Genomic DNA, 114,080 nt, shown 5'->3' on the forward strand with positions numbered 1-114,080 from the left:
GTCGCCGTGCCGACCATCGCCACCGGGAACGAGTTCTGGACGATGAGCACGAGCATCTGCATCGACAGTCCCAGGCCGAGGCCCAGCACACACAGGCAGCCGATGACGACGAGAACGTTCTGATCGGCCGTGACGAAGGTCCCCATGAGGAAGAGGGCGACGCCGACGATCGCGCTGCCGAGCACCGGGTACCACTTGTACCGTCCCGTCTTCGAGACGACGAAGCCGATGATGACCGAGCTCGGCAGCATCACGGCCATCATGGGCACCATGAGGAGCCCGGCCTTGGTCGCTTCGATCCCGTGGGCCATCTGCAGGAATGTGGGCATGTACGAAAGTACGCCGAACATGCCGATGGCGATGCACATGCCGGCGATCGTGCAGAGGACGAAGTTCGTGTCCTTGAACACGAACATCGGGATGACGGGTTCGGGCACAGCCTGTTCGACGAAGACGAAGACGACGGCGCTGATGACGGCGATGGCGATGAGTCCGATGATGATCGGATCGTCCCAGTCGTACTGATGCCCGCCCCACGAAGTCGTGAGGATGAGTGCCGAGGTGAATTCGGCGATGAGGATCATTCCCGCGACATCGACATGGCGTTTGACCGACCGATCCGACTTGGGGACCTTGAGGAAGAGGATGGCGGCGATGAGCGCGAGCACGCCGAACGGAAGATTGAGAGCGAATGTCCAGCGCCAGCCCGGACCCTCGGTGATCCAGCCTCCGATCAGCGGTCCCGCCACCGAGGTGACCGCGAAGTTCGCCCCCATGATGCCCATATACGGGCCGCGTTTGCGCGCCGGCACAACCGCGGCGATGAGAGCCTGCGAGAGGATGATGAGACCGCCGCCGCCGAGGCCCTGAATGACGCGTGCGGTGATGAGGACGGCCATGTTGTGGGCCAGGAAGCCGACGATCGAACCGAGGATGAACATGCAGATGGCGAAGATGAAGATCTTCTTCCGGTTGAACGAATCGCCCAACTTGCCGTAGATCGGCATCATGATCGTCGACGCCAACATGAACGCCGTCGAGACCCACAGCATCTGGTCGACGCCGTTGAGGTCACCGACGATGGTCGGCAGGGCCGTGGCCAGCATGGTCTGGTTGAGCGAGAACATGAACATTGCCAGCATCAGGCCGGTGAATAGCAGGATGACCGACGAGGTCTCGATCTCCGGCTCCTCCTCGGCGCCGTGCTGCTTCTCGGCAGCGGGCACGGTGGCGGTAGTGGTCATTTCAGCCTTTCTAAGAGGGTCAGGAACAGTTCGATCGAGGAGGTGAACGCCTGGTCCACCCGTTCGTCGTCCAATTCGTGTTCGGTGTCGAATCGCGCGGAGGCGAAAGCGTGCTCGAGCGGGATGCTGCACAGCTGCGCGAGCATCCGCGTGGCCCGTGCGGCGGTGTCGTCATCGGCAAAGGTGATTCCGCGACGTTCGATCCGCCGGCGGATGCCGGTGATGATCTGCTCGGAGTAGTGCCGTTTCGTCTCCATGCTGAGCATGCCGAGGTGCGGATGCCGAGCCTGGATCGCGCGCAGCTTCTGCTTGTTCGCCGACCGCGGCAGCAGGAATTCGAACGCGGCGCGGATGGTGAAGGAGAGATCCTCCACCAGACGCTCGCGCCGGGGCTCGAAGTTCTCGATGAATCGCTGCAGAGCGGCGGCGATATCGTCAGAGGTCGTCAGTCCGACGATCGCCATCTCCTTGGTAGGGAAATAGTTGAAGAACGTGCGCGTCGAGACCTCCGCAGCTTCCGCGATCCGAGCCACAGTCACCTCGTCGAGTCCATGATCGAAGACGAGATCGACGGCCGCGGCGTGGATGGACGCGCGGCGCTCACGGGTCTGGCGCTCGCGCAGGGATTCGGTCGGTTCGGAACTCACCAGAAAATTATGCACCTCTTGCAAATTTGCACCAAATGCAGAAATGCATTCAATGCATTTCTCGACGGTGATGTTGTTCACACTCCGTCGTCGGGCGGTCGACAGGTGGGAATATATGTCCGCGTGCACCTGTTGATTGAGTCGTATACGCTCAACTTTGAAAGAGGAGGTCAGCTTTGGCCACATTCTTCGGACCCGCAGGCTCGGGCGGAGACTCGTTCGACGAGTTCCTCGCTCGTTTCCTCCAGGGGCAGACCGGAGCCCGCCGAGGCCGTTCCGTCGACATCAACCGACTGCTGAGCAAGCGCAGCCACGAGGTCATCGAAGCGGCCGCGGAGTTCGCAGGACGACACGGTCAGTCCGAGGTCGACGCGCTCCACATCCTGCGCACCATGGTCGATTCCGAACCCGGAATCTCCGCCGTGCGCCAGGCCGGCGCCGATCCCGAGGCCATCGCCCATGCGATCGAAGAGCGCCTTCCGGCCAGCACCGACACCGAGGCGGATTCCACGCCCACGCTGACCGGTTCGGCCCAGCGCGCCCTGCTCGACGCCTATCAGGTGGCGCGAGCCTTCGGGTCGACCTACATCGATCCCGAACACATGTTCTTCGCCTTCGTGCTCAACCAGGAGATGCCCGCCGGTCGGATCCTCGCCCAGGCAGGCGTCACCCAGGCTGCACTGCAGGCCGGTGCCGAGGCGGCCGAAGCCGCAGGTATGCATCCCGGCCAGGAGGCCGAAGGCGAGGACGGTCAGGAATCCGTGCTGGAGAAGTTCGGTACGGACCTCACCGAGCTCGCAGCCGAAGGCAAACTCGATCCCGTCATCGGCCGCTCGGAGGAGATCGAGCAGACGATCGAGATCCTCGCCCGCCGGACGAAGAACAACCCGGTTCTCCTCGGCGAGGCCGGTGTCGGCAAGACCGCGGTCGCCGAAGGCCTCGCTCAGGCCATCCACTCGGGCGAAGTTCCCAAGCAGCTGCAGGGCAAGCGCATCATCGCACTCGATATGCCCGGAATGCTCGCCGGCACGCGCTACCGCGGTGACTTCGAAGAGCGCCTGACCGGAGCGCTCAACGAGATCGCCGACGACGGGGACATGATCGTCTTCGTCGATGAACTCCACACCCTCGTCGGCGCCGGCGGCAACGGCGAGGCGAACTCGATGGACGCCGGCAACATCCTTAAACCGCGCCTGGCCCGCGGCGATCTGCACATGATCGGCGCGACCACGCTCAAGGAGTACCGCACCATCGAGAAGGATTCGGCTCTCGAGCGTCGCTTCCAGCCGGTGACCGTGGGTGAGCCGAGCGTCGAGGATGCGGTGACGATCATCGACGGGCTGAAGGATCGCTACGCGGAGTTCCACGAGGTCACCTACACTGCCGAGGCGGTCCGTGCGGCCGTGGAGCTGTCGAACCGCTACATCACGGACCGCTTCCTGCCGGACAAGGCCATCGACCTCATCGACCAGGCCGGCGCCCGGATGTCGCTCAGGCGCGGACCCGCGGTCGATATCGACGCGCTCAAGCTCAATCTCTCCGAACTCGAAGCGGAGAAGAAGTCCGCTATCGAGGTGGAGGACTACGAGCGTGCCGGCCGTGTCCGCGATGAGATCAACGAGGTGACCGCTCGGATCGAATCCGCCGAGAACCCGGACGCGGAGGCCGTGAAGACCGCTGCCGCCGAGGCGATCATCGGTGAGCAGGAGATCGCGCATGTGGTCTCCCGGGCCACCGGAATCCCGGCAGCGCGGATGACGCAGAGCCAGAAGGCACGACTGGCGAACATGGAAGAGGTCCTCCACGACCGCGTGGTCGGACAGGACGAAGCCGTGACCGCCGTGTCGCGCGCCATCCGCCGCAGCCAGACCGGTATGGCCGATCCCAACCGTCCCATCGGCAGCTTCCTCTTCCTCGGCCCCACCGGTGTCGGCAAGACTGAGCTGGCGAAGGCTCTGGCGCAGACCCTGTTCGACGACGAGTCGGCCATGATCCGCTTCGATATGAGCGAGTTCGGCGAACGCCACACGGTGTCCCGCCTCGTCGGTGCTCCTCCCGGCTACGTCGGCTACGACGAGGCAGGGCAGCTGACGGAGAAGGTCCGCCGTCGCCCGTATTCGGTCATCCTCCTCGACGAGGTCGAGAAGGCCCATCCGGATGCGTTCAACCTGCTGCCGCAGGTCCTCGACGACGGACGGCTCACCGACGGTCAGGGCCGCACGGTCGACTTCCGCAACACCGTGGTCATCATGACCTCGAACCTCGGCTCCGAGTTCATGTCCGGCACTCCGCTGGGCTTCGCCTCCGGGGCTGCGGGAGACGCGGAGAAGGATCTCAAGGCCAAGGTCATGGGTCGCCTCAAGGAGTTCATGCGGCCGGAGTTCATCAACCGCATCGATGACACCGTGATGTTCTCGCGGCTCGATCGCGAGCAGCTTCGGTCCATCGTCGATCACCAGCTGGCCGCGTCGAAGCAGCGCCTCGAGGCTCAGGGCATCGCCCTCGACGTCTCGGCAGAGGCTCTCGACTGGCTGGCCGATGAAGGCTACGAACCCGAGTTCGGCGCCCGTCCGCTGCGTCGTACGATCCAGCGCGAGCTCGACGACCGCATCGCCGATCTCCTCGTCACCGAGGCGGTCGATGAGGGCGGCACCGTGCGTGCCACGGTCGTTGACGGCGCACTCAAGGTCGTGGCCGGCACCCGCCCGGAGCCGATCATCGCCTGATCACCGAGGCGGCCCTGCACCGGCCGTCGCTTCTCAGCGACGCGTCCGAACCGGAATGAGCCCGGGACGAAAGATTCCGTTCTTTCGTCCCGGGCTCTGTCGTTGCTGCGGGCAGCGTCGCGTCCCGGTTCAGCCGCGGGTGGCAGAGGACTGTTCGGGCTGGGGATCGTTCGCCCCGAGGAGGCGGCTGAGGACGAGCCGTTCGCCGAGCGTCCACGTGGTCGTCGTCGCCAGGTAGAGAGCGGCGGCCAAGGGGACGAAGAGCGCGAAGATCGCGGTGAGGAAGGGCATGAAGCTCAGGGTCTTCATCACTCCGGACAGATCCGGCATCGCCGGAGCATCTGACCCGTTCTTTGCCGGGGGAGCGGTCGGGGTCTCGGGTGTGGCCGGGGTGAGCAGGTGTCGGGAGAACCCCGCGACGACGGCGATGAGGACGACGAGGATGAGGTAGACCGTGATCGCGGTGCCGGTCAGATCGCCGGCGCCGAGCAGTCTGACGAAGCTCGTGTTCAGGGGCAGACCGAAGAGCGTATGACCGAGCAGCTCATTGGCGTGCCCGCCGATCGTCGCATTGATGAAGAGGCCATAGACGGCCATGAGCACTGGGGTCTGTGCCAGCACCGGCAGGCATCCGGCGAAGGGCGAGGCATTCTCCTCTTTGTACAGCTCCATGAGCTTCCGCTGCATGAGTTCGGGCTGCTTCTTGTACTTCGTCTGCAGCTCTTTGATCTTCGGGGCCAGTCGTTTCCGAGTGATGCCTGCCCTGACCTGGGACACCCCGACGGGGATGAGCACGGCGCGGACCAGGACGGTGAGCACGATGACGGCCAGGGCGGCACTGAAGCCGCCGGCGAGCGGTTCGAGAATGTCGCTGATCCCCGTGACCACCGTGTAGGCGGCCTCGACGAGCAGGCGGATGGGCAGGAATTCGTAGATGTTCACAGGTGAGTGTCCTTCGGACAGGGCGCACTGAGGCGCGGTTGAATGGGCCGTTGAAGGCCATCACCGTGACGATTGATGACAATTGCCCGCGCCGAGGCGGGGAGACGTTCCGTACGGAACAGGTCGTTCAGGCGATGGCGTGAACGACGGAAGAGGGGGCTCTGGGCAGAGCCGTACCCGGAGTCCCGGGCTCCTCCGGCATGCGGAATTCGCGGATGCTTCGGCGCGTGTCCGGCAGAGACGGCGGGCGTGCCGACAGCGAGAGCACACGCAGCAGAGCCATGCTCGCCCATGCGGCGATCGGCGTCAGCAGGGCCGCGCCGAGAAGAGCCAGGACGATGAGATGAGTGGGGGACTGGGGAACGACCGAGTCGAGGTCGGAAGAGAGTACGACGACGAGCAGCTGCAGAGTCAGCCACATATTCGCCATCATCTCGTCCCCTTCCCGGTGCGTCGATGCTAGCACGTGGGCCTGTGCGGGCGGTTCAGTGAAACGGAGTCCGTCCGCTCACAGCGGCAGACGTCTGCGCCGAGCGGATCAGGGTTCCCCACTCCCACCGGCACTGCCAGTGTGGACGCATGTTCACTCTCAACTCTTCGCCCCACAGCCGACCACCTCTGTTCTCCGACTCCGACGAGGCCGACGCGGCCACCGCGATCCCCGAATCCCAGCGAATGCTCTACGCCTACCGGTCCGTCGTCTTCAACGGCGAACTGCGCGACGAGAACGGAATGGAGATCATCTCCCGACTCGTCCTCCTCTCCGCCGAGGACCCGCGCTCCGATATCCACCTGTGGATCAACTCTCCCGGAGGCTCCGTGCCGATGATGCACGCGATCGCCGACACCATCGCCGCTCTGCCCAACGACGTGGTCACGATCGCCTTCGGGTGGGCCGCCTCGGCGGGACAATTCGTTCTCAGCATGGGAACGCCCGGACGACGCCTCGCCCTGCCCCACGCTCGCATCCTCCTCCACCAAGGATCGAGCGGAATCGGCGGAGCCGCCGCCGACATCGAACTCCAGGGCGATGACCTCCGATCGGTCAGAGACACCGTCCTGCACCGGATCGCCGAGGCAACCGGAAAGACCTACGACCGCATCTTCGAAGACTCCCTGCGCGACCGGTGGTTCACCGCCGAGGAGGCGATTGAGTACGGACTCATCGATCGCGTCATCGACTCCCCGTCCGACCTGCGAGCTCAGATCGGAGGAAGCCGATGAGCCAGTACACGATCCCCAACGTCGTCGACCGAACCGGTGGCAGCGAGAAGATCGTCGACGTCTACTCGCATCTGCTCGGCAACCGCATCGTCTACCTCGGCGTGCCCATCGACGACGGCGTGGCGAACACGATCATCGCGCAGCTGCTCCACCTCGATTCGAGCAGCCGGGACCTGCCGATCAGCATGTACATCAATTCCCCGGGCGGCTCCCTGACCGCGATGACGGCGATCTTCGACGCAATGCACCACATCGGCGCGCCCGTGGCCACCACCTGCGTCGGGCAGGCCGTCGCCGATGCGGCCGTGCTCCTGGCCGCCGGAGAACCCGGCCAGCGGGCCATGCTCGCCCACGCCCGCGCCGTGCTGCGCCAGCCGCATGCCGAAGGAGCGCGCGGCACGATCCCCGACCTCATCGTCGCCGCAGACGAAATCGTCCGGCAACGGCGGGACATCGAAGAGATGCTCGCCGACAGCACCGGTCGGACCCCGGAGCAGATCCACCGTGACTTCGATCGCGACCTCGTCCTCGACGCGAAGGCGGCACGGGACTTCGGACTCGTCGACGTCATCCTCTGACCGCGTACTCTCACCGAGGTGGGTCGAGATACTCCCCGAGGATGACGACGGCGTCCGGTCCGGGTCGCTACGATCGGAGAATGAGACCGGACCGTCCAGACCGCCGCGCGCGCAGGCGAGTCGTCCTGCTCACCGTCGCCGCAGCGGTGCTGCAGCTGCCGTTCGCCATCGTCCTCGCCGCGGCGACCGAGACGTCTGCGGCCGCGATGATCATCCGCATCGGCACCGCGGTCCTCTCACCGGCGATCTTCCTCTTCGCAGCGCGGTGGCCCGGACCGCGCGTGGCCGTACTGGCAGGGCTCGTCCTCCTCGACGTCCTCGTGTGGGCGGCGGTGACGCCCGATCCGGGCCCTGGCGGATTCGGCATGGGACCGGGTGCGTGGAGCGACCGCGGTCCCTGGTCGCCCGCAGAGGCCGGGCCCGGGACGACGCCGTTCTATGCCGCCTTCCTCTTCGCCGTCGTCGCCGCGATCGTCCGTGGAAAGGCATTCTGGGCGATCGCCTCGGCGGCGGGAGTATGGGCGGGCTGCCTGCTACTGGGTCCCCTGCTGGGAATCGACTGGTCGGTAGGGCGGGTGGTCTCGGCGACGATGGGACTCGCCATCGCCGTGGGCATCGGCGCATTCGTCCGCCGGCGCAGCGAGCTCCGTCGCCAGGAGGCAGCCCGACAGAGCGCACGCCACGCCGAGGTCGTCCAGGCCGAACGACTGCGCATCGCCCGGGACCTCCACGACGTCCTCGGCCATGCTCTGTCCCAGATCAACGTCCAAGCCGGAGTCGGCGAACACCTCATCGACCGCGATCCGGAACAGGCACGGTCCGCACTCGCGGCCATCAGAGAACTCAGCCGCACAGGGCTCAACGAAGTGCGCACCGTGCTGCACACGATGCGCTCCGACACCGGTGCTGCGGAAGCCTCAGGACCGGCGCCCTTGGCTCCGGTCCTCGGGCTCGACGCCGTTCCGGCGCTGGTCTCCCGCCTCGTCGGCTCCACTGACATCAGGGTGGACGACCGGCGGGCCACAGACTCCGAGGGAGTGAGAGAGACACCCGGCCAGTCAACGGACGCAGCCGCCTATCGGATCATCCAGGAAGCGCTGACGAACGTGCTCAGACATGCCGGCGCCGGCAGCGCACGAGTCGTCATCGCACGGAACTCGGATCGGCTGCAGGTGAGCATCAGCGATGACGGGACAGGACTCCCAGACGGAGTCGAAGGGACGGGAATCATGGGCATGCGCGAGCGGGCGAAGCTGCTGAAAGGGTCACTCACCCTGACCTCGAAGGGTCGGCAGGGCACCGTCGTCGACGTCGACCTCCCCTGGAACGCCGACCATGCAGAGCTGCCGGACGAGGAGCCGCATCGATGACACCGATCCGAGTCGCCATCGCCGATGACCATCAGCTCGTGCGCGCCGGCTTCGCCTCACTGCTCGATTCCGAAGACGATATCGAGGTCACGATCCAAGCTTCCGGAGGGCATGCCCTGCTCGAAGCACTGCGCACAGCACCCGCCGACGTCGTCCTCATGGACATCCGCATGCCCGACGGAGACGGACTGTGGACGACGGAGGAGATCGCCGCCGATCCGCGGTTCGATGCCGTCCGCGTGGTGCTCGTGACGACCTTCGGACTCGACGAATACATCGTCCGCGCCGTGCGCGCCGGGGCGAGCGGCTTCCTGTTGAAGGACACCGACCCGACCGACCTCATCCGCGCCGTGCGCGTCGTGGCCGCCGGTGAGGCCCTGCTCTCGCCCGAAGTCACGAAATACCTGCTCTCCCGCATGTCCTTGGGGCTGAAGGCAGAACCCGACTCCGGGCTCGACGTTCTCACCGACCGCGAACGCGAAGTTCTCGCGCTCGTCGGCCGCGGTCAGTCGAACGACGAGATCGCCGAATCGCTCGTGCTCTCCCCGCTGACCGCGAAGACCCATGTCTCGCGCATCATGACGAAGGTCGGGGCCAGAGACCGCGTCCACCTCGTCGTCCTCGCCTACGAATCGGGGCTGGTGTCGCCCGGTTGGCTGAACGAGCACTGAGTTCTGCTCCGTGCGGAGCAGCGCAGGTGACTCCCTTCGGCGGATTCGCAGCGACCGGCCCGAGGTGTGTCATTGATGTCAGGTCCACGAACGGCGTGGACACCCGCCAAGGAGGCATCATGCACATGGAACACGGACCGCTGGCCTGGCCGTTCTTCTTCCTCATTCCGATCTTCTGGGTCCTCGTCATCGGACTCATCGTCACCCTCATCGTGACCCTCAACCGTCGCCGGTGGCGGCAGGCCGGGGGACCGCCGTGGGCGGCTGCGGCACGAGAGGGAACGAGGAGCGCCGAGGCGACTCTGGCCCAGCGCTTCGCCCAGGGGGATATCGAGGAGGCCGAATATCGTGCCCGACTCGAGGTGCTGCGGGCGAATCGGCTCGAGGCCGGGAACGGCTGAGCCGTTCAGGCCGCGAGGGCGAGCCGTACCTGATCCGCTGCAGGCGGAGCAGGTGCGGCTCGCGTCATATCGGTCGCCGACAGCAGCGCGGTCGCAGGGACCCCGGAAGTCAGGCCGAAGGCAGCGAGCACGAGGACCTGCGGCAGCTGGAGCTCGAGCACCTCGGCCACTGCCTCGATGACCTCCGACGACGGGTCCTTGAGCCCGCGTTCGATCTCGGAGAGGAACTGGGTCGAGACCCCGGACCGGTGGGAGACCTGAGCCAGTGTGAGACCCAAATCGGTGCGGCGCAGTCGGAGAGCGCGGCCGAGCGCCTCACGCCACAGCGGCGGCGGGGTCGGGTTGTGCGGGAGCATGTCGGTCATGGGGTGAGCCTACGGTCGGTAGGGCCGCCTCGGCGAGGGTTTCTGCTGTCAGCAGATGAGGATGACTTAAGTGAAGTGGCTCACAGGTGTTGCGGAAACGGCAGTAGGTTAAGTTAGGCTGGCCTACGTTAATGTCGAGGGGTCGTATCAGGCTCCGACCACTGTCGAAAGGACAGGAATGTCAGTTCCTCACAGCCGCCGGGCCGTCATCGCCGGAGCGCTCGTCGCGCTCTCGCTCACCGCCACCGCCTGCGGGCAGGGATCGCAGGCCGCGGAGGAATCCGGGTCCGCGAATTTCGAGACCGTGACGATCAAGCACGCACTCGGTGAAGCGGTCATCGAATCCGAGCCCGAACGCGTCGTCACCCTCGGCCAGGGATCGACGGAAACTGCGATCGCTTTGGGCAAGACGCCGGTCGGCATGGAGGAATATGCCTGGGGATCCGATGACACCGGCTACATGCCGTGGATCTACGAGGCCGTGAAGGACAAGGGTGAGAAGCTGCCCGAACAGTTCCAGGGGGATACGGAACTCGACGTCGAAGCCATCGCCGAACTCGAACCGGATGTCATCCTCGCCCCCTGGTCGGGAATCACGGCCGAGCAGTACAAGCAGCTCGATGCCATCGCCCCGACCGTGGCTTACCCGAAGCAGCCGTGGACGATCAAGTGGGATGAGCAGATCACCACGATCGGCAAGGCGCTCGGTCAGGAAGAGGAATCAGAAGGCCTCGTCGACGACATCAAGACGCAGCTGAAAGAGGCGAAGCGAGAGGAATACAAGGACCTCACGTTCTCCTTCATCTACAACTCGGGTCCCGGCACCCTCGGCGTCTTCTACCCCAACGAGCAGCGGGTGGCGATGGTCTCGGCGCTCGGACTGACCCCGGATCCGATCATCGACGAGCTGAAGAAGGACTACGACGAGCCGGGAACGGATTCAGCGCTCATCGGTCTGGAGAACGCGGACAAGCTCAACGATTCGGACCTCATCTTCACCTTCTACTCCGATGAGAAGAACAGGAAAGAGATCGAATCGCAGGGACTGTATGCGAATATTCCGGCGATCAAGGCCGGGGCTGTCGTGGCTCCGGATGATCAGCCCTTCGTCACCGGATCCTCGATCATCAACCCGCTCACCGTCCCCTGGACGCTCGAACGCTATGTGCCGATGATCGACAAAGCGGTGAAGAAGCTCGACAAGTAAGTCGTCGGCGAGGAGCCTGCCGCATCAGTCAGGCAAGCAAGCTGGGCGCTCTCAATCGAGGGCGCTCAGCTTCTTCCATTCATCCCAGGAGTACACCCAGTCCGAGATGTCGCTGTCATTGGTCGACAGGCTCACTTGGGAACCGGTGACCTCGACGGGATCGCCGAAGATCGCGGAGTCGTAGTACTCCTTGGCCCGTTCGGTGGTGAGATTGATGCAGCCGTGGGAGACGTTCTGCGAACCTTGGACGCCTGCCGACCACGGGGCGGCGTGGATGAATTCTCCGTTGTTGTGGATGCGCACCGCCCACTGCACATCGGTCTCGTAGTCCCATTGTTCGGAGGTCATCGTATAGTCGGCGGCCTTCGACATGACCACATGCGTGCCGTTGTAGGACGGGGACTTCGGTGCGCCGAGCGAGGCAGGGAAGTCCATGACGGTCTTGCCGTCACGAGTGACGGTCATGCGATGGGACTGCGCATCGGCCTTGACGACCTGTTTGCGTCCGATCTCGAAATCGAGGGTGAGGTCGTTCTGACCCACGCTGTTCTCGCCCGTCGGCACATCCTTGAGCGGGACGTCGACGGAGACCTTCGAATGAGCGGGCCAGAATTCCTTCGGGCGGAAATGCAGGCGGGACTGCGGATCGTCGTAGAGCCAACCCCAGGAGCCTTCGACCTCCCGCTCCTTGCCGTCTTCATCGGTGACCTTGACCGAGAGGCGGCGTTCGACATCGTCGCGGAAGTCCTTGGACACGGTGGAACCGAAGTTGAGCATGATGGGGGCGGCGACGCCGACCGTCTGGTCGTCGGCGAGCGTTGTGCGCACCGACATCGGGGCGCCGTCGCTGTCACCGACGGTGATCGTTGCGTCGAGGTCGACTTCGTCTCCGTCGGCAGTGGTGGCGGTGACTTTCACGGTGTATTCGCTGTCGGCGACGAGGCCGTAGGTCGAGATCCAGGCGGCGGATTCGTCCGGGGCGGCGACCGCCTCGGCGGTGTCCTTGTCGTCTGTTTCGGCGTCCTTCGAACCATCGTCGGCGGTCCCGGACTCGGTGGAGCTCGGTGTCGACGAACCGGCGTGGGCGTCGTCATCTGTCTCGAGCACGGTGCCCGAAGCGTCGAAGAACGTGCCGGGATCGTGCGCGATCCGGGGGTGGGCCTCCTCAGTGACGGAGATGTCACTGAGGTCTGCGTTCTCGACGGAGATGCCGATCCGCTGGCCGGCCTCGAGGTCGATGTCGTCACCGGATTCGGTCACCTCGCCGAAGTCCCCGGCGCCGGGCATCGCGGTCGCCGCATCGGCGGACTCACTCGGTGCAACTGAGGAGGTCGCATCGCTGGGCTGCGAAGACGGCGTCGATTCGGACGCGGATTCTGCTGCCTCGGAGGTGATGGCTCCGACGCGGAACACGGGATCCGCGGCCGCCTCGGCGGTCTTGTTCGCGCCATTGCGGGTCGCGTCGGGATCGTCGCTCGACGGCGTGCACGCCGTGAGCAGGGCCAGCGCCGAAAGGGCGGCAACGGCCCCTTGGATCTTCGTGGACAACAGGGAAACCTCGTTTGAACACAGGGATGAGAACTGCGAATAATGGTAATGAAGCAAAATCACGAAAGTATTAACGCTTTCGCTTCTTCGCCCCGATTCTGGCGCCCGAAAGGTCGTGGAGGCAGAGCTGACCAGGGCGGATGGGGGAGAGGGGGGAGTTGTGGAATTGTGATGTTGGGGAATAGAGGACTCCCCGTGCACCCGACAGAGCTCGCTTACCCTTGCTGCCTTCCGGCCCTGGGGGAGTTCACAAGATGACGCCGCACGGGGAGCCGTGAATCAGTCTAGTCGAGAGCGGCCTCGGTGGACAAAACGAGTGGGCGGGGACACAAGATTGCGACAAGGACACTGTTATCCACTCGTGACAGAAACATCATCTGAGCGGGACATTCACTGGATAGTGTGGACGCATCCTCGTTTCCCATCCCTAAGGAATCATGCACATTTTCCGCAGAGTGGTTCTGCCGCTGGCCTTCCTCCTCGTCCTCATCCTCATCGCTGTATTCCTCGGCTGGATCGCCTTCAAACCGGCTGCCGACGACGAATTCGACGATGTCGGTGCCAGTGGGGAGCCGGCGGAATCCACCATCACCGCCGAACGCGGCGACATCTCCAACACAATCGAGGTCAAGGGACGCATCAACGTCGACTCCCCGACTGCGGTCAAAGCCGACCACGACGGAGTGGTCAACCATCTCTTCGTCAAGCCCGGTGATGAGGTATTCAAAGGCGCGGAGCTGTTCCAGGTCCGAAGCGAGGGTGAGCAGGAGGCGCCCGAAGAGCCGGACGGCGGCAGCGACGATGCCGAGACAGCAGACTCGGATGGCGGGGACGAGGCATCGGGAGGCGACCCGTCGACCCCGGCCAAGCCGAAGTATCATTCGGTGATCGCTGCGGAAGACGGCACGGTGGGTGATTTCTCCGTCGAGCAGGGTGACACCGTCTCTGCCGACACCCAGGTGACCGAGCTGCTGAAGAAGACCTTCACCGCCAAGGCGCCGATCAAGGCGACCGACCTCTACCGAGTGCAGGAGCTTCCGGATACCGCGAACATCGCAATCGACGAGGGCCCGAAGCCCTTCGACTGCACGGGTCTCAGACTTGACCAGGGACCGGGTACGGCCTCGGGATCGTCGTCGACGAGTGAGGATGAGTCCGAGGACCCAGGGGCTGAAGGCGCAGGTGACGACGGTTCTGCCGCCGAAGGCTCGGAGGGAGGTTCCGGAGACGCTCCGCAGCTGATCTGTGCCATCCCCGACGATGTCACCGTCTACAACAGCCTCGATCTCACTATGACCATCGATGCGGGAGAGGCGAAGGACGTCATCGTCGTTCCGGTGACCGCGGTGCGCGGACTCACCGAGAAGGGATCAGTCTGGGTGACCGGAGACGGTGGTAAGTCCGACGAGCGTGAGGTCGAGATCGGCCTCAACGACGGGTCCATGGTCGAAGTGAAGTCGGGCCTGGAGGAAGGTGAGGAGATCGATGAATTCGTTCCCGGCACCGAACCCGAAGACGAGAGTTCCGAGGGCGGCATGGATGACGAGTTCGGCGAGGGAGAGGACTGGTGAGCCGCCCGGAGCCGACGGCGGCAGAGACTCTGCTCTCGCTGCGACATGTGTCGCGTTCGGTGCCGATCGCTGACGATCAGCTGCTCACGATCCTTGCCGATATCGACCTCGAGGTGGGGGTGGGGGAGCACATCGGCATCGTCGGTCGCTCCGGCACCGGCAAATCGACGCTGCTCAACATCCTCGGACTCCTCGACGCGCCGACGACCGGGGACATGGAGTTCGCAGGTGAACCCGTGCAGAAGATCTCCCGGAACAGGGCCGCAGCGATCAGAGGACGGGACATCGGATTCGTCTTCCAGCAGTTCAACCTCCTGCCCGGACGCACCGCGGTCGAAAACGTCGAAGCCCCGCTGATGTACGCCACCGGACGGGAGTTCCGCAATCGGCGGAGATCGGCCGAAGCCATGCTCGAGCGCCTCGGCCTCGGCGACCGGATCGAGGCGAAGCCGAACCGTCTCTCCGGAGGTGAGCAGCAGAGAGTCGCGATCGCACGCGCGCTGGTGCGTGAGCCGAAGCTCGTGCTCGCCGACGAGCCGACGGGCGCCCTTGACGTTGAGACGGGGCGTCAGGTCATGGAGATCCTCGACGGCATCACCAAGGACTCGGGTGCCGCGCTCATCACGATCACCCATGATCTCGGGGTGGCGAACATGGCCACCCGACAGTTCTCGCTCAGTCAGGGGTGTCTCCATCCGGTCCTCGACGGGGCCACCGCCGAGGCGCTGGCGGGTGAGAGCCGATGATCACAGGATTCGCCGCATCGATCGTCGAAGCCTGGCAGGAACTGAGGGTGCACAAGGTGCGCGTGCTGATGTCCCTGATCGGCGTCGGCGTGGCAGTGTGTGCACTGACCCTCGTCGTCGGGTTCGGGAACATGATGCAGAAGGGGCTCGCCGACTCGTACGAGCAGCAGGGTGGTCGAGCCGCGACCTACACCCTGAGCCTCAATCCGACCGAGTCCGAGATGGGCGAATCCGAGGTCGAGAAGGTCCGGTCAGCACTCGACGAGACCGCCGACCGTTTCGGAATCAGCCACATCTCCGCCTACGGTCAGGCCGAAACCACGGTGCCGGGACCGGCTGGCACCGTCAGCGCCTCGATGTACATCGTCGACCCGGATTTCGACGTCATGCGCCGACTCTCCGTCGATCACGGCAGGTGGTTCACCGCCGGTGACGCTGCGAACCTGTCGCCGGCCGTCGTCGCCGATGAGACTTTCCTCAGCGAATACGGCATCGACCCGACTTCCCTGCCGGCCACGATCGAGCTGTCCGGTTCCCCGAAGAAGACGGCCACGGTCATCGGTTCGGTGCCCTCCTCCGAATTCCAGGAGTACGGGGAGATCTACGTCCTCAACGGGCAGGAGAAGCAGTTCGCCGCAGACGCCTACGCCGTCACCGAATTCGAGATGTGGGTGCCGCCCGAGGTCGGTGAGGAGCTGAGCAAACAGGTGACGAGTGATCTCAGACGGCAGCTGCCCGGCTTCGACGTCAGTGCGGACAGAACCGATTTCGCCTCGGACATCGATGAAACACTGGGTCCGGTGAAGAACGTGCTGTTGGTCATCAGCATCCTCATTCTCTTCATGGGTATGCTCGGCCTGCTCAACATCTCTCTTGTGACGATCCAACAGCGGATCAGGGAGATCGGCATCCGCAGATCCTTCGGGGCGACGAGTCGGCGCATCTTCTTCTCCGTGATGATGGAGAGCGTCGTCGCGACGACCATCGCAGGCGCTGTCGGCGTTCTCATCGCCGTGCTCGTGCTCAAGGCGCCGCTCGTCTCTGAGTTCATGTTCGACGGTGCGAGCACTCCGCAGGTCCCGATCTCTGCCGCGATCGTGGGCATGCTCGTCTCGGTCGGAGCCGGAGCGCTGGCAGGATCGGTGCCTGCTGTCGTCGCCACTCGGGTGCGGATCATCGACGCGATCCGAGCCTGAGGAGTGCCAGAGCGCCCGTTCCGAAGGCCAGGCACAGCCCGACCTGAACGAGGCATGCCACGGCGAAGGCATTGTCATAGCCGAGGCTGAGCGTGAAGACATGGAAGAGCGCTCCGAGCAGTGCCACGCCCACGGCGATGCCTGCCTGCTGCATCGTTGCGATGAGACCGCCGCTCAGCCCGGCCACTCGGTCGGGGACCGCTCCGACCACGGTGCCGACAAGAGGACCGAACTGGAGAGCCTGAGCCGCGCCGAGGACGACTCCCGGAAGCTGGAACCACAGATTCCATTCTGTGGCTGGGGCCGTCGCCGACGCCCAAGCCACCCCGAGAAGGCTGATCGCCTGCAGGGTCGTGCCGAGGACCATCGTGCCGGGCCCGCCGAGTCGACCGACGGCCCGGGGGACGAGGAGAGAGATGATGAGGAAAGCTGCGGCGAAGAGGCCGAGCGTGAGTCCGGAGACGGCGGCGGGGTCACCATGGCCGGTCTGCGATGTGAGCGCGAAGTTGTAGAGGAACGTGCCGAAGCCGGCGAAGAACACGAAGGCCATGAGCATCCCGATCCATGCGGCAGGGATGCGAACCACCTGCGGCGGAATGAGGGGGTCACGTCCGGCCGCCTCGGCGCGGTTCTGCCAGAGTGCGAACGCGGTGAGAGCTGCAGCGCAGGCTGCCAAGAGGGTTGCGGGCAGCGGAAGCCAGCCGGTGACCGGTCCCAGCGCCAGTCCGATGACGAGGCACATCATGCCCACGCCGAGGAGGATCGCGCCGGGGGCGTCGAGGGGTGCCGGGTCGGTGCTGCGTGATTCGGTCAGACGCAGGGAACCGAGATAGGCGGCTGCGGCGGCGATCGCGCAGCTGAGGAACGCCGCCCGCCACCCCCAGGTCTGGCCGAAGAGGGAGATGAGTCCGCCACCGAGGACCTGACCACCGACGGTGCCGACTCCGGAGAATGCGCCGAAGAGGCTGATCGCCTTCAACCGTGCGGCCCCGGACAGCGAATGCTGGAAGCTCGCGAGGATCTGCGGCATCATCACCGCCGCTGCCGAACCCTGGGTTGCGCGAGCCACGAGCAGGAAGAGCGGATCGGGTGCCAGTCCGACGGCGATTGAGGTGATGACGAGCGCGCCCGTGCCGATCATGAACAGGCGGCGACGCCCGAAGCGGTCCCCGATGCGACCGCAGAGGATGAGGCCGGAGGCAAAGGCGGCGGAGAACAGACCGACGATGAGTGCCGAGGTCGCATCACTCGCACCGATGTCGGCCTGCACCGCTGGGATCGCGACGTTCGAGACGGAGAACATGAACGTCGCGAGGAACGCACCGAGGTGGAGCGGCCAGAGGACGGGGGCAGGATGGCCTGCGGTGGGGGCGGGCTCGACGTCGGGTGCGTGACCGGGAGCAGCCTCGGCGAGGGCCGAGGTCGGAACCGCCTCGGCGAGGGCCGAGGTCGGAACCGCCTCGGCGGAGGTCGATGATGTCTGCGTGTGGGAATCTCTCATGGATCCAGTCTGCGATGGGCCTCGGGGGAGTGGGAGGGCGTGCTGATGGTGTTGGTCGCACCACCAGGCTGAGAGCGGTGACAGGGTGGAACGGGGTGAGCGTCGGACGGACAATGGAGGCATGGCACAAGTGAGAACCGAGGAGCTAGGACGATTCCTGCGTTCGCGACGCAACCGAGTGCGGCCCTGCGAGGTCGGTCTTGCGGCCGCCACCCGGCGGAGGGTGCCGGGACTGCGGCGCGAAGAGGTCGCTGTGCTCGCGAACATCGGCACCAGTTGGTACACCTGGCTTGAGCAGGGGCGCGAGGTCCACCCCTCGGAGTCGGTGCTCGAATCCATCGCCGAGGCGCTCCTGCTCGACCGTGAGGAGCGTGCCCATCTCTTCCTGCTGGGCGGATATCCGGATCGAGTCGCGAACCCGGGGGACTCGGCGGTGGGAGAGCAGATGCGCACCTTGCTCGACGAACTGCTGCCGCTGCCGGCGATGGTCACTGATCCGCGGTATACGATCCTCGCCTTCAACTCCGTCGAACGGTATCTCGCCTCCGACCTCGAAGCACTCGCTCCGGCCGACCGCAACTGCGCGATCCAGTCCTTCGAGAGCCCGGAATGGGCGCGGACCTTCCACTCCGACGACGGCCATCGGGCGCAGGTCGTGGCGAAGCTGCGTGCCTCGTACGCGGAGTCGATCGACGATCCCGAGTGGTCGCCGCTGCTGTCGCGGCTGCGCAGGAATCCGGAATTCTGCCGCCTGTGGGATTCGGGAACGGTCGGTCGATCTGTCGGGCGGGTCAAGACCATTGAGAACCCGTATGTGGGCACGCTCAAGCTGACGATGACGACGCTCATCGCGCAGGAGAACCAGAGGCTGACGCTCTCGGTCTATCAGCCGGTGGACACGGTGACGCGGTCCCGATTGGAGACGCTGCACGGCTGGATCAATGACGGCAGCATCGAACGCAGACGGGAGGACGGGGCGCAGCCGTCGGCAGAACGGCATCTCCGCGCCGTCGCGGAATGAACCGTGTGCCGTCGGGTGACGAGGTCGCGTGTTCACCTGCGGGAAGTGGGATGCTTCACACTCGGCCACCGCGATTTCGCATTGTCGTCATGACTCGGATAAGCTGATTCGCGGAGGATTCGCCTAGTGGCCTATGGCGCTCGCCTGGAACGCGGGTTGGGTTAACGCCCTCAGGGGTTCGAATCCCCTATCCTCCGCCACGGAAGTCCCGGTCTCGCAGTTGCTGCGGGCCGGGACTTCGTCGATTCACCGGCGGCGGACCTCCATGCCGGTCGCGGGAGGCTCGTATTCGGACATCCCACACCGATTGTGACAGTTCGCACCATTCGTGCCACCTGCTACCGGTGCTTTCGCATCCCTCGTCGGTCCTGGTCCAACGCACCGGTGCAACGAGGTGGTGTGCCGCCAAGGGTGAGGGGTGCGGAGCTGGGTGCAGCGGAGCGCAGCTGCCGGAAGGCAAATCGCATGACGGTTCGTGGCGGAATGCGTCATTGTGACGGCATGCGTCGGCCTGCGAAGTCTGCCCGCCGAGTGTGGTCTGCGTCTCAGTAGTCTGGCACGGCACACCCGCACACACGATATTGCACACCTGCACACATCACGAGCGACTGAAGGGAACTGGCCCGATGACGTCGCAGCAACCGGTCCGGCGCGGAAGATCGCGCAGCGCACGCCCCGCGGACACGGTGCTCATGCCAGTTTCGATGGGAAGGGACACACAATGACGAATCTCCACGCCAACCCGATCTATACCGGTGAACCCGAAGACCTGAAGTTCGCCTACTGGGTGCCCAACGTCTCCGGCGGCCTGGTCGTGTCGAACATCGAACAGCGCACCGACTGGGGCTACGACTACAACGTCAAGCTCGCACAGACCGCCGAGGCAGTCGGCTACGAATACGCACTCAGCCAGGTCCGCTACCTCTCCAGCTACGGCGCGGCCCAGCAGCACGAATCGACCTCCACGTCACTCGCGCTCGCCCTTGCCACTGAGAAGCTCAAGGTCATCGCCGCCATTCATCCGGGCATCTGGGAACCGGCCGTGCTCGCGAAGTTCATCCTCACCGCCGACCAGTTCACGAAGGGCCGGGCCGCCATCAACGTCGTCTCCGGCTGGTTCAAGGACGAATACACCCGCCTCGGCCTGCCGTGGCTCGAACACGGCGAACGGTACCGCCGGTCCGCCGAGTTCATGGATGTCGTCCGCAAGCTCTTCACCGAGGAGAACGTCGAGTACCGCGGCAATTTCTACACCGTCGACGACTTCACCCTCCGCCCCGGCCCCTACCCAGTCGAGGGCCGCCCCCACCCGGAGATCTTCCAAGGCGGAAACTCCTCGGCCGCTCGCATCAACGGCGGCAAGCACGCCGACTGGTACTTCTCCAACGGCAAGGACTTCGACGGCTTCCGCGAACAGTACGACGACGTCACCGAGGTGGCCCGAGCGCACAATCGGAAGGTCCGTTTCGGGCTCAACGGGTTCGCCATCGTCCGCGACACCGAGGCCGAAGCCCGCGAACAGCTGCGTGAGATCATCGCCAAAGCCGATGAAAGCGCGGTCGAAGGATTCCGCAAGTCCGTCCAGCAGGCCGGAGCCTCGACTCACGATAAGAAGGGCATGTGGGCGGATTCGAGCTTCGAAGACCTCGTCCAGTACAACGACGGCTTCCGCACCCAGCTCATCGGCACTCCCGAACAGGTCGCCGACCGCATCATCGAGTACAAGAAGATCGGCGTCGACCTCATCCTCACCGGCTTCCTGCACTTCCAGGAGGAACTCGAAGCGTTCGGCAAAACCGTCATCCCGATCGTTCGCGAGAAGGAAGCCGAACTCGTCAACAGGGGACTGCTCACCCCTGCCGGAGTCTGACCCTGGAGGCGAGTTTCCCTCAGGCCACGCTGAATGACGCGGACTTGAGCTTCAGCTTGGTCCGCAGCTGATCGCCGGTGAGGCTCGCGGTCTTCCCCTTCACCGAGGTGGCTTTCACCGTCTTCACCAGACCTGAGCCGGTCTTCGCCACCGTCACAGACCGGACGTCTGCCAGCCCGAACGCCCGTGCCATGTCGGCCTGCTTGGCCGTCACCGACCACGAGGCGTTCGGGTTCTGCGCAGAGGCATACTTCGACGGAGAGTCATCGACCGAGACTAGGTACGGCACGGCCGACCCCCACACCTCGGCAGCCGAATGCGTCTTCGAGCCTGCCGACGACGAGTAGACAGCATCGATGAGCCCGCCCTTGTAGGTGATGACGCGCGCCGACTTCACCGTCGACCCGCTCGTGCTCTGTGTCGCGGCCACGGCCTTGCGCCATGGACCGGAATCGCCTGCATTCTCATGAGTCCACCCGAGGAAACGCTGCGAGGCCACCTCGTCATAGACGTTGCACCCGCAGGCAGGCTTCACCGCACCGAGATTGCGGTAGGCATAGGTGCGCGAAGCGATGGCCTGAGAGCGCAGGGCTTCGGACTGCCACGATGCCGGCATCTCGGCGATGCCCGGCAGATATTCCTTGTTGAGACCCACCACGTTGATGACGTTGAGCGAGCTCTTCAGCTGACCGATCTCGAGCCGTCCGTGCCGGTAGGTGCCGGTCGCCCCGTTCTGGGCACCGCTGACCGACACCGTCGTCGCCGACGAACTCTTCCAATATCGGGTGCCCTGCCATTCGAGGGTGAGCTTCGATCCCGAATAGCTCTTCGACCCGATGATCGCCTTGACCGAACCGGACGAGGTCCGTTCGATCGTGACCTTCGAGGCCGATTCGATGGTCTTCGACCCGACCTTGACCCGCAGACGGCCGGACCGCGGAGAGACCGTCACGGACTTCTTCCCGGTCAGCAGCTGCACCCTGAGACTGGCGTCGGCGTCCTTCGACATCGTCGTGACCTTGGCCCCGGTGTAGTAGTGCTGCAAGATCTGCGTCGACGACTTTCCGGCTGCCGCCATTCCGCGCGCTCCGTACTGGCTCATCCCGACTCCATGGCCGAACCCCGACCCCTTGATCGTGAACGACGACGGCGCCTTCGTCAGCGTCACTTTCGCCCCGGACTTCGCCGTCCACACGATCATGCCTTTCTGGAACTTCTGCCGGGTCTCGGACCCGGACCGGTACTCGTTGCTCGTCGGATAGCCGAGCGGACCGCGTTCCCACCCGGACTTCTTCCACGCCGTGCGGATCGCACCCAGAGTCGCATGGGCACCGGTGGCCTTCGTCCAATGGATGCTGCCGTGCTTGAACGACTGATAGCAGCCCTTCTGGATCAGCGTGCACCGCTGCGGGCCGACCGCTGGGCCGAGCTTGCCGGAATTCCCGCCGAGCGATCTGTGCATCGTCCCGATCGCGCTCGAGGTCGAATAGGCGGCATGTGCCGGAGGCGGTGTGGAGCAGAGAAGGAGAAGGAACCCGATGAGCAGTGACGCGAGGGCAGGAGTCGTCGCCTTGACGAACGGGGAAGCTGGCATGAGTAGATCATAAGCGCGGCTGTCAAGACCCCGGGTGACGAACAGACGAACTCCCCGAAACGATCGTTCCGGGGAGTTCCTCGCCGAGGCGGTCCGACCTCGGCGAAAGAGGCATCGTTCCTGCTCAGCTCAGCTTGTCAGCGATCGCCTGGTTGAAGGCGTCGAGGTCGCCGGGGTTGCGGGAGGTGATGAGGTTGCCGTCGACGACCACCTCGGTGTCGGTCCAGTCGGCGCCGGCGTTGATGAGGTCTGTCTTCGTCGCGATGAAGGACGTCAGCTTCCGTCCCTTGGCCACTCCCGCCTCGGCGAGGATCCACGGGGCATGGCAGATGGCCGCGACAGGTTTGTCGGCAGCGAAGAACGCTTTGACGAGGTTGACGGCGTCCTCGTCCAGACGCAGAGCGTCGGCGTTGAGGGTGCCGCCGGGCAGGACGAGGGCGTCGAAGTCATCGACCGAGGCTTCGGCGACGGGAACGTCGACGTCGAAGGTCTCGGCGTGCTCCCAATCGCCTTCCATCGCCTGCAGTGTTCCCTCGGACGGGGAGACGATGACGGTCGTCGCCCCGGCCTCGTCGAGTGCCGCGCGGGGACTGGTGAGTTCGATCTGCTCGACGCCGCGGGTGAGGAGGAATGCGACCTTCTTATCGGTGATGGCCATGATGGTGCTCCTTTTCTCTGTGTTCTGGAAATGCTGTCTGTCGTGAAATCTGTCTGTCGTGGGAATTGAGCCGCCGCGGAACTTGGGCCGGCGCCTCAGGTCAGATGGGCTCGCTGCTCGTCGGTCAGCGGCTTCGCGGGGAAGCGCAGCAGCACCTTGCCTGCCGGGTGGGCGGTGAGCAGATGCCGGTAGGCGTCGTGGACCTCTTCGGCGTCGAAGACCCGGGCGATCGGGATGTGGATATGGCCGTAGGCGATGGCCTGGCCCAGCCAGACCATGTCATCACGGCGGGCCCTGGCTTCGCCGTCGATGCTCACCCCGTACTTCTCCGCGACCGTGGGGCCCGCACCGATCGAGACGATGCGGTCGGCTGGGACGCCGAGGTCGATCATGCCGGTGATCTCGTCCTCACCCTGCGTCGAGTACGCGGCCTGGATCCCGTCGGTGGCGAGTTCACTGACTCGGTCCCATAGGCCCTCACCATAGGTGACGGGTTCGATCCCGAGGCTTTCCAAGAGAGCATGATTGCCCTGGCTGGCGCTGCCGATGACCCTCGCCCCGAGGTTGCGGGCGAGCTGGGCGACGATGATGCCGACGCCGCCGGAGGCCCCGGAGACGAAGAGAGTGTCGCCTTCGCTGAGGCGCAGGGCGCGGATTCCGGCGACGGCGGTGCGCCCTGCGACGTAGAGACCTCCGGCGGTGTCGACGCCGAGTCCGCGCGGGATCCTGTCGAGCCTGTCGGCAGGATCGGTGATGAGAAGCTGTTCGGTCTGCGCCTGCTTCGGCAGCCCGCCGTAGACGAGGTCTCCGGGCGTGAAGTCCGTAACGCGTTCGCCGACCGAGGCGACGACGCCGGAGAAGTCCACGCCGTTGCCGGAGGCAGTTTCGACGGAACCGAAGCGACCGCCCTGGAGCATCTTCCAATCCAGGGGATTGAGCCCGGCATAGAGGACGGTGACGAGGACCTGGCCCTCGCCGACCTCGGGGACGGCCACCTCGGCGAGGTGAAGCTGATCGATGTCTCCGTTGGAGGTGTACTGGACGCGTCTGGTCATGCTCTGCTCCTCATCGGTGGGCGAATCAGTCCGACTGACGAATCGGTTGAGGGCCCGACCTGTTCCGTGGCCCACATCAGCGACAACACCACAGGAAGCCGACTTGTTCCACGACACGAATGACCGCACTCCCCGGGCCGCAGCGGGCCAGGGGAGTGCAGTTGGGGATGCGCGGAATTCGTCAGGCGAATCGCGGCTGCTCGAGGGGAGCGGATCAGGGTGGCCGCGTCGATGAGGCGACCGGGCATTGTCGGCTCAGATGTTCGGGAACTCGAGGCTGTAGCCGATGCCGGACTGCGACGCCGAGGTGATCTTCACAGTGCCGTAGTGATTCTTGCCGGCAGCGGTGACGGTGCAGTTCTGTGAGCCGCTGTGGGAGAAGATCCGCAGGTCGGAGTAGCAGTCGACGTTGTCGACCGTGGTGCCCTGCTTGGCGTAGGCGTTCTTGATGTCCGCCTCGAGAACGTCGGCGGGGATCTTGCCGTTGCCGTCGGCGTCGAGTTCGACTCCGTCTTCGCCGATCCGCGGACCCTGGTAGCCGTTGTCGGTCGTGCCGCTCGACGACGATGATCCGCTCGAGGTGGAGTCGCTCGAGGACGACGATCCGGTGGACGACGAGCCGTTCGAGGTGGAGGAGCCACTCGCCGAGGAGGCGCTGGACGAATCCGTGGATCCGCCGCTGCCGGTGGTGCCGTTGTCCGTCGTGCCGTTATCGGTCGTTCCGGTCGAACCCGAACCGGTGGAGTCCGAGGCGGAGCCCGAATCCGATACCGGTTCTTCGGCGGTCGTCTCGGTGCTCTCGGTCTGCTGGTCCTGCTGACCGTCCTGCTCCTGGCCCTGTTCCTGGCCCTGGCTTTCTGGGCCGAAGGTGATGTTCATATCGCAGGCCGAGAGTGTCAGGGTCGCGGCGAGAGCTCCGGCAACGGTGATGGTCTTGAGAAGTGTCTGTGCCTTCATGGTCTGCTCCTGGTCTCGTGTGCAAAAAGCTGTCGGTGTTTCGTACAAGACAAGCCTCTCAGCGCGGAGCCGTGACCTGGGCCGATTCGTGTTCGGATCCGGTGACGCATGTTCCAGGACGGACACATCGGCCTATTCTGGGACTGTGTTCGATGACCGGAGCCGAAGAGATTCGAGAAAACTTCGCCGGCGATGTCGAGAACACTCGTCCGGCTGCGTCCCAGACATGTCAGCGAGCACAACCCGTGCGAGCGACACGAGACAAGGAGACCATCATGGCCAAGTACCTCATGCTCAAGCACTATCGGATGTCGGAGCAGTATATGGATTACACCTCGATGGACCAGTGGCGTCCCGACGAAGTCGACGCGCATGTGGCGTACATGAACGCCTTCGCCGACAGACTCAAGGACTCCGGTGAATTCGTCGACTCCCAGGCACTCTCGCCCGAGGGCACCTTCGTCCGATCCGGCGGACCGGGCAAGCCTCCGGTCACCGACGGTCCCTTCCCCGAGACGAAGGACCTCATCGCCGGGTGGATGGTCATCGACGTCGAGAACTACGACCGAGCTCTCGAACTCGCCGGTGAGTTGTCCGCCGCACCGGGCAAGGGCGGAGAGCCGATCAACGAATGGCTCGAACTGCGTCCCTTCCTCGACCACGCACCCAGCGTGGACGAATGATCAGGGACGCGAACGGAGTCCGCGATGATCGATCCGGATCCCCTCGCCGAGGCGGAGCTGCGTGAGCTCGTCCCCGCCGTGATCGGCATCCTCGTCAGTCGTGGAGCAGACTTCGCGACTGCCGAGGATGCCGTTCAGGACGCGCTCATCGAAGCCCTGCGATCGTGGCCGGCCGACCTGCCCCGTGACCGGCGGGGCTGGCTCGTGACGGTGGCGTGGCGGAAGTTCCTCGACATCGTGCGATCTGAAGGATCGCGGATGAAACGCGAGGAACGGGTCATGGCCGCCACGCTCGCCGAGCCCGGAACCTCGGCCGAACCCGGGACGGACGGCGTCCCGAACGTCGATGACACCCTCGACCTCTACTTCCTCTGCGCGCATCCCGACCTCAGCCCCGCCTCGGCGGTGGCCCTGACTCTGAGGGCGGTCGGCGGACTGACGACGAAGCAGATCGCCGCAGCCTATATGGTGCCCGAGCCGACGATGGCTCAACGCATCAGCCGCGCCAAATCCACGATCGCAGGCTCCCGACTCAACCGACCCGGCGACCTGTCCTCGGTGCTCACCACCCTCTACCTCGTGTTCAACGAAGGGCACTCGGGCGAGGTCGACCTCGTCGCCGAGGCGATCCGACTGACCCGCACGCTTACGTCGATGATCGACTCCGCCGAGGTGGACGGACTGCTCGCCCTCATGCTCCTCCACCACGCCCGCCGCGATGCCCGCTTCGGCGTCGACGGTCGCCTCGTCGCGCTGGCCGATCAGGACCGCACCCTGTGGGATCGACGACTCATCGTCGAGGGCATCGAAATCCTGCAGGCAGCCCTTGGTCGGGATGAACTCGGCCAATATCAGGCACAGGCTGCCATCGCGGCACTCCACGCCGATGCGCAGACGGTCGAGGACACCGACTGGGTGCAGATCGTTCAGTGGTATGACGAACTGCTGGCCCTGCGAGATACCCCGATCGTGCGACTCAACCGTGCCGTGGCCGTCGGGGAAGCCGACGGCCCAGGGGCGGGCCTGGCCGAACTGCGGGGACTGGACGAGAGCCTGCCGCGCTACTTCGCCGTCGAAGCGCACCTGCGCGAACGCGCAGGGGAGTCACAGCGGGCCGCCGAACTCTACGCACGGGCCGCCGAACGGGCCGGCAGCCTCGCCGAACGCGATCATCTCAACCGGCAGGCGGCACGCCTTCGGTCGGGGCAGGGCCACCGGCCGTGACCGAGACGACGGTGATCACGGTCTCGCTCGGCCGCCTCGGCGAGCGAGGTTGATCACTCCTGTCGGCAGAAGACATTCGTCCGCACCGATGGCGGACTACGATCGAAGGGAGCGCTCAGCTCACCACCCCATGTCAGCGATCCCGTCACCGGGGTCCGTTCCCGATGTCGAAAGAGGCCGAACCCGTTTGAGCCACCTGCAGGAGTTCTTCCGCATCCCACCGGGCGAACGCGACCACATTCCCGCGTTCCGCATCGCCCTGGGAGTCGCCATCCCGCTTCTCGTGCTGCTCGGAATCGACCGCCTCGACCTTGCCGTCTATGCCGCCTTCGGCGCCTTCACCGGCATCTACGCACGCTTCGAATCCCCACGATCGCGGACCAGACGACAGTCGATCGCAGCCGCCGTCCTCGTCGTCTGCGTGGGCATCGGCGCCCTGCTCAGCAGCCTCGGAGCTTCGGTCTGGGTGCTCGTCGTCATCACCTCGCTCGTGTCCGGTGCGGGTGCGGCCATCGCCTTGCGCTTCCGGCTCAAACCCGGCGGGTCGATCTTCTTCATCTTCGCCACGGGAGCCGTCGGATCCATTCCGGGCGGCGCATCGGTGCCGGTGGCAATGGGTGTGGCGGCCGCCTCGGCGCTGGTGTGCATCGGTCTCGGAGCGCTCGCCCACTATGCCGGCGAACGCATGCCTCCGGAGAAGGAGACCTATGTGCGGGTCGGGCTGTCGCCGGTGGGCAAGGCTGATCTGGCAGCCCACGCCGCCCGATTCACGATCGCCCCGTTCATCGCCGGAGTTCTCGGCACCCTGCTCATCGATGTGCTCCCGCTGCTGTCCCACAGCTATTGGGCGATGGTCGCAGCGGTCGCACCGATCACTCCACCCGGTCGTTCGGCCCGTCTCAAGCGCGGCGTCCACCGGGTGGTCGGAACCCTGCTGGGCGTGATCGTCACAGCGTTCCTGCTGTCGTTCCCCACCGAGGCGTGGCAGCTGGTGGTGTGGGTGATCCTGCTGCAGTTCCTCGCCGAGATCTTCGTGCTGCGCAACTATTCGGTGGCTCTGCTCTTCATCACCCCGTTGGCACTGCTCATGACCCAGATCGGCAGCCCCCACCCGGTTCCGGAGCTGTTGGCCTCGCGTGCCATCGAAACCGTCATCGGCGCCGTCGTCGGCATGGTCGTCGTCATCGTCGGCTTCAGCAGTGCGAAGAGGACGCGCGCTGAAATCGATGCCTCCCCGCATGCCCATGATGATGACTGACCTGGTCCTCGGCTGCCAGAACTTCTGCCACGCCGCCTGTGCGTCGGATATCATCGGCTCACCTCAACTCATCCGCACTGCCCTGACGCTGAACCGAACCGGGAGCACATGATGACCACCAGCACCGAGGTGCTCGCCACCCTGGCCTCGCTCGAGGACGAGAAGATCCGCGCCGTCAACGCCCGCCACGGCGACGACCACGCGGTCAACCTGACGAAGCTGCGCGCCGTGGCGAAGGACCTGAAGAAGAACGATGAACTCGCCTCCGAACTGTGGGACTCCGGTGACACTGCGGCCCGCCTCGTCGCGATCCTCATCATGCGTCCGAAGGCCTGGAGCGAAGCACAGCTCGATGAGATGCTGCGTGACTCCCGTGTCCCGAAGGTCCACGGTTGGCTGGTCAGCTATATCGTCAAGAAATCGCCCCACGCCGAGGCGCTGCGCCGGTCGTGGATGGACGATCCGGATCCCGTGGTCGCCTCCGCCGGGTGGGCGCTGACGAGCGAACGGGTGAACCGGAAACCCGAAGGCCTCGACCTGACCGGTCTGCTCGATGTGATCGAGGCCGAGATGTCCGATGCCCCCGAACGTCTGCAGTGGGCGATGAACGAGACGTTGTCCTATATCGGCATCGAGAACCCGGACCTGCGGAAACGTGCCATCGACATCGGTGAGCGCCTCGGCGTGCTCCGCGACTACCCGACCTCGCCCGGCTGCACCTCGCCCTTCGCCCCGACCTGGATCACGGAGATGGTGGCTCGGAAGTCAGCGGATTGATTCGGCGGGCACCTGCCCCGCGAGACCGGACGCCGCTGATTCTTCGTCCGGTGAGCTGATCGTCAGCCAATTCGCGCTCAGGGCGGTGAGGAAGTCGGCGGCGTCGAAGGCCTCGCCCGGCGCCAGAGCCCCTGTGCCGGTGAACCGACCGTCGATGAGGCGGATGGCGGCTTCGACCACGAGTGGGGCGGTGACCTGGTAGATGTCGCGGCCGGACGCTCGCAGTTCGCGTCGGTGACCGGCTCGGTCGAGCCGGACATCGACGGTGAAGTTCTGGGCGGAACGACCGAAGTCATCCACCGCCTGTGGGGCACCGGTCTCCGAATCGGAGATATCGGCCAGCGCGGTCTCTGAGAGGAGATTGTCGATCCGGCGGGCCCGCAGATGCCGGTTCATGGTGATCATCTCGCTGAATGGCTGCTCGCGAACAGTCTGCTCACCGATCGGTGCCGGGAAGGCCCACTGGTGGCGACTGGGCTGTGGGGAGACGGGAACGAGCATCGATTCGGACACCCTCAGTCGAGTGGCTGTGTTGCGTCGGCCTGTGATCCGAGTCCCCGGGGTCGGCCACCACCGGTCGAGGCCGATGGCGACTGTCACCGAGTCGATCTCCTCCCATTCCCTGGCAGCGGCGGTGACGAGGAGGTCCGCCAGTCCGCCGTAGAAGGACATGGCCGGCACCACTGCCGTGCTCATCGGTGTCCGATTCGATCCGAATGTCTCGAAGAGTGCCTGCACGGACCCCTGTTCGGCGGAGACATCGAGGTAGTGGGCCCCGGCGCGGGCGGCTGCTGCGGCCAATGGCTCTGCGGTGTCGAGGAATGGGCCGGCGGCGTTGATGACTGCGGCGGTTCCGGCGACTGCGGCATCGAGATCTGTTGTGACGGCGACGTCCGCGACGCGGATCTCCGTTCCCGGAAGATTCTGGGCCATGGCGGTGAGGGCGGCTTCTCTACGACCGGAGAGGATCGGTCGCAGTCCGCGCCGAAGCGCCTCGGCGACGATGAAACGACCGGTATGTCCGTAGGCTCCGTAGACGAGCACTGCTGAGTTCTTCTGCATGGTTCAAGCTCATCACTGCGCGGCTGCGGGCACCAGGAGACGATGGGACACTCTGCGTACAATTTCAGACATGCATACCGTCGGGCTGGCCCTGCACCGAGATTCCATGCTCTATGAGACTGCGATCGCCGCCGAGGTCTTCGGCACCGATCGCTCTGATTTCACGCCGCAGGGTGATTGGTACGACCTCATCGTGTGCACCCCCACCGGCGATAGCGCAAACTGGCTTCCGCAGGGTCGCAGAGGCGATTTTGCCGATCTGCTCGACGTGGATTCGATCGTCGTGCCCTCGACCACCGTCCTTGACGGAGAACCGGATCCGCAGCTTCTCGAGGTGCTGCGGACCGCCGCCGCCGACGGCATCAGGATCTCCAGCCTGTGCACCGGATCCTTCGTCCTCGCTGCGGCGGGGCTGCTCGATGGGCGTCCGGCGACCACGCATTGGATGCACGCGGCCGAACTCTCCCGACTGCATCCGAGAGTCGATGTCCGCGACAATGTCCTCTACGTCGATGACGGGACGATTCTCACCTCCGCGGGAAAGACCGCCGCTCTCGACCTGTGTCTGCATCTGGTTCGCCTCGACTTCGGAGTCGCGGCAGCCAATGCGCTCGCCCGCACGCTCGTGGTGGCCTCGCATCGACCAGGTGGTCAGAAGCAGTTCGTCATCGCCCCGGCCGATCCTGCGCTCGATGACTGTCTCGGTGCCGCACTCGATTGGGCCAAGGCGCACCTCGACGAGCCGCTCACTGTCGACGACCTTGCCAGTCGGGCCGCCGTAAGCAGCCGACAGCTCGCGCGCCGAATGCTTTCTTCGGTGGGGGTGACCCCGCTCAGATGGCTTCACAACCAGCAGATCCTCCGTGCGCAGGATCTGCTCGAGCGCACCGATGCTGCCGTCGAGATCATCGCCGCCCGCTGCGGGATGGGCAGCGCAGCCACCCTGCGACGTCACTTCCGGAACGAACTGGGCATCAGCCCCACTGCCTACCGGAATGCATTCCACAGCCCCGAGGAGAGACCGCTCGGGGCCTGAGGTGCCCCTGCGGTCGGTGGGCTCAGAGCCCGGCCGGGTGGCTGGTGTGGAAGTCTGTGACCTGCTGGAAGGCATGACCGGCGGCCAGCACCAAGGGTTCGGTGAAGTCACCGCCGACGAACTGTGCTGCCAGGGGAGTGCCCCGGTCGGTGAACCCTGCGGGCAGAGTGATCGACGGCATTCCGCAGTTGTCGATCGGTGCCGTCGGTACGGTCACCGCGGCGAACAGCTTCTGGTCGGAACCCAGGTTCGCCATCTGCGCGATCGTCGGTGAGCCGACGCCGATTCCCGGCAGCAGGAGCAGATCGATATCGGCCATGAGAGTGCGCATACGGCCGGTGAAGTCTCTCCGCGATTCGAGCAGCCGGTGGTAGTCGACGGCGGAGAGTCCGCGCCCGATCTCGATGAGACCGGACAGGTCGCGACCGTATTCGTCCGCCCGGGCCGGATACGTCTCCGAATGGACACCGGCGGTCTCGACCCCGCACAGAGCCGTCCATTCCTTGGCCGCGGCCTCAAAACCGGGAGCCTCGACCGCGAGCACCCGCCAGCCCAGGTCGGTCACCGTCTCGATGGTGTCCTCGAGCATCTCATTCGTCGCAGCGTCGAAGTGCTCTTCGGCCAGCTTGCGGTCGAAACCGACGACCGGGGCTCCGTCGACGCGCAACCTCTGCAAGTAGTCCGGTACCGGTTCGAGCGACGAGGTGGGATCGGCCGGATCGTGGCCGGCGATGGCCCGCAGCACGATCGCGGCATCACGGGAGCTGCGGGTCATCGGCCCGATGTGATCGAGGCTGGGAGCGAGTGCGAAGATGCCGTGGCGGGAGACTCGGCCCCAGGTCGGTTTGAGTCCCGTGACGCCATTGGCCGAGGACGGAAGGCGGATCGATCCGCCGGTGTCCGAGCCGAGCGAGGCGAAGCAGAGCCCGGCCGCAGTGGCCACACCGGACCCTGAGGAGGAGACTCCCGACCAGGTGCCGGCATCCCACGGGTTGACCGGGGTCGGCAGGTCGGGATGGTGACCGGTGAACGCCCCCTCGGTCAGACGCAGTTTGCCGAGGATGACGGCTCCGGCGGTTCGCAGTCGGGCGACGACGGTGGCATCGAAATCTGGGCGGAAGTCCGCATGGATCGTGGTGCCCGCACCGGTCGGTGCGTCGTGGGTGTTCGCAAGATCCTTCACCGCCACGGGGACTCCGTGCAGATCGCCGAGCCAGTTTCCGCGGTCCAGGAGGGAATCGGCGCGGTCGGCCTCAGCGAGGGCCGATTCGGCCATGACTGTGGCGAAGGCCTGCAGTCGGGGCTCGAGGCTGTCGATGCGTTCGAGCATCGCTTCGGTGACCTCACGCGAGGACAGCTGCCTGGTTCGGATGAGTGTCGAGACTTCGTGGAGCTCGAGGAACGGGATCTCGGTGCTCGTCGGTGTGGTCATCATGCCTCCCTGCATCGGTTTCCATCACCCTAGTCGATCTTCTCACCAGGGTGAACAGTCATCTACGGGGCTATGCTCCGGCCAGTTCCCGCAGTGATTGGATGTGTGCCTCGAGACGTCTGCTCCCGTCTTTGCTGATCGAGACCCAGGTGCGCGGGCGTTTGCCCACGTACCCCTTCTTCACCTCGATCATTCCGGCCTTCTCGAGTGCGGTGATGTGCCGGGAGAGCACGGAATCGGAGACACCGAGGCTGTCGCGCAGCAGTTTGAACTCGGCCTTGTCCCGGTTCTTCAGGCTCGAGACGATGCCGAGCCTCGTGGGGTTGTTCAGCTCCGGTTCGAGCCGGGTCAGCGAGTCGCCGAGGTGGGGGATCGTCTCGTCTTCGGTGTGCGCGTCCTCTGGTTCGGTCGCGGAGTTCTGTTTCGCAGTCATCGTCGGTCCCTCCTCAGCGGCGCAGGGCCAGCAGGGAGAAGACCGGGGCGGCGACCCACAGCAGTCCTGCGGCGATGAACGGGATCGGACCGCCGGCGGCGAACGAATCGGCCATGACGCCGGCGACGAAGGCGACGATGATGACGCCCAGCCATGACAGCAGCAGAGCCGTGGAGCGGCGGCTCCAGGACAGGGCCTTGACGAGGTAGACGATCAGTGCCGGGACGAGCCAGCTCAGTCCGGCTCCGGCGACGACGAGCTGGGTGGTGTTGTCGTCGATGATGCCGATGGCCATGAGACCGACGGAGAGTCCTGTGGAAAGGACGAAGAGCAGAGTGACCAGCGGCCACGCATCTCCACCGCGGGCCCGGGACTGGTTCGCTTCGACCTGGCTGAGAAGATCTGCCGCCTGCTGCGGGGTGGGGTTCGTGTTCATGTCGGTTCCTCTGATTGGGGTTGCTCTGTGGAAGTAATTCCACAGTACCAATTACTTTCCATAGTGGAAAGTACTTTCACCAAAATTACTACCTGACGGCGGCCCAGCTACCTCGCGCGAGGTAGCTGGGCCGCCGTCAGGTAGCAATTAAGGGGTGGAGACTGCGACTGTGGCGGCCAGCTCCGTGGCCCGCTCCAAATGCTCCTCGGTGACTTCGCCGGTGAAGATGAGGGGGTCGAAGGCGAGCTTCCAACCTAGGCCGGTCGTGATCTGCTTCATCGCGGTTTCGGCACCGGTCGTGTCGTAGCCGCCGTGGATCCAGTAGGAGAACGGCCTGCCGGCGGTCGGCTCGCGCACCGCGTCATAGGTGGTGTCGAAGAAGTGCTTGAGGGCACCGGAGATATAGCCGAAGTTCGCGGTCGTGCCGAGCACATAGGCATCCGCGGCGAGCACATCAGCAACACTTGCCTCCAGCGCCGGGCGGATGGTGACGTCGATGTCGCCGAGCTCGAGCATACGCAACCCGGACTCGGCCGCCTCGGCGATCCGTACCGTCGCAGCGGACGGGGAATGATGAACGAGCAGAACGTTGACCATGGCCCCACCCTAGCCCCGGCCGGTGCCCTCCGTCAGCTGCCCTGTCTACAGTGGAGCCATGGCAGTCATCTTCGACCCCCTGCGCGGACGCGTGCGTCCGGAAGCCAGCCACCCCGATGCCGCGATCATCGACGTGCTCACGAGGACCTATTCCGGCGCGGACTGGGCGGTGCTCACCGGGGCGGGAATGAGCACGGATTCAGGCGTGCCCGACTACCGTGGACCGGATTCCCCGCCGCGGAAGCCGATGACGATCCAGACCTTCCTCTCCCACCCCGATCAGCGAGCCAGGTACTGGGCACGGTCATGGATGGGCTGGCCGCGGATGCGCGGCACCCAACCGAACCAAGCTCACCTCGCCCTGGCCGAGCTGTCCGTGGCCGGGATCATCACCCAGAACGTCGATGGACTCCATCAGGCCGCCGCCGAGGCGGTCGCCGCCGACCGCGGGAACGACGCCGGAGCCCCGGCGCCGAGTCCCGTCATCGACCTCCACGGCAGCCTCGACCGAGTGATCTGCCTGAGCAACGGACACCTGTTCGACCGCGACTGGGTACAGCGGAGACTGAGCGAACTCAACCCGGACTTCGCCGAGGAGGTCGGCATCGACCCCATCGACGTCGAAACCGCACCCGACGGCGACGTCGAACTCGAGGACACCGCCGGATTCGCAGTCCTCGACTGCCCCGAATGCGGTGGACTGCTCAAGCCCGATGTCGTCTATTTTGGCGATTCCGTCCCGGCCGCCAGGGTCCAGGCAGCCAATCGGATCGCCGACGAGGCTGCCGGACTCGTGGTGCTCGGGTCCTCGCTGGCAGTGCTGTCGGGACTGCGGTTCGTCCGGACCGCAGCGAAGGAAAGCAAACCCGTCGTCATCGTCACCGACGGGCCGACCCGCGGAGACGAATTCGCCGACTTCCGGTCGATCTCCCGCGTCGCCGACTTCGTCACCGCGTGGGCAAGCCGGTGAGGAGATCAGGCGGCGATTCGGCCAGGCATCCAGGGGAGTCCAAGCCGGGAATGGAAGACTGAGAGTCATGAGAGACAATCTGGCTCGCGCCGAACGACTGCGCCTTGTCGACACAGCCCGCCGTGCCGGGGACGACGCACCCACCCTGTGTGAAGGGTGGACGGTCAGGGACCTTGCCACCCACCTCGTCATCCGCGAACGTCATCCCCGCGCTGCCGCGGGCATCTTCATGCCGAAGTTCTCCGACCGCCTGCAGGCGAAGGAAGACGAGTACGCCGAGATGCCGTTCAGCCGGCTGCTCGGACTCGTCGCCGCACCGCCGAAGTGGACCCCGGGCGCCCTGCCGGGAGTGGAGACGGTGATGAACACGACCGAGTTCCTCGTCCACCACGAAGACATCCGCCGCGCCGCGATCGAATGGATTCCGCGTCGGCTGTCGAAGGCGGAGACCGCGACCGTGTGGGCACAGACGAAGGTGGCCCTCCTGCCCTACGCGGCGAAGGCGAAGGGGCCCGTGACGATCGAAGCCCCGGGCTTCGGTACCCGCACAGCAGGGAAGAAGGGCAGCGGTGAGGCCACGACGATCACCGGGGCACCTCTCGAGCTGCTTCTCTATCTCATGGGACGGGTTGACCACGCACTCGTCGACGTGCGCTGAACTTCGGGAAAACCCTATCCAGGTCGGGGGATTGGTCCCTGTCGGCGTCCGGTGACGTCTTCCTAGGCTGGTATCAACAGCCGATACCAAGGAGACCAGCACCATGAACGCAGCACCCACCCCGACTCCCGATCAGTTCGACCAGACCTCCGCGGGACAGTACCCACACCCGTCCGCCGGGCAGTACGAAGCACCGCAGAGTTACCCGACGCAGTACCGCAATGGCCAGCGTGCCGAGGAGGATCCGGGCAAGGTGCTCGGCATCGTCTCGCTCGTGGCGACCCTGTCGACCTTCCTCGGATTCAACTTCATCGGACCCGTCGTCGGCATCATCACCGGTCACATGGCGCGCAAGCGCTCACAGGAAGCAGGTTTCGGAGACAACGAGATGGGCAAATGGGGCTTCATCTTGGGCCTCGTCTTCCTCGGTCTCCTTGTCCTCGGATGGGCACTCGGAATCTCCTTCGGCATCGTCGGCGGCCTGGCCAGCCTCATGGCCGGCTGACCGCGACAAGAAGGCAACACCGACAGAGAAACCGCAGAGGGCCGACCCTTGTGGGTCGGCCCTCTGCCGATTTGAGAAGCCCGTGTCAGACGAATTCAGTATCCGACCCAGGCCCCGCGTTCCTGGTCGAGGACCCGCGGGTGCAGCAGCGTCGAGGCTTCGACCTTGCCCACAGCCGCGCGATCACGGTCCGGTGGGAACGTCGTCGAGGCGGCGAGCACCTCGGCGGTGGCGAATTTCAATCCGTCCGGAGCATCATCGGCCACGGTCACCTCGGGGCCCTCCCCGTCGAGATCGGCGAGGAGATATCCCCAATCACCGAAGCTGGGGACATCGACGTGATACGGAGTCGTCGACAGTCCCGCCTCGGCGACGGCCTCTCCGATGCCCCAAAAGGCCTCTGGGGCGAAATAGGGGGAGCCGGCCTGGACGACGAGGCGCGCCTCCGGGGACATCACCTGGCGGATGAGCCCGTAGAACTCGATGCTGTAGAGCTTCGAAGTCGCCACATCATCGGGGTCGGGAAGATCGGCGATGACCGCGTCATAGGCCGAACGCTTCGCCTCGCGCAGCCACGTGAAGGCATCGGCGGCGATCGCTCTCACCCGCGGATCGTCGAGCGAGTCGTCGTTGAACGCGGTGAAGTGCTCCGAGGTCTTCGCCAGTTCGAGGACCGCGGGGTCGAGGTCGACGAGAGTGACTGACTCGACGTCGGGATACTTGAGGATCTCGCGCACGGCCAATCCATCGCCGCCGCCGAGGACGAGGACGTTGCGCCGCGGACCGTTCAGCAGCGGATGGACGAGGCTTTCGTGATAGCGGTACTCATCGGCCGAGGCGAACTGCAGATCCCCGTTGAGGAACAGCCGCGTATCACCGGTCCTCTTCGCCTCGGTGAGCACGATCTCCTGGTAGTCCGACCGCTGCGAATACACGATCGGATCCCGGTAGAGACGCTGCCGGGTGGTGACTTCGATGTCGTCGGTATACACCCACACCACGGTGAGCCCGCCGAGGATGAGCACAAGCAGAGCTGCCAACATGAGTTGGGCGGCGCGGCTGAGTTCGGAGCGGAAGAGCCAGAGGACGATGAGGATGCCCACCAGTGCGTTCGTCATCCCCACGGCCAGCGCACCGCGCGGCAGACCGAGCAGCGGCAGCAGGAGGAACGGGAAGGCGAGCCCGCCGATGAGTCCGCCCACATAGTCGGCGGCGAAGAGGTCGGCCACTGCGCTCGAGGCCTTCTGCGCGCGGATGCGTTGGACGAGCTCCATGAGCAGCGGGATCTCCGCGCCGATGAGCGCGCCGATGACGAACGCGAGGGCCACCATGGCCACCGTGTAGACGTCGGCGAACGCGAAGGCGAGGTAGAGCAGGATGACGGAGAGCCCGCCGATGATGCCCAGGGCCGCCTCGATGAGGGCGAAGGAGACCGCGGCGAACCCGGTCAGCCGCTTGGTCGCCAGCGAGCCCACACCCATGGCGAAGACCATGACGGCCAGGACGATGGAGGCCTGGACGATGGTGTCGCCGAGCAGATAGGACCCCAAGGCCACGAGCGCGAGCTCGTAGACCATTCCGCAGCTCGCGCAGATGAACACGGCGAGCAGGACGAAGAATCGGGCCGGCCCCGGACGCATCGGGAGGGTGATCGGTCGGGCCGCCTCGGTGGTGGTGCCGGAGCCGTCGTCAGCGGTGCTCAAAGGAGGGCTGCGGCCATGATGCCCGCGATGCCCAGGTGGGCGGTGGCGTTGACCCAGACCTCGGGGTGCATCTGTGGGGAGTTGATGATGTCGCCTGTCTTGCCCGGGGTGAGCAGGCCGATGAGCACGAAACTCACTCCCATGAGGATGATGCCGAGGATGCCGAAGACGAGAGTGGACAGGATGCCCGCGGCCAGGTCATCTGAGCTGGCGCGGATGGCTGCGATGACGATGATCGCGACCCCGGCCAGGTCGGAGGCGACGAGGACCGCGGCATTGCGCGACTTCTGCTCCCACAGGATGACGTGGAGCTTGCCCGGGGTGAGCAGGTCGACGACGAAGTAGCCGATGACCATGAGGAGGAGTCCGCAGCCCGCATAGGAGAGGACGACTCCGGTCTCGTAGATGAGGTAATTCAGGAGCATGTCTGCCTTTCGCTGTGCCTGATCGTGCCTATTTTCCGGTGCCCGGTCCGCCGCCGCGGAAGCCTGAGCCGTCGCCGTAGTTCGATCCGCCGCCGGTGAAGAACGGGAGGAAGAAGAAGCCGCCGCCTCCGGAGCGGGATGCATCGCAGCCGACGTAGTCATAGCTGCTGCCGTTCTTGACGTAGTCGCCCTCGCCGGGGTTCGAGACGTATTGGCCGTTGCTGAGGTCGTAGTCGCCGCAGTTCGCCGACGACCCGGACGAACCGCAGCCTCGGAACATATTGCCGATGACGATGAGGATGACGACGAAGAAGATGATCGTTCCGCAGCCGATGCGGCGCGGCTTCCGCCCCGATCCGCCGCCGGGCCGCTGCGGTCCGCTGGGACGCTGGGGGCCGGATGGACCGGAGTTTTCGCGGTCGAAATCGAAAGAGCCGCCGCCCATCGAGACGTTCGGTCCCTGGCTCATGTCGACCTCCTCAATTCGGAGCTGCTGTGCACGATCTCTCCATGCTGCGGGTAGCAGTGCCACGACAGCCAGGCGATCCGTTCGGGACCTGCTGCGGTCAGCGACAGTGCCGTCAGTGCGCCGGGCTGTCCGGGGAACGCGACCGAGAGGTGGTCGTCTGCGGTGAGGGCACGGTCGGCACCGGCGGCGAGCACCTCGGCGGCGGCCGTCGGGAAGTCCCCGGACACGTGGGTGCGGGTCGCGGTGAATCGGTGTTCGGTGAAACCGGCCCACCGACCGTGGCGGATGTGTTCGCGGTCCCACCGCGGTCGTGTCTGCGACGAATCGTCCCCATCCTCGCCGAGGCAGGCGAAGGTCTCGATGAACGCATCGGTGGGCCCGGCGCTCAGGATCGCCTGGTGGGAGGAGCCGATGACGGTCAGTGTCAGGGTGAGGTGCGGTGCCTCCTCGGCGGGGGTGGACTCTGTGTCAGTGGGTGCGGCTGCTGTGGGCACATCGATGCGGTGGGCAGCCAACGGGGCGATCCGGTCGTGGTCGAGGCTCAGCCGCAGCGCCTCGGCACTGGTGTCGGTGAAGGGGACGTCGAGCGGGCGGGGGAGGGTGAGCATCAGCTGCCGGAGTAGATGGTGAAGGAGCCGGTCGGGATGGTCTCTCCCGTGCTCACTTCCCAGCGTCCGTGGTCGAAGCGTTCGAAGGCGAGCAGGCGGCCGTCGCCGGATTCGTAGTCGACATAGTCGACCCCGCCCTTCTCATTCAGTCCCGTGGTGCCTTCGGACCGGTAGGAGGCGGTGCCGTGCTCGACGAGGTCGTAGTCGGTGCCGTCGATGGTGATGGTCCGGGCCTTCGGTTCGATGTCGAGGTCGGGGCGGTCGCGCCAGCGGGCGATCTGCACGTCGGGGTCGCGTTCGACGCTCAGCCACATGCGGGTCGCCGAGGCGTCGGCCTGGAAGAAGTGCTCGGCCCAGTCGTAGCCGCCTTCGGAGATGCGCAGGGTGCCGCGGACGAAGAACTTCTCGTTGCCGAATTCGAGGAGGTCCCCGGCCTTGATGGTCTCGGGATCACCGCCGGTGTTCTGGTCGGCGGCGAAGGGATCGCGCGGGGCGGGCGGCTGTTGTGTCTGCTCCTGCTTGCGGGCCTTGTTGGCACGTGTTCGGATGACGAGCACGGTCACGAGAACGACGATGATGAAGACGAGGACGGCGATGAGGAGTTCTGTGGGCACGGCGGTCTGCTTCGGTTCGATGGCCGGACGGGTCACCGCCCACTCTAGTCGACCGGAATGTCACGCGCGGCTGTGATCGGACTTCTTCTCCAGAGCGGTCATCGTGTCGGCGATGAAGAACCCGAGGTCGCGGTTGAGTGCGAGCATCGGTTCGTTGTCCGTCGCCGTGTACGTCTGCACCCATTTCGCCGAGGCGGTCGCCGCGACCGCGGGCAGCTGACGCAGGTTCGCGACCTTGAGGGCCCGACCGATCCCGCGGCCTCGATAGGCTCGGTCGACGAGCGTGTCCTCCTGGATGACGATCTGCGGATCATGGGACGAGACCATGATCTCCGTGTAGCCGACGGCGAGTTCGCCCACGTGCGCCATCGAGCTGACCAAGGTCCAGCCCTGCTCTTCCATCCGCTCCTCATGGCTGCGGATCGCTGCAGTGCTGGCATGGGTGGCGGAGCGGGTGAGGAAACCGACGGGCACGTCCTCATCCATCTGCACACGCAGTTGGGTCCAGGATTCCAACACCTCCTCGGGGCAGGCTCCGATCCATGAGGTGACCGAGAAGTCCGGGTCCTCCCTGATCACCGGCACAACCGTCGACGCCCCCGAATCCTTGTACCGATTCGCATCGGCGTCCAGGTAGGCGGGCAGGTCGAGCAGCAGCCGGTGCTCTTCGTTGCCGATGCTCATCCCGTGCGCCTGCGCGAAGGCGACCCCGGCCGGGCAGTAGGTTTCGGTCTGCACGATCTCCGAGGAATCGTCACCATCATCGAGGAACTGTGCGGCCGCCTCGGCGAGAGCAGTGCCGAAACCCTGCCGACGGTGAGCCGAGAGGACACCGAGTTCGATATCGGTCGGAGTTTCGGGGGAGAGACTGATCTCGACGCCGCCGATGATCTCCTCGCCGAGGCGGCCTGCCAGGGCGATGTCCTGTCCTCCCGGGCGCGGGTGGGCGAATTGGGTCAGCGTCGTCTCGGCGCTGCGCCACCAGGCGGCGGTGCGGCCCTCGGTGTAAGCGGTGCGCATGACGTCGTTCCACGTCAGCAGCGCAGATTCATCGTCGGCGGCGATGCGCGTGATCTGAATCTCAGTCATAGTGAAAGTCGATCACGGCAGGTGCCGGTTTTCAAGGACGCCGCGGTTCGGGGTCCTCGGGACGGTCAGGGTCGTCGGTGCTGTTCGTCCCCTCGGGGTCGAACTGGTCCGCAGCGGATCCGCGGTCGGACGTGTCGGTGGGGGCCGCCTCGGCGTGGGGATCATGTTTGGGCAGGCGGGAGCCGATATGAGAACCGGGAGTGTTCATCACCCGGTACACGAGGAAGGCACCGACGCTGAAGACGACGATGATGCACAGGGTGAGGAAGATGACAGCATCGAGTCCGGGCTCCATTATTTCGCCATTCGCCGACGGTCGAAGTAGTTCGCGAAGCGGGCCTTGAACGAGCCCATGCCGATCGATCCGCCCACGCGCACGAGAGGCCGGCGGCCGGTCGGAACGGCGTCGACCACGGATTTCACGCTGCCCCAGGTCTTCGAGAGCTGGTCGACGTTGACGGCCCAATCGGCGGGGACGACGACGGTGACGGCGCCCATTCCGGCGACGATCTCGACCTCGATGACCTCGAGATCGGTCTCGACCTCGAGGAAGTTCAGTTCGATGTTCGACATCGAGGGTTCGCAGCGGATATACGGCGGGACCGCCCACCTGGCACGGCGGACCTCGGATTCCCAACCGGCCTTGATGACGAGCGGATCGAAGCGGTCGTGGCCAGTGACCGCCATCGCGCGGCCGGCGGCGGGAGTGATCGCCGAGGTGGGGCGGAAGCGATCGGAGGGCAACTCAGTTGTGAGGTCGGCGAGCACCGCGTCGAGGTCGATGGGGAACTTTGCGGATTGGACCTTCTCCATCCGTTCGTCGAGCTCGTCGACCGTGATTCGACCGTCTCCGGCGGCTTCGCGCAGGATCTCGATCGCCTCGTCGCGTTCCTTGTGGCCGATGCGGAAGGTCTTTGCGGGGTCGTTCTCGTCGGGGGAGGGGGTGGCTGAGCTCATGATCTCTATCGTGCCTGATCGGGAAGTCGGCGACAACGGCGGGGAGTCCGGGGCCGTGTCTCGTGTCAGCCGTTGGCATTAGGCTAGGGGACGTGTCCACCGCACTGTACAGAAGATACCGCCCAGAGACCTTCGACGAGGTCATCGGTCAAGAGCATGTGACCGATCCGCTGAAGGCCGCCATCGAACGCGGCCGCATCAACCATGCCTATCTGTTCTCCGGCCCGCGCGGGTGCGGCAAGACCACTTCGGCGCGGATCCTGGCCCGGTGCCTCAACTGCGAGCAGGGGCCGACCCCGGTGCCGTGCGGGGAATGCCCGAGCTGTCGGGATCTGGCCAACGGCGGACCCGGTTCGCTCGATGTCGTCGAGATCGACGCGGCCAGCCACAACGGCGTCGATGATGCCCGTGACCTGCGTGAACGTGCCGTCTATGCGCCTGCGCGCGATCGATACAAGGTGTTCATCCTCGACGAGGCTCACATGGTCACCTCGCAGGGCTTCAACGCTTTGCTCAAGATCGTCGAAGAGCCGCCGCCGCATATCAAGTTCATCTTCGCCACGACCGAACCCGAGAAGGTCATCGGCACGATCCGGTCGCGGACCCACCACTATCCGTTCCGACTGGTGCCGCCGGAGGCCCTGGGCAACTACCTCGAGGAGCTGTGCGCTCGTGAGGGTGTGCAGGTGGCCAAGGGCGTGCTGCCGCTGGTCGTGCGGGCCGGAGGGGGATCGGTGCGTGACACGCTGTCGGTCCTCGACCAGCTCATCGCTGGGGCCGGGCTCGATGGAGTCGACTACGGTCGAGCCGTCGCGCTGCTCGGATATACTCCTGATTCGCTGTTGTCCGACATCGTCGATGCGTTCTCCGCCGGCGACGGTGCCGGGGTGTACCGCGCGGTGGAGCGGGTCATCGAATCCGGTCAGGATCCGAGACGCTTCGTCGAAGATCTGCTCGAGCGCTTCCGGGATCTCATCGTCATCAACGCCGCCCCCGAGGCGGCCCATGCCTTCCTGCCCGAAGTGCCGCCGGACCGCCTGGAGAGGCTGACCCTGCAGGCCAATGGTTTCGGACAAGGCGAACTCTCCCGCGCCGCAGACCTGCTCAACGTGGGACTGACGGAGATGTCGGGTGCCACCTCGCCGAGGCTGCAGCTCGAACTCATCTGTGCCCGCATTCTGCTGCCCGGTTCCGGCCGCAGCCGGGATGCTGTGCTCAGTCGTATGGAGCGGATGGAACGTCGCATCGGCATGTCGGCCACCGGTGTGGCAGCGAACGTGCCGCCGCCGCAGGCAGTCCCGGATCAGGGTGCGGCGCAAGCCCCTGTGCAGGGGCAGGCACCTGCTGTCGATCAAGGACAGTCGGGCGGTCGACCGCCGGCAGGTGATGCGTCGCCTGGTGCGCCGGGCCGCGGGGCCGGAGCACCGGATGCGGATGCGACCGCCGGTCAGCTCCAGAGCGCGGCTCACGACGACTTCGACGACATCGCGGCCATGGCCGCGGCCGCCGAGTCGATGCTCAACGAACCGGTAGCGCAGCCAGCGCAGCAGCGTGAGCAGGGGCAGCAGCGTCAATCTGATCGGCAGGGGGCGCAAGGGCAGGCCGAGCAACAAGAACAGTCGGATCAGCAGGCTCAGTCGTCTCAGCACGATGGCCAGACCGAGCCGGAGCAGGCATCGCCGTCCGGACCTCAATCTCAGACCGCGCTCGCGGGTCCGCAGCAGCAGTCTGCTGAGGATCCCCGGAGCGCAGCTGACGGCCAGCCGGCGCAGGAACAGCAGCCATCTCCCGATTCGCCGCCCGAGCCTGCGGCCGAAGCGTCGGGCGCGCCGCAGAATGAGTCGCAATCTGTCCAGGACAACCAGCAGAGACAGGACTCTGCCGGTGCCTCCGCACACAGCTCTGCACCGGACTCCGCGCCGGCGAACCAGCCTCAGCGCCAGTCGGCTCCTGCGCCTGCGGCACCAGCCGGACCTGCCGATGGCTCACAACAGTCCGAGCAGGCAGCGGCACCGGAAGCGACCTCGGTGGCGGGATCCGGCGATATCGGCGGTGAGATCGAAGCGATCCGCCGCGCATGGCCGAGCATCCTCGCCTCGGTGGAGAAGCGCAGCCGACTGACACGAGCGATCATCGCGGCCAATGCAATCCCGCAGTCGTTCTCCGACGGGGTCGTCTACCTCGGCTTCAACAACGCCGGATCCGTGCAGGGATTCCAGCAGCGTGACCATGCGGCCAAACTCGCGGCGGCGATCAACGACGTTCTCGGCATCCAGGCTCGTATCGACGTCGGTGATGTCGGTCGGATCGGCGGAGGAACTGCCGGCGGAGGCAGCCAGGGCAAAGGATCCTCGGCTCCGCCCATGAATGACTCCGGCGGCAATCACGGACCGGCGCCGAGCCAGCGACGCCCGAGTCCGCAGGAAGTCGCCGCAGTCGTCGGTACTCGTGAAGTCGACAAACCACAGGTTGACCACGAGAAGTTCTGGGAACCCAGCGGCCCGACGCAGGGGCCCTGGTCCTCCGACGACGAGGAGGGGGAACAGCCGGGCCTTCCGACTGAACCCACACCTCAGGACAACCCCGGTGAACCGGCCGAAACCACCGAAGAGGGATCGGCCGATTCTGAGCCGGAATCCTCGGTCGCTCAGGTTCCCGCTGCGGACTCGGCCGACTCTGAAGGATCAGACTGGACTGCTCCTGAGCCGAGAGATCCTGACCACGATTCTTCCGAACCAGCGGTCCCGGACGTCGTTGTGCCCGACCTGTCCGACGACGACTTCTTCGGTGCGCCGACAGACACCGGAACCGAGTCGACCGACTCCGGTAACGCACCGACCAACGACTTCGGACGGTCTGACCACTCGCGCGAGCAGGAACCAGCTCCAGCAAGGTCGTCCGGCTTCGCCGACGATTCGCCGATGGAATATGTCGAACCGCGGTGGGAGGAACCGAATTGGAACGACGGTCCCTCCCCGATCGACCCCTCACCGGTCGATGCGGCATCGACAGGCACAGCCTCGAACGACGTCGACGAGACGAGCGCCGGCAGCGGAGCTGTCGACGTCGGCGCCGTCGTCGTTCCGCCGCCCGACGACGATCTCGACTATCCCGATCTCGGCGACACCACGAGCGACTTCGGAGGAGGTGCCTTCGACCAGTCGGCACCTGCCGTGCAGCCGCCGCCACCGACCCCTGGGGGAGAGGCGAAACCGTTCAAATCGCGCTTCGCCGCACTTGCCGAAAAGCACGGTGCCACCACCACTCCGCCTGCCGGACCCGGCTACGGATCTGCTCCGCAGGCCAGCCCGGCAGGCGGGACAGCGCCGGGGGCTGCCTCGGCGCCGGGATCGAACCCCTACCCGCAAGGGTCGGGATCGGACGAGGACGAGTATGATCCGGAAACGGACCTCGACGTCTCCGAAGCGCCGCAGATGGGCGTCGATGTGATCGCACGGGTCCTCGGCGGCGAAATCATTGACGAAAGAGAAGTATGAGCGCTGTATACGAAGGTGCCCTTCAGGACTTGGTCGAAGAGTTCGGCAAGCTTCCGGGCATCGGGCCGAAATCGGCCCAGCGTCTGGCGTTCCACATCCTGCAGACGGACTCGCAGGACGTCAATGCGCTGGCCCAGGCGCTCACCGACGTGAAGAAGCGAGTGCGGTTCTGCGAGATCTGCGGAAACGTCTCCGAGGAGGCCGAATGCACGGTCTGCCAGGACCCGCGCCGCGATCGGTCGATGATCTGCGTGGTCGAAGAGCCCAAGGACGTCGTCGCAATCGAACGGACCCGAGAATACCGGGGCCTCTACCACGTCCTCGGCGGAGCCATCGACCCGATGGCCGGAGTCGGGCCCGACAACCTGCGGATCAAAGAGCTCATGACGCGTCTGCAGGACGGTGAGGTCAAGGAGACCGTCATCGCCACCGACCCGAACCTCGAAGGCGAAGCCACCGCCACCTACCTCGTCCGCCTGCTCGGATCACTCGGCGTGACCGTCACCCGCCTGGCCTCGGGGCTGCCCGTCGGCGGCGACCTCGAATACGCCGACGAAGTCACCCTCGGTCGGGCATTCTCCGGTCGTCGCGAAATCGACTGACCGCCTCGGTTTCGCCCTCTTGACACCATATCGATAATCGTGAAACATATTGTTTATCGATATATCGACAAACGATAAATCATCGGATGCGGCGAAGGTCGGCGGAAAGCTCGTCTGCTGCTCGCCGGGACGGGAAGGCGTTGTCATGTCACCGACAGAGGAACAGAGGCCGGACGGCGAACCTCAGAAGCGCAAGGCGTTCGGAACAGGTTACGAACTATGGATCGGTTTAGCGGTCGGCTTCTACGTCATCTATGCCGTCACTGATCTCGTCACGCGAATGATCCGCTCCGAAGTGGCGGTGACGGTGGACTTCTCCGACGGCTCCGCCTCCTCGCTCGATGCCGGGAACGGAGCGGCATCCCTGTCCGGACTCACCGAGATCGTCGTTCCGACGGCCGACGTCTCGGCCGGGGCGGTCGTGCTGGTGACCATTGCCGAAGTCACTCTTATCCTCACCGTGTTGGCGGCCGCGATCTCCCTGGTGCCTGTCATCCGTGACATCGCGGCGGGAACACCCTTCACGCCCCGGGCATCCCGCGCCTTTGCGGCGTTCGAGTGGATCGTGGCGATCGGGTGGATTCTCCACTTCATCACCAAGGTTCCCGGCGGCAACTGGATCTCCGCCGATATCGGCATCGCTGATGAAGTGGGGCCGGGAATCACCGTCGTCCACGCGTTCTTCGTTCTCGGGGTCGTCGGCGGCGCCGAACTGCTGCGGCGGTGCTTCAGATCAGGACGCGAAGCTCAAGAAGAGCTCGAAGGGCTCGTGTGATGGTCGAGGAATTCGACTCCTCCCGGGTCATCTGCCACCTCGACAGTCTGCTGACCCGGCGAGACATGAGCCTGACCGAACTGTCCAAACGCGTCGGGGTTTCGCTCGCGAACCTCTCCGTGCTCAAGAACAACAGAGCGAAGGCCGTGCGCTACTCCACTCTCATCGCTCTGTGCGAGGTCCTCGACTGTCAGCCTGGTGACCTCTTCACCGTGGAGCGACGGTCGGACTGACCGTCAAGAGCAGCGCCCGTCGGCACGAAGCCGGCGGGCCGCCTCGGCGAGTGAATCCGGCGTTCCACGATGCCTCGTTTATAACGATTTCTGAGCAGGGGCTGAACGCCCGGTGACCAACCGCCGCCTCGCCTATGTGCACAGTCAACGCTCGGGTCTGCAGGGGCGGACGTTCGGCCCGGTCAGGCAGTGTCTGAATGACGGGCGAAGGTGAAGCGGAATGACGCACCTCATACAATGGTTCAGGTGCCGGGAGCCCGACACGGCTGAAATCCTGATCGATGCAGCACGAGACCTCCATGCTTGGAACCATGGAATCGATCGCCTGGCACGGAACTTATCAGCGATAAGGAAGATACTGCAGTGAGCATAGTCGTCCAGAAGTTCGGTGGGTCTTCGGTAGCCGATGCGGAATCGGTCAAGCGAGTGGCCAAACGAATTGTCGAGTACCGTCAAGCCGGTCACGAAGTAGTTGTCGTGGTGTCGGCCATGGGTGACAGTACCGATGATCTCATCGACTTGGCCCAACAGGTTTCCCCCATGCCCCCCGCCCGCGAACTCGATATGCTGCTGACCGCCGGTGAGCGCATCTCGATGGCGGTGCTGGCCATGGCGATCGCCAACCTCGGCTTCGAAGCCCAGTCCTTCACCGGCTCCCAGGCCGGAGTCATCACCGATGAGCAGTTCGGCAAGGCCCGAATCATCGACGTCACTCCCGGCCGCATCCGGTCATCCCTCGACGAGGGATACGTTGCCATCGTCGCAGGATTCCAGGGCGTCAGCCAGACTGCGAAGAACATCACCACACTCGGCCGCGGCGGCTCCGACACCACCGCTGTGGCACTGGCCGCGTCGCTCGACGCCGATGCGTGTGAGATCTACACCGACGTCGACGGCGTCTTCACCGCCGATCCGCGGATCGTGTCCACGGCGCGCAAGATCGATGAGATCGGCTACGAAGAGATGATGGAGATGGCCGCCTCGGGCGCCAAGGTCCTCATGCTCCGCTGCGTCGAATACGCCCGCCGTTACAACGTGCCGGTGCACGTGCGGTCCTCATTCTCTCGCAATCAAGGAACCTGGGTGACCGATTCACCCATCCCCGAAGCCTTCCGCCAGGGCCGGGGATCATCGACCCCGGCAGCGGAACCAGAAACGGAGTCCACCATGGAACAGGCAATCATCTCCGGCGTCGCCCACGACCGCTCGGAAGCCAAGGTCACGATCGTCGGTGTTCCCGATGTCCCCGGCAAGGCCGCTGAGATCTTCAAGACTCTGGCCAAGCAGGAAGCCAACATCGACATGATCGTCCAGAACATCTCCACCCGCGAGCCGGGGAAGACGGACATCTCATTCACCCTGCCCATGGACGACGGAGCCAAGGCGCTCGAGGCCCTCGACGGTGTGAAGGCAGAGATCGGCTTCGACCAGGTCCGCTATGACGACCAGATCGGCAAGCTCTCCGTCGTCGGCGCCGGAATGCGCTCCCACCCGGGCGTGACCGCGACCCTGTTCGAAGCGCTCAGCGAAGCCCAGGTCAATATCGACATGATCTCCACCTCGGAGATCCGCATCAGCGTCGTCACCCGAGCAGACCTGCTCGACGACGCGGTCCGTGCCGCTCATGCCGCCTACGGACTCGACAGTGAAGACAACGAAGCAGTGGTGTACGGAGGTACCGGACGATGAGCGTCAATATCGGAGTAGTCGGTGCGACCGGCCAGGTCGGCGGAGTCATGCTCGACCTGCTGGCCGACGATCCCGGGTTCGAGATCGGGTCCCTGAGGCTCTTCGCCTCGGCCCGTTCGGCCGGGAAGACGATCGACTTCAAAGGCCAGCCGATCACCGTCGAAGATGCCACCGAGGCGGATCCGAGCGGACTCGATATCGCCCTGTTCTCCGCCGGTGGGGCGACGTCGAAGGCACAGGCCGAGCGTTTCGCCGCCGCCGGTGCCATCGTCGTCGACAACTCCTCGGCGTGGCGTTCGGACCCGGAGGTTCCGCTTGTCGTCAGTGAGGTCAACCCGGATGCCCTTGATGAGCCGCCCAAGGGCATCATCGCGAACCCGAACTGCACGACCATGGCCGCCATGCCCGTGCTCAAGGCTCTCCATGACAAGGCCGGACTGAGCCGTCTCATCGTGGCCACCTACCAGGCAGTGTCCGGTTCGGGTCTGTCCGGGGTCGAGGAGCTCGCCGGTCAGCTCGAAGCCGGTCTGCCCGATGCGCGCAAGCTCACCACCGACGGAAACGCGGTGAGCCTGCCGGAGCCTGACAACTACGTCGAACCGATTGCGTTCAACGTCCTGCCGATGGCCGGATCGGTCGTCGACGACGGACAGAACGAAACCGATGAAGAGAAGAAGCTGCGCAACGAGAGCCGGAAGATCCTCGGCCTGCCCGACCTGCTGGTCGCCGGCACCTGCGTGCGCGTGCCAGTCTTCACCGGACACAGCCTGAGCATCCACGCCGAATTCGACTCCGACATCAGCCCCGAGCAGGCCACCGAAATCCTGTCGCAGGCACCCGGAGTCTCCCTCGACGAGGTCCCGACCCCGCTCAAGGCCGCAGGTCGGAACGACAGCTACGTCGGCCGCATCCGCGCCGACCAGTCGGCACCAGCAGGCAAGGGACTCGTCCTCTTCGTCTCCAACGACAACCTGCGCAAGGGCGCGGCACTGAACACCGTGCAGATCGCCGCCCTGCTGGCCAAGAAGCTCGAGGCGAAGGCCGCCTGAGCCGGCAAGGCAACGACAGTCAGGTGATGAACCGCCCGGAAGCACACGCTTTCGGGCGGTTCGTTGTTTCCCACAGTCGCACTCGACTGCCCGTCAGCGGCAGTCTCGTTCAAGGCCACGCTCGTTTATCCAGAGTTCCCGCACGCCGGTCGAACTTGTTCAAGCGCAACCGCAGATTGCACGCGGTACACGGAGCGAAAAGTGCGCTCCGCCTTGAACGAGCGGACCTCGGGTGACGGTATGGGTGCCAAGTGTCGAAAGTGGCCAGAACATATAAAAGCGTTGCTATATATAAATATTTATATTAGTGGCGGGCCTCTGATCTGAGTATCGTCGACGATGTTGCTTCATCCTCGATGCCTTAGAAAGGCTCCTCATGACCTCCTCGCGCATTCTTCTCACTTCCGCTGCCATCGCCTCCTCGGCGACGCTGGTCCTCAGCGGCTGCGGGGGACAGGCCTCCGAAGCCGACACCGGGGCACTGCGCGTGGTGACCTCGACCAACGTCTACGCCGACATCGTCTCCCAAGTCGCCGGCGATTTCGCCGAGGTGAGCCCGATCATCGATGATCCGAACCAGGATCCTCACTCCTACGAGGCGACCACGCAGGATCGACTCAAACTGTCGAAGGCCGACCTCGTGGTACAGAACGGCGGCGGCTACGACGCATTCATGACCGGAATGCTCGATGCCTCCGGTACTGACGTCGACATCATCGATACCGTTTCGATCTCGGGCCTGCCCGGCTCGGAAGGCCTCGGCAACGAGCCCCACGACCATGAACACGGTGAGGGCCATGACGACGAGGAAGCCCACGGCGGCGGGCACGCTCACGAAGACGAGGAGGCACATGATCATGAACATGCCGAAGAAGGCCACGATGAAGAGGGCCACGAAGGCCACGATCACGGATCATTCAACGAACACCTGTGGTACTCGGTCCCGACGATGACGAAGCTCGTCGACGAGGCGGCGACCCACCTCGGCGAGGCCCTGCCGGAACATCAGGGCGAGTTCGAGGAGAACGCGAAAGAGTACAAGGCGCAGCTGTCCGCCCTGCAGGACGATATCGATGCGGTGAAGAAGGAACACGGCGGCGAGAAGGTCGCTGCGACCGAACCGATTCCGCTGTGGCTGTTCGACGATATGGGGCTCGAGAACGTCACCTCGATGGAGTTCCTCGCCGCGGTCGAAGAGGGCAATGATGTGCCGCCGTTGGTGCTCAAGGCCGCGGAGAAGCAGATCTCCGATGGAGATGCCGTGCTGCTTGGATACAATACTCAAGCGGCGGGTCCGCAGGCAGAGGCCTTGAAGTCCACCGCTGAGGACTCCGACGTCCCGGTCGTCGACCTCGCCGAGACCATGCCTTCGGGAACGCACTACGCCGACTGGATGGGTGGTTACATCACCGAAATCTCAACCGCACTCGAAGGGCACAAGCACTGAACATGGCCAAGGAATCCGACGCTTCCGCACCGGCAATACGACGGGAGCCGGTGATTCGACTGCGCGACGCCGAACTGCGGTTCGGCCCGCGAGTACTCTGGCACGATCTCGACCTCGACGTCGCGCCTGGGGAGTTCCTCGCCGTGCTCGGCCCCAACGGCACGGGCAAGACCTCCCTGCTCAAGGTGCTGCTGGGACAGAATGCGCTGTCGGCCGGCACCGCTGAGGTCGGCGGTCGGGAAGTGCACAAGGGCAATCCCGCCATCGGCTACATTCCGCAGCAGCGCGGAATCGATCCGCACACTCCGATGCGCGGCCGCGATCTGGTGCGCATGGGCATCGACGGTCACCGGTGGGGGATGGGCCTGCTGTCCCGGGGACGAAAGAAGAAGGTCGAAGACCTCTTGGCCTCCGTCGGCGCCACCGACTATGCCGACGCCCCCGCCGGCACGGTCTCCGGCGGTGAGCTGCAGCGATTGCGAGTGGCCCAGGCCCTGGCCAACGATCCCACGGTGCTGCTCTGCGACGAACCGCTGCTGTCCCTCGATCTGCACCACCAGCAGGTGGTGGCCGCGCTGCTGCACGAACAGCGGGTCAAACGCGATGCCGCCGTCGTCTTCGTCACCCACGAGATCAACCCGATCCTGCCGTATGTCGACCGGGTGCTCTATATCGTCGGCGGGCATTTCCTCATCGGCACCCCCGCCGAGGTGATGACCACCGAATCGCTGTCCCGCCTCTACGGTGCTCCGGTCGAAGTGGTCCGCGTCGGCGGCCGCCTCGTCGTCGTCGGCGGTGAAGAGGAATGCGTCGACCACCACAACCTGCCCGATGACTCCTTCGACCTCGACGGGACGGTGGTGAACCGATGAGCATTCCTGAGATCTTTGCCAACCTCTTCACCTTCGAGGATTACGGCGAGCTCGTGGCGCTGCTGGCCAATTCTCTCATCGCCGCGGCGCTGCTCGGCGTTGTCGGAGGCCTCATCAGTGTCTTCGTCATGGCTCGGGACATCCCCTTCGCAGTCCACGGGGTCTCCGAGCTCTCCTTCGCCGGTGCTGCCTTCGCCCTACTCGTCGGCTTCGACGTCGTGACCGGGTCGATCGTCGGGTCCGTCGTCGCGGCTCTCATCATCGGCATCGGCGGGGCCAAGGATTCGGAGAAGAACGCGATCATCGGCGTCCTCATGCCCTTCGGCCTGGGACTGGCGATCCTCTTCCTCGCCCTCTACGACGGGCGAGCGGCGAGCAAGTTCGGGCTGCTCACCGGCCAGATCGTCGCGATCACACCCGGCCAGATCCTCACCCTCATCATCTGTGCGCTGGCCGTACTCGTGGTGTTGGCGATCGTCTGGCGTCCGCTCATGTTCTCCAGCCTCGACCCCGAGGTGGCACGGGCCAAAGGTGTGCCGGTCAGTGTGCTCACCATCGTCTTCATGCTCACCCTCGGACTCGCGGTGGCGCTGAGCGTGCAGGTCGTCGGTGTCCTCCTCGTCCTCGCTCTTCTCATCACCCCGGCCGCCGCAGCAACCCAGCTCTCGGCCTCGCCGGTGTGGGTTCCGGTGCTCAGCGTGATCTTCGCCGTGACCGCCTCGGTCGGTGGAATCCTCATTGCGCTCGGTTCACCGGTGGTCCCGATCAGCCCGTTCGTCACGACGATCTCGTTCCTCATCTACGTCGTCTGCCGTCTCGTCGGAGGTCGCCGGATGAAATCCCTGCACCGACGCCGCGCCCACCGCGCTGCAAGAGAACACAACACCCCCATCCCTACCCCCTAGTTGCTACCTGACGGCGGCCCAGCAACCTCGCGCGAGGTTGCTGGGCCGCCGTCAGGTAGTTCTGGGAGCGGATAGAGTTGGGGGAATGAAGAAGCGCGCTCTCCTCGCCGGTGCTCTTGCCGCCCCCACGGCCGCCGGAATCTGGGGTGCGGTCATCGAACCGCACCTCTTCGCCATCCGCCACCACACCCTGCCGATCCTGCCTGCCGGAGCCGAATCCATCCGGATCCTCCACGTCGCCGACCTGCACCTGGCGCCCTGGCAGAAGCACCGTGCCTCCTGGGTCAAAGCGCTCACCCGGCTCGAACCGGACGTCGTCGTCAACACCGGTGACAACCTCTCGGCCGATATCGTGCCCGACGTCCTCGACGTCTTCTCCGGTCTGCTCGACACACCCGGAGTCTTCGTCCTGGGGTCAAATGACTTCTTCTCGCCGCAGGCGAAGAATCCCGCGAAGTATCTGCGATCGCCGTCCCAGGTCAAACACCGAGTGAACCCCGATCTCGACGTTGGGGCCCTCGTCCGCGGATTCGAAGAACCGACATCCCCGTCGGACTCGTCGGCCGGTAGTCAGGGATGGCATTTCCTCGACAACACCGAGGCGACCCTGACGATCAAGGGCACCCGGATCCACTTCACCGGGCTCGGCGACGCCCATATCGACCGCGACCGGATCCGTTGGAGTGGGGGAGCACCCGGCAAGGGCGTGCTTGAGCATCCGCGGTTCGATTCCAAGGCCGGGCTCAAGGTGGGCGTGACACACGCCCCGTATTCGCGGACCTTGGAGGCGTTCGCCTCGGCGGGGGCGGACCTCATCATGGCCGGACACACTCACGGGGGACAGATCCGCGTGCCCTTCTGGGGTGCGCCGGTGACGAACTGCGACCTCGATCGGACACGCGCACGCGGAGTCTTTCCGTACCGGAAGAGCCTCGTCGCCATCTCCGCCGGTCTCGGATTCTCACCGTACTCACCAGTGCGTTTCGCCTGCCGACCTGAAGTCAGCGTCTTGGAACTCGTCGCAATGGCCTAACCTGTTCAGCGGTTTCTGAAGATTTGCACAAGGCAAATTCGTTAAACTGGCTACCATGGTGTCTCCTGAGTCAAACGCCCCACCCACAAAAATGGGCGCGTTCATGCAGTTCGTGGCCGTCAGCGCAGTGGCGGGAATCGTCGCTGCCGGTCTGGCCATTCCCGGAGTCGGTGTCGCAACAGCCAGTGCGAACAGCGCTGTCGAGATCTTCGATTCACTCCCCGCGACCTTGGAGATCAAGGACCTCGGTGAGAAGTCGACGATGCTTGCCTCCGACGGGTCCGAGCTTGCGGAGTTCTACTGGCAGAACCGCCAGGAGGTCCCGCTGGATAAGATCTCGAAGGATATGCAGAATGCGACGATCGCCGTCGAGGACTACCGGTACTTCGAACACGGCGGCGTCGACATCGAGGGCATTGCTCGTGCAGCGGTGCACAATATGGTGTCCTCGACGACTCAGGGCGGATCGACGCTGACCCAGCAGTACGTGAAGAACGTGCTGGCAGAGAACGCGCATGCCGAGGAAGACTCCGAAGGTGTGGCTGCGGCGAAGGAGTCCGAAGGCACCGCCGGCTATGCGCGTAAGCTCCGCGAAGCCAAACTCGCTGTCGCGGTTGAGAAGAAGTACGACAAGAAGGAAATCCTCAATCGCTACATGAACATCAACAACTATTCGGGTTCCCCGAACGTCTACGGTGTCGAAGCCGCCGCCTACCGGTACTGGGGCATCCACGCGAAAGATCTCAACATCCAGCAGTCGGCGATGCTCGCCGGAATCGTGCAGAACCCCTCGGCGTTCAACCCGCAGCGGTTCCCCGACCAGGTGCTCAAGCGTCGCAACACCGTGCTCGGGCAGATGCTCAAGTACGACCACATCACGCAGAAGGAGTACGACAAGGCGGTCAAGACCGACCTCGACCTCGACCTGCATGAGACTCCGAACGGCTGTTCGGCAGCCAAGAGCAAGGCAGAATTCTTCTGCAACTATGTTCAGAACGTCATTATGAATGATGACACCTTCGGCGACACGGCTGACGAACGCCTGGCCTTCCTCCAACGTGGCGGTCTGAAGATCAAGACCAGCCTCAATCCCGATATCCAGAAGATCGCGGACAAAGAGATCAAGAAGCGCGTCCCCGTCGGCGACCCCTCCGGCGCCGGTCACGCCCTGGTGACGATCGAACCTGGAACCGGTGAAGTCATCGCCATGGCCGAGAACCGCGAATACACCGCGGGAGAGGTCAAGAAGAAGGACAAGAACAAGAAGACCTCGATCAACTACACCGTCGACAAGAAGCACAACGGAGGCGGCGGCTTCCAGGTCGGTTCGACGTGGAAGCCTTTCGTCCTGACGGCATGGCTGAAGGAAGGAAAGAGCCTCAACACCACCGTCAATGCGACGAAGCGCAATTTCCCGGCCAGCTCCTGGAAGTACGAGGGCTGTCCGAATATGGGCGGAGACTGGGACCCGAACAACGCCGGCGACGGTGAAGGCAAGGGTTCGATGACCGCGCTGGAGGCCACGAAGAAGTCCGTCAACACGGGCTATGCGGCGATGGGCAACCAGCTGAACATGTGTGATGTCATGGACACCGCTATGGACCTCGGCATCCGCTATGGCAGCGGAGAGGCGCTCGACTTCAAGGACAAGTCCGGCTTCATCCAAGCCCTGTCACCGTCGTCGATTCTCGGTACGACGGAGACCACGCCGATCGCCATGGCCGCGGCGTTCGCCACCTTCGCGAACGAAGGCGAATTCTGCGGACCGAAGCCGATCATTGAGATCAAGGACCGCAAGGGCGAGAAGCTCGACCTGCCTGGCGAAGGCTGCAAGCGAGTGCTCGACAAGGAAGTGGCCAAGGGCGTCGCCTACGCGCTGACTCAGACGTTCAACGGCGGTACGACGAGCTCGCTGAAGATCGGAGTTCCGGCAGGCGCTAAGACCGGTACGACGAACTTCGAGGTCGGTCACACCTGGCTGCTCGGGTTCACCAAGACGCTGTCGACTGCGGTCTGGACCGGCGATCCGGGGGGCACTCGGGACTGGCGCACCAACGGCGCCGGCGCCGTCAGAGGCCACATCTACGGTGCGACCATCTCCGGTAAGACCTGGCAGGCATACATGAGCCAGGCGGTGAAGGAGACCAAGGGCAATACCGGGTTCCCGAAGCCCAGCAGCAAGTACTTCTCCGGCGGCGGCTCCGGCGGTGGTGGCGGTTCGTCCAGCGGCGGCCGCGGTGGAGGCGGCGGCACCGGCACTGGTGGCGGTGGCGGAAGCCACGGCAACGGCGGTGGCGGCACCGGTGGCGGCGGCAACGGCGGCGGTGGAGGCGGCAACTCCGGAAACAACGGAGGCGGCGGCGGAAACGGCGGCGGCAACAACGGCGGCAGTGACGGCGGCAGTGACGGCGGTGACGGCGGCGGCGAGGCTCCCGGCCTCGGCGGCAACTGAGCCGATGAGATGCCGGTCGTGACCGGCCGATAGAACCCGGCGGAGAACGTCCCGGTGAAGGCGGGGAGGACCAGGGCCTCCCCGCCTTCGCTGTCTGACTTTCACGGGTGTCGCCGCAGCGAAACAGCTGTGACCGCCGCCCACGGAACACGGGTGCCCAGCGTGCCCAGTCTGGGCTAGTGTGGGGAACGGACCTGCGTCGTCGACCGCACCAGGAAAGCCTGGTCATACCGGATCACTCGGACCGCCTCGGCGCCGCACCAACAACTGAGGAGAACCATGACCAAGTGGGAATACGTTACCGTGCCGCTCATCGTCCACGCGACCAAGCAGATCCTCGACCAATGGGGCGAGGACGGATACGAACTCGTGCAGGTCGTCCCGGGTCCCGACAACAACGGACTCGTGGCTTACCTCAAACGCCCCAAAGAATGAGCTGAACCGGCCGGACCGTTGACACCCCACCCTCACCGAAAGAAGAACAATGTCGAAGACCCTTGAGCGCATGAACGAACTCGGCCTCGAACTGCCCGAGATCGCCACACCAGCCGGCGCCTACGTCCCCGCACTGCGCACCGGGAACTACGTCTATACCTCGGGCCAGCTGCCCGTCGTCGACGGCAAACTGCCTGCGACCGGTCACCTCGGCACGGACGTCGACCTCGACACCGGCTACCAACTTGCACGCACCGCCGGGCTCAACGCTCTGGCCGCCATCGCCGGAGTCATCGGCGATCTCGACAAGATCGTGCGCGTCGTCAAGGTCACCGGCTTCGTCAACTCCGCCGACGATTTCACCCAGCAGCCGGCCGTCATCAACGGCGTGTCCGAGCTCTATGGCGAGATCTTCGGAGACCGTGGGCAGCACGCCCGCAGCGCGGTCGGCGTGAACACTCTGCCTCTGGGCACCCCCGTCGAGGTCGAAGTCATCGTCGAGGTCTCAGGCGATGCCGCTTAGCGGACGCACTCTTCCCGTCTCGTCGGAGCTGCGGTGGCTGCTTGACCACTGGCAGTCCGACGGACGGTGGCCCGTCCCGGAGGCCCCGCGACCCACCTCGGCGATCGTGCTGATCCGGGATTCCGCGGACGGGCTGGAACTCTTCATCACCCGGCAACTCGACGCCCGCGGCGTCGAAGACCGCAACCGGTGGGCATTTCCCACCAGCAGCCTGCGCCCGGGTGATGTGCGGAAGCTGCCTCTGGCCGGATGGAATTCGGCCCGGTGCGCCCGTGCGCTGAGCATCGAAAACAAATCCCGCGCCCTCCACCACTTCTCCGCGGCCGCCCGCATCACCTTCGCTGCCACCGGAATCCTGCTCGCCGAGGATGTCGACCGGGAGATCGTGGCCGCACCGCAGACGGACTGGAACACCACCCGATCGAGGCTGTTCTCGAACGAAGTGTCCTGGTCACAGGTCTTACGCGACCGAGACCTGCGGTTGCGTCCCGATCTGTGCAAACCGTGGCTGCGCTGGATCAACACCCCCACCCAGCTGCACCGCTTCGACACCACCTACTTCATCGCCACCGTGCCCTTCGGCCAGGACGTCGACTTCCTGTCACCGAACGAGACCTCTGCCGGATGGAAACGCCCCGACCAGATCATCGCCGAGGTGGGAGGAGACCCCGACCGCATCGGCGCGGCCGCCCGCATCATCGTCGAAAGCCTCGCCGAGGTCCCGACCGTGGGCGCGGCCATGGCGCAGATCCGCAACCTCCACCCGCTGCGTCCGGAGATCGTCGATGACGACGGCGACTGGAAGGTCGTCATCCACACGGGCAAGGACCCCCACAGCAAGGGAAGCCTGCGCGACCGGGCCGTGGCCGTCGGCGAGACCGACACCGACCAGAACCCCGGCTTCCTGACATTCAGCGGTGACGATGACGAAACGACAGACGAGGAGAACGACGACTCATGAGAATCCGTGCGAACAACCCCGGCCCGATGACCCTGACCGGTACGAACACCTACGTTCTCACCAGCCAGGATGACACGTCCGCAGTTGTCATCGATCCCGGACCGGAGATGGCCGATCATCGTGAAGCCTTCCTCGCGGAAGTGGCCGACCGTGACCTGGCGGCGGTCGTTCTCACCCACCAGCACGCCGACCATTCTGAGATGCTCGGAAGCATCGACCAGTGGGCCCCCGACGTGCCCGTCTATGCCGTGCTCGAGCGTTTCGCTCGGCACACGGACCCGGTCAGCGACGGCGACGAGATCGCCTTCGGTGACACTCCGGCCGACGTTCTGCGCGTCGTCGCCACCCCCGGACACACGAGCGACAGCATCAGCCTCATCCACTCCGGAGCCCTCTACAGCGGCGATACGATCCTGGGGGAGGGGACGACGATCGTCACCCACCCGGAAGGCTCCCTGGGCGACTATCTCAACTCCCTCGACCGATTGAAGGAGCTGCTCGACGACGGGGAGTTCGCCATCATCGAGCCGGCCCACGGTGAGCGCATCGACGCCCCCGCCGAGGTGATCGACTACTACCGTTCCCACCGACTCGAACGCATCGAGCAGGTCAAAGCGGCATTGGAGCAGGGGGCGAAGACGGCCTCAGAGGTATGCGACATCGTCTACCACGACGTCGACTCCAGCGTACGGTCGGCGGCCGAGCAGATCGTCAAGGCTCAGCTGGCCTACCTCGACGCCCTGCCCGCCGCCGACGACGCCTGAGTCCCGCTGCTGACGCCGGAGCCGCCGACGCCTGAGTCCTGCCGCGGCGCCTGGTGCGCAACATCTTCGGCCCAGCTGGATGACACACCACTCACGACTCGGGTTCTGATCCAGTCATCGAGTTCAAACTCGATGACTGGATCAGAACGCGATCACGAAACTTCCCACACCTCACGCGACAGCCCCTGAGACGGCGAGCGCCGGCCACGACGCACACCTGTCCCGACCAGAACGAACGCCCCAGCCGAATCGGCTGGGGCGTCCATTTGTCGCGGCGTCCACGCGGCCACAGCGGCCGGAGGTCGCTGGGAGGATCAGCGGGCGCGGTTGCGCATGCGGTCCATGTCGAGGATGACGACGGAGCGGGCCTCGAGACGGATGAAGCCGCGGGCGGCGAAGTCGGCCAGCGCCTTGTTCACGGTCTCGCGCGAGGCACCGACGAGCTGAGCCAGCTCTTCCTGAGTGAGGTCGTGAGCGACGAGCACACCGTCGGGAGCCGGCTTCGAAAAGCGAGCGGCGAGATCGAGCAGAGCCTTGGCGACACGGCCGGGCACATCGGAGAAGACAAGGTCGCCGACGGTCTCATTGGTGCGACGCAGACGCTGGGCGAGGGCCTTGAGCAGGTTCATCGCGGCCTGCGGACGCTCGTTGAGCCAAGTGGTGAGGTCTTCGTGCTTGAGGCTGAGCAGCTCCGACTGGGAGACGGCAGTGACAGAGGTCGAACGCGGGCCCGGATCGAAGAGGCTGAGCTCACCGATGATCTCGCCGGGGCCGACCACGGACAGCAGGTTCTCACGGCCGTCGGAGGACTCACGGCCGATCTTGAGCTTGCCCGAGGAGACGATGTAGAGCTCGTCACCGGCATCGCCCTCATGGAAGAGCACGGTTCCCCGACGGAGACTCCGCGGGTTCATGAACTTCATCAATGCACTGGTGGCTTCATCGTCCAGACCTGCGAAGAGCGTCGCGCCCCGCACCACTTCAATATCCACTGGTTCCTCCTTGTCGTGATAATCACACACAAATCTACCTGGTCATCTGCATCGATACCAGCAAAGACGCGGGAGTGTGGCCCATCAGTATGAAAACCTCTCCCGCACCGCCCAACACGACTCCCGTCCACACCATTCCCGCAGCCGGCCAGAACAAGGTGCGCAGATCCGGGCGCGAACATGATTCACGGGTGTGACCGGCATGACTGCGGAATGACAGGGCACGGATTAGGATGGTGAGTCGTGTTGACTGTGGCAGAGAAGAGCGCGCGGAAGTTCGCGAAGGAGACCCCTCTGGGCCGGACCCGCCGGGCGCGGAAGATCCATCGCATCCTCGCCGAGGTGTATCCGAACGCGAAGTGCGAGCTCGACTTCGAGACTCCGTTCCAGCTGCTCATCGCCACCGTCCTCTCCGCCCAGACCACCGATATCCGCGTCAACTCGGTCACCCCGAGCCTCTTCGCCGCCTTCCCCGACGCCCACGCCCTGGCCGTGGCCAATCTCATCGAGGTCGAGGAGCACATCCGCTCCACAGGGTTCTACCGGGCCAAGGCCCGCAACATCGTCAAGCTCGCGAACGAACTCGTCGATGAATACGACGGCGTGGTGCCTAACAAGCTGGACAAGCTCGTCAAGCTCGCCGGAGTCGGACGAAAGACCGCGAACGTCGTCCTCGGAAACGCTTTCGACACCCCTGGGCTGACCGTCGATACACATATGGGCCGGCTGGCCCGCCGCTTCGGTTGGACCGAGGAAACCGATCCGGTCAAGGCCGAGCACGAGATCGCGGCCCTTTTCCCGAAGAAGGACCTCACCATGCTTTCGCATCGGGTGATCTTCCACGGCCGCCGCATCTGCCATTCCCGCAAGCCCGCCTGTGGAGCCTGCCCCCTGACGGCGCTGTGCCCATCGTTCGGGATCGGGGAACTCGACCCGGACAAGGCACGTGCCATGCTTCGGTTCGAAATGGCGCCTTTGGCCAATCCCGCCGAGGAGGCTGTCCCCGAGGAGGGACGATGAGCGCCCGAATCCCCGACCTTCCACCCGAATCGGCGACGATCGCCGATGGGGCCCTGCGCGGGCAGCTCGAAGATCTCGCTGCCTCGCACGGGTCCCCGCTGTGGCTGCGCCGACAGAAGGACGCCGCCGAGCAGTCCGCCCGTGACGCCGCCGTTCTCATGCTCTTCGGGCGCGGGGGAGAGCCTCGCACCGAGGCGGGAGGCGCAGAAGCATCGCGCCTGGCCGAACTCGGCGTCGCCGATGTCGACATCGTTCTTCTCCAGCGGGCCGCGACCCTGCGCCATCATCCCGGACAGGTCGCCTTCCCCGGTGGCGGTCGTGACCCCGAAGACGATTCCATGGCGGCCGCCGCGCTGCGTGAAGCGGAGGAAGAAGCCGGAATCTCCCCGGACACCGTCGAAGTTCTCGGAGAGATGGACCCGCTCTATATCCCCGTCTCGAAGTTCGAGGTCACTCCGGTTATCGGCTATTGGCGTCAGCCGGGCCAAGTCCAGGTGATGGATCAGCGGGAGTCCTACTCCGTCTATCGGGTGGCCATCGCCGACCTCGTCGCCCCCGCCAACCGCGGAACCTTCGCCCGTCCCGATCTGAAGATCTCGACCCCGGCCTTCGACGTCGGAGTCCTCAAGGTATGGGGCTTCACTGCCGGCATCCTCGACTTCGCCCTCGACCATCTCGGCTGGGCCGGTGAATGGGACAAGAAGGTTCCCATCGCCATCGACTTCTGAATTCGGCCACTGCGGATTCCGGCGACGGTCAGCGCTGCCCGGCCTTCGCTCTGAACAGCACCGCGGCCCACACCGCCGCCACAGCGAGGATGAGCAGACACCAGCCGACAGCGAGATAGCCGGAAGCGCCCATCTCGGTGCCGATGAGCAGTGCGCGCAGAGCGTCGATGATCGGGGTGATCGGCTGATTGTCGGCGAACACCTCCAACCACTTCGGCATGGTCTCGACCGGCACGAATGCGCTGGAGACGTACGGGAGGAAGAGCAGGATGAAGCCGTACCCGTTGGCGGATTCGGGAGACTTCGCGGCGAGGCCGATAGCGGCGAAGAGATACGTGATCGCCAGAATGTAGAGGGCGACGAGTCCGACGGTCGCCAGCCATTCGCCCACTCCGGCGGAGGGACGGAATCCGATGGCGACGGCGACGAGGAGGACGATGGAAGTGGCGAACAGATTCCTTGCGAGGCTCGCCGCCACGTGCCCGGTGATGACGGCAGACGCTCGCACCGGCATCGTCCGCAGTCGATCGACGAACCCGGAGGTCATGTCCGAAGCCACCGACAGCGAGGTCGAGGCGGCACCGAATCCGGCGCAGGTGAGGATGATTCCGGGGACGACGTAGTCGACGTAGCCGCCGTCGGGATCGAGAGCGCCGCCGAAGACGAAGGTGAACATGAGCATGAGCATCACCGGCAGAGCGACGGCCATGAGCAGCGATTCGACGTCGCGAACAGCGTGACGCAGGCTCCTGCCGATGAAGGCGGCCTCGGTGGAGAACCCGCGAGGGCGTGTACGGGAGACCCCTCGGGGGAGGGGAGAGGCGGTGGTCGCTGCTGTCGTCGGGGTATCGGTGATCGGGTGACTGTGTGACATTGGTCTGTCCTCTCTGGACGGTGTGGAGATCGGAGACGTGGGATCGGATATCGAGCGCTCAGTGAGGTGAGCCGGCCGAGGTGAAAGCGAGGAAGACGTCGTCGAGGCTGGGACTGTGCAGGGAAACCGAGGCCCGAGGCGATCGGGAAGTCCACGGCTCGAGAGCCGCGGCGAGGCCGGCGACAGTGCCGTCGGTCGCGATCTCATCCAGTTGAGTTCCGTCTGTTCCGCGGATCGACACGGTGTCCTCGCCGATGCGTGCCTTGAGTTCTGCCGGTGTGCCCAGACCCGCCATTCGGCCGCTGTCGAGCAGGCCGATCCGGTCGGCCAGTGCATCGGCCTCGTCGAGGTACTGGGTGGTGAGGAACACCGTCGCGCCGCCTCGGGAGAGCTCGCTGACTTCAGTCCACAGCTCCTGCCGGGAGCGGGTGTCCAGCCCGGTGGTGGGTTCGTCGAGAATGAGCAACTCGACGGGGACGACGAGGCTGAGAGCCAGGTCGAGGCGGCGACGCATACCGCCGGAGAGTGCGGCGACCCGGGTGGACATGAAGGCTGTGAGGCTGAGCCTCTCGGCGAGGTCGCGGCTTCTCGCTTTCGCGGCACTCCGGCTCAGCCCGGAGAGCCGACCGAGGAGGACGAGGTTCTCTTCGGTCGAGAGGTGGGCATCGACGGCAGCTGACTGGCCGGTGACGGCGAATCGCCGCTTCGCCTCGGCGGGTGACTCACGCACATCGACGTCCATGACTCGAACTGATCCGGCATCAGGGCGGACGAGTGTGGTGAGGATATTGATGCATGTGGTCTTCCCGGCGCCGTTGGAGCCGAGAAGTGCGAAGACCTCGCCTCTGTGCACGTGGAAGTCGAGTCCGTCGAGGACGGTCTTCGTTCCGAAGCGCTTGCCCACCTGTGTGAAGGAGATAGCGGGAGAACGGAGGTCACCCGTGTCGATGTGCCCTGTCGGTTTCGGTGACGGTGCCGTTGAGTCCTGTGCGGTGCTGGTTGAACTGTCCGTGGTCATGATGGGAGTCCTCTCACGAGTCGTGGTTCCCGGAGCAAGTTTCTGTATATGACAGAAACTGTGTATGACAATAACACGCAATATATGCCATACACAATATAGACTGGCGGTATGAGCACGGATGATCTGATCGAGCAGCTTCCCAGTGGAATCGCACTGGCCTGGGGTGTCGCGGCGACTCCCCAGCGGGGGCCGAAGAGGGAGATGAGCGTCGAGAAGATCGTCGACGCTGCGATTGAGATCGCCGACAGCGACGGCATTCAGGCGGTGTCGATGTCGGCGGTCGCGAAACGACTCGGGTACACGCCGATGTCGCTCTACCGCTATGTCAGCTCGAAGGACGATCTGCTGCTGCTCATGCAGGAGGAGGCGACCGGCCTGCCTCCGGAGCCAGGCGAGGAGGATCTCGGCTGGCGGGCACGACTCGGTGAACTCTATGAGGCGCAGTCACAGATCTATTCGCGTCAGTCCTGGCTGCTGTCGATGCCGATCACCGGCAGTCCGATCACACCGAACAGTTCGGCCTGGCTGGAAGCCGATCTCGAGGCGCTCCGCGATACCGGTCTGACCGAAGAGGAGGGGATCGCTGTCTCACTTCTCGTCACCGGTGCGGCTCGTTGGAAAGGGCTGATTGCGGCAGGCTACGAGGAGCAGAGCAGAGCGACCGGGTTGGATGCCGCCGAGGTGGCGGCGCGGGAGCAGCGTCTCTTCGACGCCGTCATCACAGAGGATGGATATCCCTTCCTCAGGAAGGCGATCGATGCGGGGGTCTTCGCCTCGGAATTCGATCCCTTCGACTTCGGGCTCGAACGAGGTTTGGACGGGGTGGAGGCCTTCATCGAGGCGATCGTGAACGCGCGGGCAGGTGCCGTGTCCGACGTGGCGAACGACGGCTCGAGCGCAGCGACCTCAGTCGCCGCGCCCGATGATGCGACGGAGGCAGCGGCTGCAGGGCATGCCGTGATCGCCGATGATGACCCGGCGGTAGCGGCCGATAAGAAGCTTCGAGAGGCGCAGAAAGCGGTCCGGCAGGCGCAGAAGGTGCTGGCCGAGGCGCGGAAACGGGAACGTCAGGTTCTGCGGGAAGCCAAGGAGCGAGTCGCGAAGCGACGCTGAGCGTGAATGTGAGAAGCGGCGCCGGACATTTCGTCCGGCGCCGCTTCTCGCATCTGCCGCGGTTCTCAGATTGGGAGAGGTGTCAGTACCTGGGTCCCGAGGGATTCTTCACTGCGCGCTTGACGGAGGCCACCAGCGACTTGGCCGAACCGATCGCGGTGCCGGGAACCGGGTTGCCCTTCTTGAACAGCGGGAGGGCCACAAGGACGAGGATGATCGCAATGACGGCGAGGATGCCGAAGACGATGAGGAAGCTGCCCCACCATGGCCAGCCCAGGCCCTCATGGAATGCGGCCGCACCGGCGAAGATCACCATGAACGAGGACAGGAAGAGCAGGAAGAGAGCGACGATGGCCAGTCCGGCACCGATGCCCAGGTTCTTCGCACCGGCAGTGGCCTCGGCCTTGGCGAGGGCAATCTCTTCTTCGGCGATCGCTTTGGAATCGTCGCTGATGCCTTTGATCAGTTCGCTGATGGACCGTTCGGCCATGAGAGCTCCTAAATCGAGAACGAGGACAATCTAACTTAAGAGTAGTCTGAACGGGCTCTGCGGCCAAAGGCGAATCGGCGGGGAACCGGGAAAACCCGTCGGATCCGGACGACCGCCGTTATGCGGCAGGGTCGTCTGTCACCGACGGGTCATCCGATTTCGGCCTCAGAGCGAGGGGCTCAGGCTCCTGTGACGGACTTTTCGATCTGATCCATCACCGAGGCATCGGCGAGGGTCGACGTGTTGCCGACCTCGCGGTTCTCGGCAACGTCCTTGAGCAGGCGACGCATGATCTTGCCCGAGCGGGTCTTGGGCAGGTCCGTGACGATGTGCACCTTCTTCGGCTTCGCGATGGGGCCGATGTCCTTGCCCACATGCTGACGCAGCTCCTCAGAGGTCTCGGGGGAGTCCTCGACGCCGTTGGAGACGATGACGAACGCGACGACGGCCTGACCGGACGTGTCGTCGGCGGCGCCGACCACAGCCGCCTCGGCGACCTTGGGATGCGCGACGAGCGAGGACTCGATCTCCGCGGTGGACAGGCGGTGACCGGACACATTCATCACGTCGTCGACACGCCCGAGGAACCAGATGTCCCCGTCCTCATCACGGCGGGCGCCGTCGCCGGCGAAGTACGTGTCTTCGAACCGCGACCAGTAGGTCTCCTTGAAGCGCTCCGGGTCTTTCCAGATTCCGCGCAGCATCGACGGCCATGGGCGGCGGATGACGAGCAGTCCGCCTTCGGGGCCGGCCGGGTTCTCACCCGAATCATCGACGACATCGACGGAGATGCCGGGAATCGGACGCTGTGAGGAGCCGGGCTTGGTTGAGAGCACGCCGGGCAGAGGCGCGATCATGTGGGCCCCGGTCTCGGTCTGCCACCATGTGTCCACGATCGGGCAGCGCTCACTGCCGATGACGCGGTGGTACCAGCGCCAGGCCTCGGGGTTGATCGGTTCGCCGACGCTGCCGAGCAGGCGCAGACTGGACAGATCGTACTTCGCGGGGATCTCCTCTCCCCACTTCATGCAGGTGCGGATCGCCGTCGGTGCGGCGTAGAGGATCGTGGCTCTGTACTTCTCTATGATCTCCCACCAACGACCCTGATGCGGGGTGTCCGGAGTGCCTTCGTAGATGATCTGAGTGGTGCCGGCGGCCAGTGGGCCGTAGGTGACATAGGAGTGACCGGTGATCCAGCCGACGTCGGCGGTGCACCAGAAGACATCGGATTCGGGCTTGATGTCGAAGACGGCCTTCATCGAGTAGAGCACCTGAGTGAGGTAGCCGCCGGTGGTGTGGAGGATGCCCTTGGGCTTTCCTGTCGTACCGGAGGTGTAGAGGATGAACAGCGGGTGCTCCGAGTCGAAGAATTCGCACTCGTGTGTGTCGCCGGCCTGGCCGACGGAGTCCTCCCACCACTGGTCCCGGCCTTCGACCCAGTCGACGTCCTGACCGGTGCGCTTGACGACGAGGACGTGCTCGACGGGAGTGTCGCCCTGGGCGATCGCCTCGTCGACGGCCGGCTTGAGACTCGTGGGCTTGGCACGACGGTAGCTGCCGTCGGCGGTGATGACGACGCGGGCTTCGGCGTCGATGATGCGCGAGTGCAGAGCATCAGCGGAGAAACCGCCGAAGACGACGGAATGCGCCGCACCGAGGCGGGCGCAGGCGAGCATCGAGATCACCGCTTCGGGAATCATCGGCAGATAGATGGCAACCCGGTCGCCGGTCTTCACGCCGAGGTCGGTCAGCGTGTTCGCCGCCTTCGACACCTCGGCCAGGAGCTCGGCATAGGTGAAGGTGCGGGAGTCGCCCGGTTCGCCTTCGAAGTTGATGGCCACGCGGTCGCCGTTGCCTGCGAGGACGTGACGGTCGAGGCAGTTATAAGCGACGTTGAGCTTTCCGCCGACGAACCATTTCGCGAACGGCGGGTTCGTCCAGTCGAGGACCTCGCCGAAGTCTTCGTGCCAATCGACGAGCTCACGGGACTGTTCGGCCCAGAAGCCCAGGTAGTCCGCCTCGGCGCGTTCGTATTCATCGGCTTTGACGTTGGCTGCGGCCGCGAACTGCTCAGGTGGGGCAAACGTCTCGGTCTGCTCGGCAGCGGTTTCGGTCATGCTTTCCCTCCGACTTCCTTGGTGGATCGAAAATTCTAGTTGCACTGTATACCTGCGGTCGGGGGCTGGGGAGAGCAGTTTCACTCGATGAACGGGGAAATCGGGGGTAGCCACCGCGCATTTGTCGTGGTATGGCTCACATGATTTCGATGGTTGCGCGGCGACGGAAGGGCCGCCTCGGCGGGGGACTGAGGAGTCTTCGACGTGCCTGAGAATGCGCATATGAGTGCACAGGTGGCCTGTGTTCTGCAAGGATGGGGTCAGAGTCTGTCGGGATCCGTCCCGCGCGGACACGGAAACACTGTTAGCTTTTCCCCGAGATCGACTGGAGTCAGCGATGAGTTCGCCGCAGCATCCAACCGGGTCCGGGCCACAGCCGTGGCAGGATCAGCCCCCGCAGTACCCGGGCCAGAACGCGCAGCAGCCTGGTGGTCAGCCGCCGGCCTACGGTTCGGGGCCAGGGCAGTTCGGTTCTGCTCCCGGGCCGGGCTATGGTTCCGCACCGGGACCCTACGGTTCGGCACCGGGACAGCCCGCCGCACAAGGACCCTATGGTTCGGCTCCGGCTCAGTACGGTTCGGGACCTGGCCCGTACGGTTCTGCTCCCGGTCAGTACGGATCGGCGCCGGGACCCTATGGTTCGGCTCCGGGACAGGGCCAGTTCGGTCAGGCGCCTGCGCCGAAGCAGAAGACCGGCCCGGGAATCCTCGGCCCGCTGACTCTGCGCGATCTCTTCCTCCTGTTCGCCGGACTGCTCGCCTTCATCGCATTGTTCGTGCCTTACCGGGGTTACGACTACGGCCTCGGCAGTGAGACGACCACTCTGTGGCACTGGAATGTCGCCGATATGGGCGCGCTCGTGTTCGGAGTGCTCACAATTCTGCTCATCGTGGCGGCCGTGCTCGTCAACAAGCTCGGCAACAGCCGACTGCGAGTCGGATCGCTCAGCCTCGACCAGTTCATCTCCGTGCTCTCGGCGATCGCCTTCACCTATGTGTTCGTCGATCTGCTCACTTCGGCGGTCTACTGGCATGTGGGTTCGTACCTGACGTTCTTCGCCGGCCTCATCGCGTTCTTCGCCGGAGTATTCACGATGCTGCCGTTCTTCGCCAAGGAATTCGCCGGCCGCGAGGACATCGAAACCCATCCGAAGGCTCGCCCTGTCACCAAGCACACCCAGCATCCGGCACCAGTGGCCAATGTGCCCGGTGCTGCCGGCCCGGGCACCGGTGCACCCGGATTCGCGCCTTACGGAGCGGCTCCGGCCGGTGTGGGACAGGCGGCGCCCGGTCAGCCGGATCAGTTCGGTCAGCCGAGCGGCCCGGGACAGTCCGCCCAGCCGACTCAGTTCGGTGCGCCCGGACAGCAGGACCAGTTCGGCGGACCAGGACAGTCGGGTCAGCCTGCACAGCAGGGGCAGCAGGACCAGTTCGGTCAATCAGGACAGTTCGGCGGTCCGGAACAGCAGAACCAGTTCGCCGCTCCGGAACAGCGGGCCCAGCCTTCCGACCAGCAGAACCAGCCCAGCCCCTACGCTCCGCCGCAGGAGCAGGACTCCGAGCGTTCGGCTAGCTCCTTCGCCGCACCCGCCGCTTCCGGCACCTCGGGCGCGGGCGCTGCGCCCGAATCCGCGGACGTGGCATCCGACCAGGCCTCGGACGACGGACCGGTGCACAGCACCGGTGACGGACAGACCTACCTGGGTCGTCACGATTCGGGCGCCCCACAGCATTCGCAGAGCGAACCGACTCAGGCATTCGGTGTCGGAGCCGGACAGCCGCAGACCAATGCGACCGGAGACCAGACCGCCGCTGCGGGAAGCCGGGCTGCTGAGTCGGGCAGCCAGCCTGCAGCGTCTGACGCCCAGTCCAGGCAGTCCGATGACAAGTCACACTCGGGCGCAGCGGCCGTTGCCGCAGGCGCCGGAGTGATCGGTGCCGGTGCTGCCGGCGTCGCTGCCGCGCATTCGGATTCCGAACGTCGCCGTGGCCGCCACGCCGCTCCCGAAACGGAGTCCGACGCGGAATCGACGCCTGGTGCGGAATCGACGTCCGGTGCGGAATCGACCGACACCGGGTCGGCTGCTCAGAAGGATGAAGCGAACGACGACACGTCCGCGGACCGGTCCACGGCCGCCTCGTCGGAGTCAGACGAAACCCCCACGGTGGTGTCACCGTCCGAGAGCAGCGACCTGGTCTCCAAGGTCAACGCCAAATCGTCCGACACGAACGCCGCCGAAGGTGCGAACGTCGCCGGCGCGAATTCGGTTGCGCAGTCCTCGACCGATGCCGGTCAGGCCTCGACAGGAAATGCATCGGAAGATGCGGCCTCGGCAGATACGGCGTCGAACGATTCGCGATCGGATTCCCCGGCATCGACCGACGGAACTACGGCGCAGGACCCGGACGACGACGCCAACATCCGCTCCACCGATGCCACCGTCGTCAGCACCCCGGCCGACGACAAGGTCGTGTCAGATGATGAACCCACCTCAGTTGGCAAGACGGGCGCGGACGACGACGAACAGGCGACCGCTGTGATGGAGCCGGCAGTCAGCTCGGAGCGGACCACCGCTCCCGAAAGCGAAGAGCCGACTCAGTACGTTCCCGTGGCCGACTACGCCAACCGGCCGGAGACCGACGGGGGCGCGGAGAGGTCGAACGACGAGACCATGGCACAGACGGCCGTCGACAACCAGCCGGTGCCCGCCGATGCGGGGCAGAACCGGTCCGGTGATGCGCCGAACGACGGACGGAACGCCGATCAGGACAATGGTCAGGCCGAGAACCAGGACGGTGGACGCCCCATCATCCAGGCCTTCTGGTTCGCCGTTCCCGAACCGCGCGAAGCCGTGGACGAGACCACCGGAATGCCGGTGTTCACGATCTATCCCGGCGACTGGTACCTCAGCCTCGAAGACAACGGATCCTGGTTCAAGGTCCGCGACTCCGACGGCAGCACCACTGGCATCCTGCGCAATATCGAAGGAATCCAGCGCGGCTGAATCGACTGGAATCCACTCACGCGTCAACGCTGTGGACAGACCTCGGTCGAATCGGTGCCCACCGGCACCACATGATGTGACCGGCCGGTCGGCCCACCGCGGCTGACGTGGACGGAGGCCGCCGACTGCCGCTGGGGGCGCCTCCTGTGACTCAACCTCACAGGAGGCGTCCCTTCGTCGTTCCATCCACAGGGCGGCACTCCGGCCTGGCCGGTGACAGCGGGGCGGATCCAGGCTCGGTGCATGCAGGTAGCCCTCATCACCGACCTCGGTGCGATCACGGAAGAATGCGCCCGAGTGGCCGAAAGCATCGGCATCTCGCTGACCGTCCTGCCTCCCGACTCCGGAGGCTGGCAGTCCGCGTCGCTCATCCTCCTCGGAGAAGACGTCCGCGAAGCCCCCGCCACCGACCGGGCAGACACGATCCTCGTCGTCCTCGACGATGACGAACCCTCCTCGACCTGGGCGAGGGCCGCGCACCTCGGCGTCGACCAGCTCGCCGTGCTGCCTGCTGCTGCGGAATGGCTGAGCGGGCGGATGATCGCCGCTGTCGAACCGCCGACGGCACCCGGGGCCACGGTCGGCGTCGTCGCCGGATGCGGGGGAGCCGGAGCCTCCGTGCTCGCCTGCGCACTCGCCCGGCGGGCCGGAGCCGATCACAGCACCGTCCTCGTCGACGCCGACCCGCTCGGTGGGGGACTCGACCTCGTCCTCGGTGCCGAACAGGCCCCCGGTCCGCGATGGACCGACCTCAGTGCCTCCCGCGGACAGCTGCGCCCCTCCACCCTGGCCGAAGCGCTGCCCCGCCACGACGGGCTCGCCCTTCTGTCCTGGGGGCGAGACGACACCGTCGACCTCGACCCGGACGTCTTCGACGACTTCCTCGCCGCGGCCGGCCAGGCCTTCGACCTCGTCATCGTCGATCTGCCCCGCCACGCCCCACCCCGGTGGACCCGGCGCTGCCATCATGTCCTCCTCGTCTCCCCGGCCCGGGTCAGATCCGCCGTCGCCTCCTCCCAAGTGGCCAAGCGGCTCTCCCAAGCCCACCCGGATGTGCGCCTCGTCGTCCGTGAAACCGGGGCCGGCGGGCTCGACGCCGACCTCCTCGCCGATTCCATCGGGCTGAGCCTGGCTGGAAGCATCCGCGACGATCGGGGCCTGTCCGCTGCCGTCGACCGCGGCGAGGGAATCCCAGGTGGGGCGCACCTCGGCCGCCTCGTCGACCGATTGCTGGGGGAGTGGGTGGAATGAGCGAATGGCTCGACGCCTCGCTCGTCGCCGATGTCCGCAAAACGCTGCTCGACAATCCGGGACCGGTGACCACGGCCGCCGTCGCCGAGGCGGTCCAGCGCACCGGACGCGTGCTCGGTTCCTCCGCCCTGCTCGAACTCGTCACCCGGCTGTCCGCGCAGCTGTCCGGGGCCGTACCCCTGCAGTCCGTGCTCGAGGTGCCCGGCACCACGGACGTGTTCGTCAACGGGCCGCGGGAGGTCTTCGCCGACACCGGTGACGGTCCCCAGCTGCTCGACCTGACGCTGGGATCCGAAGAGGACGTGCGGTCCTTGGCGGTGCGTTTGGCCGCCCTCGGCGGGCGCCGCCTCGACGATTCTTCCCCCTATGTCGACGTTCGTCTGCCCGACGGGGTGCGGATGAACGCGATCGTCCCACCGATCTCCGGGGAGACGACGACGATCAGCTTCCGCGTACCCAAACGGGCCGGATTCCCCTATTCCCAGCTCTGCGCCGAAGGGTTCGTCCCCGCTGAGATCAGCCCCCTCGTCGCCGAGGCGGTCACCTCGCGGGCGAACATCCTCGTCTCCGGCGGAACGGGCACGGGAAAGACCGTCCTCCTCGGCGCTCTGCTGTCGCTGGTCGAACCGATCCAACGCATCGTCATCGTCGAGGACTCCCGCGAGCTCATCGTCACCCACCCGCACACCGTGCAGCTCGCTGCGCGTCAGGCCAACGTCGAAGGCGGCGGCGAAGTGACCCTGACCGACCTCGTGCGCAATGCCCTGCGGATGCGGCCCGATCGCCTCGTCGTCGGGGAATGCCGCGGTGCCGAGGTCCGGGACATGCTCACGGCCCTCAATACCGGGCACGAGGGTGGGTGTGCGACGATCCACGCGAACACCGCCGAGGCCGTGCCCAGCCGGGTGGCTGCGCTCGGTGCGCTGGCGCAGATGAGTCCGGACGCCGTGTATTCGCAGTTCTCCACCGCCATCGACCTCGTCATCCATCTGCGTCGCACGGGTTCCGAGCGGGGAGTCACGGAATTGGCGATCCCGACGAGGACCGGATCCGAGGGAGTGGTGATGGAACCGGTGTTGGGTCGCCCCTCGCCGTCGACGGCCGGCACTGTCAATCGGCGTGCCCTGGCCCGGTTCGAAGCCGTGCTCGAACAGAAGTCCGCGCAATGATCGTCGTCACCGCCGTCCTCATCGCGGCCGGGATCATCCTCGCCGCGCCTCCGGACCCGGGCTCCAGGCTGCGCGAGCTCTTGCCCCGTGGCGAGGGCGGAGAATCTGTGCGGAAAGGGGTGCGTGCCTTCTTTCGCCCAGGCGGTCACACCGCCGACGATCAGGCCGAGCGTCTGTGGGCGATCGCCGCCGTGGAGAACTGCGCCCACCTGCTCAAGGTGGGGATGACCCCGCAGGCGGTGATGAGCACGCTGAGTCGCCGCAACGACGTCCTGACCCCGATCTCACGAGCCATCTCCCTGGGTGAGGAACCCGGACGTGCCATCGCCATCCGCAGCTCCGGACTGTCGGAAACCGCCGCTCACGTGCTGTCGGGAATGGCCGCTGTGTGGACGGTGTCCGAACGCTCCGGAGCACCGGCAGCGGAGATGATCCTCAGGTATGCGGCAGCCCAGAGAGACGCCCTCGACGCCGAACGCGAACGCCGCATCGCCATGGCCGGACCGAGGTCGACGGTGCGGGTGCTCAGCTGGCTGCCGCTCATCGGCGTCGGTCTCGGTCTGCTCATCGGCGTCCGCCCTCTGGAACTCATCACCGGACTGCCGGGACAGCTGAGCATCGGTGCCGGTCTCCTCCTGTACGGGGCCGGCCGGTGGTGGATGCGGACGATGATGCTCAGGGCACAGAGATGACCATGCTGATTGTGCTCATCGGTGTCTGCGTCGGACTCGGCGTGCTCCTGTGGTCCGGACCGACCCGCGGGAGACTGCAGAGCCTCCTCGGCGAGGGCCGATCCGTTCCCACCGACACCGAGGCGGCTGCCGGGGAGGCGGGAACGCCGGAGTCGGGGACGGCAGGAGCAGTGGCCGATGATCAGCTGGCGTTCGACCTCGACCTTGTGGCGATCTGCCTGACCTCCGGTCTGCCGATTCCCGTGGCGCTGACCCTGACCGCCGAGGCGACCGACGACCGGTCGGGTCTGCAGAGGATCGCCCGTGCAATGACGATCGGAAGGCGCAGGCTCGCCGACGACGATCGCCTGCTGCCGGTGCTCGAGGTCTTCGAGTTCTCCGAACACACCGGCGTCGGCCCGGCACCTCTCATCGAGTCAGTGGCCGAGGAGCTGCGGGCTTCGTCCCGTCGGCGTCGGCAGGAGGCGGCCGCCTCTTTGGGTGTGCAGCTGGTGCTGCCTTTGGGCGTGTGCATTCTGCCGGCGTTCCTGCTGCTGTCTGTCGTTCCGGTCGTCATCTCACTGCTGACCGACCTCACGACCGTGTTCTTCTGAAGTGGTGACCGGGTTTTCAGACTCGACCGATAGGCTCGGGACATGGCACCGGTCACACCTTTCAATCAGCTGTCCAATGTCGAACAAGCCGAGGACTACGCCGAGAATCTCTTCGTCGGTCGATCTGTGCGTCTCCGGCCGCTGAGGGAGGATGATCTGCCGTACCTCGAACAGTGGTGGTTCGATCCCTCGATCGTCGTCCTGCAGAATCACACGGTTCTGCCGCGGCCCGAAGGGGGTGTGTCCGAGCAGTTCTCGCAGTGGAGTGCGAACACCTCGAGCGAGGCAGTCGGCTTCAGCATCGAGCTGACCGAAACCGAGGAGTTCGTCGGCCATGTCACCCTCTACGGACGCAATCCCATCAACCAGTCCGCTACTCTGGCGATCGTCCTCGGCCCTGAATTCCACGGTCGCGGATACGGCTCGGATGCCGTGCGACTGGCCGTGAAATACGGGTTCCTCCAATTGGGACTCAATCGCATCGAGCTGCAGACCTGGGCGTTCAACACCCGTGGAATCGCCTCCTATACGAAAGCCGGATTCGTCGAAGAAGGCCGTCGACGCGAAGCCGTGTTCTTCAACGGCCGGCGCCACGACGAAGTCATCATGGCCATCCTCAGAGACGACTGGGCCGGCAACAGCTGAGGCGCCCCGCCACTGACTCGCACGCCGTTTCCTGTGGACGGCGCCTCCACTCACACACGGTGAGCCTGTGGATGCAGAACACGTTTCCACAGGTGCGAATCCGGCCCTGGACACGGCAGCATGCCGACTCCCAGGCTGAAGGTCCGCTCGCAGAGTGTGAACGGGGTTTCAGCCAAGGAGGAGAGCATGGCCACCACATCACCGTCCCCGCAGATCGAGGACCCACCGACCGGGCACGCGGAACCGGTCGAGGACCACAGCGAGATCGAACAGTTCTGGGAACCCGACGCCGGAGCGACCACAGCCGAATATGCGATCACCACTCTGGCCGCGTGCGGATTCGCCGCACTTCTCGTCGTGGTCCTCAAATCCGAACCGATCAAGGAACTCATCACGGGGGTCATCTCCTCGGCGCTCGGTCTGGGTAGCTGAACCGTCATGGCACGCGGACGCTCCCGTCAGCGGCAGCGAGGATGGGATCGCGATGCGGGAACGGCGACGGCGGAATTCGCCGTCGTCATGCCGGCTGTCGTTCTTCTCATCGTGCTGCTCGCGGGAGCCGCCGCTGTCGGGTTCTCCCAGCTGCGAGCCTTCGACGCGGCACGGTCCGCGGCCCGTGAGATCGCCCGCGGCGAACCACAGGCCGCCGTCGTGTCCGAAGCGAAGAAGCTCGCCGGTGACTCATCCTCGGTCCGTGTCCGAGCCGACGGCGGATACTCGGTCGTCACGGTCACGATCGAGCTGCCGGCCGCGATCTTCTTCCTCGACACCGTCGACGCGGATGCCACCGCACGGTTCGAAGGGGACAGAGGAGGACCGTCATGACGAACATCGTCGTGGGTCTCTGCTCGATCGTGCTCGTCCTCGTCACCGCCATCGGCAGCCTCGGCCAGGCGTTCGTCGCCCACAGTCGGGCACAGAGTGCCGCGGATCTGGCGGCGCTCGCCGCCGCGGACGCCGTGCGCGGACTGGCCACCGGGGAACCGTGTGAGACGGCGAAGGAGGTCGCGATTCGCAACGGCGGACACCTCAAGGACTGCCGTGCCTCATTGAGTGAGCAATCCGCCTATGTCGTCATCGAAGTCGACATCCCGGGACCTCTGCCGAAGGTCAGAGAGGAGGCCGTCGCCGGGAAATGAGGGGGATCGCTACCTGAGCACGGTGCGCAGCAGCCGCAGCGCAGCGTCCTTCTCCAACGGTTCGTTGCCGTTGCCGCACTTCGGCGACTGCACACACGACGGGCAGCCGTCGATGCACTCACATGCGGCGATGGCATCCCTTGTCGCACCCAACCATTCTTCGATGACCTCGCTGCCGCGTTCGGCGAAACCGGCACCACCGGCCAGACCGTCATAGACGAACACTGTCGCCAGTCCGGTGTCGGCATGCAGAGCTGTCGACACCCCGCCGATATCCCAGCGGTCACAGCCGGCGAAGAGCGGCAGCAGACCGATCGAGGCATGCTCGGCGGCATGGACGGCTCCGGGCAGGTCTCCGGAGACGACTTCGGCCTCGTCGAGGACGCTCTGCGGAATGGTCCACCACACGGCCTTCGTCCGCAGCGTGCGCTCCGGCAGGTCGAGCTCGTGTTCGGCGATGATCGCTCCACCTCGCTTGGCCCGCATCCGGTAGGCGACGACCTGATCCTTGACGTCGACGGTGCCGCTGCACACAGCCACCCCGGAGGGCAGAACCCGCTGCGCATCGGTGTCGACGATCGAGATCTCCGTCTGCGAGCGCGGCTGAGTCGTGTAGTCGACCTCGGCACGTTCGACGGCGACGATCCGGTCCTCGAGGTCGAGATCGAGGACGGTGAAGTCGATGCCCTGATGCGTGTACACCGCGCCCGGATGGGCTCCCGTATGTGCACCCGATTCGTCGACCGTGCCCAGCAGAGTGCCGGTGCTCGCTTCGACCAGGCTGAATTGTCCGCCGCCGGAACCGCGGATATCGGACAGGTCGGTCGCCGGTTGGTCTTTTGCCCAGAACCATCCGGTTGGCCGTGCTCGCAGCATCTTCCGCTCCACGAGATCGTCGATGACCTCGGACGAATCGTCCGGGAAGTGCACGAGATCGGCCGCCTTCAGAGGCACCTCGGCGGCGGCCGCACACAGGTGACCGGAAAGCACGTGCGGATTGCCAGGATGGATGACGCCGGCGTCGACGGGGGAGTCGAAGATGACTTCGGGGTGGTGGACGACGAAGGTATCGAGCGGATCATCGCGGGCGATGAACACAGTCATCCACCGTTGCCCGGCTCGGCCCGCGCGTCCCGCCTGCTGCCATAGGGACGCCAAGGTCCCCGGCCAGCCGGAGATGATGACCAGGTCGAGTCCGGAGATGTCGATGCCCAGCTCCAGAGCATTCGTCGACGCCACGGCCAGCAGCTGACCCGAACGCAGAGCCGTCTCGAGCATCCTGCGCTCTTCGGCCAGATACCCGCCCCGGTATGCCGCGACCTTGCCGGTCAGGGTCTCGTCCACCTCACCCACCTGGTCACGGACCGTCTGCGCCAGGGCTTCGGTGCCTCGGCGGGAGGCGATGAACGTGATCGATCGATATCCGGCGCACATGGAATCGGTGATGACATCGGCGGCCTCGACGAGGCCGCTGCGCCGGTCCCCGCCCGGTGACACAGGAGGCTCCCACAGTGCGAAGCTGCCTGCTGCCCGGGGTGAAGAATCCTCGGTCACCGCGTTTGCGGGCCGCCCGGTCAGCTTCGCAAAGGCTGCGTCCGGGTCCGCCATCGTCGCCGAGGCTCCGATGACGACCGGTGAGGCCCCGTAGTGGGCGGCGATGCGCAGTAGGCGGCGGAGGATGAGTGCGACGTGGGACCCGAACACTCCACGGTAGCGGTGGGCTTCATCGATGACGATGAAGCGCAGGTTTTTGAACATCCGGGCGAAGCGTTCGTGCTGGGGCAGAATGCTGCGGTGGAGCATGTCCGGGTTGGTGAAGATGATGTTCGCATGCCGTCTCGCCCAGTCCTTCGAGACCTGTGAGGTGTCCCCGTCGTAGCTGGCGGGACGCATGCCCTGGATGACGAATCGTTCGAGTTTGGCCAGCTGATCGGCGGCCAGAGCCTTTGTCGGAGCGATGTAGATCGCCGAGGCGGTGCGCAGCTTCCCGCGAGTCGATTGGATCGCTTCGAGCACCGGCAGCCAGAATCCCAACGACTTGCCCGACGCGGTGGGGGTGGCGATGACGACGTCGGAACCGTCCCTGGCCGTCTGCGCCGCCTTGAGCTGGTGCTGCCACAGAGCGTCGACGCCGATGGAATGACATGCGTGCTTGAGTTCCTCGTCGATCCAGTCCGGCCACTCGGCATCCCGTTCGAAACGCTGCGGGATATCGCGGACATGGACGATCCGCTCATCCCGGGCACCGAAACCGGTGACGATGTCGAGAAGAGCAGAGGAGGCCATGAGTCAATTATGGCGCAGTCGCTAGGATTCTTCTGTGACTGATCTGCCGTTGGCCCACCTGGGCGAGACCCTCTACCGTTCCGGATACACCGAACCACGGCTGCGCCAGTTCTGGGGTGGTCCGACCTCGGAGGCGCTGCTGCGCAACAACGCCGCACCCGCCATCCACCACTGCGCCCGGACGCTGGCGGACCAGTCGTCGACGGCCGCCGACCGTGCCATGGCCAGCGCGGCGCTGATCTTCCACTTCCACCGCACAGTCCCGGTCGCCCAGGTCCGCGCCCTGCTGGGGGAGTCCTTCGACACCGCCGCCGAGGCGGGGCTGATCACCGTGGACGACGACGAGGTGACCGCCCCCTTCGCCCTGACCCCCTATGAACTTCCCGTGGGTGTTCCCCGCGGCTTCCGTCCCGGGGACGAGAACCTCTACCTCGTGGCCGACCACGGGACCCTGACCACACCGGATGTCCTCGACGGCGAGTTCGTACTTGGACTCGGCGGAGCCGGCCGGACACTGGTGTCGATCACCCCGCGCGACCACGTCGGGGTGGCCGCCGACATCGGCACCGGCTGCGGAATCCAAGCTCTGCTGCTGACCCGCCACAGCGACCGAGTCATCGCCACCGACATCTCCCACCGGGCCCTGCGTCTGGCCGAACTCTCGGCCGGACTCAACGGTGTGACGACGATCGAATTCCGGCACGGCTCGCTTCTCGAACCATTGCAGGAACCCGTGGATCTGCTCGTGTCGAATCCGCCGTTCGTGATCACCCCGCGCAGCACGGACACCACCTTCGAATACCGGGACGGCGGAATGACTGGGGACCGACTCGTTCGGGAGCTCTTCACCCGGATCCCTGAGAACCTCGCCCCGGGCGGACGCAGCGTCTGCCTCGGAAACTGGGAAGCCGCCTCGGGGAAGGACGAAGGACCGGAGTCCTGGGTCAGCGATGACGACACGTCAGTGTTCGTCATCGAACGCGAAGCCCTGGACCCCATCGCCTACGCCGAGACCTGGATCCGCGACAGCGGGATCCCTCGCGCCAGCACCGCCTGGAACGACGCAGTCGCCGCATGGCTCGACGACTTCGCCACCAGAGCTGTGGACGAAGTCGTCTTCGGGTACGTGCTGATCGCGAAGTCCGATAACGATGTGCCAACGATTGGTACCGAAGATCCCGCGATCGGCGACGTCACCTCGGACGTCGACCGCGGACCGTTGGAGACGGCCGAGGGAGTGTTCAAGACCCGGGTCAGAGTCACCTCGGCGCCGGCGAACAATCCGCACGGACTCGCAGAGTTCCTCACCACGATCATCGCGATCCGGTCGTGGCTGGCAGCGGCCGGACCGGAGGAGATCGCCGCGACTGCTTTCACACGCTCTCCGGACCTCGTCGAACATCGCCATTTCCTTCCCGGGGCGCCGGAACCCAACTCGATCACCTTGGAACCGGGGATCGGCTTCGGGCAGGTCTTCGACCTCGACACGGCACTGGCCGGATTCGTGTCCGTCGCGGATGGGACGCTGACCCTGCGACAGACGGCCGGGGCCTTGGCCCAGCTTCTCGAGGTCGATCCCACGGCTCTGGAAGATCAGCTCGTGGCGCAGGTCAGAGCCCTGTGCGCGGCGGGTGCACTGCTGCCCGACGGCGGTTCGATCGGGACCTCGACGACTGGGACGTCGGCGGAATAGGGATAGGATCGGAAACCGTTGACCCCGTGTCCGAGCCGAGATCGGACGAGGTCCGGGCAGCATCCGGGCCGCAAGTGCCGATGAGGAACGTGTCCGTTCAACAGTGTTACATTGGGCCGGATCGTCCGTTGCAGCGGGCAGCTGATGCCGTGAGAGGAATGTGAAAGCGTGACCACAACCGAGAAGAAGCCCCGTCGCCTCGTCATCGTCGAGTCTCCGACGAAGGCGCGAACGATTGTGGGATACCTCGGCGACGGTTATGACGTCGAGGCCTCCGTCGGTCATATCCGCGACCTGCCCACCCCTTCGGAGCTGCCCGCCGATATGAAGAAGGGGCCGTACGGAAAGTTCGCTGTCGACGTCGACAACAACTTCGATCCCTATTATCGGATCGATCCGGGCAAGAAGAAGAAAGTCACCGAACTCAAGCGTCTGCTCAAGGACGCCGACGAACTCTATCTGGCAACGGATGAGGACCGCGAGGGAGAGGCCATCGCCTGGCATCTGCTCGAAGTCCTCAAACCGAAGATTCCGGTCAAGCGCATGGTCTTCCACGAGATCACGCCTGAGGCGATCGAACGGGCCCTGGAGAACACCCGCGATATCGATTCCTCGCTCGTCGACGCGCAGGAGACCCGCCGCATCCTCGACCGTCTCTACGGCTACGAGGTCTCACCCGTGCTGTGGCGCAAGATCCGTGCCGGGCTCTCGGCCGGACGTGTGCAGTCCGTGGCCACCCGCCTCGTCGTCGAACGCGAACGCGAACGCATGGCCTTCGTGCCCGCAGACTACTGGGACCTCGATATCGATCTCGGTCTGCCGGACGGGACGAACCCGTTCGCTGCGAATCTCACCACACTCGACGGATCGCGGGTGGCCAGCGGCCGTGACTTCAACGACAAGGGCGAGCTGAAGAACACCTCGGCGACGATCGTCGACCAGGCGCGAGCGGAGTCGTTGGCCACGGAGCTGAACGGCAGCGCCAAGGATGCGCTGACGGTGACCGCGGTGGAGTCGAAGCCGTACTCCCGGCGCCCGGCCGCACCCTTCACGACCTCGACCCTGCAGCAGGAAGCCGGACGCAAACTGCGCATGAGCGCTCGTCAGGCCATGCGCACCGCTCAGTCGCTGTACGAGCACGGCTACATCACCTATATGCGTACCGACTCCTCGGCGCTGTCGGGTCAGGCCATCGCTGCCGCCCGCAAGCAGGTGACCGAACTCTACGGTCCCGAATTCGTTCCGCAGTCGCCGCGCCAGTACGCGAGCAAGCAGAAATCGGCGCAGGAGGCCCACGAGGCGATCCGTCCCGCCGGTGACTCCTTCCGCACCCCGGCACAGGTGTCCAAGCAGCTCAACGGCGACGAGTTCCGTCTCTACGACCTCATCTGGAAGCGCACCGTCGCCAGCCAGATGGCCGACGCGAAGGGCAAGACCGCGACGATCAAGGTCAGCGCTGCTCTCGCCGACGGCCACGAAGCCGGTTTCAGCGCCAGCGGCACCGTCATCACCTTCCGCGGGTTCCTTGCCGCCTATGAAGAGGGCCAGGACGCGTCCCGCTACGACACGAAGTCCGGAGAATCGCGGCTGCCGCAGGTCGAAGAGGGCCAATCGCTGTCGGTCGTCAAGGCCGAAGCCGACGGCCACACCACCGCTCCGCCGCCGCGCTTCACCGAAGCCAGCCTGGTCAAGCAGCTCGAAGAGCTCGGCATCGGCCGACCCTCGACCTATGCTGCGACGATCTCCGTCATCCAGGACCGCGGCTATGTGACGACTCGCGGCAACGCATTGGTGCCCAGCTGGTTGGCGTTCTCCGTCGTCCGCCTGCTCGAAGAGCACTTCACCGGTCTGGTCGACTACGCGTTCACCGCTGACCTCGAATCCGAACTCGACCGGATCGCGATGGGCGAGGAGGATCGCAACGACTGGTTGGCCGGATTCTATTTCGGTGACAAGACCCAGGACCGTGAAGGACTCAAAGCCATCGTCGACGACCTCGGCGATATCGATGCCCGCGAGGTCAACACCGTCGCCATCAGCGAGGGCGTGAACCTGCGCGTGGGCCGCTACGGTCCCTACCTCGAGGTGGCTTCGGAGAAAGACGGAGAGGACCCGAAGCGGGTCTCCGTCCCCGACGATCTGGCACCCGATGAGCTGACAGCGGCGAAGGCCGCCGAACTCATCGAATCCCAAGGCGACGGCGACCGCGAGCTCGGCGTCGACCCGGAGACCGGACACACCATCGTGGCGAAGAACGGTCGTTTCGGACCCTATGTCTCCGAGGTGCTGCCCGAACCCGAGGAGAAGCCGAAGCGCGGCGCGAAGAAGCCGAAGCCGCGCACAGGTTCCCTGTTCAAGTCGATGGATCTGAACTCGATCGACCTCGAGACCGCGCTCAAGCTGCTCAGCCTGCCGCGCGTGGTCGGACAGGACGAAGAGGGCACGGACATCACCGCGCAGAACGGCCGATACGGACCGTACCTGAAGAAGGGAACCGACTCCCGCTCCCTGACCGATGAGGAGCAGATCTTCAACATCACCCTCGAAGAGGCGCTGAAGATCTACTCCGAGCCGAAGCAGCGCGGCGGTCGTCGGGCCGCGGCACCGCTGAAGGAACTCGGCGAGGACCCGGAGACGAAGAAGCCCGTCGTCGTCAAGGACGGTCGCTTCGGACCGTATGTCACCGACGGTGAGACGAATGCGACCCTGCGCAAGGACGACTCCGTCGAAGCCGTGACGCTCGAACGCGCCGCGACTCTGCTCGCCGAGAAGCGCGCGAAGGGACCGGCGAAGAAGAAAGCTCCGGCAAAGAAGGCCCCCGCCAAGAAGTCGACTGCGAAGAAGACGACGGCCGCCAAGACGACTACGTCGAAGACCACCGCGTCGAAGACCACCGCCGCGAAGAAGACGACGGCTTCCAAGTCGACTGCGTCGAAGTCCACGGCGGCGAGAACTCCGGCTGCGAAGAAGACGAGCACGGCCAAGCCGAAGACTCCCTGAGTCGACGTCCGCCGAGCCCGCGGCGTTCACCTGTCACTGCTTTCGCCACCTGCCTGATGGTCCGGCAGGTGGCGAAAGTCGTTTCTTCTCCCGTCGCCTGTGACACCCCGTGGCCCGTGATTGTTGGGTCGATCCACGGTGATCTCGACGTCGAAAACACCGTGGATCGACCCAACAATCGCCGTTTGCCGGCGCCGGCCACGTACTCCAGTGCCTCAGGGACGAGGACAGCAGTGCCTCAGGGATGAGGTCAGTCGCGCGACGAATCTGCGAAATCCGTGAGCGCCTGGCCGTCGAGTCGGTAGGTCTCCCACTCGTCCTGCGGCTTCGCACCCAGCGATTCGTAGAACCCGATGGACGGGGTGTTCCATTTGAGCACGCACCATTCGAGCCGCGTCAGTCCGCGCTCCTGGCAGATCTGCGCCAGCCGGCCGAGCAGCGCCTTTCCGGCTCCCGAGCCGCGATGTTCGGGCAAGACGAAGAGGTCCTCGAGCCAGATGCCGTTCCTGCCCGTCCAGGTCGAGAACGAATGGAACCAGATCGCGATGCCGATGACCTCGCCGCCCGACTCGGCCACGAGACCGAACGTGTTCGCATGACCACCGTCGGGGAACATCACTGCCGCGAAATCCGCCTCGGTGGCCTCGACCGCATCCGGTTCCTTCTCGTAGACGGCCAGCGCGCGGACGAGCCGCAGGATCTCGGGCAGATCAGAGCGTTCTGCTTCACGAATGGTGACGGTCATGGTGTGTGCTCCCAAAGTCGTTCGGTCAAAGGAATTCAGTCTCCGCGGTTCGCGCGCTGTCCCGGCCTGTGCCGACCACAGCTTTCGCCGACCTCACAGCCGGTGCTTGTCCGCGTGGGCGGCTACTTCGGCCAGCTCCTCGGCAGTGGGGGACAGGGGCGAATCCGGATTCGCGTCGGCATAGTAGGCGGCGAACGCCTCGGCGACGGAATCGATCGTCACCTCCGGATGGACCTCGCTGATCGATCCGCCCGTGGACGGATCCCAGTCGATTCCGAGGGCGGCTTCGACATCGGTGAGTACCGCGCGGATCGGATCCGGGTCCTCGACGACGACGGACGACGAGAACAGCCAGGCACCGGAGACCACGCGCTGGGCGGTGCCGATCGCCTTGATCCGCCCGGCCACGTTGACGCTGTGTTCACCGGGACAGTATTCGCCGGGAATCTCGCCGAGGCGGGCATCGATGCCCAGCCCGCGCAGCACCTCGACATAGTCCTGGCCGAAACCGGTGAACCGTGCGTTGGTGTTCGTGATGAATGAATCACTCGGTTCGATGTGATCGATGACCAGCGAACCCGGATGGTATGCGGCCGCGCGCCCGCCGAGGCTGCGCAGGGCAGGCGTGAAACCGTGATCCCGGGCCGCTTCGATGGCGGCGGCGAAGCCGGGCAGGAAACGATCCCTGGCACCGAACGCCAAGGTCGGGGCCGGTCGGTACATCCGCAGAGTCGCTCCGCGGCGTCCGGCCTTGACCGAATCGAGGAGGACGCGGGCGAATGCGAGTTCCTCCACGGGGCCCAAGCCTTCCGCCGCCACCGTTGTCATCGCCAGTGAGTCTGTGTGCACGAGTTCAAGGGTAGAGGATCGGCAGGCCCCGGTCGGGTTCGGGTTGTCGCAGATCGCACTCGTTTCCAAGAGATATGTCAGTTCGGCCAGATAGTGTAGGGCTGTGAGCATGTTGACGACTACAGGACACCGACTGCCCGGAGCCCCCGGCCGCCTGGTCACCGAGACCGCCGCCTGGGGTGCCCTGATCGTTCTTGTCGCGATCAGCTATGTCGTGGCAGGAACCAGCGGACTCGTCGCGACGGTGGGCGGACGCGCCTACACCGCCATGGGGGAGTCTCTCAGCGCCGGAGGTTTCGACAATCAGTTGGGCAGTCTGTCGCTGCTCATCGTCTTCGCCCTCTCCTGCGCAGGTCTCTTCATTCCCGCAAAGGTCTTCGCCTCCCGACCGCCGGCGGTGCGCAAGACAGCTCTGAGCATCTCAGCGATCGTCGAAGCCGCACTTCTCGTCGTCCTCAGCCTGGCTCCCAGCGCCTGGTTGACCTGGGTCGCGGCCCTGTTCCTCGGCGCCGTGGTCGGTCTGCTCATGAGCATCAACCCCTTCAGGCACGAGAAGCCGTGGCGCCGTGTCGGCATTCCCGCGGCCGTCCTCGTCTTCGTCTCCTGTGCCTTCCAGATCCTCGGCGGCTCTGCAGCGGGAACTCAAGCGCTCGGCTGGGTGTCCCTGCTGGTGGGCATCGGCATGGCCGCCGGTTCCGTCATCATCTTCCTCACCCCCGAACGTGCCCTGCACGCAGAGTCTGCGACGACCGGGCAGTTCCCCGAACTCAAGGCCCGGGTCGCCCGCCCCGCCGAGGCGATCGCGAATCCGTGGGTGTGCATCGGCCTCTTCGCCGTCCTCGGCGCGACCTTCATGCTTGCCCAGCCGACGGCGATCGGCCACGGCTATGGTCAGGCCGGTTTCGCGCTCATCATCGCCTGCTGCCTCGTCGGGTGGGCCGTCGGATTCGAGATGGGGCCGACCTTCGCCCCCGGAATGTCCCGTCCGCGTGTGTCCACTTTCGCTCTGCTCGTCTCCGGTGTGCTGCTGCTCGCCACCGGCGCCATCAACGAACTCTCCGGCAAGGTCGTGCTCTCGGCCGCGATCGCGTTCCTCGTCGGCATCGGCGTGCGCGCTCAGCCCTATGACTTCTCCCGCCGCTACGGTGCCGTCGCGGGCGCCGGTCTGGCCTTGGTGATCAACGCCCTCGATCTCGGCGGCACGGTCGAAGTCGGTTCAAGTCCTGACTGGATCCTGGCTCCCAGCGACGTCGCGTTCCTCATCTTCGGCATCGCCGCCCTGGTCGCCGGAGTCATCGGACTCTTCACCTTCGACCCGCACAGACTGCAGGGGCTGTCCGTCGACATCGTCCACGGATTCCGCCCGCCCAGCCAGCCGGAGACTGCGGCCGGCGGACTCGGGAACTCGGCCGAACGCCTCGGCGCCGGATTCTTCATCGCCATCGAAGGCGGAGATGGTTCCGGCAAGACCACACAGATCAAACGCATCTCCGCGGCTCTGGCCGATGACGGCTATCACGTGGAGGCCACTCGCGAACCCGGCGGCACCGAACTGGGCACGAAGATCCGTTCTGTTCTCTTCGACTCCGACCCGCCGAGCTCGCGCACCGAAGCCCTGCTCTTCGCCGCTGACCGTGCCCACCATGTGGCATCCCTGGTCGACCCCAGCCTCGACGCCGGAAACATCGTCATCACCGACCGGTACATCGATTCGACGATCGCCTACCAGGCAGCCGGTCGCAGCTTCGACGAGAAGACGATCCTCGCGCTGAGTCGGTGGGCCACCCAGGGGCTCGTACCGAACCTGACGATCGTCCTCGACATCGAACCCGAGGTCGCGGCCGAGCGGATGGGCAAGCGCGGCGACAGCAACTACCTCGACGACGAGAACCAGCAGTTCCACCAGCGCGTGCGCCAGACCTACCTGTCCCGCGCACACAAGGAACTCGACCGGTATGTCGTCCTCGACGCCTCGGTCGACGCCGATGAACTCACCGAGCAGATCCTCGCGGCCATCCGCGCTCGGCTTCCGCAGACCCTGGTCAAGCGCGACACCGGCACCGAGGCGCCCCCCGCCTCAACATCGAATGCTGAGCCCGACAGCGGCCCGGAACGCAGCTCCGTGCCGATCGCTGCCGTGGCCGCCGGAACCGTGCCTGACGACGATAAAGACGAAACATCCTCTCCCGACTCCTCCGCAGAAGTGGACGGTGCACCTGAGACTGCAGACGACTCTGTCGACGGCCGGGATACGGCAGATGGCTCCGCCGAGGATGACACCGATGCGAACGACACCGACGAACGCGATACGCGCGGCGAAGACGAGATGCACGAACGTGGACCGCGTTTCGTCCCCGCCTCCGGCGATCGCTTCGTTCCCTCTGCGGTCACCGACGCCGAGGCCGAGATCTCGGGTGCTGTTCCCACCAAACGCGTCGACCTCGGAGCGGATCTGCGAGAGGATCCGACCGCCTCGGCGAGTGAGGAACCATCCGGTGCTACCAGTGCTCCGGGGGTCGCCGGTGAGGCCGCGGACCGGGACTCGGAGAATGACGAGGAGGAGCTCCCGTCGTTCCTCGAGCAGAAGGGTGCGCGCCGATCCGACGAGGATGATGCCACCACGGTGCTGCCGACCCACGGAACCGACGCGATCATCGATGACAGCGACGATGCCGATGGTGTGCCGACGGACCGAATCGTCACGGATGAAGACGCGGAAACCCGCATCGTCAACCGTGTCGATCCCGAAGACGCCGAAACCCGCGTGGTTCACCGGGCCGATTCGAGTGCCGAGGCAGGTGCGGGTGGCGCATTCGAGGACTCGGCCGATGCCGGGGATGCGGAAACCACGGTGCTGCCGGTCCGCAGTGCACGGGAGATGAGTCGTGAACGGCTGCAGGCGCAAGCCGAGATCGAACGGCAGGCTCGGGAACGTCTGCGCAGGCAGCGGGAACGCAGCAACCGCCGCTTCACCAACCCGGAGGATTCCTGAAGTGAGCGTCTTCGACGAACTCGTCGGCCAGGATGACGTCGTCACCCAGCTCGGCTATGCCCTGGACAACCCGGCGGCGATGACCCATGCCTGGCTGTTCACCGGTCCTCCCGGCTCAGGGCGATCCAATGCGGCTCGGGCCTTCGCCGCGGCCCTGATCTCCGGTGGCACCGAATCGAACGACGTGACCGCCAGGGTGCTGTCGGGACATCACGAGTCGCTGACGATCATGTCGACGCAGAAGTCGGTCATCTCGATCGAAGAGGTCCGCGAACTCGTATCCAAGGCTCAGTCGTCGCCGGTGAACTCGAAATGGCGTGTCGTCATCATCGAAGATGCCGATCGGATGATGGAGCGGACGGCGAACGTGCTGCTCAAAGCCATCGAAGAACCTCCTCCGGGAACTGTGTGGCTGCTGTGTGCACCGAGCCCGATCGATGTGCTGACCACCATCCGATCGCGGTGTCGCCCGGTACGCCTGCGTATTCCTTCTCGGGAGGCCGTGGCACAGCTGTTGATGCAGCGAGACAGTGTCTCGGAGGATCGTGCCCATTGGGCTGCGGCCGTGGCTCAGAACCACATCGGGCGCGCGAAATACCTGGCGCTCAACGAGTCGGCCGACGCCGAACGCAAACAGATCCTCGCCATCCCGGGCAAACTCACCTCGGTGGGGGCGACGATACGTTTGGCCGGTCGGATCGTCGACGCAGCGGCAGAGACCGCGAAGTCACGAGTCGAAGAGCGCAATGCCGCCGAGCGGACTCAGCTTCTGACCACATTGGGGGTCGAAGGGGAGAAGACGATTCCGCCCTCGGCCAGAGCGCAGATCAGAAAGCTCGAGGAAGAGCAGAAGCGCCGTTCGGTGCGGGCCCGCAACGATGAGCTCGACCGGATCTTCCTCGAGCTCATGAGCCTCTACCGTGACATCCTCATGTACCAGCTGGGGATCCGAGACGGGTGGATCAACGCCGGCGAAGTCGATCTCATCGCCGAACAGGCGAACCGGGACGGCCCCGACACCACTCTGCTGCGCATCGATGCGATCACCGAGGCCCGGCAGCGCCTGCAGACGAACATGTCGCCCGTGCTCATCGTCGAAGCAGCCTTCGTGCTGCTGTCGAACCCCTGGCTGCAAGAGGACCGCACGGGCGCACTCTGATCGCCGACGGTTGGGCGCGCCGGGGGAATGGCCGAAGACGCTCAGTCGTCGCCGAGGAGTTCTGCTATGAGTGCTGCGGTGAGTTCGATGCGGCGGGGAATCCAGATCTGCAGAGCATGTTCGGTCCGGGCGTGGGAACCTCCGCCGACGGTGCCGAGGCCGTCGAGGGTCGGCGTCCCGACTCCGGCGGTGAAGTTGCCGTCCGACCCGCCGCCGACTGCGACTGACCGCAGCGGGGGATGCCCGAGTCGTCCTGCCAGTCGTTGGGCACGGGCATACAGGCCCATCGCCATGTCCTCTTCGAGCGGGGCGCGGTTGATTCCGCCTTTGAGTTCGATCTTCGCACCGGCCACGCTGGGCGTCAGGGCGCGCAGAGCCTCATCAATGCGCACCTGTTCATCCGCCGAGGCTGCCCTGGAGTCGATGCCGACGACGGCTTTGGCCGGTACGGTGTTCGTGGTCGATCCGCTGGTCATCACGGTCGGGACTACAGAGGTCCCGACAGAGGGTTTGTGCAGTGCAGCGATCTCGATGACCTGGTTGGCCACTTCGATGGTGGCGTTGATGCCCTTCTCCGGTTCTACTCCGGCATGCGATGCCAGACCGGTGACTTCGAGCTGGTAGATCGCCACGCCTTTGCGAGCGATCTTGACGGCACCGTCGGCGGCACCGCTTTCGAACACGAGGGCGGCCTTCGATCCGCGCGCTTCGTCTTCGATGATCTGCCGGGAGCCAGGGGAACCGAGTTCTTCATCGGCAGTGATGAGGAGGCTGACGCCATCGAGATGGCCGAGTTCGGCGCGGACCTTCGCCAACGCGTAGATTGCGATGAGCAGTCCGCCCTTCATGTCATCGGCGCCGGGTCCGCGAACAACTCCGTCCTTGACCGAATACGGAAAATCAGCGAGCGTTCCCGTCGGCCAGACGGTGTCGTGGTGGCCGATGAGCACGACTTTGCGCGGTCCGGTGCCGAAGCGCCACAGCACATGCGGGTGGCCGTCGGTCTCGACGATCTGAGGTGCGGCACCGAGCATTCCGGTGCCGATTCGCGAGACGAGCCGTGCACTGCGGGCCAGGGAAGAGAGGTCGTTGGAGAACGACTCGCATTCGATGAGCGCCTGGAAATCACTCATGAAATCGTCGGAGTCGAACTCTGCCATGGATGTCTCACCTTCTCGCTTGTCAGCCAACTGTTCTTTCAAGGTTAACTGGTGCCCGGTCGCGGCCCGGCGGCACCCGCTCAGGGGCGGGCCAGGTGGTCGGTTGTCGCCGTCCGGCGAGGGGGTGACGAAGCTCTCTGCCGGAACCGCCCTGGAGGGTGGTCGTCGTTTTGACCGCTGGCAGAGAAGTTGGCTAAAGTTGGTTCGGTTGCCGCCTTAGCTCAGTCGGCAGAGCGATTCACTCGTAATGAATAGGTCGCGGGTTCGATTCCCGCAGGCGGCTCGGCAACAGCCCCTCCCACCAGGACAGACTCTGGTGCGGGAGGGGCTTTCTCGTGGCCGAAGTGCCTGTTAGGCGAGACCCTCTCAGCCGGGAGGCGGAGCGAAGACGGTCTCACTTGCTTGGCAACCCGTCTGCAGGCTGCGGCTGAGATCGTCGGTGGTGCTCACTCGGCTGACCATCAGACACAGCGCTTCGCCATCGACGGACGTCGTCGTGTGAAAGCTGCCTGGAGACATGACGATTCCCTGCCCCGGGCGGACAAGAAACCGATTGACCGTTCCGTCGTCGACATCGTCTCGGAACAAGTGCTGGACGATCGTACCGGTGATCGGAATGAGCGCCTGCTCCGTGAGCAGATGCGCTTCGAAATCCTCCGGTGGCTCTGCGCGGTCGTAAGAAACCCACAGCAGATCGGTCGTTCCGTCGGCGCCTGGTTCGAAAAGGGAAGCACGGAAGAACGAGGTCGCTGCTGACAGGAATGCTGACGAACCGGGCACCTGCTGGGCGTGGAAATCCATCACCCTGCCGAACGGCGCGAAGGCTTCCGGCGTCAGCTCGAGCATTCCGTCCCCCGCGAGGTCGGAGTTCTCGCGCCGACCCAAGGTCACGTGAGAGCGGGAAGGAGACTTCACGGTTCACTTCACCCGACCGGCTCAGGCATCTTTTCCACGGTGTAGGACATTTCGATGCTGTCCTCGGTGCGCGGGTCGAACAGGCGCACTCGCCAGAGTGAGGCGAACTGGTCAACACCTTCAGCCATGGGGATGGTGCCAGAGATGAGGACGGTGCCCGGCTGCGCGACCTCCTTGGCCTTGAGTTCGTCAAGCCAATAGCTCGGAGGCAGCAGATCGGCAAAGCTTCCATCCTGAAGCTGTGATTCGACGCCACCCGCATCAGTGACGAAGGACTCGATGCGGATCTCGTCGATGTGATCGGCAATTTCCTCATAGACCCATGCACGCTTGGCCAGAATGTTCGGTGCAGCATTCTTGCTCCATGCCACTCCATACACTTCGAGGTCGCGATCGGTCTGATCGCTGGCTGCGGTGATGAGTACGCCGCGGTCCGATACGACCAGCGCCCATTCCGCCTCTCCAGAAGATTTTCCGTGCTGGACCGTCACGGTCTCAGCCTGCTGAGCAAGGTAAGGAGACACGGGGTATAGGGCGGGCACCTGGCTGGGGCCAGGTACTCCGAGAGCGGCCAACTCGTCAATGTGATGCTGAACCGCTTCTTGGTTTCGACCGGCATAGCCCGCGTTGAGAAGCCTGTCGACGTGTACGTCAACGGTGGTCTTGTCCGGGAGTTCGAAGGTAAGCATCGTGTGTTCTTCCTTGTCGTCGATGAGGTTTCACGTGATGTTGTCTCATTGTATACAGCCTGTATACTGTTAGCGCAATCACAGTTCTTGCCGCAGAGTCGCAGGCGAGCATTGTCCAGACAGATGAAAAGGATTGCTATGCAGAGTGCATCAACAACCCGTCCGCCGGTGGCGCGGAAGGATCTCATCAAGGCATTCGCCGCCAGCCTGAGCGGCACCACGCTCGAGTGGTACGACTTCGCCATCTATTCGGCAGCGGCGGCCATCGTCTTCCCCGTGCTCTTCTTCCCTTCGGGCGACCCGATGGTCGGCGTGCTGTTGGCCTTCTCGACCTATGCAGTCGGCTACGTCTCTCGGCCGTTGGGCGGAATCGTCTTCGGCCGCCTCGGCGACAAAGTCGGTCGAAAGAAAGTCCTGGTCTGGACTCTTGTGCTCATCGGAGTCTCGACATGTCTCATCGGCATCCTTCCGACCTACCAGAGCATCTCCCTGTGGGCTCCGCTCTTACTGGTGCTCCTGCGTTTCGCTCAGGGCATCGGTGTCGGCGGTGAATGGGGCGGCGCTGTCCTCCTGTCTAGCGAATACGGAGATCCGCGCTATCGCGGCTTCTGGTCGTCAGCTGCTCAGATCGGACCTCCGGCCGGCAACCTCATGGCCAATGGTGCCTTTGCGGGTCTGACTCTCGCCCTCAGCGAAGAGCAGTTCTTCGCTTGGGGCTGGCGTGTGGCGTTCCTCGTGTCGGCGGTGCTCGTGCTCTTCGGTCTGTGGATCCGTCTCAAGCTCGAAGACACCCCGGTATTCAAGGCAGTCGAACAGTCGGGTGAGCGTCCCGAGAAGCCGATCACAGAACTTCTGCAGACCGAGTCGCGCCCGCTGTTCTCGGCGATCCTCGCCCGCATCGGGCCCGATGTCACCTACGCACTCTTCACAGTCTTCACCCTCGCCTACGGCACGATTGTGCTCGACCTCGACCGGACCACGGTGTTGGGCGCGGTCATGCTCGGCTCAGCTTTCCAGGTCATCTGCATCCCGCTGGCCGGCTACCTCTCAGACATCATCAACCGGCGTCTTGTCTATGGTGTCGCTGCGGTGGGCGCAGTGGCGTGGACCTTCGTTTTCTTCACCAAGCTCGAAGCAGGAGACGCCACCTGGATGTACGTCGGCATCCCCGTCGGACTGTTCTTCCACTCGCTCATGTACGGGCCGCAGGCGGCGTTCGTCGTCGAGCAGTTCACACCTCGACTGAGGTACACAGGTTCGTCACTGGCATACACCATCGCCGGTGTGCTCGGCGGGGCGATCGCTCCGATGATGTTCACGCTGCTGCTCGACAACACCGGAACCTGGGTCTGGGTGGCCGTGTATTTGGCCGGAGCCGTGACTCTCACGTTGATCGGTCTGATCATGGGACGCAACAGCAACGTGCAGGAGGACGTCGACCATCTTGAGAAGCTCGCCGCTGCGCAGCGTTCGGCTGAAGTCATCGATGAGGTGGCGCCGAGTCATTGAGTTCGGTCAGTCATGTGCTCCGACTGCGACTAACAGTCGGGGCACATGACTGGCCTTCTCGCGGCGAATGTGGCACTCAGCGGGACAGCAGCAGATTCTGCGTCTGAGTGATGTGCTCGCAGATAGCGTTGGTAGTCGCCTCGGCATCACCGGAGCGCAGCGACTCAAGGATCTGGGAATGTTCTTCGAGCACCTGTGCCGGACGGTCGGCGCTCGTCCAGGTTGCAGAGATGCCGAAGCGGACGTGTTTGACTCGCAATCGGGTGTAGATGTCGCTGAGCACCCTATTGCCTGCGGCATCGACCATTGCGGCATGGAAACGCTGGTCGAGACTGATGAAATCCGGAATCGTGTCGTCGGCGACCGGCAGCTCCACCTGCTGCTGGTAGAGGTCATCCATGGCTGCGATCGGCGCTTCTCCGGATGCCAAGATCTGCCGAGCGGTCTCGAGCTCGATCATCTGCCGGACCTCCATCGTCTCGCGGATCTCTCGATCGTCACTGGGCCGTATGTATGCCCCGCGGTGCGGAATGAGGTCAACGAGGCCGTCAGAGGCGAGCATGATAAGCGCTTCACGAATTGGGGTGCGGGACAGGCCGAACCTCTTGACCAGATCCCCTTCGGTCAGGAAGGTGCCTTGTATAGCCGGGTCCGTCAGTACGAGGTCGCGCAGGCGCTCATAGGCAGTCCGGCGTGCAGCGGGACCTGACGATGTTTGCATACAACCCACCTTAGTCGTTTGCCGGATAACCAGCATCGGCCACGACAAGAGAAAAAGAGGAGAGATACATGAAGATCGCAATGGTGCAGATGAACTCGACTGGGGACCAGCAGGAGAATCTCGACCGAGTCGCCGAGCACACTGCCTCGGCAGTTCGGAAGGGAGCTCGCCTCGTCGTCTTCCCTGAAGCTGCCCAGATCGCTTTCGGGAACGACCTGGCGCGTGCGACCGCTGAGGATGACGGTCAGTGGTCTGAGTCGATTGCGCAGATTGCTGCAGAGAACAACACTGTAATTGCTGTCGGTGCCTTCCGCGCGGGTGAAAATGGGACGGTGGTCAACACTCTCATCGTGCGCGGAGTCGACGAAGGCCGCGAGATCAGTGTCGACTACGACAAGATCCATCTCTACGATGCATTCGGACATCGCGAATCGGACACAGTGACTGCAGGGGAGTCGGTGCGCACATTCCGCCTGGGCGGACTCACTTTCGGCCTGGCCATCTGCTATGACGTACGTTTCCCGGCACTGTTCACAGCTCAAGCTCGAGCAGGAGCAGATGCGATCATCGTCGCGACCTCATGGGGCGCGGGCCCTGGAAAAGCCGAGCAGTGGAAGCTGTTGGGTCCAGCCCGCGCCCTGGATTCGACCGCTTACGTGCTCGCCTGCGACCAAGCCGACCCCGCGGTCACAGGAATTCCGGTGAAGGACGGCAGTCCGACGGGGATCGGACACTCCTATGTGGCGTCACCGAACGGCACGCTGATCGCCGAGGCAGGGCGAGGTGAGGAGATCATCTTCGCTGACATCGACCACAGTCGAGTGGCGGAAATCCGTGGGACCCTGCCTGTCCTTCAGAACTCGCGTCTTAAAGGTGCCCTTTTCGTCGAGGGCGTCTGAACCGACTCGCCTCGGCCAGCAGACGAAGAGACGGATGACTTCGGCCGCCGGTCGATGAATGGACAAGCAAGGCGGCCGGTGCTGCTCACTCGTCCTCGGAGCGGGCCTTGTTCTCCTGGTCCAGAGCCCGCATCAGCTCGAACCGGGACTTCACACCGACTTTGCGGTAGATATTCGTCAGTCTCAGCTCCACCGTCCGCACCGAGACGAAGAGCTCATGGGCTATGACATGGTTTTTGTAGCCCTGAGTGAGCAGTTCGACGACCGGAAGTTCTTTGTCGTTGAGGGAATCCGTGATCGACCCGGACGACTCGGCGTGCGTTTCTCCCACGACTCGAGCGTCCCCGAAGCCGATGTCGGCGAGGACGGACCGACCGATCGCCTTCATCTCTTCGCTGTCAGCGTCATAGCCGAGTTCCTTGAGCTTATGGGCATAGGCCAAGAACGTCCGGCCGCGCACATATTCGAGTTCCGGACTCGTCCACGAATCGAGGAGGCGGGAGAACTCCCTCCAAGCCTCATCGCCAGACATCAGCAGCGCTCTGCTGCGCGCGGCCGCCGCTGCAGTCCAGGTCATCGGCACATCCCGCTGTGCCTGTTCGAGCTCGGCGAGGATCCGCTTGGCTTTGGAGATATCGCCGACATAGACGAGGGACTCGATGAAGTCGTCGAGATAGCGCAGAAGGTGAGGGCTGGGCAGTCGCGTCGACAGGCGGTGGCAACGCGCGAAATGCCTGTTCGCGGAGGCGAAATCGCCCTCCTGCATCGCTGTTCGTGCTTCGATCGCCGCGAGCCTGCATCTCAGCAGCCAACTCGACCCCTGCGCCGTGAGTCGGCGGGCGTCGTGCACTGCGTTGCGGGCGAGATCCGAATGGCCGTCGAGGACCGCCATCATCGCGGTTCGAATGTGATCGTTGACGGACACACTCTCGTGATGGTCATTGCCGGCGGTGAGCAGTTCGTCCAATTCGCGAACGCGATGGTAGTTTCCGGCACGGCACTCGTTGTCGAACGCCACGACCCTGGACAACCTCGCCCACAGGGGTGTGAGATGAGATGACTGGTCGAAGAAGTTGCTCAACGCTGCACGAGCCTCGTCGAACCGGTCTGCCAAGGACAGAATCTGGGCGATGACGATCCATGAGAATTCGACGGCGAAGGTCCGGCGAATACGGTAGCCGATGACAACGAGTTCCTCGGTGGAGGGAAGGCATCGTCCATTGAGGGCTGCGTCGAAGAGATCGACGACTGATTCGACGACCTGAGCCACCTCTGCATCTGGGCCGAGCAGAGTTGATATCCGTTCAGCTGCTGCTCGTGCATTCTCTGCGTCCCATTGCTGGAGATAACAGAATCCCGTACTGGCCAACAGGGAGGCACAGGCTTGCGGTGATTTCTCCGCATTGCTGTCGACGACTCTCATCACATGCTGATCGTTGATCACGCTCAATTCGGCATAGTCGATGAGGATTCGCAGCCTCAGCACCGAGGGACTGACCTCATCGGTACCTTTCCGCCCCTGCAGAAACCGCAGATATCTGCGCGCAAGGGTGTACTGGCACTGTGCCATGAGTTCTGCGGTCAGCTCCTCGACCGCCGACTCAGGCGCAGGGCCGTCAGAGAGGAGAAGAGCTCGTTCTGCCAATTCCAGTCCGTGAAGTATCCGACCGCCTCGGACACATTCGGTTGCACACATCAACAGGCCGACGACTCTTTCGGCATCGATGGCAGCGAAACTGGTGTGCCACATGTGCAGCACAGCCTCATCGTCCGCGAGCTCATCGGCGATCGCCGCATGAAGACGATGACGTTCGGTGTCGGTTATCGAATAGTAGACAACCGATCGGATGCGTGGATCGCAGACCTCGACGCCGTTCCGCATCTGTCGGACCAATCCCTGTGCGACGAGGTCCTCGATGCTTCCCTCACCGACCTGCGCGACCTGCTCGGCGATGTGGGTGGGAATGTACGCACCGCATGAGATGACTCTGAGCGCATCCAGCATCTGTATGGAGCAGTTCTCGAACGAGCGCCCCGCTGTCTCCTGAAGCTCGGGACCGGGCCTGAGGGGAAGCGAGAGAGCTTCGTTCTCGTAGAGCGCTCCAGGGCGAATCGCCGAGAGGAGCGATTCGAATGACCCGGGATTGCCTGCACTGCACCTGGCGACGATTTCGAGCACGCTCTTCCACGCCAGAGGCGACGTCGAGGACAATCCCAACTCGATGAGCGATTCGACCTTGAGCGGGCTCAGGACGACCCGTGGAAAGCTGCTCAGGGGTCCGGATCTGTCGATCGACCGGACCGAGAGGATCGCGCGCAGATTCTTGACGCTGCGACGTCGCAGCAGATAGCCGATCACCTCTAGACTGGCCGGATCCATCAGATCGGCATCATCGACGATGACCGCGAAAGCGTTGAAAGCTCTCTGCCGCAGAGAAGCGTCGAGGTTCTCTGCGACGGCAAAGGTCGATCGTTCATCGGTGGACGACGTGATCAGCGACCGCAGGCTCGTCCCGACGGCATCGTCGACAGCCGCGAGGAACGCAGAAAGTCCTGAGAGTCGCCACTCCCTTTCGACCGGGTTGGCACGCACGATGCTCACCGAAAGGGTGGTTGCATCAGCCACAGAAGTGAGGAGAGTGGTACGCCCCGAACCGGCAGGGCCGGTGACGACGACCGTGTCGGACCCGGCTCCTCTGGTTACGCTCAGCAGTTCGCTGAGCTCGTTTTCGCGTAGGTTCTGGATCATCGAAGGTGCTCGCTTCTCGGTATCGCCTGCTCCACAGACCGCGGTGCGAAACGAGGAACGCACCAGGCTCAGAAGAAGCCTGTGAAAGGTGGGGAGCGGGAAACCCTGGCGCAATGGGTGGGTCGCGCATCTGGGGGAGTGGTCTGCGGATAGGGGATCAACGTGTTCCCGGGGTGGAAACTGCAGATGATGCTACCGAACATCAGGCGATTTCCGCGGAGAAAATGTTTCAGTCATTGAATAGTTTCGCGAAACTGTGGAATTTGCGGGATCTGAGCCACGGAAGACATCGGGCCCGTCTCGACATGATCTGCCATGTCGAGACGGGCCCGAGAATTGCGAAGGGGCATCCCCGCCGCCGGAAAGAGAATCGGCACGAGGTCCGAGCGCAGTGTGACTCAGCCGTCAGCGCTTCTTCACCGGTTTGAACGACGTCGAGCACTTCCACGTCGTCTTGCCCTTCTTTGCCGTCACGGTCACCTTGACAGCCTTACCTGGGGTAGCGCCGGAGATGTAGTACTTCAGAGAGGCCTTGCCCTTCTTTGACGCAGTGGCCTTCTTCTTCGTCTTCGTCGTCTTGTAGTGGGCAAGGGTCTCGACCTTGGCCTTCGAGCCGACCTTCGAGACATTGACCCAGGTGTTCGAGTACTGGCGGGGCTTCGAATTCGACATCTTCACTGCGCATTTCTTCGTCGCAGCTTCGGCGGGTGCCGCGTCGACGGCGATGGGGCCGGCGAGCAGGCCGACAGCAAGGGTCAGTGCCATGAGCTTCGAGCCCGTCTTCGTGCGGGCAAGGGTGGTCAAGGACATGATTCTCCAATGGGTTCCGAGTTGATGCGTCGACTTATCATAATCACGTCTGTCGTCGAAAGGAAACGCGGAATATTCGACAACTGAAGAAGTTGCGGAAGTGCGAGTGTGCAACCGAATTCACTCTGCTTGCGCCGGCGCTCGTGCGTGTGTTGCCCGTCACTCGAAACTGGGACACAATAGGGGTGCGAATATTACTGAACGATCGATCAGATCTTATGGTCGGTCTTCCATCCAGACTGTGAGGAACACATGAGCGAAGCGTTCATCTATGACGCAGTGCGCACCCCACGCGGCAAGAACCGCGGCGGAGCGCTGCACAGCGTCAAACCCATCGATCTCGTGACCGGACTCATCGACGCCATTCGCGAGCGCAACCCCGATCTCGACGACAAAGCCATCGACGACATCGTCCTCGGCGTTGTGTCCCCGGTCGGCGAGCAGGGGTCGGATATCGCCCGCGTCGCCGCCATCGTTGCTGGCCTCGACGAGTCCGTCGCCGGCGTTCAGGTCAACCGCTTCTGCGCCTCCGGGCTCGAAGCCGTCAACATCGCCGCCCAGAAGGTCGGCTCCGGCTTCGAGAACCTCGTCCTCGCCGGAGGCGTCGAATCCATGTCCCGTGTGCCGCTGGGATCCGACGGCGGAGCCTGGGCACAGGATCCGTCGACGAACTATGACACGTACTTCGTGCCGCAGGGCATCGGTGCCGACCTCATCGCCACCACAGAGGGCTTCAGCCGGGCAGACGTGGATGCCTTCGCCGCCGAATCGCAGAAGCGTGCCGCTGCTGCCTGGGAGAACAACCTCTTCGAAAACTCGATCATCCCGGTCAAGGACATCAACGGCATCACCGTGCTCGACCGCGATGAGCACATGCGTCCCGGCTCGACCGTCGAATCGCTGTCGCAGCTGCCACCGGCATTCTCCAAGCTCGCCGCACAGACCGGATTCGACGAGGTGGCTCTGCAGAAGTACCACTGGATCGAAGCCATCGACCACGTCCACACCGCCGCGAACTCCTCGGGAATCGTCGACGGCGCCTCGCTGGTCATCCTCGGCGACGAGGAAGTCGGCCAGAAGATGGGGATGAAACCCCGTGCCCGCATCGTCTCCACCGCGGTCACCGGCTCGGAACCCACGATTATGCTCACCGGTCCGACTCCGGCGACGAAGAAGGCCCTCGACAAAGCCGGCATGACCGTCGATGACATCGATCTGTTCGAACTCAACGAGGCATTCGCCGCCGTCGTGCTCAAGTGGATGAAGGACCTCAACGTCCCCCACGAGAAGGTCAACGTCAACGGCGGAGCTATCGCCATGGGCCACCCGCTGGGAGCCACCGGCGCCATGATTCTGGGCACTGTCCTCGACGAACTCGAGCGCCGCGACCTCAAGCGTGGACTCGTCACCCTGTGCATCGGCGCAGGCATGGGCATCGCGACGATCATCGAAAGGGTCTGACATGACGAACACTCAAACCACAGCTGCCGACTACCAGCGCAACACCGATGCCGAAGGCATCGTCACCGTCGTCATCGACGAACCCGGTGCCAAGGTCAACACCATGAACGACTACTTCGCAGCTGCCCTGGAGGCGACCGTGGAGTGGCTCGAAGCCAATGTCGATGACATCACCGGCGTCGTGCTGACCTCTCCGAAGAAGACCTTCTTCGCCGGCGGAAACCTCAACAAGCTGCGTGCGGCCGATCCGGCCAATGCTGAAGAGGAGTTCGCGACCGTCGAACACCTCAAGAAGGTGCTGCGTCGCCTCGAGACCTTCGGCAAGCCGGTCGTCGCCGCCCTCGGCGGTGCGGCACTGGGCGGCGGACTCGAACTCGCCCTGGCTGCTCACCACCGGATCGCCGCCGATGACAACCCGAGCGCCCGCTTCGGCTTCCCCGAGGTCTCACTCGGCCTGCTGCCCGGCGGCGGCGGAGTCGCCCGGTCGGTGCGCATGCTCGGCATCCAGACCGCACTGCAGAAGGCCATCCTGCCGTCGACGAAGTTCAAGGCCGCCGACGCCCAGGCGCTCGGCCTCATCGACGAACTCGCCCCCGCGGCCGAACTCAAATCCAAGGCCAAGGCCTGGATCAAGGCCAACCCCGAGGCTGTGCAGCCGTGGGACGTCAAGGGCTTCAAGATCCCCGGCGGCTCCCCGTCCTCGCCGAAGATCGGCGCGATGCTTCCCGCGCTGCCGTCCTTGCTGCGCAAGCAGGGCAAGGGTGCGCCGATGCCGGCTCCGCGAGCTGTGGTCGCCGCTGCGGTCGAAGGCGCACTGGTCGACATCGACACCGCGCTGACGGTCGAGTCCCGCTACTTCGTCAACGTCACCCATACTCCGGTGGCGAAGAACATGATCAAGGCGTTCTTCTTCGACCTCGGCCACATCAACTCCGGCGGCTCGCGCCCTGACGGTGTCACACCTCGTCAGGTGAAGAAGCTCGGCGTGATCGGTGCCGGAATGATGGGGGCGGCGATCGCCTACAGCGCAGCGAAGTCCGGTATCGAGGTCGTCCTCAAGGACGTCGAGCTCGCCAATGCGGAGAAGGGCAAGGCCTACGCCGCCAAGCGTGAGGAATCGGCCTTGGCCAAGGGCAAGACCACCGAGGCGAAGTCGCAAGCTGTCCTCGACCGGATCACCCCGAGTGCCTCGGCCGAGGATTTCGCCGGTGTCGACTTCGTCATCGAGGCGGTCTTCGAGTCCGTCGATCTCAAGCAGAAGGTGTTCCAGGAGATCCAGGACATCGTCGAGCCTGATGCGGTCCTCGGTTCGAACACCTCGACCCTGCCGATCACCGACCTGGCCAAGGGCGTCACCCGGGACAAGGACTTCATCGGTGTCCACTTCTTCTCACCGGCCGACAAGATGCCGCTGGTCGAGATCATCTGCGGTGAGAACACCTCCGACGAGGTCCTCGCCCGCACCTTCGACCTCGTGCAGCAGATCCGGAAGACTCCGATCGTCGTCAACGACTCGCGCGGATTCTTCACCTCCCGCGTCATCGGCACGTTCATCGCCGAGGCGGTCGCCGCCGTCGGCGAAGGCGTGGAGCCGGCCAGCGTGGAACAGGCGGCACTGCAGGCCGGGTACCCCACCGGTGCCCTGCAGCTGCTCGACGAACTGACGCTGACCCTGTCGCAGAAGATCAACAAGGAGACCCGCGACGCGGTCGAGGCCGCTGGCGGCACCTGGATAGCCCACCCCTCCGAAGCCGTCTTCGACTGGATGGTCGAGCAGGGACGGACTGGACGCAAGGACGGCGCCGGCTTCTACGACTACGACGAGAACGGCAAACGCACCACGCTGTGGCAGGGTGTGCGCGACAAGTACGAATCGGGATCGAATGATCAGCCCTTCGCCGATCTGCAGGAGCGGATGCTCTTCGCCGAGGCGATCGAGACGATCAAGTGCCTCGACGAGGGTGTGCTCACCTCGGTGCCGGACGCGAACATCGGTTCGATCTTCGGCATCGGATTCCCCGCGTGGACCGGCGGCGTGCTCCAGTACGTCAACCAGTACGAAGGCGGTCTGGCCGGCTTCGTCGACCGGGCGAATGATCTGGCTGCGAAGTACGGCGAGCACTTCACACCGCCGGCCTCGCTGGTCGAACGCGCGAAGACCGGGGAAACCTACGAGTAAGAGGAGACCCCTGGAATAGCCTGATGGCCTTCCGGTGTTGTCCAGTCACACTGAGACTTCAGTGTCACTGACATCTACCGGAAGGCCATTGCCATGCGCGCCGCCGTCTATGACGCCTACACCGAGAACTTCGACGACATCACCGTCCGCGAGCTGCCCGATCCGAAGCTGCCGCCCGCCTCGGTGCTCATCGAAGTCAAGGCTGCCGGAGTCAACCCGGTCGACTGGAAGCTCGTCGGCGGGCACCTCGACCCGGTCATGCCCACGCAGTTCCCCGTCATCCCGGGCTGGGACGTCGCCGGTGTCGTCGTCGGACTCGGCTTCGACACCCCGGAATTCTCCATCGGCGATGAAGTCGTCGCCTATGCACGCAAGGACGTGCTCGGCGGTGGGACCTTCGCCGAGAAGGTCGCCGTCCCCGTGCGTGCGGTCGCCCCGAAGCCGAAGAGTCTGAGCTGGGAACAGGCAGGCGGACTGCCGTTGGCCGGCGGCACCGCTCTGCGGACCCTCGAGTCCCTCGGCGACCTGGCGGGCAAGACCGTGCTCATCCACGGAGCCTCCGGGGGAGTGGGCGGCTTCGCCGTGCAGATCGCCCGAGCCGCCGGAGCACGCGTCATCGGCACCGCGTCCGAAGCCAATCATGAATACCTGCGCGGACTCGGCGCCGAGCCCGTGACCTACGGCGACGGCCTGGTCGAGCGCGTTCTCGAGGCTGCCGGCGGCGAGGTCGACGGGGTCGCGGACTTCGTCGGGGGAGTCCTCGACGACACCCTGGCCGTGCTCGCCGAGGGCGGAACGCACGCCTCGGTGGCCGATCCCAGTGTCGCCGAGCACGGCGGACGCTACATCTGGGTGCGTCCCGACGGCTCCGAGACTGCTCGCCTCGGTCTCCTCGTCGACGAAGGAAAACTCACCGTCGACATCGCAGGCACCTACGGCCTCGACGATGTTCCCCGGGCCTTCAAGGACAGCGCCACCGGTCACATCCGCGGCAAGCTCGTCATCGTGCCCTGAATATCGGCTATACCGTCCTCGGTGATCGAAATATCGCCGAGGCGGGACTCGGCTGATCCGGTGATCAGCTGAGTCCCAGCGCCGCGGCCGCTGCGGCGCGCAATTCGACCCCGACCACCTCGGCGCTGGAGCGACGAGCCTGGTGCGGGGTCGAATTCATCATCCCGAACGCCGCATGCACGCGCACAGTGGCCGATTCCAGAGTCCACGCCGGATGGGCGGCCTCGACGACCTCCGCCCACCGACTGACATAGGCACGCTGGAGACGGCGCACGGTCCGTCGCGATTCGTCCGGCAGCGCCTCGAGGTCACGGTCCTGGATGCGGATGAGCTCGGGCTCGCTCATGGCGAAGTCGACATGGAAGTCGATGAGACGCCGCAGGGTCGGGACCGCCTCGGTGGGGGAGATCCCCGACGCGGTGTCCCATGCCGCGGAGACGATCTCCTCGCCTCCGGACTGGAGATACGCAGAGATGCCGACGAGGAGCTCCTCGAGCACGGCCTCCTTCGACGAGAAATGCCGGTAGACCGCCGGCGCCGAGATCCCCGCACCTTTGCCCAGGTCGTCGAGGCGCACCCCATGGAAGCCGTGCCGGGCATAGAGCGTCTTCGCGACCTCGAGCAGCTGCTCGCGCCTGGCTGCCTTCGCCGCTGCCCGCGCCGTCGGCTTGGCCTCGTCCGAGATCGACATCCGGCCTCCTTCCCTGAGCCTGATGCCCACCGCCTGGGACGACGTCGGTGCGGGCTGGCTCGTGCGTTGTCAGTTCTGCCTGTGAGCAGTATCATAGCAGTCAGTTAAGAATCATTAACTGAAATGAGGATGGAATGAGAGCAGTGGGAACTGCGGTCAGTCCGGCGACGGGGCAGGTCAACTCCGAGGCCCACGCCGAACTCATCGCTGAACTCCGGGAGCGCATTGCGGCCACAGCCCGCGGCGGTTCCGAGAAGTCCAGACAGCGCCATATCGATCGCGGAAAGCTGCTGCCGCGTGAGCGCGTCGAGCATCTCCTCGACCCCGGCACTCCCTTCCTCGAACTCTCTCCGCTGGCCGCCAACGGCATGTATGACGATGCCAGCCCGGGCGCCGGAATCATCACCGGAATCGGGCGGGTCGCCGGCCGCGAATGCGTGATCGTGGCCAATGACGCCACCGTCAAGGGCGGAACCTACTACCCGGTGACCGTGAAGAAGCACCTCCGGGCCCAGGAAGTCGCCAAAGAGAACAGCCTTCCGTGCATCTACCTCGTCGACTCCGGTGGCGCGAACCTGCCGAATCAGGACGACGTCTTCCCCGACCGAGAGCACTTCGGTCGCATCTTCTTCAACCAGGCCACACTCTCCGCTGCCGGAATCCCGCAGCTGGCCGCCGTCATGGGCTCCTGCACCGCCGGCGGCGCCTACGTCCCCGCGATGGCCGACGAATCGATCATCGTCTCCGAGCAGGGCACGATCTTCCTCGGAGGCCCACCGCTGGTCAAGGCCGCCACCGGCGAGGAAGTCACCGCCGAGGAGCTCGGCGGCGGAGCCCTGCACTCCCGCGTCTCCGGCGTCACCGACCACCTCGCGGCCAATGACCCCCATGCACTGGAGATCATGCGCGACATCGTCTCGACTCTCGGGCCGAAGAGCACTCCGAACTGGGACGTCATCGAATCCCGCATGCCGGCACACTCGCCGGAGGAGCTGACCTCGGTGGTGCCGGTGGACTCGCGAACACCGTATGACGTCCGCGAGGTCATCGCCCGCCTCGTAGACGGATCCGAGTTCCACGAGTTCAAAGCCGAATACGGCACGAGCCTCGTCACCGGATTCGCTCACCTCGACGGACACCCCGTCGGCATCGTCGCCAACAACGGAATCCTCTTCGGCGAATCCGCGCAGAAGGGCGCCCACTTCATCGAGCTCTGCGACCAGCGCAGCGTGCCCTTGGTGTTCCTGCAGAACATCTCGGGATTCATGGTCGGCCGCGACTACGAAGCCGGCGGCATCGCCAAACACGGTGCGAAGATGGTCAACGCCGTCGCCACCGCCCGCGTCCCGAAGTTCACCGTCGTCATCGGCGGCTCCTTCGGCGCCGGCAACTACTCGATGTGCGGCCGCGCGTACTCCCCGCGTTTCCTGTGGATGTGGCCCAATGCCCGCATCTCCGTGATGGGCGGCGAACAGGCCGCCAGCGTGCTCTCGACCGTCAGGCGCGACCAGCTCGAGGCCCGCGGCGAGGAGTGGAGCGCCGAGGCCGAAGACACGTTCAAACAGCCCATCCGCGACCAGTACGAAGCCCAGGGAAACCCGTACTACTCGACGGCTCGCCTGTGGGATGACGGGATCATCGAACCCGGTGACACCCGCCAGGTACTGGCACTGGCCCTCGAACTCGCCCGCTTCGGACCGATGGAACGCCCGCTGAATGCCAGCGGCTACGGCGTCTTCAGAATGTGAGCCCCACCATGACGAAAATGTTCACAACAGTCCTCATCGCCAACCGCGGCGAGATCGCCCTGCGCGTCATCCGCACCTGCCGCCGACTCGGCATCCGCACCGTCGCCGTCTACTCCGACGCCGACGCCCGTGCGGCCCACGTCAAGGCCGCCGACACCGCGGTCCACCTGGGGCCGGCCGCCGCCTCCGAGTCCTATCTGCGCATCGACAAGGTCATCGCCGCAGCACAGGCCACGGGAGCCGAAGCCATCCACCCCGGCTACGGATTCCTGTCGGAGAACGCCGAATTCTCCGCTGCCTGCGCCGACGCCGGAATCGTCTTCCTCGGCCCCGGAGCCGACGCGATCCGGACGATGGGCGACAAGATCACCGCGAAGCAGGCTGTCTCCTCCCGCGGGGTGCCGCTCGTGCCCGGCACGAAGGACGCCGCGATGAGCGACGAGGCCCTCATTGCGGCTTCGACGGACATCGGCTTCCCCGTGCTCATCAAGCCCTCCGCCGGCGGCGGCGGCAAAGGAATGCACGCGGTGTTCGAAGCCGACAAACTCGCCGAGGCGCTGCGGACCGCCCGCCGCGAAGCCGCGAGCTCCTTCGGCGACGACACGCTGTTCCTCGAACGCCTCGTCGCCACCCCGCGCCATATCGAAGTCCAGATCATGGCCGACGCGCACGGCAACGTCATCCACCTCGGCGAACGCGAATGCTCCCTGCAGCGCCGTCACCAGAAGGTCATCGAGGAAGCACCCTCTGCGCTGCTGGACGAAGAGACCCGCGCCCGAATCGGCCAGGCCGCCTGCGAGACCGCGAAGTCCGTCGGCTACGTCGGCGCCGGCACTGTCGAGTTCATCGTCGGGGCCGACCGTCCCGATGAGTTCTTCTTCATGGAGATGAACACCCGACTGCAGGTCGAACACCCCGTCACCGAGGAGGTCACCGGAGTGGACCTCGTCGAACTCCAACTGCGCGTCGGCGCGGGCGAAGAGCTGCCGCTGACGCAGGATGACATCACACTGACCGGGCATTCGATCGAAGCGAGAATCTACGCCGAGGATCCCTCGCGCGGATTCCTGCCCACCGGTGGGCGTGCCCTCGACGTCGTCTTCCCAACCGGTGAGGGCATCCGCGTCGATGCCGGCCTCGACGCTGGCCAGACCATCGCCTCGGACTACGACCCGATGATCGCGAAACTCATCGTCCGTGCCGACGATCGGGCAGCGGCGCTCAAGCGGCTCGATGCCGCGCTCGCCGCCTCGGCGGTGCCGGGAATCGTGACGAACATCGACTTCCTGCGCACCCTTCTCGCACTGCCCGAGGTGATCTCCGGGGGCCTCGACACCTCACTCATCGACAACCTCGGCGAGGATCAGCTGGCGCACAGCGCCGGTGAGACCCACGCGCAGCTGGCGGCCGCCGCTGTCACGGTCACCGGGGGAGCGGCAGGCACGACCCTGACCGGACCGGTCACGGACGCCGAACTGACCGCGAATCGGTCGGCCGCCTCGGCGTGGGCAGGACCCAGCGCCTGGCGCACCTCACGTCCGGACTTCCACCCCACGGTCACCCTGGCCACGGGCGGGGAGACGGTCGACGTCGAGACTCGAGCGGGAGCCGTCGAGGTCGACGCCGACGGACTGTGGCATGTCACCCTCGACGGGATTCAGCACACCGCCCGGATCTTCTCCGATGCCCGTGACCGCAGCATCTGGGTGAGCACCGACACCGGAATCCACGTCTTCACCCGGCCCTTGGCCGATGCGTCGCTGACACCTGGGTTGGAAGGCGCAGAGGTGCTCGCACCGATGCCCGGCTCCGTCGTCGATATCAAGGTCGAGACCGGGGATGCAGTCGGACAGGGAGCACCGATCGTCGTCGTCGAGGCGATGAAGATGGAGCACGTGCTCACCGCACCGGCTGCCGGAATCGTCACCGTCACCGCTGTCGAAGGCGCCCAAGTCGCTCTCGACGAAGTGCTCGCCACGGTCGTCGACGAAGCCGCCGCCGAGGCCGTCGCAGACGCCGCCGAATAGTCACCAGCCACTCACACCACAACCACGCCACAAGCGGGGAGGAAACAATGGAAACCTTTGTTCCGGGAATGCTGCCCGAAGAATACGAAGACCTGCGCCAAGGTGTCGCGAAATTCGCCGACGAAGAGGTAGCACCCGTCTCAGCCGAACTCGACGCCAAGCACGAGTTTCCCTACGACCTCGTTGCGAAGATGGGCGAGATGGGGCTCTTCGGTCTGCCCTTCGACGAAGAGTACGGCGGAATGGGCGGCGACTACTTCGCCCTGTGCCTGGCCATCGAAGAACTCGGCCGGGTCAACCAGTCCCTGGCCATCACGCTCGAGGCCGGGGTCTCGCTCGGGGCGATGCCGATCTACCGCTTCGGCACCGAAGAGCAGAAGAAGGAATGGCTGCCGAAGCTCACCGACGCCTCGGGCCTGGCCGCCTTCGGCCTGACCGAACCCGAGGCCGGATCCGATGCCGGCGGCACCCGGACCAAGGCCACTCTGGAGGGCGGGACCTGGACGATCAACGGCAGCAAGTGCTTCATCACGAACTCCGGCACCGACATCACCCGCCTGGTCACCGCCACCGCCGTGACCGGAACCCGAACCTCGAAGTCGGGCCGCGAAGTGCCTGAGATCTCGACGATCATGATTCCGACCGGCACCCCCGGCTTCACCGCCGAACCGGCCTATGACAAGGTCGGCTGGAACTCCTCGGACACGCACCCGCTCACCTTCGACAATGTGCAGGTGCCCGAAGAGAACCTGCTCGGCGAACGCGGACGCGGCTACGCGAACTTCCTGCGCATCCTCGACGAGGGCCGCATCGCCGTGGGCGCCCTGTCCGTCGGCGCCGCCCAGGGCTGCGTCGATGAATCAGTGAAGTACGCGAAGGAACGCCAGGCCTTCGGCAAGCCGATCGCCGACTTCCAGGGCATCTCCTTCAAGATCGCCCGCATGGAAGCACGCGTCGTCGCAGCCCGGTCGGCGTACTACCTCGCGGCTTCGCGGATGCTCGCCGGACTCCCGTTCAAGAAGGAAGCTGCTATTGCAAAGATGATCGCCGGCGAAGCAGCCATGGACAATGCGCGCGACGCCACCCAGATCCACGGCGGCTACGGCTTCATGAACGAATACCTCGTGGCTCGCCACTACCGCGACTCGAAGATCCTCGAAGTCGGTGAAGGCACCACCGAGGTCCAGCTCATGCTCATCGCCCGCGAACTCGGACTCTGAGCTCCCGCTCCTGATCTGAGAGCAGGTGCCGACCTTCCGTCGGCCACCCATGCCAAATCGCCCGCCGAGGCGGCGCCGCACATCCGTACGGACGTGCAGGTCCGCCTCGGCGGGCGATATTCTTATCCGATAACACCGTGAGGTGAGACGGCGACCGAAAGGGAAGTGGGAGCACATGGATCTCAGCATGGTGGCATCGGTGGCGACGACGACGTGGATCGTCATCGAATACATCGTGAAGATCATCGCGGTCGGTGTGGTGCCGGAGAACCGTCGCCCGTCATCGTCATCGGCATGGCTGCTGCTCATCCTGTTCGTGCCGATCGTCGGAATTCCCGCATTCCTGCTGCTCGGCAGCCCTTATATCAACCAGCGCCGGGCGCGGATCCAGGCCGAAGCGAACGAACTCATGCACGAAGGCGCCGACGACCTGCCCGATGTGCCGCCGTCTCTGGTCGCCGAGCCCGAATTCGTCTCCGTCGCCCAGCTGGGGCGGGCACTGACCGCGCTGCCGATGGTCACCGGCGACAGCCATGGGGTGATCTCCGATTACGCAGCGTCGATAGCGCGGATGGCCGAACTCGTCGACGAAGCACACGAATACGTCCACGTCGAGATCTACATCATGGCGTGGGATTCGACGACCGACGTCTTCTTCCAGGCGCTCGAGCGAGCATCTGCGCGCGGGGTCGAAGTCCGTGTCCTCTTCGACCACATCGGATCCCGGAAGTATCCGGGATTCCACCGGCTCGGCAAACGACTGAACGCGGCCGGCATCGAATGGCACCTGATGCTGCCGTTCATTCCATGGCGAGGCAAGGCTAGGCGCATCGACCTGCGCAACCACCGCAAGCTGCTCGTCATCGACGGCAAGCGGGCGATGATGGGTTCGCAGAACATGATCGATTCGAGCTACCTCAACAGGAAGAACTCACAGATCGGCCGGAACTGGCACGACATCATGGTCGAGCTTTCCGGGCCCATCGTCGCCGGAATCGAGGCGGTGTTCTCCACCGACTGGTATTCCGAATCGGGACAGGCTCTGGGTATCCGCCCGTACGAGCGCGACGGCAATGAGCCCGAAGTCGGCGGGGCGACGAGCGCGATGCAGCTGGTTCCTTCGGGGCCCGGGTTCACGACCGCTCCGAACCTCAAGGTCTTCACCTCGATGATGTACCTGGCGCAGAAGCGTCTGGCCATCGTCAGCCCCTACTTCGTGCCCGACGAATCGCTGCTGGCCGCCGTGGAGACCGCGGCCAGGCGTGGGGTCGACGTCGAACTCTACGTCAGCGAGCAGGCGGACCAGTACATGGTCGACCGGGCACAGTCGTCCTACTACCGGTCGCTGCTCGAAGCTGGGGTGCGGATCTTCCTGTACCCGAAACCCGCCGTGCTGCACACGAAGTGCTTCATCGTCGACGACCTCTATGCTGTGATGGGCTCATCCAACATGGACATGCGCTCGTTCGGCCTCAACTACGAGATCAGCCTGCTGACCACCGGCGGCGACCTGGTCGACGACATCATCGATGTCGTCGCCGACTACCAGGGCGTCAGCGACGAACTCACCCTGGAGGAATGGGAGAAGCGGCCATGGCCCCGCCGCTATATGGAGTCCGTCATGCGCCTGACGTCGTCGCTGCAGTAGGCGGGCTAGGGGCAGGCTGCTTCGCCGAGAAACGGGCTGAGGCACGGCTGCTTCGCCGAGAAACGGGCTGAGTGTCGAGAAACGGGTGCGTACACCCGTGTTTCGACACTCAGCCCGTTTTTCGCTGATCAGTCGTCTCGATGGCCCGCTTGATCGCAGCGAAGATGCGAGGTCTGAAGAGGTCGCCGAAGCTCAGGTTGAAGACCTTGAAGCCGGCGTTGAGAAGATCCATATTGCGCTGATGACTCAATTTGGCCGCCTCATCAGGGCCGTGAGGGTTGAGATAGAACTTGCCGAGACCGTGGACTTCCACTGCGACAGCAGCGGACTTGTGCCGAAAGTCATTGCGTCCGATGAACTTGCCCGACTCTGTGAACGTGTCGACCTGCGGGACCATTCCGGTTACTCCGAAGCGATGGAACTTCACTGCGCAGACCGCCTCGGCTGGAGATTCATACTCGGCGCTCGAGAGATCAACGGCCAAGAGGGCTCTTCGGCGTCCGCGTTGCCCTTTCGCCAACAGATCGGTGATATCTGCCCGGTCCACCTCTCCCGAACGGAGTGCTTGAGAGATGAGCGGTACAGAAACTTCGAGCGAACGGTCAAGAGCAACGTCAGCCAGAGTCCTGGGCAGAGTGGTGACCGGATAGGCGAACTCGGATGAGACCTGTTCCGGTGGAAGTCTGCGCGAGTAGATGAACACGCCGTCGTAGTTGCGGGTAGGGGAGTTCCTGGAGATCTCGACTTTCGACGATTCGAGCACAGCGGGGTCAAGACAGTGGATGAGCGCGGCCGAAACATGAGAGAACACATCTCCCGGCAGAAGCTCACCGAGGCGGCATGCGATCTGGACCCGCAGCTCCTCGGCTTCGTCCCGCAGATCTCCGAAGGTTTTTGGAAACGAAGTGTCGTGATCCGTGGAAAGACCGCGGATGGGTCCGTGATGGCTATCATCACACGACTTGCGGATCACGTAGTGACCCTTCCTGACTAGGCGCAGGCAGCATCGTTTGGCTTCGGCCAACTGTCTGCGGGACATGCCGAGTCCACGGAGCTGTTGCGCTGTCAGCACTTGGAACATCTATCAAGGATGCTCTTAAAATATACCAAATGCAAGCAAATACTATTAAACGTGGTTTATTTGTGTGGTCAGATGGTGCAGCTTCGGCGACGGCGAAGGTGAAGGGATTGATGCAGCACGGGCCTGTGCTGGGTTGCAAGGTCGCCGGCTCCATCGAAAAACGGGCTGAGTGTCGAGAAACGGGTGCGTACACCCGTGTTTCGACACTCAGCCCGTTTCTCGGCGGCCCGGGGTGCATGCCCCCTGTCTCTCGGCGAAGGAGTGCGTGCCTCAGGCGGAACCCGTGGGGTCGGGGCCGAGGTCGCCGCGGCTCTCCAGCGGCACGTCCAGCAGATTGTGGACGCCGTCGACGATCTCGTTGGGTCGGAACGGAAAGCGGCGGACATCCTCGGCGGTGGAGATTCCCGACAGCACGAGGACCGTGTGCATGCCCGCTTCCATGCCCGCGATGATGTCGGTGTCCATGCGGTCGCCGATCATTGCGGTGCTCATCGAATGGGCGCCGATCCGGTTCAGGGCCGAGCGGAACATCATCGGGTTGGGCTTGCCCACGACGTAGGGTTCGCGGTTCGTCGCCTTCGTGATGAGAGCGGCGATGGCGCCGGTGGCGGGCAGGACGCCCTCGGGGGAGGGACCGGTGGCGTCGGGGTTCGTGACGATGAAGCGGGAGCCGGCGTCGATGAGGCGGATCGCCTTCGTGATCGCCTCGAACGAATATGAATGGGTCTCGCCGACGACGACGAAGTCCGGGTCGTGCTCGGTCATGACGAACCCGGCCTCGTGGATCGCCGTGGTCAGCCCCGCCTCGCCGACGACATAGGCCGTGCCGTGCTCGACCTGATTGGACAGGAAATCCGCGGTGGCCATCGCAGAGGTCCAGATGTTCGACTCGGGGACGTCGAGCCCGTTCGAGCGCAGCCGGGCGGAGAGATCACGAGCGGTGTAGATGGAGTTGTTCGTCAGCACCAGGTAGGGGATATCGGCCTGACGCCACTGGGCGAGCAGCTCTGCGGCTCCCGGCAGAGGATTGTTCTCCTTGACCAGGACACCGTCCATATCGGTCAGCCAGCAGTCGATCGAATCGCGATCCATGTCTCTCCTCGAGCTCGGGGTGGGCCGAAGCGGCTGCTTCCAGCCTAGTCGGGTTGGGCGCAAGTGTGCTGAGAAGTCCGATCCGGGGTGGTGCCGTACCCCTTTGCGGATCGTCCCAGAGCCCTCTTGACGGAGCGGTCGAAAAGTGTATTGTAGTAATCACTTAATTAAGGGGATGCTTAAATGAGTATGGATCACGTCTTCGCGGCGCTTGCCGATCCGACGCGTCGGGCGATCATCGATCGTCTGCGCGGGGGAGACAAGACCGCCGGTGAGCTCGCGGAGCCGCTGCCGATCAGTCGTTCCGCGGTCTCCCAGCACCTCAAGGTGCTCGAGACGGCGGGGCTGATCACTCGATCGAAATCCGCGCAGCAGCGCATCGTCGCACTCAACGCCGATGCCCTCACCGAGGCCGCCGGCTGGCTGCAGGCGGCCCACGACGAATGGCAGCAGCGCTTCGACAGCCTCGACCTCATCCTCGCCGAGGAGGTGCCCACCGATACATCGACGACCGACCCGTCGACCACAGATCGAACTGCGGACTGACTATCGACATCAACGACGTGCCGAATGACGCAGACATCACGTATGACGCAGACATCATGCACGACTCAAGGAGGAGAACAGCGATGAACGCCGAGAACACAGCCAACACAGACACCACAGCCAACACAGTGACCGATCCGAACAGCGCACAGGCGGGAGAACCCGGATTCACCATCGTCCGCGAATTCGCCGCCCCGCGCGCCCGCGTCTGGGAAGCCTGGACGAACCCGGAAGTCATGGCCCGCTGGTTCCACCCCGAAACGCTGGTCACTCCACGCGAATCCGTATCCGTCGACCTGCGGGTCAGCGGCGAATACACCTATACGATGCGCATACCCGATACGGGGCAGGAGTTCCCGACTGCCGGGAAGTACCTTCACATCGACGAGCCCGTCCGCCTCGACTTCACTTGGGGAAGTCCCGGCGAGGTCGACGATGCCCCGCGCGTCAGCGTCGCACTTGAGGAGATCGGCGCCGACCGCACTCGCATGACGTTCACGCTGACCGGCCTGCCCAATGACTCGGGTGAAGACGCCAGTGCCTACGACGGATGGTCATCGGCCTTCAACGAACTCGGTACAGAGCTCGGGTCCTGACCGGTGCCGACAGATCACGGCGGTGGATCGCCTCAGGCATCGCCGAGGTGGTCCACCGCAGCGAGCGACCGCAGGGTCCGATTGCCGAATCGATCGTCCTCGGTCAGTTCGGTGATGCACCCGGAATGCGCGGCGAACGTCGCCCGCCCCATCGCCTCAAGAGGCAGTTCGAGCCACCGACCGATGACGAACGTGTGGGCGAAGCCGTGGGTGACGACCACCTGGTGCGAGGCTCGCTGCGTGAGGATCTCGCCGACCGCGGCGTAGATCCGAGCACCGGCCTCGCGTCGCGTCTCCGCGCCGTCGATGCCTTCGGCATGATCGAGGCGCATCGTGTGGTCGAAGGCGTCGTCGGGCACGGGTGGGAAGATGAAGCGCGCGTCCAGCCAGGACTGCTCCCGTCCCTCCGCGACTCCGTACGACTTCTCGCGCAGACCCGGGTGGTCGATTGCGCGCGTGCCGAGTCGATCGGCGATCGCTTCGGCGGT

At 64.9% G+C, this 114,080-nt stretch carries 104 protein-coding genes, 2 tRNA genes, 1 other RNA gene and 1 riboswitch (2 of these 108 only partly in view); of the genes, 64 read left to right on the forward strand and 43 right to left on the reverse strand.

What is annotated here, in order from left to right; translation table 11 throughout:
- Positions 1–1,244 carry the 5' portion of a DHA2 family efflux MFS transporter permease subunit gene (locus KTJ89_RS05400; protein WP_259357014.1) on the reverse strand. 505 nt of this gene lie to the left of the window's left edge, so 1,244 of the gene's 1,749 nt are visible here — the first part of the coding sequence; its start codon is at positions 1,242–1,244; its stop codon lies off the left edge, out of view.
- Positions 1,241–1,891 (reverse strand): TetR/AcrR family transcriptional regulator, encoded by a 651-nt coding sequence (locus tag KTJ89_RS05405; RefSeq protein ID WP_259357015.1) that lies wholly within the window; start codon positions 1,889–1,891, stop codon positions 1,241–1,243. Before KTJ89_RS05405 ends, KTJ89_RS05400 begins: the two co-directional genes overlap by 4 nt.
- A gap of 176 nt (positions 1,892–2,067) precedes the next feature.
- On the opposite strand from KTJ89_RS05405, the gene KTJ89_RS05410 reads away from it, so the two are divergent.
- A complete protein-coding gene (locus KTJ89_RS05410; RefSeq protein WP_259357016.1) occupies positions 2,068–4,617 on the forward strand; it encodes an ATP-dependent Clp protease ATP-binding subunit in 2,550 nt (849 codons plus the stop codon).
- 129 nt (positions 4,618–4,746) lie between these two features.
- Here the strand turns inward: KTJ89_RS05410 and KTJ89_RS05415 are convergent, their stop codons facing one another.
- Together KTJ89_RS05415 and KTJ89_RS05420 are read right to left on the reverse strand one after the other, a co-directional pair.
- Positions 4,747–5,559, reverse strand: coding sequence for a YidC/Oxa1 family membrane protein insertase (locus KTJ89_RS05415; protein ID WP_259357017.1), 813 nt, complete (start codon positions 5,557–5,559; stop codon positions 4,747–4,749).
- Positions 5,560–5,686: 127 nt separating this feature from the next.
- Positions 5,687–5,992 (reverse strand): hypothetical protein, encoded by a 306-nt coding sequence (locus KTJ89_RS05420; RefSeq protein WP_259357018.1) that lies wholly within the window; start codon positions 5,990–5,992, stop codon positions 5,687–5,689.
- Positions 5,993–6,138: 146 nt separating this feature from the next.
- Here KTJ89_RS05420 and KTJ89_RS05425 point away from each other — a divergent pair, with 146 nt between their 5' ends.
- From KTJ89_RS05425 to KTJ89_RS05445, 5 genes are all read left to right on the forward strand, one after another.
- Positions 6,139–6,783 carry a ClpP family protease gene (locus KTJ89_RS05425; RefSeq protein ID WP_259357019.1) on the forward strand — a complete coding sequence of 215 codons (645 nt, stop codon included), beginning with the start codon at positions 6,139–6,141 and terminating at the stop codon, positions 6,781–6,783.
- Positions 6,780–7,361, forward strand: a complete 582-nt coding sequence (locus KTJ89_RS05430; RefSeq protein WP_259357020.1) for a ClpP family protease — start codon at positions 6,780–6,782, stop codon at positions 7,359–7,361. Before KTJ89_RS05425 ends, KTJ89_RS05430 begins: the two co-directional genes overlap by 4 nt.
- An 80-nt stretch (positions 7,362–7,441) precedes the next feature.
- Positions 7,442–8,731, forward strand: coding sequence for a sensor histidine kinase (locus KTJ89_RS05435; RefSeq protein ID WP_259357021.1), 1,290 nt, complete (start codon positions 7,442–7,444; stop codon positions 8,729–8,731).
- Entirely contained in the window at positions 8,728–9,402 is a 675-nt protein-coding gene (locus KTJ89_RS05440) for a response regulator transcription factor (RefSeq protein ID WP_259357022.1), read from the forward strand. Before KTJ89_RS05435 ends, KTJ89_RS05440 begins: the two co-directional genes overlap by 4 nt.
- A gap of 119 nt (positions 9,403–9,521) precedes the next feature.
- The gene (locus KTJ89_RS05445) at positions 9,522–9,803 is read left to right on the forward strand and encodes an SHOCT domain-containing protein (RefSeq protein ID WP_139469354.1); all 282 of its coding nucleotides are present in this window, start codon (positions 9,522–9,524) and stop codon (positions 9,801–9,803) included.
- A 5-nt stretch (positions 9,804–9,808) separates the two neighbouring features.
- Here the strand turns inward: KTJ89_RS05445 and KTJ89_RS05450 are convergent, their stop codons facing one another.
- A complete protein-coding gene (locus KTJ89_RS05450) occupies positions 9,809–10,168 on the reverse strand; it encodes a helix-turn-helix domain-containing protein (RefSeq protein ID WP_258041885.1) in 360 nt (119 codons plus the stop codon).
- Between the two features lie 178 nt (positions 10,169–10,346).
- Between KTJ89_RS05450 and KTJ89_RS05455 the strand changes: the two genes are divergently transcribed.
- On the forward strand, positions 10,347–11,375 hold the full coding sequence (locus tag KTJ89_RS05455) for an iron-siderophore ABC transporter substrate-binding protein (protein WP_139469356.1): 1,029 nt from the start codon (positions 10,347–10,349) through the stop codon (positions 11,373–11,375).
- Between the two features lie 51 nt (positions 11,376–11,426).
- Here the strand turns inward: KTJ89_RS05455 and KTJ89_RS05460 are convergent, their stop codons facing one another.
- Positions 11,427–12,923 (reverse strand): L,D-transpeptidase, encoded by a 1,497-nt coding sequence (locus KTJ89_RS05460; RefSeq protein WP_259357023.1) that lies wholly within the window; start codon positions 12,921–12,923, stop codon positions 11,427–11,429.
- 181 nt (positions 12,924–13,104) lie between these two features.
- An RNA gene (ffs, locus tag KTJ89_RS05465) (signal recognition particle sRNA small type) lies at positions 13,105–13,200 on the reverse strand.
- Between the two features lie 160 nt (positions 13,201–13,360).
- On the opposite strand from ffs, the gene KTJ89_RS05470 reads away from it, so the two are divergent.
- The 3 genes from KTJ89_RS05470 to KTJ89_RS05480 are packed head-to-tail and all read left to right on the forward strand — an operon-like array spanning position 13,361 to position 16,436.
- The gene (locus KTJ89_RS05470; protein WP_259357024.1) at positions 13,361–14,494 is read left to right on the forward strand and encodes a permuted SH3 domain-containing protein; all 1,134 of its coding nucleotides are present in this window, start codon (positions 13,361–13,363) and stop codon (positions 14,492–14,494) included.
- Positions 14,491–15,240, forward strand: coding sequence for an ABC transporter ATP-binding protein (locus KTJ89_RS05475; protein WP_229664009.1), 750 nt, complete (start codon positions 14,491–14,493; stop codon positions 15,238–15,240). Before KTJ89_RS05470 ends, KTJ89_RS05475 begins: the two co-directional genes overlap by 4 nt.
- Positions 15,237–16,436, forward strand: a complete 1,200-nt coding sequence (locus KTJ89_RS05480) for an ABC transporter permease (protein ID WP_139469358.1) — start codon at positions 15,237–15,239, stop codon at positions 16,434–16,436. The genes KTJ89_RS05475 and KTJ89_RS05480 overlap by 4 nt, the downstream gene beginning before the upstream one ends.
- Here KTJ89_RS05480 and KTJ89_RS05485 read toward each other — a convergent pair.
- Positions 16,414–17,937, reverse strand: coding sequence for an MFS transporter (locus KTJ89_RS05485; protein ID WP_259357025.1), 1,524 nt, complete (start codon positions 17,935–17,937; stop codon positions 16,414–16,416). The two genes, KTJ89_RS05480 and KTJ89_RS05485, sit on opposite strands and share 23 nt — an antisense overlap.
- 121 nt (positions 17,938–18,058) lie before the next feature.
- On the opposite strand from KTJ89_RS05485, the gene KTJ89_RS05490 reads away from it, so the two are divergent.
- The 3 genes from KTJ89_RS05490 to sfnG all read left to right on the forward strand — a co-directional run bounded on the left by KTJ89_RS05490 (position 18,059) and on the right by sfnG (position 20,828).
- Positions 18,059–18,958 carry a helix-turn-helix transcriptional regulator gene (locus KTJ89_RS05490; protein WP_259357026.1) on the forward strand — a complete coding sequence of 300 codons (900 nt, stop codon included), beginning with the start codon at positions 18,059–18,061 and terminating at the stop codon, positions 18,956–18,958.
- Positions 18,959–19,070: 112 nt separating this feature from the next.
- Positions 19,071–19,158: transfer RNA gene (locus KTJ89_RS05495), tRNA-Ser, on the forward strand.
- Positions 19,159–19,550: 392 nt separating this feature from the next.
- A riboswitch (SAM riboswitch) is annotated at positions 19,551–19,669 on the forward strand.
- Between the two features lie 10 nt (positions 19,670–19,679).
- Positions 19,680–20,828, forward strand: coding sequence for a dimethylsulfone monooxygenase SfnG (sfnG, locus tag KTJ89_RS05500; protein ID WP_139469361.1), 1,149 nt, complete (start codon positions 19,680–19,682; stop codon positions 20,826–20,828).
- Between the two features lie 19 nt (positions 20,829–20,847).
- On the opposite strand, the gene KTJ89_RS05505 is transcribed toward sfnG, so the two are convergent.
- The 4 genes from KTJ89_RS05505 to KTJ89_RS05520 all read right to left on the reverse strand — a co-directional run bounded on the left by KTJ89_RS05505 (position 20,848) and on the right by KTJ89_RS05520 (position 25,092).
- Positions 20,848–22,422: a SpoIID/LytB domain-containing protein gene (locus tag KTJ89_RS05505; protein WP_259357027.1), complete on the reverse strand. Its 1,575-nt coding sequence runs from the start codon at positions 22,420–22,422 to the stop codon at positions 20,848–20,850.
- Positions 22,423–22,546: 124 nt separating this feature from the next.
- Positions 22,547–23,080, reverse strand: coding sequence for a type 1 glutamine amidotransferase domain-containing protein (locus KTJ89_RS05510; RefSeq protein WP_139469363.1), 534 nt, complete (start codon positions 23,078–23,080; stop codon positions 22,547–22,549).
- 95 nt (positions 23,081–23,175) lie between these two features.
- Positions 23,176–24,135, reverse strand: coding sequence for an NADP-dependent oxidoreductase (locus KTJ89_RS05515; RefSeq protein ID WP_259357028.1), 960 nt, complete (start codon positions 24,133–24,135; stop codon positions 23,176–23,178).
- A gap of 255 nt (positions 24,136–24,390) precedes the next feature.
- Entirely contained in the window at positions 24,391–25,092 is a 702-nt protein-coding gene (locus tag KTJ89_RS05520) for a hypothetical protein (protein ID WP_259357029.1), read from the reverse strand.
- Between the two features lie 275 nt (positions 25,093–25,367).
- On the opposite strand from KTJ89_RS05520, the gene KTJ89_RS05525 reads away from it, so the two are divergent.
- The 4 genes from KTJ89_RS05525 to KTJ89_RS05540 all read left to right on the forward strand — a co-directional run bounded on the left by KTJ89_RS05525 (position 25,368) and on the right by KTJ89_RS05540 (position 29,034).
- Entirely contained in the window at positions 25,368–25,775 is a 408-nt protein-coding gene (locus tag KTJ89_RS05525) for a YciI family protein (protein WP_259357030.1), read from the forward strand.
- A gap of 24 nt (positions 25,776–25,799) precedes the next feature.
- Complete coding sequence (locus tag KTJ89_RS05530) at positions 25,800–26,999, forward strand: RNA polymerase sigma factor (protein WP_259357031.1); 1,200 nt, start codon at positions 25,800–25,802, stop codon at positions 26,997–26,999.
- A 187-nt stretch (positions 27,000–27,186) separates the two neighbouring features.
- Positions 27,187–28,257: an FUSC family protein gene (locus KTJ89_RS05535; RefSeq protein ID WP_259357032.1), complete on the forward strand. Its 1,071-nt coding sequence runs from the start codon at positions 27,187–27,189 to the stop codon at positions 28,255–28,257.
- Positions 28,258–28,368: 111 nt separating this feature from the next.
- Positions 28,369–29,034, forward strand: coding sequence for a DNA alkylation repair protein (locus KTJ89_RS05540; protein WP_139907160.1), 666 nt, complete (start codon positions 28,369–28,371; stop codon positions 29,032–29,034).
- Here the strand turns inward: KTJ89_RS05540 and KTJ89_RS05545 are convergent.
- Positions 29,023–30,096, reverse strand: a complete 1,074-nt coding sequence (locus KTJ89_RS05545) for a saccharopine dehydrogenase NADP-binding domain-containing protein (RefSeq protein WP_259357033.1) — start codon at positions 30,094–30,096, stop codon at positions 29,023–29,025. The genes KTJ89_RS05540 and KTJ89_RS05545 overlap by 12 nt on opposite strands.
- Positions 30,097–30,166: 70 nt before the next feature.
- On the opposite strand from KTJ89_RS05545, the gene KTJ89_RS05550 reads away from it, so the two are divergent.
- Positions 30,167–31,132, forward strand: coding sequence for a GlxA family transcriptional regulator (locus KTJ89_RS05550; protein WP_259357034.1), 966 nt, complete (start codon positions 30,167–30,169; stop codon positions 31,130–31,132).
- 22 nt (positions 31,133–31,154) lie between these two features.
- On the opposite strand, the gene KTJ89_RS05555 is transcribed toward KTJ89_RS05550, so the two are convergent.
- From KTJ89_RS05555 to KTJ89_RS05570, 4 genes are all read right to left on the reverse strand, one after another.
- A complete protein-coding gene (locus KTJ89_RS05555) occupies positions 31,155–32,564 on the reverse strand; it encodes an amidase (protein WP_253904006.1) in 1,410 nt (469 codons plus the stop codon).
- A 70-nt stretch (positions 32,565–32,634) separates the two neighbouring features.
- Positions 32,635–32,997, reverse strand: coding sequence for a winged helix-turn-helix domain-containing protein (locus KTJ89_RS05560; RefSeq protein ID WP_259357035.1), 363 nt, complete (start codon positions 32,995–32,997; stop codon positions 32,635–32,637).
- Between the two features lie 13 nt (positions 32,998–33,010).
- Positions 33,011–33,433, reverse strand: a complete 423-nt coding sequence (locus tag KTJ89_RS05565; RefSeq protein WP_172174022.1) for a hypothetical protein — start codon at positions 33,431–33,433, stop codon at positions 33,011–33,013.
- A 147-nt stretch (positions 33,434–33,580) separates the two neighbouring features.
- Positions 33,581–34,030: a flavodoxin family protein gene (locus KTJ89_RS05570; RefSeq protein WP_259357036.1), complete on the reverse strand. Its 450-nt coding sequence runs from the start codon at positions 34,028–34,030 to the stop codon at positions 33,581–33,583.
- 58 nt (positions 34,031–34,088) lie between these two features.
- Here KTJ89_RS05570 and KTJ89_RS05575 point away from each other — a divergent pair, with 58 nt between their 5' ends.
- From KTJ89_RS05575 to KTJ89_RS05585, 3 genes are all read left to right on the forward strand, one after another.
- Positions 34,089–35,000, forward strand: coding sequence for a Sir2 family NAD-dependent protein deacetylase (locus KTJ89_RS05575; protein ID WP_259357037.1), 912 nt, complete (start codon positions 34,089–34,091; stop codon positions 34,998–35,000).
- Positions 35,001–35,067: 67 nt separating this feature from the next.
- Positions 35,068–35,658, forward strand: a complete 591-nt coding sequence (locus KTJ89_RS05580) for a TIGR03085 family metal-binding protein (protein WP_259357038.1) — start codon at positions 35,068–35,070, stop codon at positions 35,656–35,658.
- 103 nt (positions 35,659–35,761) lie between these two features.
- Positions 35,762–36,163 carry a DUF4190 domain-containing protein gene (locus tag KTJ89_RS05585; RefSeq protein ID WP_139468729.1) on the forward strand — a complete coding sequence of 134 codons (402 nt, stop codon included), beginning with the start codon at positions 35,762–35,764 and terminating at the stop codon, positions 36,161–36,163.
- 95 nt (positions 36,164–36,258) lie between these two features.
- On the opposite strand, the gene KTJ89_RS05590 is transcribed toward KTJ89_RS05585, so the two are convergent.
- From KTJ89_RS05590 to KTJ89_RS05625, 8 genes are read right to left on the reverse strand one after another with little or no spacing between them, the layout of a single operon-like run.
- On the reverse strand, positions 36,259–37,866 hold the full coding sequence (locus KTJ89_RS05590) for a polyamine aminopropyltransferase (RefSeq protein WP_259357039.1): 1,608 nt from the start codon (positions 37,864–37,866) through the stop codon (positions 36,259–36,261).
- Entirely contained in the window at positions 37,863–38,291 is a 429-nt protein-coding gene (locus KTJ89_RS05595) for a DUF350 domain-containing protein (protein ID WP_052240077.1), read from the reverse strand. The genes KTJ89_RS05590 and KTJ89_RS05595 overlap by 4 nt, the downstream gene beginning before the upstream one ends.
- Before the next feature lie 28 nt (positions 38,292–38,319).
- Complete coding sequence (locus KTJ89_RS05600) at positions 38,320–38,760, reverse strand: hypothetical protein (RefSeq protein WP_259357040.1); 441 nt, start codon at positions 38,758–38,760, stop codon at positions 38,320–38,322.
- A complete protein-coding gene (locus KTJ89_RS05605) occupies positions 38,757–39,368 on the reverse strand; it encodes a DUF2617 family protein (RefSeq protein WP_259357041.1) in 612 nt (203 codons plus the stop codon). Before KTJ89_RS05605 ends, KTJ89_RS05600 begins: the two co-directional genes overlap by 4 nt.
- The gene (locus tag KTJ89_RS05610) at positions 39,368–40,018 is read right to left on the reverse strand and encodes a DUF4178 domain-containing protein (protein WP_258041890.1); all 651 of its coding nucleotides are present in this window, start codon (positions 40,016–40,018) and stop codon (positions 39,368–39,370) included. The genes KTJ89_RS05605 and KTJ89_RS05610 overlap by 1 nt, the downstream gene beginning before the upstream one ends.
- Positions 40,019–40,042: 24 nt before the next feature.
- Entirely contained in the window at positions 40,043–41,071 is a 1,029-nt protein-coding gene (locus KTJ89_RS05615) for a GNAT family N-acetyltransferase (protein WP_259357042.1), read from the reverse strand.
- Between the two features lie 31 nt (positions 41,072–41,102).
- Positions 41,103–41,366, reverse strand: coding sequence for a hypothetical protein (locus KTJ89_RS05620; protein ID WP_259357043.1), 264 nt, complete (start codon positions 41,364–41,366; stop codon positions 41,103–41,105).
- Positions 41,366–42,028 (reverse strand): DUF1707 SHOCT-like domain-containing protein, encoded by a 663-nt coding sequence (locus tag KTJ89_RS05625; RefSeq protein WP_259357044.1) that lies wholly within the window; start codon positions 42,026–42,028, stop codon positions 41,366–41,368. Before KTJ89_RS05625 ends, KTJ89_RS05620 begins: the two co-directional genes overlap by 1 nt.
- A 92-nt stretch (positions 42,029–42,120) precedes the next feature.
- Here KTJ89_RS05625 and KTJ89_RS05630 point away from each other — a divergent pair, with 92 nt between their 5' ends.
- The 15 genes from KTJ89_RS05630 to KTJ89_RS05700 all read left to right on the forward strand — a co-directional run bounded on the left by KTJ89_RS05630 (position 42,121) and on the right by KTJ89_RS05700 (position 59,265).
- On the forward strand, positions 42,121–45,525 hold the full coding sequence (locus KTJ89_RS05630) for a DNA polymerase III subunit gamma and tau (protein WP_259357045.1): 3,405 nt from the start codon (positions 42,121–42,123) through the stop codon (positions 45,523–45,525).
- On the forward strand, positions 45,522–46,127 hold the full coding sequence (gene recR / locus KTJ89_RS05635; RefSeq protein ID WP_025780860.1) for a recombination mediator RecR: 606 nt from the start codon (positions 45,522–45,524) through the stop codon (positions 46,125–46,127). The genes KTJ89_RS05630 and recR overlap by 4 nt, the downstream gene beginning before the upstream one ends.
- A gap of 145 nt (positions 46,128–46,272) precedes the next feature.
- A complete protein-coding gene (locus KTJ89_RS05640; RefSeq protein WP_139907174.1) occupies positions 46,273–46,902 on the forward strand; it encodes a DUF2975 domain-containing protein in 630 nt (209 codons plus the stop codon).
- Positions 46,902–47,135, forward strand: coding sequence for a helix-turn-helix domain-containing protein (locus KTJ89_RS05645; protein WP_139907175.1), 234 nt, complete (start codon positions 46,902–46,904; stop codon positions 47,133–47,135). Before KTJ89_RS05640 ends, KTJ89_RS05645 begins: the two co-directional genes overlap by 1 nt.
- Before the next feature lie 363 nt (positions 47,136–47,498).
- Positions 47,499–48,824, forward strand: a complete 1,326-nt coding sequence (locus tag KTJ89_RS05650) for an aspartate kinase (RefSeq protein ID WP_259357046.1) — start codon at positions 47,499–47,501, stop codon at positions 48,822–48,824.
- A complete protein-coding gene (locus tag KTJ89_RS05655; RefSeq protein WP_259357047.1) occupies positions 48,821–49,873 on the forward strand; it encodes an aspartate-semialdehyde dehydrogenase in 1,053 nt (350 codons plus the stop codon). Before KTJ89_RS05650 ends, KTJ89_RS05655 begins: the two co-directional genes overlap by 4 nt.
- Positions 49,874–50,249: 376 nt before the next feature.
- Positions 50,250–51,320: a metal ABC transporter solute-binding protein, Zn/Mn family gene (locus KTJ89_RS05660; protein ID WP_259357048.1), complete on the forward strand. Its 1,071-nt coding sequence runs from the start codon at positions 50,250–50,252 to the stop codon at positions 51,318–51,320.
- A gap of 2 nt (positions 51,321–51,322) precedes the next feature.
- Positions 51,323–52,192 (forward strand): metal ABC transporter ATP-binding protein, encoded by an 870-nt coding sequence (locus KTJ89_RS05665; RefSeq protein WP_259357049.1) that lies wholly within the window; start codon positions 51,323–51,325, stop codon positions 52,190–52,192.
- Complete coding sequence (locus KTJ89_RS05670) at positions 52,189–53,097, forward strand: metal ABC transporter permease (protein WP_172173965.1); 909 nt, start codon at positions 52,189–52,191, stop codon at positions 53,095–53,097. Before KTJ89_RS05665 ends, KTJ89_RS05670 begins: the two co-directional genes overlap by 4 nt.
- An 85-nt stretch (positions 53,098–53,182) precedes the next feature.
- The gene (locus tag KTJ89_RS05675) at positions 53,183–54,130 is read left to right on the forward strand and encodes a metallophosphoesterase (protein ID WP_139468717.1); all 948 of its coding nucleotides are present in this window, start codon (positions 53,183–53,185) and stop codon (positions 54,128–54,130) included.
- A 55-nt stretch (positions 54,131–54,185) separates the two neighbouring features.
- Complete coding sequence (locus tag KTJ89_RS05680) at positions 54,186–56,582, forward strand: transglycosylase domain-containing protein (protein WP_172173959.1); 2,397 nt, start codon at positions 54,186–54,188, stop codon at positions 56,580–56,582.
- Positions 56,583–56,861: 279 nt separating this feature from the next.
- Positions 56,862–57,017, forward strand: coding sequence for a Sp36 family protein (gene sp36, locus KTJ89_RS05685; protein WP_009883339.1), 156 nt, complete (start codon positions 56,862–56,864; stop codon positions 57,015–57,017).
- A gap of 49 nt (positions 57,018–57,066) precedes the next feature.
- Positions 57,067–57,540 carry a RidA family protein gene (locus KTJ89_RS05690; protein ID WP_139907182.1) on the forward strand — a complete coding sequence of 158 codons (474 nt, stop codon included), beginning with the start codon at positions 57,067–57,069 and terminating at the stop codon, positions 57,538–57,540.
- Positions 57,530–58,501: an NUDIX hydrolase gene (locus tag KTJ89_RS05695; RefSeq protein WP_172173956.1), complete on the forward strand. Its 972-nt coding sequence runs from the start codon at positions 57,530–57,532 to the stop codon at positions 58,499–58,501. Before KTJ89_RS05690 ends, KTJ89_RS05695 begins: the two co-directional genes overlap by 11 nt.
- The gene (locus tag KTJ89_RS05700) at positions 58,498–59,265 is read left to right on the forward strand and encodes an MBL fold metallo-hydrolase (protein WP_139907184.1); all 768 of its coding nucleotides are present in this window, start codon (positions 58,498–58,500) and stop codon (positions 59,263–59,265) included. Before KTJ89_RS05695 ends, KTJ89_RS05700 begins: the two co-directional genes overlap by 4 nt.
- Positions 59,266–59,579: 314 nt before the next feature.
- Here KTJ89_RS05700 and KTJ89_RS05705 read toward each other — a convergent pair whose 3' ends face one another.
- On the reverse strand, positions 59,580–60,257 hold the full coding sequence (locus KTJ89_RS05705; protein ID WP_101545702.1) for a Crp/Fnr family transcriptional regulator: 678 nt from the start codon (positions 60,255–60,257) through the stop codon (positions 59,580–59,582).
- Positions 60,258–60,500: 243 nt separating this feature from the next.
- On the opposite strand from KTJ89_RS05705, the gene nth reads away from it, so the two are divergent.
- Both nth and KTJ89_RS05715 read left to right on the forward strand, forming a co-directional pair.
- Complete coding sequence (gene nth / locus KTJ89_RS05710) at positions 60,501–61,277, forward strand: endonuclease III (RefSeq protein ID WP_374990252.1); 777 nt, start codon at positions 60,501–60,503, stop codon at positions 61,275–61,277.
- Positions 61,274–62,005, forward strand: a complete 732-nt coding sequence (locus KTJ89_RS05715; RefSeq protein ID WP_259357050.1) for an NUDIX hydrolase — start codon at positions 61,274–61,276, stop codon at positions 62,003–62,005. Before nth ends, KTJ89_RS05715 begins: the two co-directional genes overlap by 4 nt.
- Positions 62,006–62,033: 28 nt before the next feature.
- Here the strand turns inward: KTJ89_RS05715 and KTJ89_RS05720 are convergent, their stop codons facing one another.
- Positions 62,034–62,879: an ABC transporter permease gene (locus tag KTJ89_RS05720; RefSeq protein ID WP_139907187.1), complete on the reverse strand. Its 846-nt coding sequence runs from the start codon at positions 62,877–62,879 to the stop codon at positions 62,034–62,036.
- A 58-nt stretch (positions 62,880–62,937) separates the two neighbouring features.
- Positions 62,938–63,897, reverse strand: coding sequence for an ABC transporter ATP-binding protein (locus KTJ89_RS05725; RefSeq protein ID WP_259357051.1), 960 nt, complete (start codon positions 63,895–63,897; stop codon positions 62,938–62,940).
- A gap of 111 nt (positions 63,898–64,008) precedes the next feature.
- Here KTJ89_RS05725 and KTJ89_RS05730 point away from each other — a divergent pair, with 111 nt between their 5' ends.
- Entirely contained in the window at positions 64,009–65,013 is a 1,005-nt protein-coding gene (locus KTJ89_RS05730) for a TetR/AcrR family transcriptional regulator (protein WP_259357052.1), read from the forward strand.
- 82 nt (positions 65,014–65,095) lie between these two features.
- Here the strand turns inward: KTJ89_RS05730 and KTJ89_RS05735 are convergent, their stop codons facing one another.
- Positions 65,096–65,503: a phage holin family protein gene (locus KTJ89_RS05735; RefSeq protein WP_039211350.1), complete on the reverse strand. Its 408-nt coding sequence runs from the start codon at positions 65,501–65,503 to the stop codon at positions 65,096–65,098.
- A gap of 179 nt (positions 65,504–65,682) precedes the next feature.
- Positions 65,683–67,620: an acetate--CoA ligase gene (gene acs / locus KTJ89_RS05740; protein ID WP_259357053.1), complete on the reverse strand. Its 1,938-nt coding sequence runs from the start codon at positions 67,618–67,620 to the stop codon at positions 65,683–65,685.
- A 337-nt stretch (positions 67,621–67,957) separates the two neighbouring features.
- Between acs and KTJ89_RS05745 the strand changes: the two genes are divergently transcribed.
- The 9 genes from KTJ89_RS05745 (at position 67,958) to KTJ89_RS05785 (ending at position 76,113) form a co-directional block, all read left to right on the forward strand.
- Complete coding sequence (locus KTJ89_RS05745; protein ID WP_259357054.1) at positions 67,958–70,624, forward strand: hypothetical protein; 2,667 nt, start codon at positions 67,958–67,960, stop codon at positions 70,622–70,624.
- A 243-nt stretch (positions 70,625–70,867) separates the two neighbouring features.
- Positions 70,868–71,875: a septum site-determining protein Ssd gene (ssd, locus tag KTJ89_RS05750; protein ID WP_259357055.1), complete on the forward strand. Its 1,008-nt coding sequence runs from the start codon at positions 70,868–70,870 to the stop codon at positions 71,873–71,875.
- Positions 71,872–73,044, forward strand: coding sequence for a TadA family conjugal transfer-associated ATPase (locus KTJ89_RS05755; RefSeq protein WP_259357056.1), 1,173 nt, complete (start codon positions 71,872–71,874; stop codon positions 73,042–73,044). The genes ssd and KTJ89_RS05755 overlap by 4 nt, the downstream gene beginning before the upstream one ends.
- Entirely contained in the window at positions 73,041–73,736 is a 696-nt protein-coding gene (locus KTJ89_RS05760; RefSeq protein ID WP_172173908.1) for a type II secretion system F family protein, read from the forward strand. The genes KTJ89_RS05755 and KTJ89_RS05760 overlap by 4 nt, the downstream gene beginning before the upstream one ends.
- Complete coding sequence (locus KTJ89_RS05765) at positions 73,733–74,329, forward strand: type II secretion system F family protein (RefSeq protein ID WP_253904004.1); 597 nt, start codon at positions 73,733–73,735, stop codon at positions 74,327–74,329. Before KTJ89_RS05760 ends, KTJ89_RS05765 begins: the two co-directional genes overlap by 4 nt.
- Positions 74,330–74,371: 42 nt before the next feature.
- A complete protein-coding gene (locus tag KTJ89_RS05770; protein ID WP_092016110.1) occupies positions 74,372–74,974 on the forward strand; it encodes a GNAT family N-acetyltransferase in 603 nt (200 codons plus the stop codon).
- A 186-nt stretch (positions 74,975–75,160) separates the two neighbouring features.
- Positions 75,161–75,406: a DUF4244 domain-containing protein gene (locus tag KTJ89_RS05775; RefSeq protein WP_172173905.1), complete on the forward strand. Its 246-nt coding sequence runs from the start codon at positions 75,161–75,163 to the stop codon at positions 75,404–75,406.
- Positions 75,407–75,412: 6 nt separating this feature from the next.
- Positions 75,413–75,799 carry a TadE family protein gene (locus KTJ89_RS05780; protein ID WP_172173902.1) on the forward strand — a complete coding sequence of 129 codons (387 nt, stop codon included), beginning with the start codon at positions 75,413–75,415 and terminating at the stop codon, positions 75,797–75,799.
- Positions 75,796–76,113 (forward strand): Rv3654c family TadE-like protein, encoded by a 318-nt coding sequence (locus tag KTJ89_RS05785; RefSeq protein WP_139468699.1) that lies wholly within the window; start codon positions 75,796–75,798, stop codon positions 76,111–76,113. Before KTJ89_RS05780 ends, KTJ89_RS05785 begins: the two co-directional genes overlap by 4 nt.
- A gap of 9 nt (positions 76,114–76,122) precedes the next feature.
- Here the strand turns inward: KTJ89_RS05785 and sftH are convergent, their stop codons facing one another.
- Positions 76,123–78,399, reverse strand: coding sequence for a DNA 3'-5' helicase SftH (gene sftH / locus KTJ89_RS05790; RefSeq protein ID WP_172173899.1), 2,277 nt, complete (start codon positions 78,397–78,399; stop codon positions 76,123–76,125).
- 34 nt (positions 78,400–78,433) lie between these two features.
- On the opposite strand from sftH, the gene KTJ89_RS05795 reads away from it, so the two are divergent.
- Together KTJ89_RS05795 and topA are read left to right on the forward strand one after the other, a co-directional pair.
- Positions 78,434–80,092 carry a methyltransferase gene (locus KTJ89_RS05795; RefSeq protein ID WP_259357057.1) on the forward strand — a complete coding sequence of 553 codons (1,659 nt, stop codon included), beginning with the start codon at positions 78,434–78,436 and terminating at the stop codon, positions 80,090–80,092.
- Between the two features lie 168 nt (positions 80,093–80,260).
- Entirely contained in the window at positions 80,261–83,092 is a 2,832-nt protein-coding gene (gene topA / locus KTJ89_RS05800) for a type I DNA topoisomerase (RefSeq protein WP_259357058.1), read from the forward strand.
- Positions 83,093–83,342: 250 nt separating this feature from the next.
- Here the strand turns inward: topA and KTJ89_RS05805 are convergent, their stop codons facing one another.
- Entirely contained in the window at positions 83,343–83,837 is a 495-nt protein-coding gene (locus tag KTJ89_RS05805; RefSeq protein ID WP_139468696.1) for a GNAT family N-acetyltransferase, read from the reverse strand.
- Between the two features lie 93 nt (positions 83,838–83,930).
- A complete protein-coding gene (locus KTJ89_RS05810; protein WP_248283969.1) occupies positions 83,931–84,686 on the reverse strand; it encodes a lipoate--protein ligase family protein in 756 nt (251 codons plus the stop codon).
- Between the two features lie 109 nt (positions 84,687–84,795).
- Here KTJ89_RS05810 and tmk point away from each other — a divergent pair, with 109 nt between their 5' ends.
- Entirely contained in the window at positions 84,796–87,678 is a 2,883-nt protein-coding gene (gene tmk, locus KTJ89_RS05815) for a dTMP kinase (RefSeq protein WP_259357059.1), read from the forward strand.
- A gap of 1 nt (position 87,679) precedes the next feature.
- On the forward strand, positions 87,680–88,837 hold the full coding sequence (locus KTJ89_RS05820; RefSeq protein WP_172173890.1) for a DNA polymerase III subunit delta': 1,158 nt from the start codon (positions 87,680–87,682) through the stop codon (positions 88,835–88,837).
- A 41-nt stretch (positions 88,838–88,878) separates the two neighbouring features.
- On the opposite strand, the gene KTJ89_RS05825 is transcribed toward KTJ89_RS05820, so the two are convergent.
- On the reverse strand, positions 88,879–89,997 hold the full coding sequence (locus KTJ89_RS05825) for a M20/M25/M40 family metallo-hydrolase (RefSeq protein ID WP_172173887.1): 1,119 nt from the start codon (positions 89,995–89,997) through the stop codon (positions 88,879–88,881).
- A gap of 210 nt (positions 89,998–90,207) precedes the next feature.
- Between KTJ89_RS05825 and KTJ89_RS05830 the strand changes: the two genes are divergently transcribed.
- A tRNA-Thr gene (locus KTJ89_RS05830) sits at positions 90,208–90,280 on the forward strand.
- Between the two features lie 83 nt (positions 90,281–90,363).
- Here the strand turns inward: KTJ89_RS05830 and KTJ89_RS05835 are convergent.
- Together KTJ89_RS05835 and KTJ89_RS05840 are read right to left on the reverse strand one after the other, a co-directional pair.
- Positions 90,364–90,912, reverse strand: a complete 549-nt coding sequence (locus KTJ89_RS05835; protein ID WP_139468693.1) for an ureidoglycolate lyase — start codon at positions 90,910–90,912, stop codon at positions 90,364–90,366.
- An 8-nt stretch (positions 90,913–90,920) separates the two neighbouring features.
- A complete protein-coding gene (locus tag KTJ89_RS05840; RefSeq protein ID WP_139468692.1) occupies positions 90,921–91,601 on the reverse strand; it encodes a DUF2848 domain-containing protein in 681 nt (226 codons plus the stop codon).
- Between the two features lie 138 nt (positions 91,602–91,739).
- Here KTJ89_RS05840 and KTJ89_RS05845 point away from each other — a divergent pair, with 138 nt between their 5' ends.
- The gene (locus KTJ89_RS05845; RefSeq protein ID WP_253904003.1) at positions 91,740–93,110 is read left to right on the forward strand and encodes an MFS transporter; all 1,371 of its coding nucleotides are present in this window, start codon (positions 91,740–91,742) and stop codon (positions 93,108–93,110) included.
- 76 nt (positions 93,111–93,186) lie between these two features.
- Here KTJ89_RS05845 and KTJ89_RS05850 read toward each other — a convergent pair whose 3' ends face one another.
- Positions 93,187–93,831, reverse strand: coding sequence for a GntR family transcriptional regulator (locus tag KTJ89_RS05850; protein WP_172173881.1), 645 nt, complete (start codon positions 93,829–93,831; stop codon positions 93,187–93,189).
- 68 nt (positions 93,832–93,899) lie between these two features.
- Between KTJ89_RS05850 and KTJ89_RS05855 the strand changes: the two genes are divergently transcribed.
- Positions 93,900–94,730, forward strand: coding sequence for a carbon-nitrogen hydrolase family protein (locus tag KTJ89_RS05855; RefSeq protein WP_259357060.1), 831 nt, complete (start codon positions 93,900–93,902; stop codon positions 94,728–94,730).
- An 85-nt stretch (positions 94,731–94,815) separates the two neighbouring features.
- Here the strand turns inward: KTJ89_RS05855 and KTJ89_RS05860 are convergent, their stop codons facing one another.
- Positions 94,816–97,479: a LuxR family transcriptional regulator gene (locus tag KTJ89_RS05860; protein WP_172173878.1), complete on the reverse strand. Its 2,664-nt coding sequence runs from the start codon at positions 97,477–97,479 to the stop codon at positions 94,816–94,818.
- A gap of 405 nt (positions 97,480–97,884) precedes the next feature.
- Complete coding sequence (locus KTJ89_RS05865) at positions 97,885–98,289, reverse strand: hypothetical protein (RefSeq protein WP_139468687.1); 405 nt, start codon at positions 98,287–98,289, stop codon at positions 97,885–97,887.
- Positions 98,290–98,541: 252 nt separating this feature from the next.
- Here KTJ89_RS05865 and KTJ89_RS05870 point away from each other — a divergent pair, with 252 nt between their 5' ends.
- From KTJ89_RS05870 to KTJ89_RS05880, 3 genes are all read left to right on the forward strand, one after another.
- A complete protein-coding gene (locus KTJ89_RS05870) occupies positions 98,542–99,750 on the forward strand; it encodes an acetyl-CoA C-acetyltransferase (protein WP_172173875.1) in 1,209 nt (402 codons plus the stop codon).
- 1 nt (position 99,751) lies between these two features.
- On the forward strand, positions 99,752–101,929 hold the full coding sequence (locus tag KTJ89_RS05875) for a 3-hydroxyacyl-CoA dehydrogenase NAD-binding domain-containing protein (RefSeq protein ID WP_259357061.1): 2,178 nt from the start codon (positions 99,752–99,754) through the stop codon (positions 101,927–101,929).
- Positions 101,930–102,022: 93 nt separating this feature from the next.
- Entirely contained in the window at positions 102,023–102,943 is a 921-nt protein-coding gene (locus tag KTJ89_RS05880) for an NADP-dependent oxidoreductase (RefSeq protein ID WP_172173872.1), read from the forward strand.
- 64 nt (positions 102,944–103,007) lie between these two features.
- Here KTJ89_RS05880 and KTJ89_RS05885 read toward each other — a convergent pair whose 3' ends face one another.
- Positions 103,008–103,634 carry a TetR/AcrR family transcriptional regulator gene (locus KTJ89_RS05885; RefSeq protein WP_139907209.1) on the reverse strand — a complete coding sequence of 209 codons (627 nt, stop codon included), beginning with the start codon at positions 103,632–103,634 and terminating at the stop codon, positions 103,008–103,010.
- A gap of 134 nt (positions 103,635–103,768) precedes the next feature.
- Here KTJ89_RS05885 and KTJ89_RS05890 point away from each other — a divergent pair, with 134 nt between their 5' ends.
- The 4 genes from KTJ89_RS05890 to cls all read left to right on the forward strand — a co-directional run bounded on the left by KTJ89_RS05890 (position 103,769) and on the right by cls (position 110,277).
- Positions 103,769–105,382 carry a carboxyl transferase domain-containing protein gene (locus KTJ89_RS05890; RefSeq protein WP_172173869.1) on the forward strand — a complete coding sequence of 538 codons (1,614 nt, stop codon included), beginning with the start codon at positions 103,769–103,771 and terminating at the stop codon, positions 105,380–105,382.
- Between the two features lie 17 nt (positions 105,383–105,399).
- Positions 105,400–107,409, forward strand: a complete 2,010-nt coding sequence (locus KTJ89_RS05895; protein ID WP_259357062.1) for an acetyl/propionyl/methylcrotonyl-CoA carboxylase subunit alpha — start codon at positions 105,400–105,402, stop codon at positions 107,407–107,409.
- Between the two features lie 47 nt (positions 107,410–107,456).
- Positions 107,457–108,629 (forward strand): acyl-CoA dehydrogenase family protein, encoded by a 1,173-nt coding sequence (locus KTJ89_RS05900; protein ID WP_139468680.1) that lies wholly within the window; start codon positions 107,457–107,459, stop codon positions 108,627–108,629.
- A gap of 175 nt (positions 108,630–108,804) precedes the next feature.
- The gene (cls, locus tag KTJ89_RS05905) at positions 108,805–110,277 is read left to right on the forward strand and encodes a cardiolipin synthase (protein ID WP_172173863.1); all 1,473 of its coding nucleotides are present in this window, start codon (positions 108,805–108,807) and stop codon (positions 110,275–110,277) included.
- Between the two features lie 109 nt (positions 110,278–110,386).
- Here the strand turns inward: cls and KTJ89_RS05910 are convergent, their stop codons facing one another.
- The gene (locus tag KTJ89_RS05910) at positions 110,387–111,316 is read right to left on the reverse strand and encodes a hypothetical protein (RefSeq protein WP_139468678.1); all 930 of its coding nucleotides are present in this window, start codon (positions 111,314–111,316) and stop codon (positions 110,387–110,389) included.
- A 312-nt stretch (positions 111,317–111,628) separates the two neighbouring features.
- Positions 111,629–112,450: an HAD-IIA family hydrolase gene (locus KTJ89_RS05915; protein WP_139468677.1), complete on the reverse strand. Its 822-nt coding sequence runs from the start codon at positions 112,448–112,450 to the stop codon at positions 111,629–111,631.
- A gap of 183 nt (positions 112,451–112,633) precedes the next feature.
- Here KTJ89_RS05915 and KTJ89_RS05920 point away from each other — a divergent pair, with 183 nt between their 5' ends.
- Together KTJ89_RS05920 and KTJ89_RS05925 are read left to right on the forward strand one after the other, a co-directional pair.
- Positions 112,634–112,996: an ArsR/SmtB family transcription factor gene (locus KTJ89_RS05920; protein ID WP_259357063.1), complete on the forward strand. Its 363-nt coding sequence runs from the start codon at positions 112,634–112,636 to the stop codon at positions 112,994–112,996.
- Positions 112,997–113,079: 83 nt separating this feature from the next.
- Entirely contained in the window at positions 113,080–113,592 is a 513-nt protein-coding gene (locus KTJ89_RS05925; protein WP_259357064.1) for an SRPBCC family protein, read from the forward strand.
- Between the two features lie 32 nt (positions 113,593–113,624).
- Here the strand turns inward: KTJ89_RS05925 and KTJ89_RS05930 are convergent, their stop codons facing one another.
- Positions 113,625–114,080: the 3' portion of a histidine phosphatase family protein gene (locus KTJ89_RS05930; protein ID WP_259357065.1), read on the reverse strand. Its footprint extends 204 nt past the window's final position; 456 of the gene's 660 nt are visible here — the last part of the coding sequence; its start codon lies off the right edge, out of view — the gene reads right to left on this strand; its stop codon occupies positions 113,625–113,627.

Origin of the sequence: Brevibacterium sediminis (assembly GCF_024895295.1) — a bacterium.
GTDB lineage: Bacteria > Actinomycetota > Actinomycetes > Actinomycetales > Brevibacteriaceae > Brevibacterium > Brevibacterium sediminis.

Bases quoted from the DNA above. Each gene is read 5' to 3' on its own strand.
- KTJ89_RS05420 (WP_259357018.1), bottom strand. From the start codon at position 5,992: ATGATGGCGAATATGTGGCTGACTCTGCAGCTGCTCGTCGTCGTACTC.
- KTJ89_RS05425 (WP_259357019.1), top strand. From the start codon at position 6,139: ATGTTCACTCTCAACTCTTCGCCCCACAGCCGACCACCTCTGTTCTCC.
- KTJ89_RS05430 (WP_259357020.1), top strand. From the start codon at position 6,780: ATGAGCCAGTACACGATCCCCAACGTCGTCGACCGAACCGGTGGCAGC.
- KTJ89_RS05435 (WP_259357021.1), top strand. From the start codon at position 7,442: ATGAGACCGGACCGTCCAGACCGCCGCGCGCGCAGGCGAGTCGTCCTG.
- KTJ89_RS05440 (WP_259357022.1), top strand. From the start codon at position 8,728: ATGACACCGATCCGAGTCGCCATCGCCGATGACCATCAGCTCGTGCGC.
- KTJ89_RS05445 (WP_139469354.1), top strand. From the start codon at position 9,522: ATGCACATGGAACACGGACCGCTGGCCTGGCCGTTCTTCTTCCTCATT.
- KTJ89_RS05450 (WP_258041885.1), bottom strand. From the start codon at position 10,168: ATGACCGACATGCTCCCGCACAACCCGACCCCGCCGCCGCTGTGGCGT.
- KTJ89_RS05455 (WP_139469356.1), top strand. From the start codon at position 10,347: ATGTCAGTTCCTCACAGCCGCCGGGCCGTCATCGCCGGAGCGCTCGTC.
- KTJ89_RS05470 (WP_259357024.1), top strand. From the start codon at position 13,361: ATGCACATTTTCCGCAGAGTGGTTCTGCCGCTGGCCTTCCTCCTCGTC.
- KTJ89_RS05480 (WP_139469358.1), top strand. From the start codon at position 15,237: ATGATCACAGGATTCGCCGCATCGATCGTCGAAGCCTGGCAGGAACTG.
- KTJ89_RS05485 (WP_259357025.1), bottom strand. From the start codon at position 17,937: ATGAGAGATTCCCACACGCAGACATCATCGACCTCCGCCGAGGCGGTT.
- KTJ89_RS05490 (WP_259357026.1), top strand. From the start codon at position 18,059: ATGGCACAAGTGAGAACCGAGGAGCTAGGACGATTCCTGCGTTCGCGA.
- sfnG (WP_139469361.1), top strand. From the start codon at position 19,680: ATGACGAATCTCCACGCCAACCCGATCTATACCGGTGAACCCGAAGAC.
- KTJ89_RS05505 (WP_259357027.1), bottom strand. From the start codon at position 22,422: ATGCCAGCTTCCCCGTTCGTCAAGGCGACGACTCCTGCCCTCGCGTCA.
- KTJ89_RS05510 (WP_139469363.1), bottom strand. From the start codon at position 23,080: ATGGCCATCACCGATAAGAAGGTCGCATTCCTCCTCACCCGCGGCGTC.
- KTJ89_RS05515 (WP_259357028.1), bottom strand. From the start codon at position 24,135: ATGACCAGACGCGTCCAGTACACCTCCAACGGAGACATCGATCAGCTT.
- KTJ89_RS05520 (WP_259357029.1), bottom strand. From the start codon at position 25,092: ATGAAGGCACAGACACTTCTCAAGACCATCACCGTTGCCGGAGCTCTC.
- KTJ89_RS05525 (WP_259357030.1), top strand. From the start codon at position 25,368: ATGGCCAAGTACCTCATGCTCAAGCACTATCGGATGTCGGAGCAGTAT.
- KTJ89_RS05530 (WP_259357031.1), top strand. From the start codon at position 25,800: ATGATCGATCCGGATCCCCTCGCCGAGGCGGAGCTGCGTGAGCTCGTC.
- KTJ89_RS05540 (WP_139907160.1), top strand. From the start codon at position 28,369: ATGACCACCAGCACCGAGGTGCTCGCCACCCTGGCCTCGCTCGAGGAC.
- KTJ89_RS05545 (WP_259357033.1), bottom strand. From the start codon at position 30,096: ATGCAGAAGAACTCAGCAGTGCTCGTCTACGGAGCCTACGGACATACC.
- KTJ89_RS05550 (WP_259357034.1), top strand. From the start codon at position 30,167: ATGCATACCGTCGGGCTGGCCCTGCACCGAGATTCCATGCTCTATGAG.
- KTJ89_RS05555 (WP_253904006.1), bottom strand. From the start codon at position 32,564: ATGACCACACCGACGAGCACCGAGATCCCGTTCCTCGAGCTCCACGAA.
- KTJ89_RS05560 (WP_259357035.1), bottom strand. From the start codon at position 32,997: ATGACTGCGAAACAGAACTCCGCGACCGAACCAGAGGACGCGCACACC.
- KTJ89_RS05565 (WP_172174022.1), bottom strand. From the start codon at position 33,433: ATGAACACGAACCCCACCCCGCAGCAGGCGGCAGATCTTCTCAGCCAG.
- KTJ89_RS05570 (WP_259357036.1), bottom strand. From the start codon at position 34,030: ATGGTCAACGTTCTGCTCGTTCATCATTCCCCGTCCGCTGCGACGGTA.
- KTJ89_RS05575 (WP_259357037.1), top strand. From the start codon at position 34,089: ATGGCAGTCATCTTCGACCCCCTGCGCGGACGCGTGCGTCCGGAAGCC.
- KTJ89_RS05580 (WP_259357038.1), top strand. From the start codon at position 35,068: ATGAGAGACAATCTGGCTCGCGCCGAACGACTGCGCCTTGTCGACACA.
- KTJ89_RS05585 (WP_139468729.1), top strand. From the start codon at position 35,762: ATGAACGCAGCACCCACCCCGACTCCCGATCAGTTCGACCAGACCTCC.
- KTJ89_RS05595 (WP_052240077.1), bottom strand. From the start codon at position 38,291: ATGCTCCTGAATTACCTCATCTACGAGACCGGAGTCGTCCTCTCCTAT.
- KTJ89_RS05600 (WP_259357040.1), bottom strand. From the start codon at position 38,760: ATGAGCCAGGGACCGAACGTCTCGATGGGCGGCGGCTCTTTCGATTTC.
- KTJ89_RS05605 (WP_259357041.1), bottom strand. From the start codon at position 39,368: ATGCTCACCCTCCCCCGCCCGCTCGACGTCCCCTTCACCGACACCAGT.
- KTJ89_RS05615 (WP_259357042.1), bottom strand. From the start codon at position 41,071: ATGACTGAGATTCAGATCACGCGCATCGCCGCCGACGATGAATCTGCG.
- KTJ89_RS05620 (WP_259357043.1), bottom strand. From the start codon at position 41,366: ATGGAGCCCGGACTCGATGCTGTCATCTTCCTCACCCTGTGCATCATC.
- KTJ89_RS05625 (WP_259357044.1), bottom strand. From the start codon at position 42,028: ATGAGCTCAGCCACCCCCTCCCCCGACGAGAACGACCCCGCAAAGACC.
- recR (WP_025780860.1), top strand. From the start codon at position 45,522: ATGAGCGCTGTATACGAAGGTGCCCTTCAGGACTTGGTCGAAGAGTTC.
- KTJ89_RS05640 (WP_139907174.1), top strand. From the start codon at position 46,273: ATGTCACCGACAGAGGAACAGAGGCCGGACGGCGAACCTCAGAAGCGC.
- KTJ89_RS05645 (WP_139907175.1), top strand. From the start codon at position 46,902: ATGGTCGAGGAATTCGACTCCTCCCGGGTCATCTGCCACCTCGACAGT.
- KTJ89_RS05655 (WP_259357047.1), top strand. From the start codon at position 48,821: ATGAGCGTCAATATCGGAGTAGTCGGTGCGACCGGCCAGGTCGGCGGA.
- KTJ89_RS05660 (WP_259357048.1), top strand. From the start codon at position 50,250: ATGACCTCCTCGCGCATTCTTCTCACTTCCGCTGCCATCGCCTCCTCG.
- KTJ89_RS05665 (WP_259357049.1), top strand. From the start codon at position 51,323: ATGGCCAAGGAATCCGACGCTTCCGCACCGGCAATACGACGGGAGCCG.
- KTJ89_RS05670 (WP_172173965.1), top strand. From the start codon at position 52,189: ATGAGCATTCCTGAGATCTTTGCCAACCTCTTCACCTTCGAGGATTAC.
- KTJ89_RS05675 (WP_139468717.1), top strand. From the start codon at position 53,183: ATGAAGAAGCGCGCTCTCCTCGCCGGTGCTCTTGCCGCCCCCACGGCC.
- KTJ89_RS05680 (WP_172173959.1), top strand. From the start codon at position 54,186: ATGGTGTCTCCTGAGTCAAACGCCCCACCCACAAAAATGGGCGCGTTC.
- sp36 (WP_009883339.1), top strand. From the start codon at position 56,862: ATGACCAAGTGGGAATACGTTACCGTGCCGCTCATCGTCCACGCGACC.
- KTJ89_RS05690 (WP_139907182.1), top strand. From the start codon at position 57,067: ATGTCGAAGACCCTTGAGCGCATGAACGAACTCGGCCTCGAACTGCCC.
- KTJ89_RS05695 (WP_172173956.1), top strand. From the start codon at position 57,530: ATGCCGCTTAGCGGACGCACTCTTCCCGTCTCGTCGGAGCTGCGGTGG.
- KTJ89_RS05700 (WP_139907184.1), top strand. From the start codon at position 58,498: ATGAGAATCCGTGCGAACAACCCCGGCCCGATGACCCTGACCGGTACG.
- KTJ89_RS05715 (WP_259357050.1), top strand. From the start codon at position 61,274: ATGAGCGCCCGAATCCCCGACCTTCCACCCGAATCGGCGACGATCGCC.
- KTJ89_RS05720 (WP_139907187.1), bottom strand. From the start codon at position 62,879: ATGTCACACAGTCACCCGATCACCGATACCCCGACGACAGCAGCGACC.
- KTJ89_RS05725 (WP_259357051.1), bottom strand. From the start codon at position 63,897: ATGACCACGGACAGTTCAACCAGCACCGCACAGGACTCAACGGCACCG.
- KTJ89_RS05730 (WP_259357052.1), top strand. From the start codon at position 64,009: ATGAGCACGGATGATCTGATCGAGCAGCTTCCCAGTGGAATCGCACTG.
- KTJ89_RS05735 (WP_039211350.1), bottom strand. From the start codon at position 65,503: ATGGCCGAACGGTCCATCAGCGAACTGATCAAAGGCATCAGCGACGAT.
- acs (WP_259357053.1), bottom strand. From the start codon at position 67,620: ATGACCGAAACCGCTGCCGAGCAGACCGAGACGTTTGCCCCACCTGAG.
- KTJ89_RS05745 (WP_259357054.1), top strand. From the start codon at position 67,958: ATGAGTTCGCCGCAGCATCCAACCGGGTCCGGGCCACAGCCGTGGCAG.
- ssd (WP_259357055.1), top strand. From the start codon at position 70,868: ATGCAGGTAGCCCTCATCACCGACCTCGGTGCGATCACGGAAGAATGC.
- KTJ89_RS05755 (WP_259357056.1), top strand. From the start codon at position 71,872: ATGAGCGAATGGCTCGACGCCTCGCTCGTCGCCGATGTCCGCAAAACG.
- KTJ89_RS05760 (WP_172173908.1), top strand. From the start codon at position 73,041: ATGATCGTCGTCACCGCCGTCCTCATCGCGGCCGGGATCATCCTCGCC.
- KTJ89_RS05765 (WP_253904004.1), top strand. From the start codon at position 73,733: ATGACCATGCTGATTGTGCTCATCGGTGTCTGCGTCGGACTCGGCGTG.
- KTJ89_RS05770 (WP_092016110.1), top strand. From the start codon at position 74,372: ATGGCACCGGTCACACCTTTCAATCAGCTGTCCAATGTCGAACAAGCC.
- KTJ89_RS05775 (WP_172173905.1), top strand. From the start codon at position 75,161: ATGGCCACCACATCACCGTCCCCGCAGATCGAGGACCCACCGACCGGG.
- KTJ89_RS05780 (WP_172173902.1), top strand. From the start codon at position 75,413: ATGGCACGCGGACGCTCCCGTCAGCGGCAGCGAGGATGGGATCGCGAT.
- KTJ89_RS05785 (WP_139468699.1), top strand. From the start codon at position 75,796: ATGACGAACATCGTCGTGGGTCTCTGCTCGATCGTGCTCGTCCTCGTC.
- sftH (WP_172173899.1), bottom strand. From the start codon at position 78,399: ATGGCCTCCTCTGCTCTTCTCGACATCGTCACCGGTTTCGGTGCCCGG.
- KTJ89_RS05805 (WP_139468696.1), bottom strand. From the start codon at position 83,837: ATGACCGTCACCATTCGTGAAGCAGAACGCTCTGATCTGCCCGAGATC.
- tmk (WP_259357059.1), top strand. From the start codon at position 84,796: ATGTTGACGACTACAGGACACCGACTGCCCGGAGCCCCCGGCCGCCTG.
- KTJ89_RS05825 (WP_172173887.1), bottom strand. From the start codon at position 89,997: ATGGCAGAGTTCGACTCCGACGATTTCATGAGTGATTTCCAGGCGCTC.
- KTJ89_RS05840 (WP_139468692.1), bottom strand. From the start codon at position 91,601: ATGCTTACCTTCGAACTCCCGGACAAGACCACCGTTGACGTACACGTC.
- KTJ89_RS05845 (WP_253904003.1), top strand. From the start codon at position 91,740: ATGCAGAGTGCATCAACAACCCGTCCGCCGGTGGCGCGGAAGGATCTC.
- KTJ89_RS05850 (WP_172173881.1), bottom strand. From the start codon at position 93,831: ATGCAAACATCGTCAGGTCCCGCTGCACGCCGGACTGCCTATGAGCGC.
- KTJ89_RS05855 (WP_259357060.1), top strand. From the start codon at position 93,900: ATGAAGATCGCAATGGTGCAGATGAACTCGACTGGGGACCAGCAGGAG.
- KTJ89_RS05860 (WP_172173878.1), bottom strand. From the start codon at position 97,479: ATGATCCAGAACCTACGCGAAAACGAGCTCAGCGAACTGCTGAGCGTA.
- KTJ89_RS05865 (WP_139468687.1), bottom strand. From the start codon at position 98,289: ATGTCCTTGACCACCCTTGCCCGCACGAAGACGGGCTCGAAGCTCATG.
- KTJ89_RS05870 (WP_172173875.1), top strand. From the start codon at position 98,542: ATGAGCGAAGCGTTCATCTATGACGCAGTGCGCACCCCACGCGGCAAG.
- KTJ89_RS05875 (WP_259357061.1), top strand. From the start codon at position 99,752: ATGACGAACACTCAAACCACAGCTGCCGACTACCAGCGCAACACCGAT.
- KTJ89_RS05880 (WP_172173872.1), top strand. From the start codon at position 102,023: ATGCGCGCCGCCGTCTATGACGCCTACACCGAGAACTTCGACGACATC.
- KTJ89_RS05885 (WP_139907209.1), bottom strand. From the start codon at position 103,634: ATGTCGATCTCGGACGAGGCCAAGCCGACGGCGCGGGCAGCGGCGAAG.
- KTJ89_RS05890 (WP_172173869.1), top strand. From the start codon at position 103,769: ATGAGAGCAGTGGGAACTGCGGTCAGTCCGGCGACGGGGCAGGTCAAC.
- KTJ89_RS05895 (WP_259357062.1), top strand. From the start codon at position 105,400: ATGTTCACAACAGTCCTCATCGCCAACCGCGGCGAGATCGCCCTGCGC.
- KTJ89_RS05900 (WP_139468680.1), top strand. From the start codon at position 107,457: ATGGAAACCTTTGTTCCGGGAATGCTGCCCGAAGAATACGAAGACCTG.
- cls (WP_172173863.1), top strand. From the start codon at position 108,805: ATGGATCTCAGCATGGTGGCATCGGTGGCGACGACGACGTGGATCGTC.
- KTJ89_RS05910 (WP_139468678.1), bottom strand. From the start codon at position 111,316: ATGTCCCGCAGACAGTTGGCCGAAGCCAAACGATGCTGCCTGCGCCTA.
- KTJ89_RS05915 (WP_139468677.1), bottom strand. From the start codon at position 112,450: ATGGATCGCGATTCGATCGACTGCTGGCTGACCGATATGGACGGTGTC.
- KTJ89_RS05920 (WP_259357063.1), top strand. From the start codon at position 112,634: ATGAGTATGGATCACGTCTTCGCGGCGCTTGCCGATCCGACGCGTCGG.
- KTJ89_RS05925 (WP_259357064.1), top strand. From the start codon at position 113,080: ATGAACGCCGAGAACACAGCCAACACAGACACCACAGCCAACACAGTG.